The sequence below is a fragment of the Methylobacillus methanolivorans genome (assembly GCF_044751345.1).
Lineage (GTDB): Bacteria > Pseudomonadota > Gammaproteobacteria > Burkholderiales > Methylophilaceae > Methylobacillus > Methylobacillus methanolivorans.
This window is the reverse complement of the sequence record NZ_JBIWXY010000001.1, coordinates 1148627-1263969: the sequence shown is the minus strand read 5'-3', so window position 1 is coordinate 1263969 and position 115343 is coordinate 1148627. Positions and strand designations below refer to the sequence as shown.

General features: G+C 51.0%; 110 protein-coding genes and 1 tRNA gene (2 of these 111 running past the window's edge). 61 read left to right on the top strand and 50 right to left on the bottom strand.

Annotated elements, in window-relative coordinates; genetic code table 11:
- From recN to ACIKP9_RS05840, 7 genes are all read left to right on the top strand, one after another.
- Nucleotides 1-1236, top strand: partial view of a DNA repair protein RecN gene (recN, locus tag ACIKP9_RS05870; RefSeq protein WP_400880487.1) — the 3' portion only. 423 nt of this gene lie to the left of the window's left edge; 1236 of the gene's 1659 nt are visible here — the last part of the coding sequence; its start codon lies off the left edge, out of view; the stop codon is at nucleotides 1234-1236.
- 102 nt (nucleotides 1237-1338) lie between these two features.
- Nucleotides 1339-2106, top strand: coding sequence for an outer membrane protein assembly factor BamE (locus ACIKP9_RS05865; protein WP_400880485.1), 768 nt, complete (start codon nucleotides 1339-1341; stop codon nucleotides 2104-2106).
- A 49-nt stretch (nucleotides 2107-2155) separates the two neighbouring features.
- Nucleotides 2156-2959 (top strand): 4-hydroxy-tetrahydrodipicolinate reductase, encoded by an 804-nt coding sequence (gene dapB, locus ACIKP9_RS05860; protein ID WP_400880483.1) that lies wholly within the window; start codon nucleotides 2156-2158, stop codon nucleotides 2957-2959.
- 212 nt (nucleotides 2960-3171) lie between these two features.
- Nucleotides 3172-4302 (top strand): glutamine-hydrolyzing carbamoyl-phosphate synthase small subunit, encoded by a 1131-nt coding sequence (carA, locus tag ACIKP9_RS05855; protein WP_400880480.1) that lies wholly within the window; start codon nucleotides 3172-3174, stop codon nucleotides 4300-4302.
- A gap of 5 nt (nucleotides 4303-4307) precedes the next feature.
- Nucleotides 4308-7514, top strand: coding sequence for a carbamoyl-phosphate synthase large subunit (carB, locus tag ACIKP9_RS05850; protein WP_400880477.1), 3207 nt, complete (start codon nucleotides 4308-4310; stop codon nucleotides 7512-7514).
- Nucleotides 7515-7651: 137 nt separating this feature from the next.
- On the top strand, nucleotides 7652-8128 hold the full coding sequence (greA, locus tag ACIKP9_RS05845; RefSeq protein ID WP_230347768.1) for a transcription elongation factor GreA: 477 nt from the start codon (nucleotides 7652-7654) through the stop codon (nucleotides 8126-8128).
- 12 nt (nucleotides 8129-8140) lie between these two features.
- Nucleotides 8141-8596: a DUF4149 domain-containing protein gene (locus tag ACIKP9_RS05840; RefSeq protein WP_400880474.1), complete on the top strand. Its 456-nt coding sequence runs from the start codon at nucleotides 8141-8143 to the stop codon at nucleotides 8594-8596.
- A gap of 57 nt (nucleotides 8597-8653) precedes the next feature.
- On the opposite strand, the gene yhbY is transcribed toward ACIKP9_RS05840, so the two are convergent.
- Complete coding sequence (yhbY, locus tag ACIKP9_RS05835) at nucleotides 8654-8941, bottom strand: ribosome assembly RNA-binding protein YhbY (RefSeq protein WP_268867579.1); 288 nt, start codon at nucleotides 8939-8941, stop codon at nucleotides 8654-8656.
- A 42-nt stretch (nucleotides 8942-8983) separates the two neighbouring features.
- On the opposite strand from yhbY, the gene rlmE reads away from it, so the two are divergent.
- The 5 genes from rlmE (at nucleotide 8984) to ACIKP9_RS05810 (ending at nucleotide 14511) form a co-directional block, all read left to right on the top strand.
- Nucleotides 8984-9607, top strand: coding sequence for a 23S rRNA (uridine(2552)-2'-O)-methyltransferase RlmE (gene rlmE, locus ACIKP9_RS05830; RefSeq protein ID WP_400880471.1), 624 nt, complete (start codon nucleotides 8984-8986; stop codon nucleotides 9605-9607).
- A gap of 78 nt (nucleotides 9608-9685) precedes the next feature.
- Nucleotides 9686-11578, top strand: a complete 1893-nt coding sequence (ftsH, locus tag ACIKP9_RS05825) for an ATP-dependent zinc metalloprotease FtsH (protein ID WP_400880468.1) — start codon at nucleotides 9686-9688, stop codon at nucleotides 11576-11578.
- A gap of 90 nt (nucleotides 11579-11668) precedes the next feature.
- Entirely contained in the window at nucleotides 11669-12514 is an 846-nt protein-coding gene (gene folP, locus ACIKP9_RS05820; protein WP_400880465.1) for a dihydropteroate synthase, read from the top strand.
- Between the two features lie 33 nt (nucleotides 12515-12547).
- The gene (gene glmM / locus ACIKP9_RS05815) at nucleotides 12548-13909 is read left to right on the top strand and encodes a phosphoglucosamine mutase (protein ID WP_400880462.1); all 1362 of its coding nucleotides are present in this window, start codon (nucleotides 12548-12550) and stop codon (nucleotides 13907-13909) included.
- Between the two features lie 62 nt (nucleotides 13910-13971).
- The gene (locus tag ACIKP9_RS05810) at nucleotides 13972-14511 is read left to right on the top strand and encodes a phosphatase PAP2 family protein (protein ID WP_400880459.1); all 540 of its coding nucleotides are present in this window, start codon (nucleotides 13972-13974) and stop codon (nucleotides 14509-14511) included.
- A 305-nt stretch (nucleotides 14512-14816) separates the two neighbouring features.
- Here ACIKP9_RS05810 and ACIKP9_RS05805 read toward each other — a convergent pair whose 3' ends face one another.
- Nucleotides 14817-15650 (bottom strand): zinc dependent phospholipase C family protein, encoded by an 834-nt coding sequence (locus tag ACIKP9_RS05805; RefSeq protein ID WP_400880457.1) that lies wholly within the window; start codon nucleotides 15648-15650, stop codon nucleotides 14817-14819.
- A gap of 131 nt (nucleotides 15651-15781) precedes the next feature.
- Between ACIKP9_RS05805 and ACIKP9_RS05800 the strand changes: the two genes are divergently transcribed.
- Nucleotides 15782-16150: a diacylglycerol kinase gene (locus ACIKP9_RS05800; RefSeq protein ID WP_400880455.1), complete on the top strand. Its 369-nt coding sequence runs from the start codon at nucleotides 15782-15784 to the stop codon at nucleotides 16148-16150.
- Between the two features lie 21 nt (nucleotides 16151-16171).
- On the opposite strand, the gene ACIKP9_RS05795 is transcribed toward ACIKP9_RS05800, so the two are convergent.
- On the bottom strand, nucleotides 16172-16879 hold the full coding sequence (locus ACIKP9_RS05795) for a hypothetical protein (RefSeq protein WP_400880452.1): 708 nt from the start codon (nucleotides 16877-16879) through the stop codon (nucleotides 16172-16174).
- A 103-nt stretch (nucleotides 16880-16982) separates the two neighbouring features.
- Here ACIKP9_RS05795 and ACIKP9_RS05790 point away from each other — a divergent pair, with 103 nt between their 5' ends.
- Together ACIKP9_RS05790 and ACIKP9_RS05785 are read left to right on the top strand one after the other, a co-directional pair.
- Nucleotides 16983-18188: a glycosyltransferase gene (locus ACIKP9_RS05790; RefSeq protein WP_400880449.1), complete on the top strand. Its 1206-nt coding sequence runs from the start codon at nucleotides 16983-16985 to the stop codon at nucleotides 18186-18188.
- Between the two features lie 73 nt (nucleotides 18189-18261).
- Entirely contained in the window at nucleotides 18262-19515 is a 1254-nt protein-coding gene (locus ACIKP9_RS05785) for a D-amino acid dehydrogenase (RefSeq protein WP_400880446.1), read from the top strand.
- Nucleotides 19516-19561: 46 nt separating this feature from the next.
- Here the strand turns inward: ACIKP9_RS05785 and pstB are convergent, their stop codons facing one another.
- The 4 genes from pstB to ACIKP9_RS05765 all read right to left on the bottom strand — a co-directional run bounded on the left by pstB (nucleotide 19562) and on the right by ACIKP9_RS05765 (nucleotide 23384).
- A complete protein-coding gene (gene pstB, locus ACIKP9_RS05780; protein WP_230347755.1) occupies nucleotides 19562-20341 on the bottom strand; it encodes a phosphate ABC transporter ATP-binding protein PstB in 780 nt (259 codons plus the stop codon).
- A gap of 44 nt (nucleotides 20342-20385) precedes the next feature.
- Entirely contained in the window at nucleotides 20386-21324 is a 939-nt protein-coding gene (gene pstA / locus ACIKP9_RS05775) for a phosphate ABC transporter permease PstA (protein ID WP_230347754.1), read from the bottom strand.
- A 2-nt stretch (nucleotides 21325-21326) separates the two neighbouring features.
- Nucleotides 21327-22268, bottom strand: coding sequence for a phosphate ABC transporter permease subunit PstC (pstC, locus tag ACIKP9_RS05770; protein WP_230347753.1), 942 nt, complete (start codon nucleotides 22266-22268; stop codon nucleotides 21327-21329).
- Between the two features lie 93 nt (nucleotides 22269-22361).
- Nucleotides 22362-23384 carry a PstS family phosphate ABC transporter substrate-binding protein gene (locus ACIKP9_RS05765; RefSeq protein ID WP_400880442.1) on the bottom strand — a complete coding sequence of 341 codons (1023 nt, stop codon included), beginning with the start codon at nucleotides 23382-23384 and terminating at the stop codon, nucleotides 22362-22364.
- Nucleotides 23385-23631: 247 nt separating this feature from the next.
- Here ACIKP9_RS05765 and prfB point away from each other — a divergent pair.
- The 3 genes from prfB to ACIKP9_RS05750 all read left to right on the top strand — a co-directional run bounded on the left by prfB (nucleotide 23632) and on the right by ACIKP9_RS05750 (nucleotide 27188).
- Nucleotides 23632-24736 (top strand): peptide chain release factor 2 gene (gene prfB, locus ACIKP9_RS05760; RefSeq protein ID WP_400880439.1). Its coding sequence is split into 2 segments (ribosomal slippage): nucleotides 23632-23712 and nucleotides 23714-24736, totalling 1104 coding nucleotides; the frame shifts between segments, so codons are not numbered across the junction.
- A 65-nt stretch (nucleotides 24737-24801) separates the two neighbouring features.
- Nucleotides 24802-26262, top strand: a complete 1461-nt coding sequence (gene lysS, locus ACIKP9_RS05755; RefSeq protein WP_400881878.1) for a lysine--tRNA ligase — start codon at nucleotides 24802-24804, stop codon at nucleotides 26260-26262.
- Between the two features lie 374 nt (nucleotides 26263-26636).
- Nucleotides 26637-27188 (top strand): bactofilin family protein, encoded by a 552-nt coding sequence (locus tag ACIKP9_RS05750; RefSeq protein ID WP_400880436.1) that lies wholly within the window; start codon nucleotides 26637-26639, stop codon nucleotides 27186-27188.
- A gap of 61 nt (nucleotides 27189-27249) precedes the next feature.
- On the opposite strand, the gene ACIKP9_RS05745 is transcribed toward ACIKP9_RS05750, so the two are convergent.
- Nucleotides 27250-28812, bottom strand: a complete 1563-nt coding sequence (locus tag ACIKP9_RS05745) for a SulP family inorganic anion transporter (protein WP_400880434.1) — start codon at nucleotides 28810-28812, stop codon at nucleotides 27250-27252.
- A 39-nt stretch (nucleotides 28813-28851) separates the two neighbouring features.
- Nucleotides 28852-29517: a carbonic anhydrase gene (locus tag ACIKP9_RS05740; RefSeq protein WP_400880431.1), complete on the bottom strand. Its 666-nt coding sequence runs from the start codon at nucleotides 29515-29517 to the stop codon at nucleotides 28852-28854.
- Between the two features lie 501 nt (nucleotides 29518-30018).
- On the opposite strand from ACIKP9_RS05740, the gene ACIKP9_RS05735 reads away from it, so the two are divergent.
- A complete protein-coding gene (locus ACIKP9_RS05735; protein WP_400880428.1) occupies nucleotides 30019-31443 on the top strand; it encodes a porin in 1425 nt (474 codons plus the stop codon).
- Between the two features lie 103 nt (nucleotides 31444-31546).
- On the top strand, nucleotides 31547-34957 hold the full coding sequence (locus ACIKP9_RS05730; RefSeq protein WP_400880425.1) for a bifunctional diguanylate cyclase/phosphodiesterase: 3411 nt from the start codon (nucleotides 31547-31549) through the stop codon (nucleotides 34955-34957).
- Between the two features lie 24 nt (nucleotides 34958-34981).
- Here ACIKP9_RS05730 and fdx read toward each other — a convergent pair whose 3' ends face one another.
- The 10 genes from fdx to ACIKP9_RS05680 all read right to left on the bottom strand — a co-directional run bounded on the left by fdx (nucleotide 34982) and on the right by ACIKP9_RS05680 (nucleotide 43172).
- Nucleotides 34982-35323 (bottom strand): ISC system 2Fe-2S type ferredoxin, encoded by a 342-nt coding sequence (gene fdx / locus ACIKP9_RS05725; protein WP_400880423.1) that lies wholly within the window; start codon nucleotides 35321-35323, stop codon nucleotides 34982-34984.
- 3 nt (nucleotides 35324-35326) lie between these two features.
- On the bottom strand, nucleotides 35327-37195 hold the full coding sequence (gene hscA, locus ACIKP9_RS05720) for a Fe-S protein assembly chaperone HscA (RefSeq protein WP_400880420.1): 1869 nt from the start codon (nucleotides 37193-37195) through the stop codon (nucleotides 35327-35329).
- Between the two features lie 9 nt (nucleotides 37196-37204).
- Nucleotides 37205-37738, bottom strand: a complete 534-nt coding sequence (gene hscB / locus ACIKP9_RS05715) for a Fe-S protein assembly co-chaperone HscB (RefSeq protein ID WP_400880417.1) — start codon at nucleotides 37736-37738, stop codon at nucleotides 37205-37207.
- Between the two features lie 66 nt (nucleotides 37739-37804).
- Nucleotides 37805-38128, bottom strand: a complete 324-nt coding sequence (gene iscA / locus ACIKP9_RS05710) for an iron-sulfur cluster assembly protein IscA (protein ID WP_400880414.1) — start codon at nucleotides 38126-38128, stop codon at nucleotides 37805-37807.
- Between the two features lie 12 nt (nucleotides 38129-38140).
- Complete coding sequence (gene iscU / locus ACIKP9_RS05705; RefSeq protein WP_400880411.1) at nucleotides 38141-38542, bottom strand: Fe-S cluster assembly scaffold IscU; 402 nt, start codon at nucleotides 38540-38542, stop codon at nucleotides 38141-38143.
- 121 nt (nucleotides 38543-38663) lie between these two features.
- Entirely contained in the window at nucleotides 38664-39881 is a 1218-nt protein-coding gene (locus ACIKP9_RS05700; protein ID WP_400880408.1) for an IscS subfamily cysteine desulfurase, read from the bottom strand.
- A gap of 10 nt (nucleotides 39882-39891) precedes the next feature.
- A complete protein-coding gene (locus ACIKP9_RS05695) occupies nucleotides 39892-41040 on the bottom strand; it encodes a cysteine desulfurase family protein (protein WP_400880405.1) in 1149 nt (382 codons plus the stop codon).
- 15 nt (nucleotides 41041-41055) lie between these two features.
- Nucleotides 41056-41526, bottom strand: coding sequence for a Fe-S cluster assembly transcriptional regulator IscR (iscR, locus tag ACIKP9_RS05690; RefSeq protein ID WP_400880402.1), 471 nt, complete (start codon nucleotides 41524-41526; stop codon nucleotides 41056-41058).
- A 100-nt stretch (nucleotides 41527-41626) separates the two neighbouring features.
- A complete protein-coding gene (gene cysE, locus ACIKP9_RS05685) occupies nucleotides 41627-42379 on the bottom strand; it encodes a serine O-acetyltransferase (RefSeq protein ID WP_400880399.1) in 753 nt (250 codons plus the stop codon).
- 40 nt (nucleotides 42380-42419) lie between these two features.
- Nucleotides 42420-43172, bottom strand: a complete 753-nt coding sequence (locus ACIKP9_RS05680; protein WP_400880396.1) for an RNA methyltransferase — start codon at nucleotides 43170-43172, stop codon at nucleotides 42420-42422.
- 118 nt (nucleotides 43173-43290) lie between these two features.
- Between ACIKP9_RS05680 and ACIKP9_RS05675 the strand changes: the two genes are divergently transcribed.
- The 3 genes from ACIKP9_RS05675 to ACIKP9_RS05665 all read left to right on the top strand — a co-directional run bounded on the left by ACIKP9_RS05675 (nucleotide 43291) and on the right by ACIKP9_RS05665 (nucleotide 46406).
- Complete coding sequence (locus ACIKP9_RS05675; RefSeq protein ID WP_400880393.1) at nucleotides 43291-44097, top strand: inositol monophosphatase family protein; 807 nt, start codon at nucleotides 43291-43293, stop codon at nucleotides 44095-44097.
- 312 nt (nucleotides 44098-44409) lie between these two features.
- Nucleotides 44410-45768: an ATP-binding protein gene (locus tag ACIKP9_RS05670; protein ID WP_400880391.1), complete on the top strand. Its 1359-nt coding sequence runs from the start codon at nucleotides 44410-44412 to the stop codon at nucleotides 45766-45768.
- A complete protein-coding gene (locus ACIKP9_RS05665) occupies nucleotides 45765-46406 on the top strand; it encodes a response regulator (RefSeq protein WP_230347731.1) in 642 nt (213 codons plus the stop codon). The genes ACIKP9_RS05670 and ACIKP9_RS05665 overlap by 4 nt, the downstream gene beginning before the upstream one ends.
- A 220-nt stretch (nucleotides 46407-46626) precedes the next feature.
- Here the strand turns inward: ACIKP9_RS05665 and ACIKP9_RS05660 are convergent, their stop codons facing one another.
- Together ACIKP9_RS05660 and ACIKP9_RS05655 are read right to left on the bottom strand one after the other, a co-directional pair.
- Nucleotides 46627-47265 (bottom strand): response regulator, encoded by a 639-nt coding sequence (locus tag ACIKP9_RS05660; protein ID WP_230347730.1) that lies wholly within the window; start codon nucleotides 47263-47265, stop codon nucleotides 46627-46629.
- 5 nt (nucleotides 47266-47270) lie between these two features.
- Nucleotides 47271-48608, bottom strand: coding sequence for a histidine kinase (locus tag ACIKP9_RS05655; protein WP_400880388.1), 1338 nt, complete (start codon nucleotides 48606-48608; stop codon nucleotides 47271-47273).
- A 326-nt stretch (nucleotides 48609-48934) separates the two neighbouring features.
- On the opposite strand from ACIKP9_RS05655, the gene ACIKP9_RS05650 reads away from it, so the two are divergent.
- The 3 genes from ACIKP9_RS05650 to ACIKP9_RS05640 all read left to right on the top strand — a co-directional run bounded on the left by ACIKP9_RS05650 (nucleotide 48935) and on the right by ACIKP9_RS05640 (nucleotide 54246).
- On the top strand, nucleotides 48935-51157 hold the full coding sequence (locus tag ACIKP9_RS05650) for a TonB-dependent receptor family protein (RefSeq protein ID WP_400880385.1): 2223 nt from the start codon (nucleotides 48935-48937) through the stop codon (nucleotides 51155-51157).
- A 206-nt stretch (nucleotides 51158-51363) separates the two neighbouring features.
- A complete protein-coding gene (mutS, locus tag ACIKP9_RS05645) occupies nucleotides 51364-53889 on the top strand; it encodes a DNA mismatch repair protein MutS (protein ID WP_400881876.1) in 2526 nt (841 codons plus the stop codon).
- Between the two features lie 108 nt (nucleotides 53890-53997).
- On the top strand, nucleotides 53998-54246 hold the full coding sequence (locus tag ACIKP9_RS05640) for a hypothetical protein (RefSeq protein ID WP_400880382.1): 249 nt from the start codon (nucleotides 53998-54000) through the stop codon (nucleotides 54244-54246).
- A 112-nt stretch (nucleotides 54247-54358) separates the two neighbouring features.
- On the opposite strand, the gene ACIKP9_RS05635 is transcribed toward ACIKP9_RS05640, so the two are convergent.
- Both ACIKP9_RS05635 and ACIKP9_RS05630 read right to left on the bottom strand, forming a co-directional pair.
- Nucleotides 54359-54838, bottom strand: coding sequence for an FKBP-type peptidyl-prolyl cis-trans isomerase (locus tag ACIKP9_RS05635; protein WP_230347726.1), 480 nt, complete (start codon nucleotides 54836-54838; stop codon nucleotides 54359-54361).
- Between the two features lie 14 nt (nucleotides 54839-54852).
- Nucleotides 54853-55314 carry a peroxiredoxin gene (locus ACIKP9_RS05630; protein WP_400880379.1) on the bottom strand — a complete coding sequence of 154 codons (462 nt, stop codon included), beginning with the start codon at nucleotides 55312-55314 and terminating at the stop codon, nucleotides 54853-54855.
- Nucleotides 55315-55394: 80 nt separating this feature from the next.
- Between ACIKP9_RS05630 and ACIKP9_RS05625 the strand changes: the two genes are divergently transcribed.
- Nucleotides 55395-56555, top strand: coding sequence for a JmjC domain-containing protein (locus ACIKP9_RS05625; protein WP_400880376.1), 1161 nt, complete (start codon nucleotides 55395-55397; stop codon nucleotides 56553-56555).
- A gap of 49 nt (nucleotides 56556-56604) precedes the next feature.
- On the opposite strand, the gene flgL is transcribed toward ACIKP9_RS05625, so the two are convergent.
- The 9 genes from flgL to ACIKP9_RS05580 all read right to left on the bottom strand — a co-directional run bounded on the left by flgL (nucleotide 56605) and on the right by ACIKP9_RS05580 (nucleotide 65785).
- Entirely contained in the window at nucleotides 56605-57519 is a 915-nt protein-coding gene (gene flgL, locus ACIKP9_RS05620) for a flagellar hook-associated protein FlgL (RefSeq protein WP_400880373.1), read from the bottom strand.
- Nucleotides 57520-57533: 14 nt separating this feature from the next.
- Nucleotides 57534-59471 (bottom strand): flagellar hook-associated protein FlgK, encoded by a 1938-nt coding sequence (gene flgK / locus ACIKP9_RS05615; protein WP_400880370.1) that lies wholly within the window; start codon nucleotides 59469-59471, stop codon nucleotides 57534-57536.
- Between the two features lie 55 nt (nucleotides 59472-59526).
- The gene (gene flgJ / locus ACIKP9_RS05610; protein ID WP_400880367.1) at nucleotides 59527-60405 is read right to left on the bottom strand and encodes a flagellar assembly peptidoglycan hydrolase FlgJ; all 879 of its coding nucleotides are present in this window, start codon (nucleotides 60403-60405) and stop codon (nucleotides 59527-59529) included.
- A gap of 9 nt (nucleotides 60406-60414) precedes the next feature.
- Nucleotides 60415-61515, bottom strand: coding sequence for a flagellar basal body P-ring protein FlgI (locus ACIKP9_RS05605; protein WP_400880364.1), 1101 nt, complete (start codon nucleotides 61513-61515; stop codon nucleotides 60415-60417).
- Nucleotides 61516-61523: 8 nt separating this feature from the next.
- On the bottom strand, nucleotides 61524-62195 hold the full coding sequence (locus ACIKP9_RS05600; protein WP_400880363.1) for a flagellar basal body L-ring protein FlgH: 672 nt from the start codon (nucleotides 62193-62195) through the stop codon (nucleotides 61524-61526).
- Between the two features lie 26 nt (nucleotides 62196-62221).
- On the bottom strand, nucleotides 62222-63007 hold the full coding sequence (flgG, locus tag ACIKP9_RS05595; RefSeq protein WP_400880360.1) for a flagellar basal-body rod protein FlgG: 786 nt from the start codon (nucleotides 63005-63007) through the stop codon (nucleotides 62222-62224).
- Nucleotides 63008-63081: 74 nt separating this feature from the next.
- On the bottom strand, nucleotides 63082-63822 hold the full coding sequence (flgF, locus tag ACIKP9_RS05590) for a flagellar basal-body rod protein FlgF (protein WP_230347717.1): 741 nt from the start codon (nucleotides 63820-63822) through the stop codon (nucleotides 63082-63084).
- A 43-nt stretch (nucleotides 63823-63865) separates the two neighbouring features.
- Nucleotides 63866-65107, bottom strand: a complete 1242-nt coding sequence (flgE, locus tag ACIKP9_RS05585; RefSeq protein WP_400880356.1) for a flagellar hook protein FlgE — start codon at nucleotides 65105-65107, stop codon at nucleotides 63866-63868.
- Nucleotides 65108-65140: 33 nt separating this feature from the next.
- Entirely contained in the window at nucleotides 65141-65785 is a 645-nt protein-coding gene (locus ACIKP9_RS05580) for a flagellar hook assembly protein FlgD (protein WP_400881874.1), read from the bottom strand.
- Between ACIKP9_RS05580 and ACIKP9_RS05575 the strand changes: the two genes are divergently transcribed.
- Nucleotides 65724-65855 (top strand): hypothetical protein, encoded by a 132-nt coding sequence (locus ACIKP9_RS05575; protein WP_400881927.1) that lies wholly within the window; start codon nucleotides 65724-65726, stop codon nucleotides 65853-65855. The genes ACIKP9_RS05580 and ACIKP9_RS05575 overlap by 62 nt on opposite strands.
- Nucleotides 65856-65858: 3 nt before the next feature.
- On the opposite strand, the gene flgC is transcribed toward ACIKP9_RS05575, so the two are convergent.
- Entirely contained in the window at nucleotides 65859-66263 is a 405-nt protein-coding gene (flgC, locus tag ACIKP9_RS05570; protein WP_400880353.1) for a flagellar basal body rod protein FlgC, read from the bottom strand.
- A 24-nt stretch (nucleotides 66264-66287) separates the two neighbouring features.
- A complete protein-coding gene (flgB, locus tag ACIKP9_RS05565; RefSeq protein WP_230347713.1) occupies nucleotides 66288-66683 on the bottom strand; it encodes a flagellar basal body rod protein FlgB in 396 nt (131 codons plus the stop codon).
- A gap of 238 nt (nucleotides 66684-66921) precedes the next feature.
- On the opposite strand from flgB, the gene flgA reads away from it, so the two are divergent.
- The 3 genes from flgA to ACIKP9_RS05550 all read left to right on the top strand — a co-directional run bounded on the left by flgA (nucleotide 66922) and on the right by ACIKP9_RS05550 (nucleotide 68564).
- Nucleotides 66922-67629 (top strand): flagellar basal body P-ring formation chaperone FlgA, encoded by a 708-nt coding sequence (gene flgA / locus ACIKP9_RS05560; RefSeq protein ID WP_400880350.1) that lies wholly within the window; start codon nucleotides 66922-66924, stop codon nucleotides 67627-67629.
- 153 nt (nucleotides 67630-67782) lie between these two features.
- Nucleotides 67783-68085 (top strand): flagellar biosynthesis anti-sigma factor FlgM, encoded by a 303-nt coding sequence (flgM, locus tag ACIKP9_RS05555; protein ID WP_230347711.1) that lies wholly within the window; start codon nucleotides 67783-67785, stop codon nucleotides 68083-68085.
- A 29-nt stretch (nucleotides 68086-68114) separates the two neighbouring features.
- The gene (locus ACIKP9_RS05550; protein WP_400880347.1) at nucleotides 68115-68564 is read left to right on the top strand and encodes a flagella synthesis protein FlgN; all 450 of its coding nucleotides are present in this window, start codon (nucleotides 68115-68117) and stop codon (nucleotides 68562-68564) included.
- Between the two features lie 39 nt (nucleotides 68565-68603).
- On the opposite strand, the gene motD is transcribed toward ACIKP9_RS05550, so the two are convergent.
- The 7 genes from motD to flhB are packed head-to-tail and all read right to left on the bottom strand — an operon-like array spanning nucleotide 68604 to nucleotide 76322.
- Complete coding sequence (motD, locus tag ACIKP9_RS05545) at nucleotides 68604-69404, bottom strand: flagellar motor protein MotD (RefSeq protein ID WP_400880344.1); 801 nt, start codon at nucleotides 69402-69404, stop codon at nucleotides 68604-68606.
- A 12-nt stretch (nucleotides 69405-69416) separates the two neighbouring features.
- Nucleotides 69417-70157: a flagellar motor protein gene (locus ACIKP9_RS05540; RefSeq protein WP_400880341.1), complete on the bottom strand. Its 741-nt coding sequence runs from the start codon at nucleotides 70155-70157 to the stop codon at nucleotides 69417-69419.
- Nucleotides 70139-70873, bottom strand: a complete 735-nt coding sequence (locus ACIKP9_RS05535) for an RNA polymerase sigma factor FliA (protein ID WP_400881872.1) — start codon at nucleotides 70871-70873, stop codon at nucleotides 70139-70141. Before ACIKP9_RS05535 ends, ACIKP9_RS05540 begins: the two co-directional genes overlap by 19 nt.
- 15 nt (nucleotides 70874-70888) lie before the next feature.
- Nucleotides 70889-71713 (bottom strand): MinD/ParA family ATP-binding protein, encoded by an 825-nt coding sequence (locus tag ACIKP9_RS05530; protein WP_400880338.1) that lies wholly within the window; start codon nucleotides 71711-71713, stop codon nucleotides 70889-70891.
- The gene (flhF, locus tag ACIKP9_RS05525) at nucleotides 71710-73104 is read right to left on the bottom strand and encodes a flagellar biosynthesis protein FlhF (protein ID WP_400880336.1); all 1395 of its coding nucleotides are present in this window, start codon (nucleotides 73102-73104) and stop codon (nucleotides 71710-71712) included. The genes ACIKP9_RS05530 and flhF overlap by 4 nt, the downstream gene beginning before the upstream one ends.
- Nucleotides 73101-75173 (bottom strand): flagellar biosynthesis protein FlhA, encoded by a 2073-nt coding sequence (gene flhA, locus ACIKP9_RS05520; protein ID WP_400880333.1) that lies wholly within the window; start codon nucleotides 75171-75173, stop codon nucleotides 73101-73103. Before flhA ends, flhF begins: the two co-directional genes overlap by 4 nt.
- A gap of 3 nt (nucleotides 75174-75176) precedes the next feature.
- Nucleotides 75177-76322: a flagellar biosynthesis protein FlhB gene (gene flhB / locus ACIKP9_RS05515; protein ID WP_400880331.1), complete on the bottom strand. Its 1146-nt coding sequence runs from the start codon at nucleotides 76320-76322 to the stop codon at nucleotides 75177-75179.
- A gap of 565 nt (nucleotides 76323-76887) precedes the next feature.
- On the opposite strand from flhB, the gene flhD reads away from it, so the two are divergent.
- The 16 genes from flhD to cheZ all read left to right on the top strand — a co-directional run bounded on the left by flhD (nucleotide 76888) and on the right by cheZ (nucleotide 91994).
- The gene (flhD, locus tag ACIKP9_RS05510; RefSeq protein ID WP_400880328.1) at nucleotides 76888-77205 is read left to right on the top strand and encodes a flagellar transcriptional regulator FlhD; all 318 of its coding nucleotides are present in this window, start codon (nucleotides 76888-76890) and stop codon (nucleotides 77203-77205) included.
- A 59-nt stretch (nucleotides 77206-77264) separates the two neighbouring features.
- Complete coding sequence (gene flhC / locus ACIKP9_RS05505; RefSeq protein ID WP_400880325.1) at nucleotides 77265-77810, top strand: flagellar transcriptional regulator FlhC; 546 nt, start codon at nucleotides 77265-77267, stop codon at nucleotides 77808-77810.
- A 209-nt stretch (nucleotides 77811-78019) separates the two neighbouring features.
- Nucleotides 78020-78652 (top strand): methyltransferase domain-containing protein, encoded by a 633-nt coding sequence (locus ACIKP9_RS05500; RefSeq protein WP_400880323.1) that lies wholly within the window; start codon nucleotides 78020-78022, stop codon nucleotides 78650-78652.
- Nucleotides 78653-78809: 157 nt separating this feature from the next.
- Complete coding sequence (gene motA / locus ACIKP9_RS05495; RefSeq protein ID WP_400880320.1) at nucleotides 78810-79670, top strand: flagellar motor stator protein MotA; 861 nt, start codon at nucleotides 78810-78812, stop codon at nucleotides 79668-79670.
- Between the two features lie 15 nt (nucleotides 79671-79685).
- Complete coding sequence (motB, locus tag ACIKP9_RS05490) at nucleotides 79686-80609, top strand: flagellar motor protein MotB (protein ID WP_400880318.1); 924 nt, start codon at nucleotides 79686-79688, stop codon at nucleotides 80607-80609.
- Nucleotides 80610-80679: 70 nt separating this feature from the next.
- Nucleotides 80680-81228 carry a chemotaxis protein gene (locus ACIKP9_RS05485; RefSeq protein ID WP_400880315.1) on the top strand — a complete coding sequence of 183 codons (549 nt, stop codon included), beginning with the start codon at nucleotides 80680-80682 and terminating at the stop codon, nucleotides 81226-81228.
- 68 nt (nucleotides 81229-81296) lie between these two features.
- A complete protein-coding gene (locus tag ACIKP9_RS05480; protein WP_400880312.1) occupies nucleotides 81297-81662 on the top strand; it encodes a response regulator in 366 nt (121 codons plus the stop codon).
- Between the two features lie 67 nt (nucleotides 81663-81729).
- Nucleotides 81730-84093: a chemotaxis protein CheW gene (locus ACIKP9_RS05475; protein WP_400880309.1), complete on the top strand. Its 2364-nt coding sequence runs from the start codon at nucleotides 81730-81732 to the stop codon at nucleotides 84091-84093.
- 11 nt (nucleotides 84094-84104) lie between these two features.
- The gene (locus ACIKP9_RS05470; RefSeq protein ID WP_230347696.1) at nucleotides 84105-84632 is read left to right on the top strand and encodes a chemotaxis protein CheW; all 528 of its coding nucleotides are present in this window, start codon (nucleotides 84105-84107) and stop codon (nucleotides 84630-84632) included.
- 64 nt (nucleotides 84633-84696) lie between these two features.
- Nucleotides 84697-86379: a methyl-accepting chemotaxis protein gene (locus ACIKP9_RS05465; protein ID WP_400880306.1), complete on the top strand. Its 1683-nt coding sequence runs from the start codon at nucleotides 84697-84699 to the stop codon at nucleotides 86377-86379.
- A gap of 78 nt (nucleotides 86380-86457) precedes the next feature.
- Nucleotides 86458-88242, top strand: coding sequence for a methyl-accepting chemotaxis protein (locus ACIKP9_RS05460; RefSeq protein WP_400880303.1), 1785 nt, complete (start codon nucleotides 86458-86460; stop codon nucleotides 88240-88242).
- Complete coding sequence (locus ACIKP9_RS05455) at nucleotides 88242-89120, top strand: CheR family methyltransferase (RefSeq protein WP_400880301.1); 879 nt, start codon at nucleotides 88242-88244, stop codon at nucleotides 89118-89120. The genes ACIKP9_RS05460 and ACIKP9_RS05455 overlap by 1 nt, the downstream gene beginning before the upstream one ends.
- Before the next feature lie 2 nt (nucleotides 89121-89122).
- Entirely contained in the window at nucleotides 89123-89734 is a 612-nt protein-coding gene (gene cheD, locus ACIKP9_RS05450; RefSeq protein ID WP_400880298.1) for a chemoreceptor glutamine deamidase CheD, read from the top strand.
- A gap of 58 nt (nucleotides 89735-89792) precedes the next feature.
- Nucleotides 89793-90860, top strand: a complete 1068-nt coding sequence (locus tag ACIKP9_RS05445; protein ID WP_268867576.1) for a protein-glutamate methylesterase/protein-glutamine glutaminase — start codon at nucleotides 89793-89795, stop codon at nucleotides 90858-90860.
- A gap of 71 nt (nucleotides 90861-90931) precedes the next feature.
- Nucleotides 90932-91330 carry a chemotaxis response regulator CheY gene (cheY, locus tag ACIKP9_RS05440; RefSeq protein WP_400880294.1) on the top strand — a complete coding sequence of 133 codons (399 nt, stop codon included), beginning with the start codon at nucleotides 90932-90934 and terminating at the stop codon, nucleotides 91328-91330.
- Nucleotide 91331: 1 nt separating this feature from the next.
- Nucleotides 91332-91994 (top strand): protein phosphatase CheZ, encoded by a 663-nt coding sequence (gene cheZ, locus ACIKP9_RS05435; protein ID WP_400880292.1) that lies wholly within the window; start codon nucleotides 91332-91334, stop codon nucleotides 91992-91994.
- A 279-nt stretch (nucleotides 91995-92273) separates the two neighbouring features.
- On the opposite strand, the gene epsA is transcribed toward cheZ, so the two are convergent.
- Nucleotides 92274-93047 carry an XrtB/PEP-CTERM-associated transcriptional regulator EpsA gene (gene epsA / locus ACIKP9_RS05430; protein ID WP_400880289.1) on the bottom strand — a complete coding sequence of 258 codons (774 nt, stop codon included), beginning with the start codon at nucleotides 93045-93047 and terminating at the stop codon, nucleotides 92274-92276.
- 180 nt (nucleotides 93048-93227) lie between these two features.
- Between epsA and ACIKP9_RS05425 the strand changes: the two genes are divergently transcribed.
- The gene (locus tag ACIKP9_RS05425; RefSeq protein ID WP_400880286.1) at nucleotides 93228-93734 is read left to right on the top strand and encodes a Crp/Fnr family transcriptional regulator; all 507 of its coding nucleotides are present in this window, start codon (nucleotides 93228-93230) and stop codon (nucleotides 93732-93734) included.
- A 90-nt stretch (nucleotides 93735-93824) separates the two neighbouring features.
- Here the strand turns inward: ACIKP9_RS05425 and ACIKP9_RS05420 are convergent.
- Nucleotides 93825-93900 (bottom strand) — tRNA-Lys (locus ACIKP9_RS05420).
- Nucleotides 93901-94016: 116 nt separating this feature from the next.
- Between ACIKP9_RS05420 and ACIKP9_RS05415 the strand changes: the two genes are divergently transcribed.
- Both ACIKP9_RS05415 and ACIKP9_RS05410 read left to right on the top strand, forming a co-directional pair.
- Nucleotides 94017-95648, top strand: a complete 1632-nt coding sequence (locus ACIKP9_RS05415) for an alpha-D-glucose phosphate-specific phosphoglucomutase (protein WP_400880283.1) — start codon at nucleotides 94017-94019, stop codon at nucleotides 95646-95648.
- Complete coding sequence (locus ACIKP9_RS05410; protein WP_400880280.1) at nucleotides 95649-96236, top strand: GNAT family N-acetyltransferase; 588 nt, start codon at nucleotides 95649-95651, stop codon at nucleotides 96234-96236.
- Here ACIKP9_RS05410 and ACIKP9_RS05405 read toward each other — a convergent pair.
- Genes ACIKP9_RS05405 through ACIKP9_RS05385 form a run of 5 tightly spaced genes read right to left on the bottom strand, consistent with a single transcriptional unit; the run spans nucleotide 96217 to nucleotide 100968 of the window.
- Entirely contained in the window at nucleotides 96217-96693 is a 477-nt protein-coding gene (locus tag ACIKP9_RS05405; protein WP_400880277.1) for a retropepsin-like aspartic protease family protein, read from the bottom strand. The two genes, ACIKP9_RS05410 and ACIKP9_RS05405, sit on opposite strands and share 20 nt — an antisense overlap.
- A gap of 2 nt (nucleotides 96694-96695) precedes the next feature.
- Complete coding sequence (locus tag ACIKP9_RS05400) at nucleotides 96696-98069, bottom strand: phosphomannomutase/phosphoglucomutase (protein ID WP_400880274.1); 1374 nt, start codon at nucleotides 98067-98069, stop codon at nucleotides 96696-96698.
- Between the two features lie 46 nt (nucleotides 98070-98115).
- Nucleotides 98116-98310 (bottom strand): Fe-S cluster assembly protein IscX, encoded by a 195-nt coding sequence (gene iscX, locus ACIKP9_RS05395; RefSeq protein WP_230347681.1) that lies wholly within the window; start codon nucleotides 98308-98310, stop codon nucleotides 98116-98118.
- A 49-nt stretch (nucleotides 98311-98359) separates the two neighbouring features.
- Nucleotides 98360-99427 (bottom strand): NADH:flavin oxidoreductase/NADH oxidase, encoded by a 1068-nt coding sequence (locus ACIKP9_RS05390; protein WP_400880271.1) that lies wholly within the window; start codon nucleotides 99425-99427, stop codon nucleotides 98360-98362.
- Between the two features lie 17 nt (nucleotides 99428-99444).
- A complete protein-coding gene (locus ACIKP9_RS05385) occupies nucleotides 99445-100968 on the bottom strand; it encodes a fumarate hydratase (protein ID WP_400880268.1) in 1524 nt (507 codons plus the stop codon).
- Between the two features lie 237 nt (nucleotides 100969-101205).
- On the opposite strand from ACIKP9_RS05385, the gene glyA reads away from it, so the two are divergent.
- The 11 genes from glyA to ACIKP9_RS05330 all read left to right on the top strand — a co-directional run bounded on the left by glyA (nucleotide 101206) and on the right by ACIKP9_RS05330 (nucleotide 114021).
- Nucleotides 101206-102453, top strand: a complete 1248-nt coding sequence (gene glyA, locus ACIKP9_RS05380; protein ID WP_400880265.1) for a serine hydroxymethyltransferase — start codon at nucleotides 101206-101208, stop codon at nucleotides 102451-102453.
- An 82-nt stretch (nucleotides 102454-102535) separates the two neighbouring features.
- A complete protein-coding gene (nrdR, locus tag ACIKP9_RS05375; protein WP_230347677.1) occupies nucleotides 102536-102982 on the top strand; it encodes a transcriptional regulator NrdR in 447 nt (148 codons plus the stop codon).
- Nucleotides 102983-103116: 134 nt separating this feature from the next.
- Nucleotides 103117-104241, top strand: coding sequence for a bifunctional diaminohydroxyphosphoribosylaminopyrimidine deaminase/5-amino-6-(5-phosphoribosylamino)uracil reductase RibD (gene ribD, locus ACIKP9_RS05370; RefSeq protein ID WP_400880262.1), 1125 nt, complete (start codon nucleotides 103117-103119; stop codon nucleotides 104239-104241).
- 10 nt (nucleotides 104242-104251) lie between these two features.
- Nucleotides 104252-105052: a TatD family hydrolase gene (locus ACIKP9_RS05365; RefSeq protein ID WP_400881870.1), complete on the top strand. Its 801-nt coding sequence runs from the start codon at nucleotides 104252-104254 to the stop codon at nucleotides 105050-105052.
- Between the two features lie 602 nt (nucleotides 105053-105654).
- The gene (gene mtnA, locus ACIKP9_RS05360) at nucleotides 105655-106758 is read left to right on the top strand and encodes an S-methyl-5-thioribose-1-phosphate isomerase (protein ID WP_400880259.1); all 1104 of its coding nucleotides are present in this window, start codon (nucleotides 105655-105657) and stop codon (nucleotides 106756-106758) included.
- 29 nt (nucleotides 106759-106787) lie between these two features.
- Nucleotides 106788-108251, top strand: a complete 1464-nt coding sequence (locus tag ACIKP9_RS05355) for an NAD(P)H-hydrate dehydratase (protein WP_400880256.1) — start codon at nucleotides 106788-106790, stop codon at nucleotides 108249-108251.
- Nucleotides 108252-108431: 180 nt separating this feature from the next.
- Nucleotides 108432-110069: a CTP synthase gene (locus tag ACIKP9_RS05350; protein ID WP_400880254.1), complete on the top strand. Its 1638-nt coding sequence runs from the start codon at nucleotides 108432-108434 to the stop codon at nucleotides 110067-110069.
- 2 nt (nucleotides 110070-110071) lie between these two features.
- Entirely contained in the window at nucleotides 110072-110911 is an 840-nt protein-coding gene (kdsA, locus tag ACIKP9_RS05345) for a 3-deoxy-8-phosphooctulonate synthase (RefSeq protein WP_400880252.1), read from the top strand.
- A gap of 40 nt (nucleotides 110912-110951) precedes the next feature.
- Nucleotides 110952-112235 (top strand): phosphopyruvate hydratase, encoded by a 1284-nt coding sequence (gene eno / locus ACIKP9_RS05340; RefSeq protein ID WP_230347670.1) that lies wholly within the window; start codon nucleotides 110952-110954, stop codon nucleotides 112233-112235.
- Entirely contained in the window at nucleotides 112232-112558 is a 327-nt protein-coding gene (ftsB, locus tag ACIKP9_RS05335; protein WP_334107179.1) for a cell division protein FtsB, read from the top strand. Before eno ends, ftsB begins: the two co-directional genes overlap by 4 nt.
- A 14-nt stretch (nucleotides 112559-112572) precedes the next feature.
- On the top strand, nucleotides 112573-114021 hold the full coding sequence (locus tag ACIKP9_RS05330) for a sensor domain-containing diguanylate cyclase (protein ID WP_400880248.1): 1449 nt from the start codon (nucleotides 112573-112575) through the stop codon (nucleotides 114019-114021).
- A gap of 40 nt (nucleotides 114022-114061) precedes the next feature.
- Here ACIKP9_RS05330 and ACIKP9_RS05325 read toward each other — a convergent pair whose 3' ends face one another.
- Together ACIKP9_RS05325 and ygfZ are read right to left on the bottom strand one after the other, a co-directional pair.
- A complete protein-coding gene (locus ACIKP9_RS05325; RefSeq protein WP_400880245.1) occupies nucleotides 114062-114415 on the bottom strand; it encodes a DUF3147 family protein in 354 nt (117 codons plus the stop codon).
- A 69-nt stretch (nucleotides 114416-114484) separates the two neighbouring features.
- A protein-coding gene (ygfZ, locus tag ACIKP9_RS05320) for a CAF17-like 4Fe-4S cluster assembly/insertion protein YgfZ (protein ID WP_400880242.1) crosses the window boundary here: on the bottom strand, nucleotides 114485-115343 show its 3' portion. 146 nt of this gene lie beyond the right edge of the window; only the last 859 of its 1005 coding nucleotides appear in the window; its start codon lies off the right edge, out of view — the gene reads right to left on this strand; the stop codon is at nucleotides 114485-114487.

The window sequence follows — 115343 nt, the reverse complement described above, 5'->3', positions numbered from 1 at the left end:
ACGCAGCGGCAGGTATTGGATGCCTATGGTGGCCTGCAAGATGTGGCAGCGGAATTGGCTGACAGTTACCAAATTTGGCAGGGCTTGTATCACAAACGGCTGGATGCCGAAAAAAATGCCGAAGCACATGCGGTGGAGTCGGCGGAGTTGCGTGACCAAGTGCGTGAACTGGCCGCATTGGCTCCTTCCGCGGAGGAGTGGGAGCCGTTGCAGCAAGAGCATATACGCCTATCTCATGGCGCCAGCATCTTGGCGGGCGGCGAAGCCTGCCGGGAGTTGTTGAGTGAGGGCGAAGTGGCTGCCATCAGGCAGTTGAGTAGCGTGCAGCATAAGCTGCACGAGTTGGTGGCATATGACAGCGGGCTACAGGAAGCGCTAGATATATTGGACGGTGCGGTGATACAGCTGGAGGAAACAGATCGTTTCCTCAATCGCTATTTGCAACGAGCAGACCTTGACCCTGAGCGCTTGAATGAGGTGGAGGCCCGTATTCATGCTTTGCATGCGGCGGCCCGTAAATACAGGGTCAGGCCAGAAGAACTGGCGGGGCTACTGGAGTCGTGGCAGTTGCGCATGGCAGAGCTTGAGTCCGCGCATGATAACGAGCAACTAAGGCAAGAAGAAGCGCGTGCCCGTGCTGCTTATGATGCGTTGGCAAAGCGCTTGAGTGACGGGCGTGAAAAGGCAGCGCTTAGTCTCGGTGAGAAGATCACCTCTGAAATGCAGCGCTTATCATTGAGTGGTGGGAAATTTGCCGTGTCGCTGAATGCGCAGGACCCAGCCGCGACGGGGCGTGAGCAGGTTGAGTTCCTGGTGGCTGGTCATGCTGGCGTGGCGCCGCGCCCTTTATCCAAGGTAGCGTCAGGTGGCGAATTGTCGCGTATCAGTCTGGCGATTCGCGTTGTAACAGCTCAGCAGGGTGATATGCCTACCATGATCTTTGATGAGGTTGATGTGGGTATCGGTGGTGGTGTGGCTGAGGTAGTGGGGCAGTTGCTCAAGACTTTGGGTAACCAGCGCCAGGTGCTGGTCATCACGCATCTACCGCAAGTGGCTGCGCAGGGTATGCAGCATTTGCGGGTAAGTAAGCATCTGCATGATGGGCAGACCTTGAGCCGCATTGAAGCTTTGACGCATACGCAGCGCATTGACGAAGTGGCGCGGATGCTGGGCGGGGTGGAGATCACGGAGACGACACTACAACATGCGAGCGAGATGTTGGCAGCTGGTGCGTAAGTTTGTCTGGTGATGTAAAAATCCAGAAAGGCGGGAAACTGCCTGAAAGCCGAGTTTAATGTCGTGGTATATTACGGCATTTCTTGCCAAAGTCGTCGTGTGATGCGTCATATCATTCTTTTAGCTGCGCTGTTGTGCGTGGCCTGCAGTTCTGCACTGCCTTCCTTCAAGCCTTACAAAATGGACATCCAGCAAGGCAATGTCGTTACATCCAAAATGATGTTGCAACTGCGGCCTGGTATGACCAAATCCCAGGTGCGTTTTATCATGGGCTCGCCATTGATCCAGGATAGCTTCCACCGTGATCGTTGGGATTATTTCTATCAGATGCGCAAGGGCGGCAAGGTCATAGAGCAGCGTCGCGTGATCATGGAGTTTGAGGGAGATGCGCTGAAGCGTGTGCGCGGCGATGTTGTGCCTGCCTCGCCAGAGGATACGGCGGTAACTGCGGCAACGCCTGCTGCAGCTATCGTGGTAGAACCCAAGGTGCCAGAAAAGAAAGGCATGCTGGATCGCCTGAAATTCTGGAAGAGCGATGAGGCCAAGCCAGCTGGTGCTGAGTACTATGATATGAAGCAATCCACTCCGGTGGTGCAGGAAGATCCTGCTGCGCCGCGCAAAGTTGCACCAGAGTTGGCGGTTCCCGGTGTGGCGGCGCCTGCGGCGACATCTGCACCGGCTCAGCCGGCAGCACGTCAAGCCCAGCCTGCTGGCCAGTCTTCATCTACTAAGCCTGCGGCGAAACCTGCTGCGGGTGCCGCGGCCAAGACTCAGTCTGTGCCTGATGCAGGCGAAGATGATGAAGATGACTTGCCGCCTGAGGATGAGCCTGGCTACTTTGAGCGTATGTTGGAAAAAATCGGGTTCTAAATCTCTATCTGCAAGGCAGATTAATCGATGAATGAGTAATGGTTTGAAAATGCAAAAGATTGTTATCGCTGGTTGTTCTGGTCGCATGGGTCATGCCCTGCTTGAAGGGGTTTTTGCCGATGCGGATCTAGTGCTGCATGGTGCGTTGGATCGTGCGGATAGCCCGCAAATCGGGCGTGATGCTGGTGAGCAGTTTGGTCGCGAGACAGGCGTTAAGATCACGGCTGATGTTGTGGCAGCGGTCCAGGGCGCCGATGTACTGGTGGATTTCACACGGCCTGAACCCAGTCTGGAATATTTGGAGGCTTGTCGCCAAGCAGGTGTAAAGCTGGTGATCGGCACGACGGGCTTCAGTGCAGAGCAAAAGCAGCAGATTGAGCGTGCGGCCAAGGATGTGGCGATTGTGTTTGCGCCTAACATGAGCGTAGGCGTTACATTGCTGATCAACCTAGTGCAGGCTGCGGCCAAGGTGCTGGACCATGGCTACGATGTGGAAATTATTGAGGCACACCATCGTTTCAAGGTGGACGCTCCTTCTGGCACGGCATTGCGCTTAGGGGAGGCTGCGGCCGAGGCTTTAGGGCGTGATCTGGATGAAACAGCGATCTATGGCCGCCAAGGCGTGACCGGGGAGCGTGACCCTAATACGATAGGTTTCGCGACCGTGCGCGGTGGTGATGTGGTCGGCGACCATACGGTATTGTTTGCTGGTATTGGTGAGCGGGTTGAATTGACGCACAAGGCTTCCAGTCGCGCCACTTTTGCGCTGGGTGCACTGCGCGCGGCCAAGTTTTTGGCAGCACACCAAGCTGGCTTGTATGACATGCAGGATGTACTTGGGTTGAAAAAATAATTTCAAAGAAATCACTTCTTAGTGATTGGTTCTTGCTGTGCGAAATGGCAAGGATGTGAAAATTGTTTAAAGCGTGCGTTGAAGCGGAGGGCGCTTTAGGCTATAATTCTGCAGAATTTGAAGCGGGATAAGCGGGAGCTTGTCCCGCTTTGCACATCCGCTTTCCGCGCTTCAATTTGCGCAGAATATCAAATAGTGACAAGGAGTTAGAATTGCCGCAAACCCCAGCCGTACTTGTGCTCGCAGACGGGACAGTGTTCAGGGGCATTTCAATCGGTGCCTTGGGTGAGACTGTTGGTGAGGTGGTTTTCAACACCTCGATAACCGGTTATCAGGAAATTCTCACCGATCCATCTTATACCAAGCAAATCGTGACGCTGACTTACCCGCATATCGGGAATGTTGGTGTGAATGTCGAAGATGTAGAGTCCGAGCATGTCTATGCTAGTGGGCTCATTATTCGTGACTTGCCATTGCTCGATAGCAGTTGGCGTAGCGAAAAATCCCTTTCTGAATATCTCGCTGAAAATAACGTAGTAGCGATTGCCGATATCGATACCCGCAAGCTCACCCGTATTTTGCGCGAAAAAGGCGCACAGGCAGGCTGTATCATCGCTGGCGAAGTGGATGATGTGCGTGCGTTGGAGTTGGCGCGCAGTTTCCCAGGTTTGGCCGGTATGGACTTGGCCAAGGTCGTGAGCCGCAAGGATGTTGGCACGTTTGAGTTGGGCGAGTGGAAGCTAGGTGCAGGCTATGTAACGCCTGGTGATGCCAAGTTCAACGTGGTTGCTTTTGATTATGGCGTGAAGCACAACATTCTGCGCATGCTGGTGGAGCGTGGGTGCAAGGTGACTATCTTGCCAGCCCAGGCTACAGCCGAAGAAGCGCTGGCGCTGAATCCTGATGGCGTTTTTCTCTCCAATGGCCCTGGTGACCCTGAGCCTTGCGATTATGCCATCAAGGCGATCAGCAGTATTGTAGATAAGGGTGTGCCTGTCTTCGGCATCTGCCTTGGCCATCAGTTGCTCGCATTGGCGAGTGGTGCCAAGACCGTGAAGATGAAGTTTGGGCATCATGGTGCTAATCACCCGGTGCAGGACCTAGATGACAAGCGTGTGTTCATCACTAGCCAGAACCATGGCTTTGCCGTGGATCCAGACAGCTTGCCCGCTAATCTCAAGTCTACCCATGTGTCCTTGTTTGATGGCAGTTTGCAGGGTATTGCACGTACCGACAAGCCTGCGTTCAGCTTCCAGGGGCATCCCGAAGCCAGCCCCGGCCCTAACGAGATGAGCTACCTGTTTGATCGCTTCATCAACCTGATGGAACAGCAAAAGCAATAAATACCATGGCAAAACGTACCGATATCAAATCCATACTTATCATAGGCGCTGGCCCGATCGTGATCGGCCAGGCTTGTGAATTCGATTACTCTGGTGCCCAGGCATGTAAGGCGCTGCGCGAAGAGGGTTACCGCGTTATTCTGGTTAATTCCAACCCAGCGACCATCATGACCGATCCGGACATGGCTGATGCGACCTACATTGAGCCAGTGACGTGGCAAATGGTTGAGAAGATCATTGCCATTGAGCGCCCTGATGCCTTGTTGCCGACCATGGGCGGGCAGACTGCGCTGAATTGTGCGCTCGATCTGGCCAAGCATGGCGTCCTGGAAAAATACAATGTTGAGCTGATCGGCGCTTCCAAGGAGGCGATTGACAAGGCTGAGGACCGCGAAAAATTCAAGCAGGCGATGACCAAGATCGGCCTGGGTTCAGCACGCTCTGCAGTGGCGCATAGCATGGAAGAGGCGCTGCAGGTGCAAGCCTCCATCGGCTATCCCGCGATTATCCGTCCTTCATTCACCATGGGTGGCAGTGGCGGCGGTATTGCTTACAACCGTGAAGAGTTCATGACCATCTGTGAGCGTGGTCTTGAGGCTTCTCCGACCAGCGAGCTGCTGATCGAGGAATCCCTGCTCGGCTGGAAAGAGTACGAGATGGAAGTGGTCCGCGATAGCAAGGACAACTGCATCATCATCTGCTCGATTGAAAACCTTGACCCAATGGGTGTGCACACTGGTGACTCGATTACCGTAGCGCCAGCGCAGACGTTGACCGACAAGGAATACCAGATCATGCGTAATGCTTCTCTCGCGGTATTGCGCGAGATTGGCGTGGATACTGGTGGTTCCAATGTGCAGTTCGCGATTAATCCTGATGATGGCCGCATGATCGTCATTGAGATGAACCCACGTGTATCACGTTCATCCGCGCTGGCCTCCAAGGCGACTGGCTTCCCGATTGCCAAGGTGGCAGCGAAGCTTGCAGTTGGCTTTACCCTGGATGAGTTGCGCAACGAAATCACTGGCGGTGCGACACCGGCTTCCTTCGAGCCTTCCATCGACTACGTTGTCACCAAGATTCCGCGTTTTGCATTTGAAAAATTCCCGCAGGCTGATTCACGCCTGACGACGCAGATGAAGTCCGTTGGCGAAGTGATGGCGATTGGCCGCACTTTCCAAGAGTCGTTCCAGAAAGCCTTGCGTGGCCTGGAAGTAGGCGTCAACGGCCTGGATGAAAAGACAGATGATCTGGACGAAATCCAGAAACAGCTGGGTGAGCCAGGCCCAGAGCGTATCTGGTATGTGGGCGATGCCTTCCGTGCTGGTTTGACGATTAACCAAGTGTTTGATTTGTCCAAGATCGACCGCTGGTTCCTGGTGCAGATCGAAGACATCATCAAGCGTGAGCAGGCCCTGAAAGGCCGTCACCTTGCCGACCTGGATCGTGATGCGCTGTTCCAGCTCAAGCGTCGCGGCTTCTCCGATAAGCGCCTTGCCAAGCTACTGGGTACAGACCAGCATGCCGTGCGTGCCTATCGTCAAGCGCTGAATGTGCGCCCAGTTTACAAGCGCGTAGATACTTGTGCGGCTGAGTTTGCCACTGATACTGCTTACATGTACTCGACGTATGAGGAAGAGTGCGAGGCACAGCCAAGCAACAAGAAAAAGATCATGGTGCTGGGCGGTGGTCCTAACCGTATTGGCCAGGGTATTGAGTTTGACTATTGTTGTGTGCATGCAGCCTTTGCGATGCGCGAAGATGGTTATGAAACCATCATGGTCAACTGTAATCCTGAAACGGTCTCCACAGACTACGATACTTCCGATCGCCTCTACTTTGAGCCATTGACGCTGGAAGATGTGCTGGAAATCGTAGCGCTGGAAAAGCCGGAAGGCGTGATCGTACAGTACGGCGGCCAAACTCCACTCAAGCTAGCACGTGACCTGGAAAAGGCCGGTGTGCCTATCATCGGTACCAGTCCTGATGCGATTGACCGCGCTGAGGATAGGGAACGCTTCCAGCATATGTTGCAAGAGCTCGACCTCAAGCAACCGCCTAACCGCACTGCACGTACACCAGAAGAAGCGCTTCGCCTGGCGCAGGAAATTGGTTATCCACTCGTTGTGCGTCCTTCCTACGTGCTGGGTGGGCGTGCGATGGAAATCGTGCATGAGCAGGCGCAACTAGAGCGTTACATGCGCGAAGCGGTCAAGGTCTCCAATGAGTCGCCCGTGTTGCTGGATCGTTTCCTGAACGATGCGCTAGAAGTAGATGTAGACGCGCTTTCTGATGGCGAAGAAGTCATTATCGGCGGCATCATGGAGCACGTTGAGCAAGCCGGTGTGCACTCAGGTGACTCGGCATGTTCATTGCCGCCTTACAGTTTGTCTGCTGCGATGCAGGACGAGTTGCGCGAGCAAACCGTCAAGATGGCAAAGGCGCTGGGCGTAGTTGGGCTGATGAATGTGCAGTTTGCGATTCAGGGCGAAACCGTCTATGTCTTGGAAGTAAACCCACGTGCGTCTCGTACCGTGCCTTTCGTTTCCAAGGCCTGTGGCTTGCAGTTAGCCAAGATAGCAGCGCGTTGCATGACAGGGCGTAAACTCAGCGAGCAAGGTGTCACTCGTGAAGTTGTGCCACCTTACTATTCCGTCAAGGAAGCGGTTTTCCCCTTCATCAAGTTCCCTGGCGTGGATACTATCCTTGGCCCGGAAATGAAGTCCACCGGTGAAGTCATGGGGGTAGGCAAGACCTTTGCCGAAGCCTTCGTTAAATCGCAATTGGGTTCTGGCACTAAGTTGCCCAAGGGCGGCAAAGCTTTCATCAGTGTCCGTCGTGAAGATCGTGAACGTGTGGTCGAGATTGCCCAGGCTCTGGCTGGTCTTGGCTTCCAGCTTGTTGCGACGCGTGGCACGGCTGGCGCGTTGACTGATGCTGGCCTGAGCGTGACTCCCGTGAATAAGGTGGCTGAAGGTCGTCCGCATATTGTCGACATGATCAAGAATGGTGAGATCAGCTTTATCGTCAATGTGACGGAAGACAAGCGTGCCGTGGCTGATTCTTACGAGATTCGTCGTAGCGCCTTGCAACAGAAGGTGACGTATTACACGACACTGGCTGGTGCCAAGGCAGCTTGCATTGGTATGGCACACATGCAGGAGCTGGAAGTACAGTCTTTGCAAAGCTTGCACAAGCAGCTCGCGAAGTAATAATATAGTCCCTAAATCAGACCACGCCTGTCAAAACAGGTGTGGTTTTTATTTTTATTGATGGCAGCTTGCCTGTGGCCTAGCCCGGCAGGCCTGCCTGGTTTTTATAGCAAGTTGTGGATTGCAAGGAATAACAAATGAATCAATTCCCAATTACCGTCAAAGGTGCCGAACTCCTCAAGGCTGAACTGCAACGCTTGCGCAGCGTGGATAGGCCCGATGTGATTCAAGCTATCGCAGAGGCTCGCGCTTTGGGCGATCTTTCCGAAAATGCAGAATATGATGCTGCCAAGGAGCGTCAGAGCTTTATCGAAGGCCGGATTGCCGAGATCGAAGCCAAGCTTTCTAATGCCATGGTGATTGATCCCACTACCCTCAATGCTGAAGGCCGCTGTGTATTCGGCGCTACGGTAGAGGTGGAAGAACTGGATAGCGGCGAAGTATCTACCTATCAGATCGTCGGTGATGACGAGGCGGACATCAAGGCTGGCAAAATTTCGATCGGTTCGCCAATTGCGCGTGCGCTGATCGGTAAAGTCGAGGGTGACGTTGCCGAGGTGGTTGCGCCTGGTGGCTTGCGCTCCTACGAAGTCCTGAATGTGCAATATATCTAGGTGGGATAAGGTATGAATGCTTGGTCAGACAAGTTGGCGCTCATCGTGATTACCCTGTGGGTGGGCACCTTGTGGGCGGTTGGCTATGTCGTAGCACCTAGCTTGTTCAGCCAGCTTGCCTCTGATAAACAGTTGGCAGGTAATCTAGCTGGTCGCTTGTTTGAGCTGGTTGCTTACATTGGCATGGTCAGCGCTTTTTACCTGCTGCTGCATCGTCTCACGCGCTTTGGTATTGTCGCCTTGAGGCAAGGTTTTTTCTGGGCGGTCGTTGTAATGTTATTGCTGACATTCGCTGGTCATTTTGGCATTCAGCCCATCATGGCTTCACTCAAGGCTCAGGCTTTGCCTGCGGATGTCATGCATAGTGTATTTGCTGATCGCTTCAAGACCTGGCATGGAGTATCTAGTGTCGGCTACCTGATTGAGAGCTTACTTGGCTTGGTGCTGGTATTCAAGGCCAGGCAATAAGAAAAGCCGCCGTTCATGTACTGAAGGGCGGCTTTTGCATAGAGTAGTGCGAGATATTTACTTGGGAATGACGATCTTGGCTTGCTCAGCCTGGCGATAGATGATCAGCTGTTTGCCGATGTGGTGTACAGCAATGGCGCCAGTCTTGGCGCAGATTTCTTCCAGCATGGCAATACGGGCCGCCCGATCATCGCCAAATACCTTGATCTTGATCAGCTCATGTGATTTAAGGCTGACTTCAATCTCTTTCAAGACCTGTTCCGACAGGCCGTTATTACCAATCATCACCACAGGATGCAGGTCGTGGCCCAAGCCACGCAGAAAACTGATTTGTTTGGAATTCAATTGATTTATCTTGTTGATTCGAAAAGGCTCGCAGTTTAGCAGATGAAACGCCGACCTACCAGTAAAGCTTGGTTGCAAGAGCACGTGAATGACGAATTCGTCAAGCGTGCGCAACGAGATGGCTACCGTGCCCGAGCTGCCTATAAGTTACTTGAGATTGATGAAAAAGATCAATTGATCAAGCCAGGCATGACGGTTGTTGACTTGGGCTCTGCGCCGGGTAGTTGGTCGCAAGTGGTGGTGCAGCGACTTGGCGGGCAAGGGCGCGTGATTGCGCTGGATATCCTGGAAATGCCGCCAGTGCCGGGAGTCGAATTTATTCAAGGGGATTTTCGCGAAGAGGAAATCCTGCGGTTATTGGAAAAAAGCTTGAATGGTAAGCAAATAGACCTTGTAATTGCCGATATGGCCCCCAATATCAGTGGCATCAGTGATGTCGATCAGGCGAGAGCCGCTTACCTGACTGAGTTGGCATTGGAATTCAGCCGTGACTGGTTGAAACCAGGGGGTAATTTCCTGGTCAAAGTTTTTATCGGTTCAGGTTTTGATGAGATTGTGCTCGCCATGCGTGAAAGTTTTGACAAGGTAGTCACGCGCAAACCCAAGGCGTCGCGTGATCGCAGCAGTGAAGTTTACCTTCTGGGCCTCAAGCGCAAGCCTGCCTGATTTGTGGCGCAGAACGGCGCAATTAGGGTTAGAATAAAGCAGTAAAAGTAAATGTCCATATGAATAAGGATCGGGACTTTGAATAACATCGTAAAGAACGTTGCTATCTGGCTGATTGTGGCTTTGGTGCTCATGACTGTTTTCAATCAGTTTGGCCCTAAAAGCGCTTCTGAAAGCCAGGTGGTCTATTCCCAGTTCATCAATGAGGTGAAAGAAGGCAGGATTGCCAAGGTCACCATTGATGGTCGGGTGCTTCGCGGCGTGACCAATGAAGGGCGCAAGTTCAATACTTACGCACCTTCTGACCCATGGTTGGTATCTGACCTGCTCAAGAACAATGTGACAGTGGAAGCCAAGCCTGATGAAGAGCCTTCCATCCTCATGAGCATTTTTGTTTCCTGGTTCCCCATGTTGCTCCTGATCGGCGTCTGGATTTTCTTCATGCGCCAGATGCAAGGCGGTGGCAAGGGTGGTGCGTTCTCGTTCGGCAAGAGCAAGGCGCGCCAGTTGGACGAGAACTCCAACCACACGACTTTCGCGGATGTTGCAGGTTGCGACGAAGCCAAGGAGGAAGTGTCCGAGTTGGTCGAATTCCTGCGTGACCCGACCAAATTCCAGAAGCTGGGTGGACGTATCCCGCGTGGCGTACTGATGGTAGGCCCTCCCGGGACTGGTAAAACGCTGCTCGCCAAGGCGATTGCAGGCGAAGCCAAAGTGCCATTCTTTACTATTTCTGGTTCCGATTTCGTTGAAATGTTCGTTGGTGTGGGTGCCGCTCGTGTACGTGACATGTTCGAGCAGGCCAAGAAAAGCTCCCCATGCATTATCTTTATTGATGAAATTGATGCCGTGGGCCGCCATCGTGGTGCGGGTACTGGCGGCGGTAATGATGAACGCGAGCAAACCCTTAACCAGATGTTGGTGGAGATGGATGGTTTCGAGGCCAATTCCGGCGTGATCGTGATTGCGGCGACCAACCGTGCTGATGTGCTGGATAAAGCCTTGTTGCGCCCTGGTCGTTTTGATCGCCAGGTCATGGTGGGCTTGCCTGATATTCGTGGCCGCGAGCAAATTCTCAAGGTGCACATGCGCAAAGTGCCTATCGACAGTGATGTGAAGCCTGAGATTCTGGCGCGTGGTACCCCTGGTTTTTCCGGTGCTGACTTGGCTAACCTGGTCAATGAAGCTGCCTTGTTTGCGGCGCGTCGTAACAAGCGCACTGTGGATATGCAGGATTTCGAGGATGCCAAGGACAAGATATTCATGGGCCCTGAGCGCAAGTCCATGATCATGCGTGAAGAAGAGCGTCGCAATACTGCTTATCACGAATCTGGCCATGCCGTTGTCGCAGCCTTGCTGCCGCATGCAGACCCTGTGCATAAAGTCACGATCATGCCGCGTGGTTGGGCGTTGGGCTTGACCTGGCAATTGCCAGAGCATGACCGCATCAGCAACTATAAGGACAAGATGCTGGAGGAAATCTCCATCCTGTTCGGTGGTCGTATTGCGGAAGAAATTTTCATGAACCAGATGTCGACTGGTGCTTCCAACGATTTCGAGCGTGCTACCAAGATAGCGCGGGACATGGTTACCAAGTACGGTATGTCCGATGTATTGGGCACCATGGTCTATGCTGGCAATGAGCAAGACTCCATGTTTGGCAGCATGTCCGCCAAGACTGTGTCTGAGGCAACCCAGCAGAAGGTGGATGCCGAAATCCGTCGCATCCTTGATGAGCAATACGCAGTGGCTCGCAAGTTGCTGGAAGAAAACCGCGACAAGGTTGAAGTCATGACGGCGGCTTTGCTCGAATGGGAAACGATTGATGCTGAGCAAATCCAGGACATCATGGCTGGTAAGCCGCCACGTCCGCCCAAGCCAGCGCCAGTGAGCAACAAGCCTGCTGCAGACAATGATAATGGTGGTGGTACGACAACGGAGCCTGCCCCACAACCTGCGGCCAAGACCTGAGCTTGATCTAATCTCCGGGCCACAAGCCTCTCGAAAGCAATTGATTCGGGACTTGTGGCCCTTCTTGTTTATATTGTTCTGTATTGATGAATGAGCAAAAATAATTCCAACCAATTCATGTGTGGCAAGTATCAGCTTGATCTTGCACACCCACATGTCATGGGTATCGTGAATGTGACACCGGATTCTTTTTCTGATGGTGGTCGCTATGCGTCGACTGAAAAGGCTGTTGCCCATGCAGTGCAATTAGTCGCTGACGGTGCACATATCCTCGATATCGGTGGTGAATCTACGCGTCCGAATGCCACACCAGTTGGGTTGGAGGAGGAGCTTGAACGTGTCATCCCGGTGATCGAGCGTTTGGCACGAGAGGTGGATGTGCCATTGTCGATTGACACTTACAAACCACAAGTGATGAGCGCCGCCGTCAAAGCGGGTGCTGCCATTATTAATGACATTCGCGGATTGCAAGAGCCGGGTGCAGTGGAAGTGGCTGCCGAGGGTGATGCTGGTATTTGCATCATGCATATGCAAGGCACGCCGCAGACGATGCAGCAAAACCCGGTGTATGAAGATGTTGTGCAAGAGGTGGCAACATTCCTGTCAGAGCGCTTGCAGGCATGCATGGCTGCAGGTATTAAAGCCGAGCGTATTGTGCTCGACCCAGGCTTCGGCTTTGGCAAGCGCACGGTACATAATCTTGCTTTGCTCAATGGATTGCCTGACATCTTGGCATTGGGGCGCCCTTTGCTGGTCGGCCTGTCGCGCAAGTCTGTGCTCGGGCAGATTGTTGGCAGCGATGTTGACCAGCGGCTACATGCCAGCTTGGCCGCGTCGGTGATTTCGGTGATGAAGGGTGGACGCATCGTCCGGGTGCATGATGTGAAAGCAACAGTGGATGCGCTCAAGGTGGTTGATGCGGTTATTCATGCTTGAGCACAACACGAATAAGAAAAGACGAGTAAAAAGATGAGCAGAAAATATTTTGGTACGGATGGCGTGCGCGGCAAGGTGGGTACATTTCCTATCACCCCAGATTTCGTGATGCGCTTGGGCTACGCCGCCGGGCGTGTGCTGACCCGCATGGATCATCATTTAGCGCCAGGCACCAAGCCGCTAGTCATCATTGGTAAGGACACCCGTATTTCGGGCTATATGTTTGAGACGGCACTGGTGGCCGGGTTATGTGCCGGTGGTGTCAATGTACGCATTACCGGGCCGTTGCCTACGCCAGCGATCGCGCATGTGACGCGGGCACAACGTGCGCAGGCGGGGATTGTGATTTCGGCCTCGCACAACCCATTTGACGATAATGGCATCAAGTTTTTCTCCGCTCAGGGTACCAAGCTGCCAGACGAAGTGGAGTTGGCGATTGAGGCTGAGCTGGATCAGCCCATGGATTTAGTTTCTACAGAGCAGATTGGTCGCGTGAAGCGCATTGACGATGCGGCGGGCCGCTATATCGAGTTCTGCAAGAGTACATTCCCCAACGCCCTGGATTTGCGAGGCCTCAAGATCGTACTCGACTGTGCCAATGGTGCGACTTATCACGTGGCACCGCCCGTGTTTCACGAGTTGGGTGCAGAGGTCATCAGCATCGGTACCGCGCCCAATGGCCTGAATATCAACCTTAATGTGGGCTCCACGCATCCCGAGGCTTTGCAACAGGCCGTAGTGGAGCATCAGGCAGACCTTGGCATCGCATTCGATGGCGATGGCGACCGTGTGGTCATGGTCGATCATCAAGGCCAGTTGCTCGATGGCGATCAATTGCTTTACATCATTGCCCATCATCGTCACGAGCGTGGGCAATTGGCTGGCGGAGTGGTTGGTACCCTGATGACTAACCTGGCGCTAGAGCATGCGCTTGCTAAAGAGGGCATCTCGTTCCAGCGCGCTAAAGTGGGAGATCGCTATGTGCTGGAACTGCTCAATGCTAATGGCTGGCAATTGGGTGGTGAAAATTCCGGGCATATTCTGAGCCTGGACAAGCATAGTAGTGGCGACGGCATCATTGCTGCCTTGCAGGTGTTGCATGCTTTACGTGCTTCTGGCTCTACGCTGGCAGATTGGGGCAATCGCTTGCCTTTGTATCCGCAGGTACTGATTAACGTCAAGGTCGCGCAGCGCATTGAGCTAGATGGCAATGCTGAATTGCAGGCAGCTGTGAAGAGTGCTGAGGATACGCTCGGTGGCAGTGGTCGTGTGTTGTTGCGCGCTTCCGGCACCGAACCCAAGATTCGCGTTATGGTGGAAGGCCAGGATAGGGCTTTAGTACAGCGTTTGGCTGAAGATATTGCTGCCGTAGTGCAGCGAGTTGCTGGTCAATAGCTGTCATCATAAATTCAGCGTACTGACACGGTTTTGTCATGGAGGCATGCGAATCTGCCCTCATGCAAAACCGTCCGCTGACAAATTATCTTGAACGTATCTGTGCGCTGGATAGTGCCTTGTGCATCAAGGTCAATCGCAGCAGCCATTATCGTTTAGTACGCTGGAGCTTTCGCCTTGTAAGCCGTCTGGGCGATGGCGTGTTCTGGTATACCATCATGCTGGGGCTCATCCTCACGCAAGGCGAGGCCGGTGTTGCTGCCAGCCTGCATATGATGATCGTGGGGCTGATTGGCACAGCGATCTACAAATGGCTCAAAGGAAAGACATTGCGCCCGAGGCCTTACGCCGTCCACCAGGATATTTGGTTAGCTGGCAAGCCACTCGACAAATTCAGCTTCCCATCTGGGCATACTTTGCATGCTGTGGCCTTTAGCGTGGTGGCGTTAGCGTACTATCCAGAGTTGGGCCTGTTGATCCTGCCGTTTGCGGTGCTCGTGGCCTTATCGCGTGTAGTGCTGGGATTGCATTATCCGAGCGATGTGCTTGCCGGTGCAGCAATCGGCGCCTTGATCGCGTCGGTATCTTTCTTGTTTGTCTAGTTAGACTTTTTAATTCCCTTTCTTATACTCAAGGTCGAGCGCAGCAATACCTAGTCGCTGTTTCTTCTGATGTTGCCCGGAGCTTGGCTCCGGGAGCAAGTTCCCGCTATCCTGCGTTGCTCAATCTTTCTGGAAGCTGGCTGAACTCACTACGCTCAAGCAGAGGTGAGCTGTTTTTCCAGACATATTTGCGTTACTCGACACAGCCCAACGGGGAAGACAACGTCAAAAACTTGATCAAAACAGCGACTAGGTATTACTGTGCTCGCCCTAGAGTACTGGAGCATCTAGGCGCAGCTACAATATTAGTAAAAATACTCGATGGGGCTATTAAGTCTGCGCTTGAGGTCAGTCAAGCAGCGCTTGCGCCAGCGTTGCATCTGCTCGCTAGATACATGGTTGAGTTCGGGTTCCCAGTGGGGTCTGCCGCCTTGTAGCAGGGTGCCGATATGGCTGAGCGCGCTCTGGGTTCTGGCGATGTAGAAAGCAAAGTTGCGGAACAAGCGTTTATCCATGAAACGCATGCCATGGTAGATCATGCCTGGTAAACGCGACAGGCGTAGTAGGCGGTCTGCACGTCCTAGTCTGGCAATGGTGCGCTTGGCTTCAGAGGGCGAGCAGTTGAAGTAAGGTGCGATGAACTGCCCTAACGCATGCTGATGCTTAAGCAGCAGTTGTGATGGCGTATGTTCCAGCAAAGGGGCTAGGTAGGCATCCATGGCCCATTCTGCACCGATGTGCGTGATCATGCTGCCCTCCATCCACATAGCTTCATGCGCAGGGACGAAGTGATTGTGGGCGATAACGTCTATGTAGAGGTGGCTGGCATAACCGATAGCCATGGCCATTTCTTCATCATTACGGGCATTGGCCAGCATCTGGTGGGCATTTTCCCAATAATGGCTGTGATTGAAGCGTGGCGAGACGATGGCCAAGTCGGGCAGGCATGCTCCTGCCATGACCAGTTGCGGGAAGCGGTGGATGGCGCGTTGTAGGCGCGGATCAAGCAAAGGCATAGCCCAGAGCAGTGAGTGCGCAAAGTAAACATGGGTGACCAGGCCCCAGGCTTGGGCTTCTGCACTGTAGCCCACGAATGGCGTGAACCACAGCAGTAAAGTCAATAACTTGCTGGTATTCATGCCGCATAATGTGCGGGTTGGCGATGAATGGATTGTGGCAAATCCATGATGTTATCGTGACAATGGCGGGGGTTGCCGGCAATTTGCTATACTGCGGCGCTCTATCATCCACATACAGTTCTGGGAAACTCATGGAAAGTCCATACAAGGGCAAGACCGGTTTGCGTCGTCTGATCAATGCTTTTGGCTATTCTGTCGATGGGCTTGCTGCGGCTTACCGCAATGAAGATGCGTTTCGCCAGGAAGTGCTCATGGCAATTATCCTGGTGCCATTGGCAATTTATCTTGGCAGCGATGCTGTGGCTAAAGCGCTGATGATAGGTAGTGTGCTGCTTGTCATTATTGTGGAGTTGCTGAACTCCGCGATTGAGGCGACGGTTGATCGTATTTCTCTTGAAAATCACCAGCTTGCCAAACGTGCCAAGGATATTGGCAGTGCAGCGGTATTGATTTCCCTGATTAATCTTGTCGTGGTGTGGGGCCTGTTGATACTGGGTTAGTCAATGTGTCGTCTGGCTTTTTCACCAAAGCGGCGCAGATAGTAGGCGTAAGCCTATGCTGAGCCAGCGTTCATCGCTGTTGTTGTGCATGCGGTTGCCGTAGGTGGTATCGATTTGCACGCGCTCAGGCACCAACCAATAACGTAGGCCTGCCTGGTAGTAAGGGCGAGAGCGATGGTCGCCATAGGTTTCTGCAATCAGGTCTAATTTGTTGGCGAGGGGGATTTCAGAGCCCAAGCCCCAAGTCATGTCAGTGCGGTTATTTTCCTTATCGTGCAATGCGCCAAGGTTGGTATGCAGGATCAATTTATCGCTGAAGAAAGAGGCACTGACGGGAATATACGCGTAGGTGTTGCCTATCATGCTGGAGTTGTTGTCCAGCCGGGGATGCTGAGCATGGCCTACCACGAGGCCATAACCGTAGCTGTTGGTTTCAAGCTGTTTGAACAAAAGCTTGGCCTGCAGCATGAGATCGCTATTTTGTGATTCGCCGTCCTGGCGCGTGACCGCCCCACCTAGCGTCAATTCAAGGTTCTCTCTTGGGCTGCAGCCTGGCAAGACCCAATATTCGGTACTGTCACGGTTGTGTTTTGCCCATGATTCAAGCTGGCAACTATTTGGGTCCACCACGCGGGCATCATCGGTAATCATTGGGCGTGCTGCCATGGCAAGCATCGGGCACAAGGTTGGCAGCAATAGCAGTAAACGGCATAGGCGAGTCATGGCCATCAGTCTAGCCAAAAAGTGTGACGCGCACATGGCAATTCATTGAATCGTCACAATCCATAGGTATCTTCACGCTCATGTATTCGTTGATAGTGGAGTGGGAAGCGTGAAGATATTATTCATCTCGGATGTGTATTTTCCCCGTGTGAATGGGGTGTCTACGTCTATCCGTACTTTTGTGAGCCAGATGCAGGCACTCGGTCATGAGGTTCACTTGATCGCGCCAGATTATGGCATTGCGACAGAAGATGAAGCCTGGATCAAGCGTATCCCTGCACGCAATATTTACTTTGATCCTGAAGATAAGTTGATGCGCTATCGTGCCGTGTTGAGGTTGCTGCCGGAGCTACGCGACGAGAATTATGATGTCGTGCATATCCATACTCCATTCGTGGCGCATTACCTTGGCATCAAGCTCGCCCGGTTGCTGGATATTCCCTGCCTGGAAACTTATCACACTTTCTTTGAAGACTATATGCACCACTACTTGCCATGGATACCCCAATCCATGGCCCGCAAGATCGCGATCAATACTTCGCGGCAGCAGTGCAATGCTGTCAATGCCGTGATTGCGCCATCGCAACCTATGCTGGATGCATTACGTAGTTATGGCGTCAAAACCAGTGCCGAGGTGATTCCCACCGGTTTGCAAGAAAAAAGCTTTGAAGAGGCGGATGGCGAAGCTTTCCGGGATCGTTATGGTATCTCGCGTCAGCGACCTGTTGCGCTCTTCGTTGGGCGTGTTGCCCATGAAAAGAATATCGATTTCCTCCTGCGTATGACGAATGAGTTGCGCCGCCAGCAACCTGATGTGCTGCTGGTTGTCGCTGGAGAAGGCCCTGCCCAAAAGCATCTTGAGGATTTGAGTGCCGAACTGGCATTGGGCGACAACATCAAGTTCATCGGCTATCTAGATCGCAATACGGAACTGAACGCCTGCTATAAAGCGGCAGATGTGTTTGTATTTGCCTCCAAGACCGAGACGCAAGGGCTGGTGTTGCTGGAAGCCATGGCACAAGGTGTGCCCGTGGTGGCGCTGGCGGAATTGGGCACCAAGTCTATCTTGATTGAAGGCGAGGGCGCGATGATTGCCACCGAGGATGAGCGTATTTTTGCTTCCAAGGTATTCAGCTTACTGGCAAATCCTGGCAAGCGCGCCAAGCTTGGGCAGGCAGCACGCCAATATGTTGCCAAGCGCTGGACTGCACGCCTGCAAGCAGAGCGGATGTTGCAGTTTTACCAGCGTGTGCAAAGTCGTAGCGCATTTCATGCGATGAATATGGACAACAACCTCAAGACCAGAGGCGGCTAAACTCGCCCCTACCCACCCCAGCACGCGTACTTGATGCTAAGCTAGACCTTGTCTGGCAAGGTGGGGAGGTCGTGTGAGAGTGATTATCCTGGGTAGTGGCGTGATTGGCGTCACGACTGCTTGGTATCTTGCCGAGGCAGGGCATGAGGTCATCGTGCTAGATCGTCAGCCTGGCCCGGCGCTTGAGACTAGTTACGCCAATGCTGGGCAAGTCTCACCTGGCTACGCCAGTCCCTGGGCCGCCCCCGGGGTACCCCTCAAGGCACTCAAGTGGATGTTAAGGCGCCATGCGCCATTGTTCATCAAGCCGGATGGCAGTTGGCAGCAATTGCGTTGGATGTGGCAATTGCTAAAACATTGCACGCCTGCCCGTTACGAGCAGAATAAGGCGCGCATGGTACGCCTGGCAGAATACAGCCGGGATTGCCTGGATCAGCTCCGTGCTGATACCGGTATTGAATACGAGGGTAGGCAGCGCGGCACTTTGCAACTGTTCCGCACTCAGGAGCAACTTGATGCTGCCGTGCGAGATATCGAAGTGCTGCGATTTGCACATGTGCCATTTGAGTTACTGCCTCCCTCATTGCTCACCAAGGCAGAACCTGCGCTGGAGCGGGTCAAGCATAAACTGACCGGTGGGCTCTGGCTACCACATGATGAAACCGGCGATTGCCATTTGTTTACAATGCGCCTGGCAGGCATGGCAGCCGCCAAGGGAGTGCAGTTCCGCTACAGACAGGAGATTGCTGGTATTGATATTGCATCGGGCAATATCAATAGTGTGGTGGTGAACGACGAACGATTGCAGGCGGATGCTTATATTGTCGCCTTGGCGGCCTACTCGACCAGCTTTCTCAAGGGCGTGCTCGACGTGCCTGTTTACCCGGTCAAAGGCTATTCCATCACAGTTCCTATCATCGACGAGGCTTCGGCTCCTGTGTCGACCGTGCTGGATGAAACCTATAAGACTGCAGTAACACGCTTCGATGATCGCATTCGCGTGGGAGGCATGGCTGAGCTGGTTGGCTTCAATCATCGTCTCAGCCCAAGGCGAGAAGGCACCTTGAAACTGATTGTGAATGATTTATTCCCAGGTGCTGCTGACTTGAGCCAGACCAATTTTTGGACCGGCTTACGGCCTATGACGCCAGATGGTACGCCGATTGTCGGTACCACTCCTATTCCCAACCTTTACTTGAATACTGGTCATGGCACGCTGGGTTGGACGATGGCTTGTGGCTCGGCCAAACTGCTCACGGACATTATCTCAGGTAGTACTCCGGATATTAGGTATGATGATTTGGGAATAAGGCGTTATCAACAATAAAAAAGCCGGGAAACCCGGCTTTAGAGAGTGTTACCTATTTGAACGATTAGCCGAACTTACCGGTGATATAGTCTTCGGTTTCCTTGCGGCTGGGATTGGTGAAAATCTTGTCGGTATCGTCGTACTCGATCAGTTCACCCAGATACATATAAGCCGTGTAGTCAGAGACGCGGGCAGCCTGTTGCATGTTGTGTGTCACCACCAGGATGGTGAGCTTGTTGCGTAACTCGGACATCAGCTCCTCGATGTTGGCGGTCGCGATTGGGTCCAAGGCAGAAGTCGGTTCGTCAAACAGCATGATCTCCGGGTCGGTTGCCAAGGCGCGGGCAATACAGAGGCGCTGTTGCTGACCGCCTGAGAGGTTGAATGCCAAGTCGTGCAGGCGGTTCTTTACCTCATCCCACAGCGCAGCGCCCTTGAGCGCTTCTTCTACCTTGTCATCCACCACGCGCTTGTTGCGCTCGCCGCGTACACGCAGGCCGTAGGCAACATTCTCGTAGATGGATTTTGGGAAGGGATTAGGCTTCTGGAACACCATGCTGATACGCATGCGTACCTCGATAGGGTCTACGCCGTTATCCAGGATGTTGGTGTTGTCTGGATGCATAACGATCTGGCCATCATAGCTATTGCCAGGGTAGAGATCATGCATGCGGTTGAAGCAGCGCAGGAATGTGGATTTGCCACAGCCGGATGGGCCGATCAAGGCGGTGATACGCTTTTCATATAAGGGCATTGAAATGCCTTTGAGCGCCTTGTGACCGTTGCTGTAGTAAAAGTTCAGGTCGCGAGATTCGGCTTTGATCGGGCTAGTTGTTGTTACCATGATGTCAATATCCTGATTCTGAATTCGTTCTGTTTTTATGTGGCTTACCACTTGATGTTTTTACGGATGCGGTAGCGCAACCAGATAGCTGTACCGTTCATGAGCAAGGTCACGACGATGATCAACGCCCCAGTAGCAGCCGCATTGATATGGAATGCATGGTCAGGGCGCGACAGCCAGTTAAACATCTGGATAGGCAACACGGTGAAGCCGGATTGCAGCCAGTCAAAATTGATGAATGGGGCAGCTTCTGTCACGGGTGATGGTGGCAAGAAGGCGATGAAGGTCAATGCACCAATGGTAATGATAGGTGCAGTTTCGCCTAATGCACGTGCCATGCCGATGATGATGCCGGTCAAGATGCCGCCTGAAGAGTAGTGCAGCACATGGTGGAACACCACTTGCCATTTGGTTGCCCCAACCGCATAGGCAGCTTCACGGATAGAAACCGGGATGCCGCGAATGGATTCGCGTGTCGTGACGATGACGATAGGCAGGATCAACAGGCCCAACGTCAGGCCCGCGGTCAAGATGCTTTCGCCAAAACCCAGGCCATAGACGAACAAGCCAAGTGCCAGCAAGCCATAGACGATAGAAGGTACGCCAGCCAAGTTGGTGACATTGATCTCGATCAAGTCTGAGAACCAGTTCTTGGGCGCATATTCTTCCAGATAAACCCCTGCCGCTACGCCCATGGGCACCGCGGAGAAGAATGTCACCAACATGACGAGTAGTGAGCCTACCCAGGCAGATAGTAAGCCTGCGCTCGCTGCACGGCGTGATGGATAGTTGGTGAGAAAGTCTAGGTTGAAGCGTGGGTAGCCATCTGCTACCAAGTCGACAAACAAGGTGAGCAGCGTCAGCAGGCCTATCATCAAGGCCAGTAAACCAACGATAGAGAAAAGGAAGTCATTACGCTTGTGTCGGCGAATCATCGCCCGCACTTCGGCGAGGTTTTCCAGTACGGATGCTTGTGTTGTCATGATTAATATACCTCGCGGAATCTCTTGCGGGTGATATGACCAATGATGTTAAAGGTCAATGTCATCAGCATGAGCACCAGGCCAGCCGCAAAAATACTTTGATAACCGATGCTGCCATGTGGCAGGTCGCCCATGGCTACTTGCACGATATAGGCGGTAATCGTCGCCGCGCTTTCCATCGGATTGAAGGTCAGGTTTGGCTGTTGGCCAGCGGCTAACGCTACCACCATGGTTTCACCCACAGCGCGTGAAATGCCGAGGATATACGCGGCGATGATGCCGGAAATAGCTGCGGGCGTCACAACGCGGATGGCAGTCTGGAAGCGCGTGGCACCCATGGCATAGGAGCCCTCACGCATGCTCATCGGCACGGCGCGCATGGCATCTTCTGCCATGGAGCTGATATACGGGATGATCATGATGCCCATGACGATACCAGGGCCTAGCATGTTGAAACCAGGCAGCTCCGGGAAGATTTTTTGCAGCAATGGTGTGACGAACAGCAAGGCAAAATAGCCGAATACCACGGTGGGTACACCAACCAGCAATTCAAGGATAGGTTTGACGATTTCACGTGTGCGGTGCGAAGCAAACTCGGAAAGATAAATCGCGCCTATCGTGCCGAGAGGAATCGCTACAGCAAGTGCAATTGCGGAAGTCGTCAGGGTGCCGGAAACCAGCGGCAAGATGCCGTAATGGGCGTTCTCGAATAGTGGTGTCCATTCCGTATCGGTGAGGAAGTCCCACAGTGAGACATGTTCAAAAAAGGTGAAGGATTCATACAACAGAATCACGACAATCGAAATCGTGGTAGCTACGGCAGAGAGTGCTGCCAGCATCAGGATAAATTCAATGACACGTTCCAAGATGTGGCGACGCACATTCTTGGCAAGACGCGCACTGATGGGGAGTTCAGCGGGTTTTTCTAACACTTGAGAGACCATGATCACATTGATAATCCGTGCATTGTAACGGAATGCAGTTATGCGGGCGATGCCGGGAAGCCTGAAATCTCTGGCTTCCCGGGATGAAGGGGATTACTTGATACGCCTCAACAGATCTGTGATCTTGACGCCCACTTCAGGCTCACCACCAAAACCTGTACCAGCTTTCTGAGCCTTCCAGTGTTCTGTCACGGCGGCATACTCATGCTTAGGCAGGGCGATGTACTTTACCTCCTCAACCAGCTCCTTGCTGTTTGCCAGGTAGAAGTCGATAAATGCCTTCACATTAGGATTTTCCTTGGCAGCTTTGGCACTGACATAAATGAACAGCGGGCGTGACAAAGGCTGATAGGTACCGTTCATGACGCTTTCACGGGATGGCAGTACTGCAGGTGCGCCAGCCTTTGCGACAATCGGCACCGCTTTGACGCGTGTGCTGTTTTCTTCATAGTAGGCAAAGCCAAAGTAGCCGGTGGCAGCAACATCGCTGGCAACACCTTGTACCAGGACATTGTCGTCTTCAGAGGCGGTGAAGTCGCCACGGCTGGATTTAGCCTTGCCGACAATGGCTTCAGTGAAGTAGTCGAAAGTACCGGAGTCAGAGCCAGCCCCGAACAGCTTCACGGGGGTGTCAGGCCAAGCAGCGTTGACTTGTTTCCATGTCTTGACCTTGCCTTGAGCATCTGGCTCCCAGAGCTTTTTCAGCTCTTCAACGGTGAAGCTCTTGATGAAGGTGTTTTTCGGGTTCACGACAACGGTGAGTGCATCGTAGGCCACTGGCAGCTCGATAAACTCAATACCTTCAGCCTTACATGCTTCGATTTCCTTGGTCAGGATAGGACGGGAAGCTTCGGAAATGTCAGTTTCGCCACGGCAGAATTTCTTGAAGCCGCCACCAGTACCGGAAATACCGACAGTGACCTTGATTTTCTTCGCTTTTTGGAACTCTTCAGCGACAGCTTCGGTAATCGGATAGACGGTGCTGGAGCCATCGATACGGATAATGTCATTTTTTGCTGGGGCTGCGTCTGCATGTTGGATCGAGAATGCAGCTGTAACGAGGGCAGCAATACCGGCTGCCTTCAATAACTGGGTTGGAACAAATTGGAATTGCATATAGGCTCCGTCGGTTGGTCAATTGTTGCCTGGAGCCTCAATGTGAGCATGCCCCCATGACAACCCGGCAAATATAAAGCGTAAATATTTCATATTTGTGACAAATAGGCAAAATGTCATTTCAGCATGTGCTGCTGGTATCCAGAAGTTGTGGATGAGTTCAGGTGAGGTTGCCGATGGCAAACAGCGGGTGGCAGGGCATTAATGTATAATTGCGACCTTTGAATTTAGTCAGTTCGGATATTGCATGGAAGCGGAACAACTCAATCTCATCGCCAACCGTCTGGATGACCTTGCCGAGCGTCACCAGGCTTTACGGGGGTATCTTTGACTTTGAAAACAAACAGCAGCGCCTAGAGGAAGTCTCCCAGTTATTGGAAGACCCCAATATATGGAATGACAACGAGCGCTCGCAGAAGCTGGGCAAGGAGCGCCGCGAGTTGGAATTTGTGGTCAAATCGTTGACTGATGTTGATAGCGGGGTACGGGACAGTCGTGAACTGTTCGAGATGGCGCGTGAAGAAAACGATGACAGCACCTTGTTGAGCATTGATAGCGATACACAGGCACTGGAAAAGATTGTGGCGCAAATGGAGTTTCGCCGCATGTTTGCCCACCCGATGGACCCGAACAACTGCTTCCTTGATATTCAGGCTGGTTCTGGTGGTACCGAGGCACAGGATTGGGCCTCCATGCTACTGCGCATGTATTTGCGTTATTGCGAGAATAAGGGCTTCAAGGTTGAGGTGCTGGAAGAGTCTGAAGGGGATGTTGCCGGTATCAAGAGCGCTTCGCTGAAAATTTCTGGTGATTATGCTTATGGCTTCCTGCGTACCGAAAGCGGGGTGCATCGCCTAGTGCGTAAATCGCCTTTTGACTCGGGCAATCGTCGCCATACTTCATTTGCCAGCGTATTCGTTTATCCCGAGGTGGATGATTCCATCGTGGTTGAAATCAATCCTGCTGATCTGCGCATCGATACTTATCGGGCATCAGGCGCGGGTGGTCAGCACATTAACAAGACCGATTCAGCGGTTCGGATTACCCATATCCCGACCAATACCGTGGTGCAGTGCCAGAACGACCGTTCGCAGCATCGCAACAAGGATGAAGCGATGAATATGCTGAAAGCGCAGTTGTACGCATTGGAGTTGCGCAAGCGTAATGAAGAGAAGCAAGCGATGGAAGATGCCAAGACTGATATCGGTTGGGGCCACCAGATCCGTTCCTATGTGTTGGATCAATCGCGCATCAAGGATTTACGCACCAACGTCGAAGTTGGTAATACCCAGGGCGTCTTGGATGGCGACCTGGATCCATTTATTTCTGAAAGTTTGAAGCAGGGAGTGTAAGGGTGAGTGACGCACAAAATTCCAAGCCTGATACCGAGGTAGTGCAACAGGACGAGAACCATGTCATGGCTGAGCGGCGTGAGAAGCTCAAGGCGATTCGGGAAAAGGGTGTTGCTTTCCCCAATGACTTCAAGCCTGAGCATGCCGCACAAAGCCTGCATGATAGCTATGATGCCCTTGAGGGAGAGGATCTTGAAGCGCGCGCATTGAGCGTGGCGATTGCTGGACGCATGATGTTGAAGCGTGTGATGGGCAAGGCCAGCTTTGCTACCGTGCAGGATAAGAGCGGGCGCATTCAGGTATTTGTGACCAAGGAAAACGTCGGCGAAGAAACTTACGACGCTTTCAAGAAGTGGGATCTGGGCGACATCATCGCGGCCAGAGGCACCTTGTTCAAGACCAAGACTGGCGAGTTGTCGGTGAAGGTGAGTGAGTTGCGACTGCTGACCAAATCCCTGCGACCTTTGCCGGAGAAGTTCCATGGGTTGGCAGACCAAGAGACCAAGTATCGCCAGCGTTATGTTGACCTGATTGTTTCCGATGACACCCGCAAGACCTTCATGGCGCGTAGCAAGATTGTCGCGGCTATACGCGCGTTTATGCTTGGCCACGAGTTCCTTGAGGTGGAAACGCCAATGCTGCATCCCATTCCTGGTGGTGCGTCAGCCAAGCCCTTCATCACACACCATAATGCGCTGGATATGCAGATGTATATGCGTATCGCCCCTGAGCTTTACCTCAAGCGCTTGATTGTTGGTGGGTTTGATCGTGTGTTTGAGATCAACCGCAATTTCCGCAACGAGGGGGTGAGCGTACGCCACAATCCAGAATTCACCATGATGGAGTTCTATGCTGCCTATACGGATTACCGTTGGCTGATGGATTTCACTGAGCAATGTATCCGGGCTGCTGCCATTGCCGCTTGCGGTTCTGCTGTAGTGCAGTATCAGGGCCGAGAGCTTGACCTTAGCAAGCCATTTGAGCGCTTGACGATTGTGGGGGCAATCCAGAAATATGCGCCGCAATATGCATTAGAACAGTTGAATGATGAAGCTTTCCTGCGTCAGGAGCTCAAGAAGTTTGGTGTGGAAGCTTTTGCTCACCTGGGCTTAGGTGCCTTGCAATTGGCTTTGTTCGAGGAAACAGCAGAAAGCCAATTGTGGAACCCGACGTACATTATTGATTATCCAGTTGAGGTATCACCGCTGGCGCGAGCATCTGACACCAATCCAGCGATAACTGAACGCTACGAGTTGTTTGTGACTGGCCGTGAGATTGCCAATGGTTTCTCTGAGTTGAATGATGCGGAGGATCAAGCGGCACGTTTCCAGGCTCAGGTAGCAGCCAAGGAAGCAGGCGATGATGAGGCCATGTATTACGATGCTGACTTTATCCGCGCACTGGAGTATGGCATGCCGCCGACAGGTGGGTGCGGTATCGGTATTGACCGCTTGGTGATGCTGTTGACGGATAGCCCAAGCATACGCGATGTCATCTTGTTCCCGCATATGCGACCAGAGCACTAAAAAACTTCCAAGGCCGGTTATCCCGGCCTTTTTTCTTGCTGTTCACTGTTGCTTGTCAGCGACAAGCACTTTGTTTGTAGGATGAGATGACGCTTTTGCTGGAAGTGGGCTGTGAGCTACTGATAGCACTGTTTTCAGCCCAGGCCGCATCCAGAGGGATGTATGGAGGAGGGGAGTGCCGGAAAGATCGTCGTGGCGACGTCGTACCTGGGCGACATTTTCACGGCTTATCTCTTGTGAAATATGAATATTTTTTTATAACAAAATGATTTTTAAAGCATATTAAGGCATGGCATACACCTTGCTGGCTCTTGTTGGTCTTGGCTCATTGCTGCAATGAGCCTGTCTGTCATATCAAACGAGAGGTTTCATCCATGTTAAACAAGCAAGGTCTATTCAATCGTACTCCCACTCCTCAAACCAGCTCTAGCGTTAATCCAGTTTCATCTTCACTGAACAGCAAACCAGAAACGACCCAAGTACCACATCACGCCTCTCCGTTAAGTAGTCCAGTCGCCAGCAAGGTTGAGGTGCCAGCGAGCAGTGGAGTGCATGCGGATACGCAAACAGGTAGCCGACTGATTGTGGGGCCGGATGTCAAATTGAAAGGTGCCGAGATTCAGGATTGTGACATCTTGGTGGTGGAAGGCCGTGTGGAGGCTACCATGGATAGCCGGGTGATCCAGATAGCGGAGCATGGTGCGTTCTCTGGCAAGGTCGGCATTGATGTAGCCGAAGTGCATGGCAATTTTGAAGGTGAGTTGACGGCACGCAGCCAGTTGATCATTCATTCTACTGGCCGGGTTAGCGGAAAAATCCGTTATGGCAAGATACTGATTGAGGAAGGCGGCGAGTTGTCCGGTGATATCGCTTCCATCACCTCAGATGAGGGTCATAACAAGGTCAAACGTATTCAATCTGCATAGCAATTGAGCCAATAAAAAAGCCCCGCAAGGGGCTTTTTTATTGGCTAGCTAAACATCTCTATCAAGTACCATTGGCCGCAGCGGCTTCCTTGGCGTGATACTTACTGATCAAGCTATCCCATTCGATGGTGACATTGCCACCAGTCATCTGGTATTGCTTTTGCCAGCCGCTCAGCAATTCGATGCAGGCATGGTCAATATATTCCAGATCATCAAACTGCACGTGAACATCACGACCAGATTCCAGATTGTCTAGCACGGAAACTAGCTTTGGAATGCCTAACTGGGTTGCCGAGCCCTTGAGGTGCAAAGTGGTTCGCTTGCTACCAGCATTGTGTTCTGCCTTGATGGAGACATGGGAGAACACATACAGGAGCTTGGCAATGGACAACGCCAGGCCAGTTACCACGCCGGCCAGCAGGTTGAAGCTCACAATCGTGACGATGGTGATGATGTATATGCCCAGCTCAGCCTTGCCGTAGGAAAGCAGCTCCTTGGCTACTTTGGGATAAGCCAGCTTGTAACCGGTATATACCAATACGCCTGCAAGGGTGGCGACAGGAATGTATTCCAGCGTAAAGAGGAACACGCTGATGAATAGCAGCAACCACAAGCCATGCATGATGGTGGAGCGGCGGGTGGTGGCGCCTGCTTCCACATTGGCGCTGGAGCGTACAATAACACCAGTCATAGGAAGAGCGCTCAGGAAACCGCAAATGGCATTACCAACACCTTGTGCCATCAGTTCGCGATCATATTTGGTGCGAACGCCCTGGTGCATCTGGTCAACAGCCGCACAAGAAAGCAACGACTCGGCACTGGCAATGAAAGCGAGTGAGATGACGGCGAGTAAGACCCCTGCAGTCATCGATGCCTCTACCGTGCTCATGGTAGGCGTAATAATCGTGCCCAGGATATTTTGCAGGTCAGTTGGGCCATCAAATAAATCAGTGAGGTATTTGATATCGAAACTGAACAGGTTGGCGATGATCACGGCGAGCACGACACCGATGAGTGCCCCTGGAATCAGTTTGAGTTTTGCTGGGGCAAAACGTGTCCAGAGCACAATCGAGATAATGGTGATCAGCCCAGTAATGGCTGCATAGAGATTACCGCCACCATGTAGTGAGAATATCTCGAACAAGCCATTGGGGATATCCATCAAGTTCTTGATGCCACTGGACAGCGGGTCGCGATCAAGCATGATGTGAAATTGTGAGCCAATGATCAGGATACCAATACCACCGAGCATGCCGTGGATCACAGCAGGCGAGATAGCGCGGAACCATACTCCTAACTTGAATATACCTGCTAGGATTTGTACGCCACCAGCAGCCAATACGATAACGCCATATATAGCCAGGCCAAATTCGGCCACAATGTCGGCCACAATCACTACCAAGCCAGCCGCAGGGCCGCTGACGGTGAGGGGTGAGCCTGAAATAGAGCCAACGATCAAGCCACCGATAATGCCAGTGATAATACCAGCGGTCGGGGGCAGGCCTGATGCAATCGCTATGCCTAGGCATAAGGGAACCGCTACCAGGAAAACAACAATGGACGCAAAGAAGTCTTTGCTGAAATTGCCGGATTGTGCCGGGGCGGTAGGGATTTGAGTAGTCATACTAATTTATCCGTAAGATAGAGTCGGCCTAGATGCATCCTAGTTTTGTACGAGTGGATGATCAGCGCTGAATATCTGGTATTGCTTGGGGAATGTGACTTCAGCCGTTGCTAAATCATAGACACCACCTACGATCCCGATATCTCCCTTGTTCAGCATCTCGCGCAGAATTTCACTGGAGTTCCAGATAGTATCAATCTGCGTCTTGACATTGATTTCACACACATGACCAACAAAAAGATCATTGGATGAAGAACGGTTTTCCTTGGTTTGTGTTTCCGCTTCTACGGCAGGGAAGATCATCTTGGTGATTTCACCAATATGTCCACCAGAAAAACCATCGCAGGCAGCCTTGACTGCACCGCAGTTACTGTGGCCCAGCACGACAATTAACTTGCTGCCTAGATATTTGCAAGAGTATTCCAGGCTGCCGATTGCCTTGCGCGAAGCGATATTTCCAGCCAAACGTACACTAAAGAGATCGCCCAGACCTTGGTCAAAAATCAGTTCAGTTGATGTGCGCGAGTCACTGCAACTCAGGATGGCAGCAAAAGGATGTTGTTTATCCTTTGTGATATTCACGACGTTGAGTAGATCGCGATGTGCCGAGATGTTCTGGGTAAAGCGCTCATTGCCTTCAACTAGAATGGCTAACGCTTCTTGAGGTGACATTTTGTCACGATCTTTTAATGGGTGTTTGTACATATTTTTACTTCCCCGGATAAGTTAAAAATTATCATATTGATAAAGGTTTGGTGTGTCACTGCACTTGATAAAAGACAGAAATGGAAATTATTTGTTCCATATAAACATGATTATTATAGGTAAATTTTATTGTTTCCATAAAAAACTTATTGTAAAGAAATGTAAGTTTTTGAAAGTGGCATGGCAAATTGTTTATCGCATCATGCAGTTAAATCATGACGATGGCATGAAAAATAATCGAAAGGGACATGGTTTTCTAGTTCTTTTTTGATGCTTGCATTTAGCTTTCTGTCATAAAACTGTCATTTTCAGTACATCATTCAGTCACATTGCAACGACATACTGCACGCCATATTGCTGGTAGAGCTAGCTTCTATCAGTGATTGGCGGCTTTGCCGCACGAGTTGGTATCACTCCTGAGATACACCTTTCTAATAAAACAAGTGCGTAAATTTTAAAGTGATTGCGATGACAACAGGGAAAATAGCCCGTAAGGCTTTAATGACAGCAGTGATGCTGGCAACAACTTCTGCTACTGCAATGGCAGAGGCTCAAGTGCTGGAGTTATATGTAGACTCTACGACCAAACAGATTTTTTCCGAGCCTGGTCCTAACCGGGTAAAAATGGGCACCTTTAAATCAGTGGGTGACGCAACAGAAGCTAAGAGCGAAAATGCCGCCAGCATTGATTTGGTGGAAATGAAGCAAGAGCTTGAGCTTAGGCAGCGTGAACTGGAGGAAAAGCTCGATAAGATCGCCATGGCGCCAGCGCCAAAGCCAGCGAGTTCTGGTAAAAACTGGGCAGATACGATGAAGGTGCGCGGTTATATGCAGATCCGCAGCAATCCTATCATTGGTGGTGACAAACAGATTGCCCACCAGGCAGACCGTTCGATTGGTGACAATACCAATTTCATGATTCGTCGTATGCGCCTGATTTTCTTTGGGGATATTGGCGAGCGTTTGTCTTATTATATTCAGCCTGATTTTGCTAGTCGCACTGGTAGTAGCGACAACACTGGCAATATCGCACAGTTGCGCGATGCTTATGGTGATATATACCTGACCAAGGACAGGGTGCACCGTCTGCGTGTTGGTCAATCCAAGATTCCATACAGTTTTGAAAACTTACAATCGAGCCAAAATCGTATTGCATTGGATCGTAACGATGCGTTGAACAGCTGCTGTAAGGATGAACGTGATTTGGGCGTGTTCTACTACTACACACCAAAAGAACAGCAAGATATGTTCAAGTACCTGGTAGACAGCGGTCTCAAGGGCTCCGGTAACTACGGTATGTTTGCTTTCGGTGCTTACAATGGTACTGGCGCTAACCGTTCTGAGAACAACGACAACCTGCACTTGGTGTCGCGCTTTACTTATCCGGTCAAGTTTGAGAATGGCCAGATTTTTGAAGCGGGTATCCAGGCGATTTCAGGGACATTTAAACCGAGTACCTCATCTAGTAATGCTCCTGTTCTTGACTCTGGGAAAGACGGTTTCAAAGATCAGCGCGTAGGTGTGCATGCTGTCTTGTATCCGCAGCCATTTGGTTTGCAGACTGAGTGGAACTGGGGTAGAGGTCCTTCTCTGAATGATGCTGGTACAAGAATCGAGGAGAAATCACTGAACGGTGGTTATATCCAAGCCATGTATCGCATCAAGGATTTCTACGGTTACGGTGTGCTGATTCCATTCGTTAAATGGCAATACTTTGATGGTGCACAGAAGTTCGAGACCAATGCGCCCCAGAATCATGTCAACGATTGGGAAGCTGGTTTCGAGTGGCAGCCTGTGCCTGAGATCGAGTTTACGGCGTATTACTCCAAACTGGATCGTAATAATCTTTCTAGTGATGCGCGCTCAGCAAACTATCCGAAATACAACACTGATATCCTGCGTTTCCAGTTGCAATACAACTTCTAAGCATACGCTATATATGCTCCAAGCCCGCCTTGTGCGGGCTTTTTATTTTGTTAGATATTTTTAACCGCAGTTTGTAGGATTTTGCTAATACAATGCCTAGATTATGTATATATCCAGTCACCAGTCTGCTCAAAAAAACAGGCCGTTCCGATATCTGCTGATTTCCATCGCGATTGCCCTTGGGTATTTCTTACTTGGGCATAGCACCTTGTTACTAGGTACTCCCTCCATATTTTCTACCTTTATCTGGCCTCCAGCGGGATTTGCATTGGCCATTTTGATTCTTGGTGGTATGCGGGTGGTGCCTGGTTTGCTGCTTGGCGCGGTAGCAACGCAATGGAGTGTGGAGGTCCCTCTTCCTTTTCTGGGGGCATTTTTTGTGGGGAGCGGCAATGTTGCGGCTGCTGTGATGGCTTACCTGCTCCTGCAGCGCTCTAATTTTGAACCTGCGATGACCCGTTTGCAGGATCTGCTGGCCATGGTCTTGGTGGGGGCAATATTCAGCCCTTTACTCAGTGCGACTTTGGGTTGTCTAGTATTGAGTACATTTGGCATAGTGCAGCCCGCATTCTTGTCTGTGACCTGGTTGCAATGGTGGATGGGGGACGCATTGGGCATTATTCTCCTGACGCCTGCTATCCTGGCTTTTTTTCACTCGGAACCAATTCGTTGGGGCAGGGCGAGGATATTGGAAGCCCTAGTGCTCAGTGGCTTGCTGTTGGGGTTATGTGTGCTGGCATTCAATGAGCTTTTGTCTGAGTCGGGTGAGTTGGAAGCCAAGGCATTTCTGGTCTTTCCGTTGGTGATATGGGCTGCATTGAGTTTTCACCAGCGAGGGGCGGCATTGGCGTCGTTGTTGATTGTCATCACGGCGCTGTGGGGTGGTGGTGGGTATCACGGCTATTTCACTATGGAGCTTAGTAACGCTGAGCTGTTTAACTATTGGTTGTTTGCGCTTGTCACCGTGTCGATTGGTGTCGGTTTATCTGGTGTGCATGTGGGGCGTTTGCGAGCAGATGAGCAATTGAAAAAGCAGCTCGGGCTTTACAACGCATTGAGTAATGCTCAGTCTGACGCAGGGGAAGGGGTAGTTGTCATTGAGGATGGCAAGATTGTCTATGCCAATGAGGCTTTATGGAAGATAGGCGGCTATGATGCGCGCGATATCCCAATGGGCGCTCATTTCCTTAGCTTGATACACCCAAGTGATCGTGAGCGTGTGGCGCGACATTACGAGCAGCGGGTGCGCGGTGAATTTACACCTAGCCGATATGAGGCACTTGGGATCAGTAAATCGGGTAAGCCGATACCTATTGAGGTAGCGGCAGCTAATTATCGCGATGATAGCGAGCGTGTCGTGGTACTCATCATTGATATTAGCAGCCGTAAACAGGCTGAGGAGGCTTTGCTGCATAGCCGCGCCGAATATCGTGAGTTGGTCGAGTCGGTCAAGGCTGTCGTCTGGCGTGCCACTCCCGAAGCGGCTTTTACCTTTGTGAGTCAGGAGGCTGAAAGTCTGTTGGGATATCCCCTTGAGGAGTGGGTGGCTAACCCCCGTTTCTGGGTAGAGAAAATTCACCCGGATGATAGGGCGTGGGTAGTAGATTTTTGTAGTTGGGAAACCCAGCAGCTTCAAGATCATGTGTTTGAGTACAGGATGCTGGCCGCGGATGGTCGGGCGGTCTGGCTACAGGATATTGTGCGGGTGATTCCTGACCGCAGTGGCAATAAGCCCCAGGAGTTGCTGGGCGTCATGTTGGATATTACGGCACGCAAGGCTGCTGAAGCAGGCCTCAATCTTTCCAAGCAGGTATTTGATCATACAAGCGAGGCGATCCTGATCGCAGATAGGGAGCGCAATATCCTGGAGGTAAACCAGGCTTATCTGGGAATGACGGGCTATGCGCGCGAAGATTGCATTGGTACGCGCTTGTCTTTGCTTGATGACGTGGCCGAGGATAATCAAGCGATTGGTAGCCTGGTGCAGCAGCATGGCAAGTGGATGGGAGAGCTCATCGGGCGTAAAAAGAGCGGTGAGTATTACCCGGAGTGGGTGTCGATCAGTTCTGTATACGATGGCAACGGTATTTTACAGAACTATATCGTGGTATTGACTGATATCAGCCAGCGTAAGCAGTCCGAAGAGCGCCTGCAATTCCTTGCTACTCATGATGGCCTGACTGGGCTTCCTAACCGGGCCTTGCTACAGGAGCGCATTGAGTTGGCCTTGTTGCGTGCCCAGCGCTATCAGCAGCGTATTGGTGTGCTGTTCATCGATCTTGACCGCTTCAAGATCATCAACGATACCCTGGGACACCAAGCTGGAGATATGTTGTTGCAAGAGGCAGCAAGCCGCCTCCGGGAGTGTCTACGTCAAACGGATACCATTGCGCGCCAGGGCGGGGATGAGTTTGTCGTACTGGTCGAGGACTTCACTGACCAACAATATTTGGTGACGGTGGCACGCAAGATCATGCATGCGCTGGCGCAGCCTTTTATCCTCATGCAGCAGGAGTTGTATATCAGTGCCAGTATCGGGATCAGTGCTTATCCTGAGGATGGCGTGGACATATTCTCATTATTGAAAAATGCAGACATGGCGATGTACCGTGCCAAGGACGATGGGAAGAATACTTTCCATTTTTACTCTGCCGAAAGCAATGCCAGCAGTGTTAGCCGACTCACCATTGAAAACGGCTTGCGTCGTGCCCTAGAGCGTAATGAGTTCACTTTGTTGTATCAAGCGAAGCTGGATTTGACGGGGCAGTACATTATCGGGGCGGAGGCTTTAATTCGTTGGCAACATGCTGAGTTGGGCATGGTGTCACCACAGGAGTTTATTCCGATCGCTGAAGAAACAGGCTTGATTATCCAGATTGGTGAGTGGGTGTTGAAGCAGGCTTGCCGCGATGCTTATGCCTGGCAAGAGATTGCAGGCAGGCCGATCAGGGTTGGGGTCAATATTTCCGCGCGGCAATTCCGTGAAGATAGCCTGCATAAAGTGATTCTGGATGCATTGGATGAAAGTGGGCTGACGCCAGATTGCCTGGAGCTGGAAATCACGGAAAGCATGATCATGCAGAATGCAGAGCGGGCCAGCCAGATGTTGCAGCATTTCCGTAACCTGGGTACTCATGTGCTGATCGATGATTTTGGTACGGGGTATTCATCATTGGGTTATCTCAAACACTTCCCGATTGACTCATTGAAGATTGATCGATCCTTTGTCCGGGATATTCCCCAAGATGCAGATGATATGGCGATTACGCAGGCGATTATTGCCATGGCACATAGCCTTAAGGTCAAAGTCGTGGCCGAGGGCGTGGAAACCCAGGCACAACTTGAATTCTTGCGCACAAAAGGCTGTGATCAGTTACAGGGCTATATTTTCAGCCGACCACTGAGTGCAGAAGCTTTTCTTGGCATGCTGCGCTTTGACACAGCAAGGCGCGCAGGCCGTACCTATGCGCATGGCTTACAATTTGCAGAAGAAACTGGCCTGGCGGAGGCTTGACCAAAGCCTCGCCTGCTGATCTGCCTAGTGAGGAGGTTCCTTGGCGAGATTGAGCGAGTAGATCGGGATTTCCACCACAATGTCCTCATCCCCGACAATCGCTTGGCATGAGAGGCGCGAGTTGGGCTTCAACCCCCAGGCCTGGTCCAGCATGTCTTCTTCTATTTCTTCAGGTTCAGATAGTGAGTTGTAACCCTTCTGAACATAGATATGGCAGGTGGTGCAGGCGCAAACGCCGCCACAGGCACTATCAATATCGATATCCTGCTTGTGCAGGTTATGGCAGATCGACCTATCGGGCTGTGCCTCGAATGTCTTGCCTTCGGGGCAGTATTCCGGATGCGGGAGAACAGTAATTTTTGCCATGGCCTAGAGTTCCAGAGTATTCAATGATTGCCCGGCAAGTGCCTGCCTGACCGAGGCGTCCATACGGCGTGCTGCAAAGCTTTCTGTCGCATGGTTGAGGTTGTTCACGGCCTGGGTGATCGCAGCGCTATCCTCTTGTTGTGCCAGGTTGCGCAAGCTTTCCATCTGACGGCTGATGTCGGTTCTTTCTGCTTCGCTTAACAGTGCATCACCATCTTGGCGCAATGCAGCTTCAATCGCCTCTAGTAGCCGGGCGGCATCCACTCTGGCTTCTTGCAGGGCACGTGCTTGCTTGTCCGTTTCAGCCGAGCTAAAAGACGCTTGCAGCATATTGGTGATTTGGTCTTCGCTCAAGCCATAGGAAGGTTTGACAACGATATTGGCATGAGCGCCACTAGTTTGCTCTTGTGCCGATACGGAAAGTAGTCCATCAGCATCCACCTGGAAGGTGACGCGAATACGCGCAGCGCCTGCCGCCATGGGTGGGATGCCGCGTAGTTCAAATCTCCCGAGAGATCGACAGTCTGATACTAGCTCCCGCTCACCCTGCAAGACATGGATGCTCATCGCCGTTTGACCATCCTTGAAGGTGGTAAAGTCTTGGGCGCGTGCGACCGGCAAGGTGGAGTTGCGAGGAATGACTTTCTCTACCAAGCCGCCCATGGTTTCCAGGCCTAGTGAAAGCGGGATGACATCCAGCAACAGCAAATCATCATCATGACGATTGCCCGCCAGGATATTCGCCTGGATGGCTGCTCCCAACGCAACCACTTGATCAGGATCGAGGTTAGTCAATGGGTCTTGGCCGAAAAAGCTGGTGACGGCATGGCGTACTTGCGGCATGCGTGTTGCACCACCGACTAGCACCACACCCTGGACTTCCTTTACGTCAAGTGAAGCATCACGTAATGCTTTGCGTATCGGTGTCAATGTGCGGTTCAGCAGCTGTTGGGTCAGTGCGTGAAACTCTGTCTGGCTCAGGCTCAAGTCAATGATCTCACCGTCACTGAGTACGGCAGTGATACTTGCGCTAGCGTGCTCGGTGAGCCACTCCTTGGCCTCCCTGGCCTTGGTCATGAGCAGGCGTGTATCCGCAGGGGTCAGTGGTTGCAGGCGAGCTTGTTCCAGTATCCAGCAGAAAATACGGCGGTCAAAGTCGTCACCACCGAGGGCAGAGTCACCGTTGGTGGACAGCACTTCAAAGACTCCTTTGCTTAGACGCAGGATGGAGACATCGAATGTGCCGCCACCAAGATCATAAATCACATAAATACCTTCTGATGAATTATCCAAACCATAAGCCACGGCGGCGGCTGTGGGTTCATTCAGCAGGCGCAGCACATTGATGCCAGCCAGCCGGGCGGCATCCTTGGTGGCCTGACGCTGGGCATCATCAAAATAGGCTGGGACGGTAATCACGGCACCGGTTAATTCCCCACCTAATGCTTGTTCAGCACGGGCCTTGAGGGCTTGCAGAATGTCAGCAGACACTTCAACCGGGCTCTTGATCCCAGCGCGAGTGTCGATTTGCACCATGCCGGGTGTCTCAATGAAACGGTATGGCAGGTGGCTGGTGTCGCCAATATCACTCAATCCACGGCCCAGGAAGCGCTTGACCGAGACAATAGTGTTCTGCGGATCCTGGCTTTGCTGCAACTGGGCAGGGTAGCCAACTTCAATCTGTCCGTCAGCAGTGTAATGCACGACAGAGGGCAACAGAGCATGCCCAGTTTCATCCAGCAGTACAGTGCTGAGGCCGCTACGCACGGTTGCAACCAATGAATTGGTTGTGCCTAGGTCTATTCCCACTGCCAGGCGATGCTGGTGGGGCGCGGTGCTCATGCCGGGTTCTGATATCTGTAATAAAGCCATAGCGTGCGGTTATTCGTCTTCCAGTTTGCTGATCTTGTGTTCGATATCACTACGAATCTTGTCGATGAAACTCAATTTGCGCACAGTGCCCGAGGCTTCTTGCCATGCTTGTTGTTGGTCAAGGTGATTGGCCAGGCTATCTTCTAGTGTCTTGGCTTCTGCGCGCATATCCTTGAGCAAGCGATCCAATACCGTGATATTGCCTTCATCAAATGCATCCTCTGCCGCCTCGCGCCATTCCATTTGTAGCATGAGGAAGTGAGCTGGCATGGCGGTATTGCTTTCTTCTTGCGTATCTATGCCTTGTAGTTGCAACAGGTAGCGCGCGCGCGAAGTTGGGTGCTTGAGCGTGTGATAGGCTTCATTCGCGTGTGTCGCCCATTGCATAGATTGCATGCGCTCGCTTGGTGATGCGGCAACAAAGCGATCTGGGTGCACTTCTGCTTGCAACTTGCGATAACGCTGATCCAACAGGGTCATATCCAGTGAGAACTGAACTGGCAAGCCAAAGAGTGCAAAATAATTCTGCTGTAAATTAGACATAAAGGAAGGGTTTGAACTGAATGGGGCAGTGCAGCTAACACACTGCCTTAAGCTGAGGGGCGCGGCTTATACCGTAAAGCTTTCACCGCAGCCACATTCATCCTTGACGTTCGGGTTGTTGAACTTGAACCCTTCGTTAAGGCCCTCCTTGGCAAAGTCCAGCTCAGTGCCATCAATGTAGACTAGGCTCTTGGGGTCGACGATCACCTTCACATCGTGGCTGTCGAACACCACATCTTCAGCATTGATGTCATCAACAAACTCCAGCGTATAAGCCATGCCGGAACAGCCAGTGGTTTTGACACCCAAGCGCAGGCCAACACCCTTGCCGCGATTAGCAAGGAATTTCTGCACGCGCTTGGCAGCAGTTTCTGTGAGCGAGATTGCCATGAGTTCCGTCCTTTACGCTGCCTGTTCGTCCTTGGTGCCTTGCTTGGCTTTGAGGTCAGCCACTGCTGCGCGAATGGCGTCTTCTGCCAGCACTGAGCAGTGAATCTTGACCGGTGGCAGTGCCAATTCTTCGGCAATATCGGAGTTCTTGATTTCCATGGCCTGATCTAAGGATTTTCCCTTGATGAGTTCAGTCACGAGTGAGCTGGAAGCAATCGCGGAACCGCAGCCATAGGTCTTGAACTTGGCATCCTCAATAATGCCTTGTTCATTCACCTTGATTTGCAGCTTCATGACGTCACCGCAGGCTGGAGCGCCTACCATGCCAGTGCCAACAGAAGGGTCGTTCTTGTCCATAGAGCCAACGTTACGTGGGTTCTCGTAGTGGTCGAGTACTTTGTCTGAATAAGCCATTTTTTTACTCCTTAATGTGCCAATATGCCGAGAGTGATACTGTGTCTCAACGATATTGGCAGGTCATGTATCTCATGTATGAATGCAGCTGTGATCGGCAGGCCATATACCCAGGCGCTTGTTAATGCGCTGCCCACTCGACCGTATTCAGGTCTACACCATCCAAGTGCATTTCCCAGAGCGGGGAGAGTTCACGCAATTTGCCAATCTTGCTCTTCATCAACTCTACGGTGTAATCAATATCTTCTTCCGTGGTGAAGCGCCCGATAGAGAAGCGGATGGAACTATGTGCTAATTCATCTGAACGTCCCAATGCCCGCAGGACATAGGAAGGTTCCAGGCTGGCCGAAGTACAGGCGGAACCACTGGAAACTGCAATATCCTTGACTGCCATGATCAGCGATTCGCCTTCTACGAAGTTGAAGCTGATATTCAGGTTGTGAGCAACGCGGTGTTCTAGATCGCCATTGATGTACACCTCATCAATCGCCTGCAAGCCCTTGAGCAGACGGTCACGCAATGTGCGGATACGGACGTTTTCGATGTCCATTTCCTCACGAGCAATACGGAATGCTTCGCCCATACCAACGATCTGGTGTGTGGCCAGCGTGCCGGAACGCATGCCGCGCTCATGGCCACCGCCATGCATTTGCGCCTCAATGCGTACACGCGGCTTGCGACGTACATATAGCGCGCCAATACCCTTGGGGCCATAGGTCTTGTGGGCAGAGAAGCTCATCAAGTCCACAGGCAGTTTTTGCAGGTCTATATGCACCTTGCCAGTCGCTTGTGCCGCATCCACGTGGAAAATGACGCCTTGCTCGCGACAAATGTTACCGAGCGCTTCAATATCCTGGATAACGCCAATCTCGTTATTCACCAGCATCACAGATGCCAGTACAGTATCTGGGCGCAAGGCAGCCTTGAATTTTTCCAGATCAATGAGGCCATTGGTTTCTGGAACCAGATATGTTGCTTCGTAACCCAGTCTTTCCAGCTCACGTACCGTATCGATCACGGCTTTGTGTTCGGTTTGTACGGTGACAATATGTTTGCCCTTGGAAGGGCTGTAAAAATTGGCTGCGCCTTTGATCGCCAGATTGTTGGACTCGGTGGCGCCAGAGGTCCAGACAATTTCACGCGGGTCTGCATTCACCAGCTTGGCGACTTCTTCACGTGCATTTTCCACGGCTTTTTCCGCTGTCCAGCCGAAAGAGTGGCTGCGTGAAGCAGGGTTGCCGAAATGCTCGGTCAAGTAAGGGATCATCTTTTCCGCTACCCGTGGATCAAGTGGGGTAGTGGCTGAATAATCCAGATAAATAGGCGTACGTACTGTCATTTTGCGATTCCTAAACTGCGATAGCAGTTAACTTTCTCAATCTTGTGAGTTCACCTTCCAGTGCTTGCAGGAAGGCTTCCACTTCATGTAATTCGTTATTGTTGCCAAAGCTCACTCGAATCGCACCACGTGCGATGTCGGGGTGTATGCCCATGGCGAGTAACACATGGCTAGGCTCGGTGTTGTCGCTGGAGCATGCGGAGCCACTGGCGACTGCAAAACCCTGCTTATCTAGTGCCATCACCAATGTTTCGCCTTCAATACCCTCGAAGGCAAAAAAGCTGGTGTTGGGCAGGCGTTCAGCACCCGCACCAAAAATGACGGCATCTAGATGATGCAAGCCCTGTTCCAAACGCTCACGCAATACAGCCAGTTTTCCTTGACGATCTCTCGCCTCGTTGGCTGCCAATTGACAGGCAGCACCAAAGCCCACAATTGCGGCAATGTTCTCGCTACCGCTTCTCAAACCTTTTTCCTGACCGCCGCCATACAGCAGTGGTTGAATATCGATCCGCTTATCCATAATCAATGCCCCTGCACCTTGGGGGCCATTAATCTTGTGCGATGAGAGGCTCATGGCATGGACGTTCAGGCCGCTGAAATCTACGTTGATCTTGCCCAGTGCCTGCACTGCATCGGTATGCATATAAGCTTTGTGCTGGCGGGCAATGTCACCCAGAGCAGCGATGTCCTGGATCACACCAGTTTCGTTATTGGCCAACATGATGGACACAATGTCGACCTTATTTTTCAATATGGCCTCTAAAGCGCTTGTTTCAACTTGTCCATGTGCATTGCAGTCGACTTGATCCAATGCCCAACCTTGCCACCTAAGTGCTTCTGCTGGCCTTGAAACCGCTGGGTGTTCTAGGCTGCTGATGGCAACCCGGCCTTTTTCCAGTGCTTGTGCTACGCCAGTGATAGCGAGATTGTCAGCCTCGGTGCCCCCGCTGGTGAAAATCACTTGTGAGGGGTGTGCCCCTACTGCATCAGCAACCTGTTCCCTAGCCTGGTCAATGGCATTACGGGCCGAGCGGCCAAAGATATGGCGGCTGGTCGCATTGCCTTGCTGCTCTGACAAATAGGACAGCATCGCCTGTAACACTTTTGGGTGTAGGGCGGTGGTGCCATTGTTGTCAAAGTAGGTGGCGCGACGCATGTCAATGGCCTCGATTTAGGCGGCAACCTGTACGGCTGAGCGTGAGTTTTCGCGGCGCACAGTGAAGCGAATTTCCTTGCCTTCGCGCTGAGAGGCCACCAAATCTGCCAGGGCAACACCAGAAAGGTAATCGAGTATCTTGGCATTCAGGCTGGACCAGAGGTCATGTGTCATGCAGGGCTTGCCTTCATGGCAATTTTCCTTGCCGCCACATTGAGTCGCGTCAATCAACTCATCCACCGCGGTAATGATGTCGGAGACGGAAATGTCGTGATGATTCTTGGCTAGGCGATAACCGCCGCCTGGACCGCGGACGCTTTTTACCAGGCCATTGCGGCGCAGGCGGCTGAAAAGTTGCTCAAGATAGGAAAGGGAAATGCCTTGACGCTCGCTAATACCAGCCAGCGTGACTGGCTTTTCCTCTTCATTGAGGGCCAGATCCAGCATCGCAGTCACTGCAAAACGGCCTTTGGTGGTTAATCGCATGTTCAGTTCCTAAAGTTGTTCGAATGGTGCGCCGCTACTGGATTGTCGCGACTTTTTCATGGCAAGTTTCTAGGATGAAATTCTAGAATACCTGAACACTTTAGTCAACTATTTTGTTGATGGAGTTCACATCAAAAGCTTGTCCCACTTCTGTATCCGTTTCGATGTCAGCGCCTAGCTTGGCAAGCTGCTCCTTGACGGTTTGTAGCTGGGCATCTTGAAGGGCAATGTGCTCAATCAGGGTGTGAATCGCCTTGTTTAAAGGGTCATTCATATTGTCACTCACCGCATAAGCGGCGAAGCCGATCTTGTCTGATACAGCGTCTTGCTGGCGTGGTTGTTCCTGATCAATCAGTCGGGCGGGAATGCCGACGGCGGTAGCATTGTCCGGCACATCCTTGACAACAACGGCATTGGAGCCAATCTTGGCTTTTGCACCTATCGTGATTGGGCCGAGCACCTTGGCGCCTGCGCCAATCACAACTCCGTTTGATAACGTTGGGTGGCGTTTACCCTTGTTCCATGAGGTGCCGCCCAGGGTGACGCCATGGTAAAGCGTGCAATCATCACCAATGATGGCTGTTTCCCCGATCACGACACCCATGCCGTGGTCAATGAAAACGCGCCTGCCAATCACGGCACCGGGGTGGATTTCAATGCCGGTCAGCCAGCGTGCGATATATGAACTGAATCGCGCCAGCCAATAAAAGCGCATCTGCCAAAGCCAGTGCGAGACGCGATGAATGAGCAGGGCATGAACGCCAGGGTAGGTGGTCAGAATTTCCCAGCGCGTGCGAGCCGCAGGGTCTCGCTCGAATACGACATTGATGTCTTCTTTGATTTTGCTGAACATCCTACTATTTTACTCTGAAATACGATGCAGGCGTTATGTATCAGGGAGAAGGCGGAGCTGGTGGGTGAGGTGTCTGTGTGGCGCTGAGTATGCCGCGTAGGATATTCACTTCCTCTTTTTCCAACCCTGCGCGCCCATACATCCGTCGTAGACGCTGCATCAGGCGCTTGGGCTGTGCGGGGTTGAGAAAGCCAATTTCAACCAATACTTGTTCCAGGTGCGTGTAAAAGCGCTCAACGTCGTCATTGGTCGCCATGGGAGCTGGTTCGGTGCTGGCTGGCTGTGGGTTGTTCAGTGTGGCCATGCGCAACTCATAGCTAATCACCTGTACCGCTGCAGCGAGGTTGAGTGATGAGTATTCGGGGTTGGCCGGGATCATAGCCAGTAGTTGGCAGTGATCAAGCTCGGCATTGGAAAGTCCGCTCATTTCCGTGCCAAACACGATGGCAACAGGGGCATGGTGAGCTATGGCCACTGCGCGCTGTACACCTTCGTGCGCGGAGACCAATTCATGTGAGAGTTCACGTCGACGGGCACTCATGCCAATGGCAAGGGTAGTGCCTTGTAGTGCCTCTGCCAGAGTGTTGCATACCAGGGCATGCTCCAGAATGTCTGTTGCACCTGATGCCATGGCAATTGCCTCTGCATGGGGGAAGGTTTTTGGGTTGACCAGCACCAGTTGAGATAGTCCCATGGTCTTCATGGCGCGTGCAGCTGCGCCTATATTGCCAGGATGGCTAGTCTGGCAGAGCACGATGCGGATTTTTTGTAGCAGGTTGGGTTTGGATGTCATGGCAATAAAGCTTAAAATAGCATTTTACCAGTTTAGGGCGTGTGCTTAAGAAAGCACAAGTTGCCTCTGTTCTTTAAAACCAGCCCGGCTTGCCGGGAAATCAATACGGAAAGAATCTATGCATTTGTTGAACAATGCGGTCAAGGCCGCTCGCCGTGCAGGCGATATTATCAATCGTGGCTCATTGGATGTTGGTGCCTTGACAGTGCGTAGCAAGGACTACAACGATTTCGTCAGTGAAATCGACCATGCTGCTGAAGCCGCCATCATTGATGTGCTGAAAAATGCGTATCCTGATCATGGTTTTTTTGGCGAGGAAAGTGGCAAGCAGGACGAAGACGCTGAAAATGTCTGGATCATTGATCCACTAGATGGCACAACCAACTTCCTGCACGGGTTCCAGCAATATTCCGTTTCGATTGCGCTCAGGCAAAGAGGCCAGATCACACGTGCTGTGATTTATGATCCTAGCCGTAATGATCTTTTTACCGCGATTCGTGGTGGTGGTGCGTTCCTCAACAATAAGCGCATCCGTGTGACGAATCGCCCTAAGTTGCAAGACTCCTTGATTGGCACTGGTTTTCCGTTCCGTGATTTCACGCATTTTGAGACCTATCTCGGCATGTTCAAGGATATGGTGAAGAAAACTGCCGGCTTGCGTCGGCCCGGCTCTGCTGCGCTAGACTTGGCTTATGTTGCTGCGGGTTGGTTTGATGGGTTCTGGGAAATCGGCTTGTCTACTTGGGATATTGCCGCAGGGTCCTTGCTGGTGCATGAAGCTGGTGGCTTGGTAGGCGATTTTGAGGGTAACGAAGGCTTCTTGGACAGTGGCAATATCGTGGCCGCCAACCCCAAGGTATTTGTGCAAATGCTGCAAGTGCTGGCGCCACATTTGACTGACGAGTTGAAGAGCCAAAAGAAGTAGCAATTGAGGGCAGTAGATGTTGCCCTTTTTTCATCTGAATTTCCCATAAAAAAAGCCAGCGTGAGTTTTCACGCTGGCACTACACTATGGAGAAGTTGCAAAGAACATGGAGTGAACTCTTAACTTCTGTGAAGCATTCTAATCAGTCGATCACTGCGTTGCTGTAGGAATGTGTCACTTGGGAGTGGGGAAATGTTCATTTGTATTTCGTGTTGAATGGATAGGTGTCGGGACTTTTTCCCGTTTCTGTTTTCGGAGAACTGATTTAAATTGCGCAATCACTCGCAACCGCCTGATCTATCACGTTCGCCGATGAACCTAAAATTACGTCTCAACCTGATCATTACCTTGTTGCTGGCAACGGTATTGTTACTGGCAGCAGTGATGATGATCCACAACGCACGAGATGATGTGCGTGCGGAAGTGCAATCCACTGCAACGCTGGCTATGCACCTATTGGATGCGGAAATACTGCACTACACCTCTGATTTTGGTTGGTTGCGGGAAACCGACGGTCAAAATTCCAACTCGATGTTCCGCTTGCACAGCCTGGGCAATGTCCGTCATTTACGCATTGAGTTTTTTGATGCAAATGGGCGGTTAAGAGATAGCAATATTGAAGGCGACAAGCAAGAGCCAGCTTCTTGGTTAGTACGGGCGATGGGGTTTATTTCGCCTGCTATGCCTGAAATCCGTCGCAAGATATTTGCAAATGGCCGCATGATAGGTGAACTGGTCGTGACACCTGACCCCAGCTATGAAATCCAGGAGGTGCTCGGCGACATCATGGGGCTACTGTTATTGGTCGCAATCTTTTTTGTGGCGGTCAATGCCTTGGTGTATTGGGCTGTTGGTCGAGCAATGCGGCCAGTGGATAGCGTGATGACTGCATTGAACGAGCTGGAGCGTGGCAACTTGCAAGCCAGGTTGCCAGAGTTTGAATTGCCAGAGTTGGCCGGGATTAGTCGTAAATTCAATGCCATGGCTGAAACCTTGGAAAAAAGCATACATAATAACCATCGGCTTACCCAGCAGATGATTCGTCTGCAAGAAGATGAGCGTAAAAATCTTGCACGCGATTTACATGACGAAATTGGTCAATATCTGACGGCCGTGCATGTAGATGCTTCTGCCATCCTTAACGCCAAGAATATAGATGGTGCCAAAGAGAGCGCAAAAGCGATCAGTGTGGTAGCCAGGCAGATGATGGACATCGTGCACGATATGTTGCAGAGGCTACGCCCCTCGGGTCTGGATGCGTTTGGTCTTAGCACTGCTGTGACTGACCTCGTCAATACCTGGAAGCAACGCAACCAGCAAGTGACAGTCAATCTCGATATTCCGGAGCGACTGGATGATGTTGAGGATGAAACCACGGCGATTGCGATTTATCGTATCGTGCAGGAATGTCTGACCAATGTCACCCGACATGCCCATGCTAGCCAGGCAGATATACGCATAGGGATTGAGGGCAACATGGTCAGGATTGATGTTGAGGACAATGGCCGAGGATTCAATACTGCAGAATTACCATCCGGCTTTGGGTTGGCTGGTATGAGGGAGCGTGTAGAAGGCCTGGGAGGGTATTTCTCACTAGAAAGTGCGTTAGCTGCTGGCGCACGTATCAATGTTGAGCTGCCATTACAAGAATCAGTAGGGGAAAAGCAATGAGTGTGAATATTCGCGTCATGTTGGTGGATGATCATGAGGTCGTCCGCTCTGGTTTGCGGCGCCTGCTTGAACAGAATGATGGTGTTGAGGTCATTGCTGAGGCCGACAGCGGGGAGCAGGCTTACCAATCTTATGGCGAACATTTGCCCGATGTGGTTGTGATGGACATGTCCATGCCTGGCATGGGTGGGCTTGAAGCCTTGCGGAGAATTATTGCGCGTTATCCTCAGGCGCGCGTGATTATTTTCTCCATGCATGAAAATGCAGCATTTGCATCACAGGCATTGGGTGCTGGAGCGAGGGCATATGTCGCTAAATCGGGTGCGGCAGATGACTTGGTTCAGGCGGTCCGTGAAGTTGCTCTGGGCAAGGGATATCTAAGCCCTGGCATTGCACAGCAGATTGCCCTGCAGACGCTTTCTGGTAGTGATGATCCGACGCGATTATTGTCTGCACGTGAGTTTGAAGTATTTCGCTTACTGGCGGCAGGTAAGGGGATTGAAGAGATTTCCACTATTCTGAAAATCAGCCAGAAAACCGTAGCCAATTACCAGACATTGCTGAAACAGAAGTTAGGTATTACCAGTCCTATTGAGCTGGTGCGCTTGGCAATCAAGCATGGCGTGATTGAAGGGTAATGTAGTGCTGGTGTGGTGTGAATGAGTGGATGTTATTTCGGGAGTAATTCCCAATATTTTTGGGGAATTAATGCAATAGCTGATTGATTAGCTTAAGCATACGATGTGACTTAACAGCTTGGATTTTTCGTAAGACGTTCTGCCATCAAGCCTGTTGTTCACTCCATACTAAGGATTTACCAAAACCAGGATGAAACCTGGTTTTTTTTTTGTCGGAAAATTACTCGCGCTGTTGAGTAATACCAAAGCGTATCGCCATGTGCACCAATTGCCCTGTGGTCTGCACGTTGAGTTTCTGGCGCACCTGGGTTTGAATGTTGGCGGCGGTTTTGTAGCCGATATGCAATTGCTCAGCGATACCGCTCAACGAAACGCCTTCAGCGATGCGGCGGAATACCTCAAACTCTCGAGGGGAAAGTTTTTCCAATGGATTTTCGGTAGGAGTAAAGCGATCCATAGCGAGGTGTTGTGCCAATTCGTGTCCGATATAGCGTCCGCCTCGCAGCACTTGCTTTACCGCTTCCAGCAGCACTTCCGGCGCATCAGTTTTGACGACATAACCCTTGGCGCCTGCTTGCATGGCGCGGGCAGCATAGATGTTGTCGTTATGCATGCTGAAAATAATGAGGCGTGCATTTGCATCTCTCGCAATAATGCGATGCAGGGTTTCCAACCCGCCAATACCTGGCATGTCTAGATCAAGAATGCCTAAGTCCGGATGATGTTCCTGCCATAGCGTGCAGGCGCGTTCGCCATTTTCTGCTTCGGCGGTCACTTGATAGCCGGCGTTTTCCAATAAGGTGCGTAAACCGCTACGTACTACTGCGTGGTCATCTGCCAACAGTATCTTTTGAGCCATATCTATTAACTTTCTTGAATTGCCTTGGAGGCGGTACTAAAAGGGAGAGTGGCCGAAATAACGACGCCTTTCACCTTGCTGTGCACGTTAAATACGCCGCCTTCGGCCTCAACACGTTCACGCATGCCTGAGAGGCCAAAGCCAGCCCTGGGCGAGTGAGGGTTGAAGCCAACACCATCATCACGTACTTCTATTGTGACTGTGTCGGAGAGAATTCCGCGGGTGCGCATCAGCTTGATAGAGATGTGGCTGGCTTGGGCGTGGCGTGCAATGTTGGTCAAAGACTCTTGCACAATGCGATAAGCCACGATGCTGGTTTTTTCTGGCAGGCTTAAGCAGCTTTTATCCAATGATAGTTGGCAATCAATGCCAGGTTGCTGTTTCTTCCATTCACTGACAAGTTGTTCGATGGCTTCTACAAGCCCATGCGCATCCAGCGCAGTAGGGCGCAGGCGATGAATTAATCCACGCACTGCTAGTTGAATATGTTCTACATGTGAATGAATACGAGTAGAAAATTCTCCCAGGGGATATGGTTTGTCCTTGGGAAGGCTGGCTAATTCCAAGCGAATTGCGGTGAGATACTGGCCCATTTCATCATGAATTTCCCGCGCGATATTGCGGCGCTCCTCTTCTTGAACTTCCATGGCATGGCGTGCCAGGGCCTGATTTTCTTTCAGTAACACTGCCAGCTCACGCTCAGCGAGGTGTTGCTCAGTGATGTCTGAAAAAAATCCATAGATATTTTTTTCGGGCAATTGTGGGTTATCCAAAGCGCGTGTCAGCCTAGCCATGACAATCCATGGGGCATGATCTGGCCGGGCGACAGTGAGCTCCGCAATATCTACTTTTTCTACAGACTGTAATTTCTTGCAAAGCTCATCCCAGTGTTTGCCAATCGCTTTTCTTAAGTTCAGGGTAGATTCGCTGTTGCCAGACATCGTGCTAAAAGCTTGGTTGCAGAACAGAATGTTGCCATTTGTGTCTGCAATGAAATTGCCGCATAAGCTTTGATCAAACAACGTCTTGAACATACGTTGGCTTTCCTGCGAAGCATGTTCAGCTTCTTCCCTACGATTGATTTCAGCCATGACTTCGCGCATACGCCGACGTGAGAACCAGATAGCCACAAATGCTGCAGTGAACAGGACAAGGGGAAATTCATCCAGCTGCAATGACTCGTGAGCCAGTGCCCAGGCAATGAATTTTTCTGAGAGATCCAGTTTTGCCGAGAGGAGAAAAACACTCAGGATGACAATCATGGCAACAATGAAGTCACGGGCAGACTGAGAAATGCGTGTCCAGAATGTGCTCAGGTTGGGGCGGTATGGAATGGTGCTCATTATCACGATATTGTGAAGACATCATTCATTGCTTGGAAGTGATTTTTTCCTGAAATCGCTTGCTAGGCCTGGCTTTGTGAGTTTTTCCTGAGTTTGTGGGTATTAATTTTTATTTACGTTGAAATATTTTCAACACATATTCGGGATTTATTCCCAATATTATTTGTGATTAATTCCTCTTCTTGGATTGAACCAATCCTTGGAAACTCTCACCCTATCTTCGGTTACAAATTTTTACAATTAAAGAATGCCGGTGATATTTATGGAGAAGTGCTGGAAAACATAGTTTTATCCAGCGATCAATGATTTTGAGAGGGAATTCAAACGTGATTAAAAAACCAATGATGGGGATGGCGGCCTTGATTCTGACCATGCCAGCATTTGCAGCTGAGCTGGCAAGTCAACAGGATGCTTCAGAGGCTGCTAAGGAGAGCATTGTTGCCGACAAGGTCAAAGTCACCAGCATCTTGCCGGACCGCCTGGAAGCTGTACCAGGATCTTTCAATGTAGTAGATGAGAAAGAATTGAAGGCTCGCCAGCCATTCAGTGTGCGCGAAGCATTGAATCAAGTCCCTGGTATCAACATTGTGGGTGAGGATGCTTTCGCACTTGCGCCTAATATTGGTATTCGCGGGATGAATCCACGCCGTACGCAGCGTACCTTGTTGATGGAAGATGGTATGCCTTTGTTCATGGCACCCTATGGTGATCCTTCTGCTCACTATTCCACACCATTGGATCGTGTCAGTCGCATTGAAGTTGTCAAAGGTTCTGGGCAAACCCTATATGGCCCTCAAACTGTGGGCGGCATGATCAACTTCGTCACTAAGCCTGTGCCTAAAGAGTTTCAAGCCAGCGTGATGGCCATTATTGGTAACAACAATTTCAGCGGTGGTCACGTCAATATCGGTACAGGCGGCGATTGGGGCGGCATCATGTTGGATGCTGTGAACCGTAAAGGCGATGGTATTCGCAAGAATCACGATTTCGAGATCAATGAACTGACCTTGAAGGGGCAGTTGAATCTGGATGACCGAAATACCTTGATTGCTAAGTTGGGTTGGTATGAAGAGAAGTCCAGTATTTCTGAAACTGGCTTGGGTGAACTGGAGTGGAAGCAAGATAAATATCAAGCACCTACTGGTGATCAGGATCAATTCAATCAAACACGTAAGACTATGCAGCTAAAGCATATATTTGAAATTACTGAGAAGGCTAAGCTCAGTACGCAAGTATATTATTCCGAGACTTCTCGGGCATCATTCAGGCAGATTAATACTCCTGGACGCTATGATGAGGATACTCCAGGATCATCAACTGGATTTTCCCGATTGAGTAACTGCGATCCTTCATCGCTAAGAAATGATCTGGGCAATGCTACAAGGTGTGGAGGTCGCTGGAGGCCTAGGGATTACGAATATTATGGTATTGAACCGCGTCTAGATTTTAGTCATAGCCTTTGGGGTATAGAAAGCGATGCAGTTATTGGTTTTCGTTGGCATAGAGAAGATATAGAGCGGAATCAATATCGAGTAAATCCGGCCGTAGGGCAAAGCTTGTCAGGAGCTAAAACCTTTGGTACTCACCATGAGGATGTGAGAATAGATGTTGAGGCAAAGTCATACTATGCACAGAATACTTTCTATATTGGGGATTGGGCATTGACCCCTGGTGTGCGGGTAGAAGATATTCGGATTAAAACCGACGTGGTTCGGGCTGGAGGTGTAGTTCAGACGCATGCGGGTTCTGAGTTGACTAATAATCAGACTAAAGTCCTGCCTGGATTCGGTATCGCATGGAATGGAATCCAAAATACGACGATTTTTGCTGGAGTACATAAAGGTTTTGCACCTCCAAGACCTGATCGAGACATTGCATCAGGTGGGATGGTTGTCAAAACTAAGCCAGAAGAGAGCACTAATTGGGAGTTGGGTATCCGTTCTAATTACTTCCGTGGCGTTAGCTATGAAGCTACCTTGTTCCATACCAAGTTTGAAGAGATTGTCATTAATAATGGTGCAGGCTCGTACATTAATGGCGGTGAATCTCAGCAAAGCGGTATTGAGTTAGGTGGACGTATTGATTTTGGTCAGGTTTACGATACACCACACAATTTCTATGTTACTGGCTCATATACCAATTTGTTCACAGCTAAATTCAAAAAGAATGGCCTAAGAGCTCAAGACGGTATTGTCAGTGGTGATCGCCTGCCTTATGCCCCGCGTCATATTGCATCTGTTAACTTTGGTTATTCTCACCCTGTAGGGCTAGATGCACGTATCGGTGTTGATTATGTAAGCCGTCAAGAAGTAGATACTTTTGCGCGGGTATTGCACCCGACTGATGCAGCTTTGTCAGGTTTAGCTGGAGATATTCCCTCATATGCATTGGTCAATGCTTCCGTGAGTTACCGTGCAGTCGGCAGCAAGGCGACCTTCTTCGTAAGTGGTCAGAATCTGGGGGACAAGGAGTATTTGGCTAGCCGTGTAGACGGTATGGTAGCTGGTCGTCAACGCCAAGTATTTGGTGGTGTCCGTTACGATTTCTAATAGTTAACAGCATCCTTCCTCCGGCTGTTTGCTGGAGTAGTTGTGTTTACGCCCCGTTATCGGGGCGTTTTTTTTTGCGTGGTGGGCATGGTGAAGGCAGCGTTATAATCACGGTTTGTGTTGAAGTACCGCGATTGGCGTGCATCTCAGAATAGGCGATCAGTTTGAGTCATACAGATAATTCCTCATTAGAACAACATACTCCCATGATGCGCCAGTATCTTGGTATCAAGGCGCAATATCCCGATATGCTGGTGTTCTACCGCATGGGGGATTTTTATGAGTTGTTCCATGACGATGCGGAGAAAGCTGCGCGTTTGCTTGGTATTACGTTGACTAAGCGTGGCAGTTCGAATGGTGAGCCTATTCGTATGGCGGGGGTGCCTTATCATGCTGCCGAGCAGTATCTAGCTAAGCTCGCTAAGCTGGGTGAGGCTGTTGCTATTTGTGAGCAGGTGGGCGACCCGGCCAAGAGCAAGGGGCCGGTAGAGCGTCAGGTGACGCGTATCCTGACGCCAGGCACGCTCACAGATGCGGCTTTGCTGGACGATACACGGGATAACCTGCTGCTGGCGATTGCCCAGGGTGACGGTGTGCTGGGATTGGCGCGTATCAATCTTGCTTCGGGGCGCTTTATCTTGAGTGAGATAGCATCTGGAGTATTGGCACAGGAATTAGAGCGTATTAGCCCCGCTGAAATTCTTTATCCTGATGACTTTTCCCATGCTGCACTGGCACCTGTCAAGTGTTCCAAAAAGCGGTTAGCACCTTGGCAGTTTGATCTGGATTCATCATTACAAACCCTGACCAAGCAGTTTGATACTTACGACTTGGATGGCTTTGGTTGTGCAGATATGCAAGCAGCCATCATGGCGGCTGGGGCCTTGCTGGATTACGTCAAGCATACGCAGCGCACCAGCTTGCCACATATCCAGGGGCTCACCGTAGAGCAGGGTAGCCAATTCATCCAGCTGGATGCAGCAACGCGTCGTAACCTGGAAATCGACCAGACCTTGCGTGGAGAGTCTGCCCCTACTTTATATTCTTTGCTCAATACCACTGTGACAGCCATGGGCGCGCGCTTGTTGCGCCATTGGTTACATCATCCTTTGCAGCATCAACCTGATATTCAAGCGCGCTTGCAGGCCGTGACTAGCTTGCATGTGCAATACGATGCCTTACGCCCAGTGTTGCGCAATATTGGGGACATTGAGCGCATGAGTACGCGCGTTGCCTTGAAGACGGCTCGTCCGCGCGATTTATCCGGCTTGCGTGATAGCTTGCGCCAACTGCCGTTGTTGCAGCAATCGTTGCAATTAGGGGATAGCGGGCTATTGCATGCGCTATCGCAGCAGCTTGATGTAGCACAAGACTTCCTGGAGCTTTTGCTCACTGCAGTGAAGGATGAGCCAGCGGCAGTGTTGCGCGAAGGTGGGGTGATTGCTGATGGTTTCGATGCGGAGCTGGATGATCTGCGAGGCATCCAGAACAATTGCGGCGAATCCTTGCTCAAGTTTGAGGCACTGGAGCGCGAGCGTAGTGGTATAAGCAATCTCAAGGTGGAATACAACAGTGTGCATGGTTTCTATATTGAAATCAGCCGGGCGCAGGCTGAAAAGGTGCCTGCAGAGTATCGCCGTCGGCAGACGCTGAAGAATGTGGAGCGTTACATCACTCCCGAACTGAAGACGTTCGAGGATAAAGTGTTGTCGGCCAATGATCGTGCGTTGGCGCGTGAAAAAGCCTTGTTTGATGCATTGCTTGAACAATTGCAACCGGCATTGGCTACATGGCAACGTAATGCGGAGGCGGTGGCCCAACTGGATGTATTGGCAGCGTTTGCCGAACGTGCTGACGTATTGAAGTACGTTGCCCCGGAGTTTACTGAAGAGGCTGGACTTACTATTGTGGATGGTCGCCATCCGGTGGTGGAGCAATTGACGCAGCCTTTTATCGCCAATAGTGTCGTGTTGTCACCGTATCGTCAGTTACTACTGATTACCGGCCCTAATATGGGGGGGAAATCGACCTATATGCGGCAAACGGCATTGATTGTTCTGCTTGCGCATTGTGGCTGTTTTGTACCGGCCAAAATAGCCAAGATTGGTCCAATAGATCGTATATTTACTCGCATTGGCGCATCGGATGATTTGGCTGGCGGGCGATCCACATTCATGGTGGAAATGACCGAGACTGCCAATATCCTGCACAATGCTACTGAGCAAAGCCTGGTGTTACTAGATGAAATCGGGCGTGGTACATCTACCTTCGATGGCTTGTCGCTGGCATGGGCGGTAGCCAAACAGCTATTGGAAAAAAACCGTAGTTATACCCTATTTGCCACGCATTACTTTGAGCTGACCAGGATCAGTGAGGAATTCAAGCACGCTGCCAATGTGCATTTGGATGCTGTTGAGCATGGTAGTGGTATCGTGTTCTTGCATAATGTAGAAGATGGTCCTGCGAGCCAGAGTTATGGGTTGCAGGTGGCGCAGCTGGCGGGTATTCCTCGAGCGGTGGTGAACGCCGCCAAGCGCAAATTGATGCAATTGGAGCAAAGCCAGGTGTTGCAGCAGTCAACGGCAGGGCAGGGAGACATGTTTGTTGCAGTGGAAAATGCACCCGAGCCAGAGTTACATCCTGCCGTATCCGAGCTGGATCAGATTGAGCCAGATGAGCTGACACCAAGGCAAGCACTGGATATTTTGTACAAATTGAAAAAATTAATATAACTATCAGAAATAATTAGACATATTTTTGAAACAACTCCCTGCCAGAATATAAACCGTAGTCCTTACCGGGACTGCGGTTTTTTTATTCAAGGATCCCAAAAGGAAGATATGGTAGTCGAGTATTTCATCAAGATAGTTATTCCCGTGGTATTTGCATCATTCGTGGCTGTGATCGGCTGGTTTGCCGGTGAAAAGCTGGGTGCAATGATCGCTGGTGGCGCTTCTCTGGCTGTAGCCATTGGTTGGACCAGCTATAGCTGGGCATTGTCCATCAGGCAGTCGCGTATTAATGAGCGCTTGGCCAAGCGTAAGCAAGCACGTGCCAAGAAGCCAGTTCGTAGGGTTTCCTGCGCATAATATGAGTTAAGCGGTTTTAAAAACACCGCCCTGAATATGAAAAAGGCAGCCAGATGGCTGCCTTTTTATTTGTGGTGGTTCCAACACAAGTTAGAACCAACCTTGATATTGCTTAGTGGTGGTGGCCACCTGCGCCATGCACATGACCATGCTCGACTTCTTCCTTGCCTGCTTCACGCACGGCAGTCACAGAGGCCTTGAATAGCACACGCTCGCCAGCCCAGGGGTGGTTGCCATCGACAATGACCTTGCCATCTTCAATGTTGGTCACGGTATACAGTACGATATCACCGGTTTCATCTTCACCTTCAAACTGCATACCGACCTTCAGTTCTTCCGTTGGGAAGGCCGAGACCGGTTCGATTTGTACCAGCTCTTCATCATAGTCACCAAATGCATCGGCTGGCTCCAGGGTCAACTCGATGGAGTCACCTACTGCCTTGCCATGCAATTCTTCTTCCACGCGTGGGAAAATATTGTCATATCCGCCATGCAGATAGCTGACTGGATCCTTGCTGGACTCCAGAATATTTCCATCGCTATCGCGCAGTTCGTAGGTGATGGTGACAACAGTGTTCATGGCGATCTGCATGAAAGATCCTTCTTTTAAAGTGATTTGATAAAGTTGAGTATTTCTGTGGCGTGATTTTTAGCTTCCACGCCATATTGTGCCAAGCGTACCACTCCAGTCCGGTCAATGACAAATGTTGAGCGGACTATGCCCATTTTTTTCATGCCGTCCTTTTCTTTTTCCTGCCAAACGCCGTATTGATTGCAGACTTCGCCATCTTCATCGGAAAGCAGTTGTACTGCCAGTCCATGTTTGTCTCTAAAGTTGGCATGGCTCATGCAGTCATCACGACTGATGCCAAGCACGACTGCGCCATGTCGCTTGAATTCATCCTCCAGGTCGCTAAACTCGATGGCTTGCAAGGTACAGCTTGGCGTGTTGTCCTTGGGATAGAAGTAAAGTACCACGTGATGGCCGCGTAATGCGGAAAGGCTGATGGTTTCAATATCTGCATCAAGCAGGGAAAAGTCAGGGGCTGGCGTATTGGGCTGCAGCATGGCTGGCTTTGCAATGATGGCGATGGGAAAGATTTTAACCTAATTTCTTATCAGCGTAAGCAATGCGCTATGATGCGAGCATGAAAAAACAATCATTATCAAATCCAGTTCCTTTGACTTTATTAGGCGGAATCAGTGCAGAGCAATTTCTTGCTGAGTACTGGCAAAAAAAGCCTTTGCTGATTCGTCAGGCGATGCCTGGATTTAATGGCTTGCTGAGTCCAGATGAGCTTGCTGGATTGGCTTGTGAAGAGGATGTGCAGTCTCGCCTAGTGTCGTTCAAGCGCGGCAAATGGCAGGTGGAAAACGGGCCATTGGATGAAAGACGGTTTGTCAAACTGCCAGAGCGCGATTGGACGTTGCTGGTGCAAGGTGTCAACCATCATTTACCAGAAGCGATGGATTTGTTGCAGCAGTTTGCGTTTGTACCTTACGCGAGGCTGGATGACCTGATGGTAAGTTTTGCGCCTGATCAGGGTGGGGTAGGCCCACATTTTGATTCTTACGACGTTTTCCTGCTGCAAGGTGAGGGCAAGCGCCTGTGGCGTATCAGTGAGCAAGAAGACTTGACCTTGGTGGATGATGCGCCATTGCGTATCCTGAAAAATTTTAAGACTGAGCAGGAATGGGTACTTGAGCCGGGAGATATGCTTTACCTACCTCCCCACGTGGCCCACTGGGGGATTGCAGTCGGCAATGCCATGACCTATTCCATTGGTTTTCGTGCGCCATCGGCACAGGAGTTGGCGAGTGAGTTCCTCAATTACCTGCAAGATAAACTGCAAGTATCGGGTATGTATGCAGACCCAGAATTGCAGTTGCAAACTCATCCGGCAGAGATTGGTACGCAGATGCTGGGCAAGGTTAGTGACATGCTGGACCAGATTCGCTGGCAGCCTGAAGACGTGTCAAGTTTTCTTGGGCGTTATCTTTCTGAGCCTAAGCCACATATTGTGTTTGATGAGAATGAGGCATTGAGCCTCAAGCGCTTTGTACAACAGTTGACTCAACATGGTATTGCCTTGGCTGGAAAAAGTCAGATGTTGTTTCACAAGGGGGAGTTTTTCATGAATGGTGAGCAGTTGCTTGCCAGTGCACAGCATCAAGATATATTGATGGCATTGGCAGATCACCGCTTGCTTGAAGCTAGCTGTCTTGATGCTGACGTACTAAAGGATCAGGCACTCGTGCAGCAATTGTATAACTGGTATCTGGCGGGTTATCTACAGTTCATGGAATGATGGGCTACCAATCAATCATGGATGTATGGATCTATACATCCATGTTTAATTAGATCAAGTTGAACAGCGATAAGCTGGTGGTCGCAACGAAAGCCTTTTGCGCGGCTTCCAGCACAGTTTGCTCTTTGGCGAGATCGGACAGTGCTTTTGCATAGTCCAGATCCTGTAGTTCTGACAATGACTTGGCATATTGCAGCTCACGACTGTCGCCATCGCCATTGAGGGCTGTGATCTCCTTGAGCGCCGAGCCATTACGTGCGCGTACAGTGAGTACATTATCCAGCGTGCCTTGCAAGGCATTGCTGGCTGTCGTTAATCCATCCTGCAATGCTTGGGCGTCGGCAGCGCTGGTGACGGGGGTCTGCAGCAAGTTGGTAATGGAGGCCAGGGCTGCAAAGACATCATTACCATTAGCCTGGAATACATTGGGTCCATTGTCTGTAATGGGCAATTGGCGGCTGTTGGAAACCTGTAACTGGCGTACTTGATTGTCGCCATTATAGGTCGCACCGCTAGAGTTTAATGTGTAAGGCGCTGTATTGGTGCTGTATCCGGAATACAAGTAGCTTCCACTGCCATCTTTAGCATTGGCCAGGCCGACTAATGCTTCGAGGTCGTTCTTGAGGTCAATGGCGATATAGCCGCGTTGGACATCATCATAAGAAGCGTTGCCTGCCTCGGTCAGCCGGGATTTTGCGGCAATCAGCAAGTCTGTGACGCTTTGCAGGTTGCCCTCTACCGCATTCATGCTGTTCTCGGCAAACATGCGATTGCGCTCAAGTTGGGTATTGACGCGTTGCGCGTTCTGCAACTCTAGTGAACGGGCAGCACCGACCGGGTCATCTGCAGGGGTCAGGATACGTTTTTTGCTGGCAATCTGCTGCATCAAGCGATCCTGGGAGACCTGTAACTGCGAGATTTTATTGAGGCCGTTCTGGAATATAGTGTTAGTGCTGATACGCATGATACTTTCCTCGCTTATCTGATCGACAGCACAGTTTCAAATAGGGTGCTAGCTACTTGCATGACCTTGCCTGCAGCTTGGTAGGCTTGCTGGTAACGTAGCAAGTTGACGGCTTCTTCATCCAGATTTACCCCAGACTCACCTTGCTGAGCAGTGATGGATTGGTTCAATAGCTCATCTTCTGCAGCACCGGTCACTTGCAATTCACGCGCACGGTTACCTACATAGCTGACGAGCTGGTTGAATGTGTCCTGATAAGACGCCGTACCATTCAGCATGATCTTGGCACCTTGCAATGCGGCCAGCTGCAAGGCATTGCGATTATCGCCAGCGGCATTGGTGGTGTTTGCAGCAATGCTGAACTGATCGCCATCTGCAGGGGCGCCACTCAGGCTGAAGCTGATACCTGCGACGCTAATCGTTGCGCCAGCGCTGTAGGGCACTGTGCTGCCAGCTGGATAAGTGGTTGTGACACCGGCGCTGGTGGTGACGGTAATTGCTTCACCCGCAGGGAAGCCACTCAGGTTACCGCTGTTATAACTTAAGGTGAAGGGGCTGGCCAGCGGAGCGCTGGCATAGCTGTTACTCACCGTGGCACCACTGATAGTGCCGCTTCCTGTGTTACTTGTCGCGGCAGAGGTACCTACGACTGGGGCACCGGCGGCGATGTCTGCAATCTGTTTTACTGCCATGGACAGGTCGCTTGCCGCATTAGCGGTTGGCCTGATCAGGAACTCATCCGCTGTGTTCATGGTGCCGCCGCCCAACGCGAAGCTGACGCCATCAACGGTTTGTGGCAGGCTGGAAAATGATTGCGTTGTGTTATCGCTGAGGCGGGTGACGATGTAGTTTGATCCATCGTAGCGCAACCGGTAATCGCTCGCAGTTAATTGGTTGGCATCAGTAATGCTGCTGGCAATACTGGCGTCGCCAGTGTTGCGGCTACTGGCATTGACTTGCGGTACCGGGATATTGAAAAAATTGCCGCCTTGCACATTGTTATTGGTCAGGCCTTGTTGATGCTGGGTATTAAACGATTGTGCCAGTGCAACGGCAATCTGCCCCAGGGTATTCTGGGCCTTGTCCAGGGATTCGCGGCGATACTCGATCAGCCCGCCGATGACGCCGCCTTGCAGGCTTTGTTCGGCAAGAATGGAGACGGTGGAGCCAACCTGGTAGGCAACTTCGAGTTTGCCTGGATTGGTAGGCGAGTTGACCGTGGTTAATGAATACGAAGTGAGGCCATTCACCAATGGAATACCGTTACCAATCGATACGTTGTATTTATTGCCATCCTGGACAACCACAGTGCCCTTGATTTCCTTATTGAGCGCCAATACTAGCTGGTCGCGCTGATCCAGGAGATCATTAGGCGGTTGGCCTGTGCTGGTGGTCGCAATATCAATCACTTCATTGAGACGTGCGATTTCCTTGGCATATTGATTGACGGTTTTGACGCTGGCGGTGAGTTGTGAATTTACCGAGCTTTGCATCTCCTGTAACCGGCTGCCCAAGCTGTTGAAGCGGCTAACCAAGGCCTCACCATTGGATAGCATGGCCTGACGTGATGCTGGGTCGTTAGGTGCGGAGGATAAGTCATTGATCGCATCGAAAAAATCCTGGATCGCTGGTGAAAGCCCCGCATCTGAATCTGCCAGCATATTGCTGATCTGGTTGATATTGGATATCTGAGTATTGATGGCACTGGCGATAGACTGGCTATTGCTGATCTGCCTTGATAGCAGTTCGTTGTAGATACGCTTGACCGTATCAATCTGCGTACCATTACCCAAATAACCAAAGCCCCAATTCTGTGCCTGGCCGGTCGATTGGACGATTACCTGACGCGAGTAACCATCGGTCTTGGCATTGGCAATATTGTGCCCAGTCACGCTAATGCCCACTTGGGCAGCGTTCAGTGCAGTTTTGCCGATGTTGAATATATTAGACATGATGGGTGTCGATCAAGGTTACGTAAATGGTTGAACGGCATAAAAACAGGAAACTTTAAGTCGTGGTGATGCTGTTGATCACCCGCTGCAACTTGCTGGCATATTGGGGATCGGTGGCATAACCTGCATCTTGCATCGCCTGCGCATAACCAGCGGTGCTCCCGGTATTGCTCATCACATTGTCATAGCGCGGGTTGTTGCGCATCATATTGGCAAAGTCACGGAATGAATCGGCGTAGGAGTCGTAGGCACGGAATTTCTCAATACGCTTTTGCGGCACACCATTGATGTATTCCGTCGTCAATGCTTCAACGGTTTTGCCTTTCCAGCTTGAGGTAGCCTTGATACCAAACAAGTTGTTGCTGGCAGTGCCATCTGTCCCAGTAATCTGGCGTTTGCCCCAGCCGGTTTCCAGTGCTGCCTGGCCTAGCATTAAATTAGCGGGAATGCCGCTATCTTGGCTGGCTGCCTCTGCGTGCTGGCTCATTTGCTGTACAAACTCACGTGCATTCTGTGGGGCTGATTGAGCCTGGAGAGCGGTATTTGCGGTAGAGCCCGTCGCAAGCGGCATGCTTCTCTGTGTTGGGGCGAGAGAGTCCAATTCTTCAGGTGGTACGCTGGATTGCTTGATTTGTAGCTGGCGTGCCAGCATGTCGGCTAGCCCAGTACCCCGGCTGGCGATCTGCTGGCTGAGCTGTTGGTCTAGCATGGAAACGAAGGTGCGGCTTTGTTCGCTATCGAACATGCCTTCTTTGGGTGTGGCGTCACGCATGCTTTTCAGCATCATGTTGACCATTAATGCCTCAAATTGCACGGCTGCGGCCTTGATTGATTCAGGGCTATTGTCGCGTGCAGCATATTTCAGGTTATTCAGGCTATTGGCATCCGCCGCCATTCTGCTGTTGATATCAGTATTGAGATTGTAGGCGGTCATGATGATTTCCTAGATGACTTCCAGATCTGCACGTAGCGAGCCAGCAGCTTTCATGGCTTGCAGGATAGCCAGCAGGTCTTGCGGTGTGGCACCGATAGCATTCAGTGCCTTCACGACATCGGCGAGTGAAGTGCCTTTATCCAGCTTGATTACCTTGCCTGGTTCCTTGTTGATCTCGACTTGCGAGACCGGAGCGACGACAGTTTGCCCACCAGAGAAAGCGCCTGGCTGGCTGATCGCTGGTGCCGTGTTGATCACAACGGAAAGATTACCGTGTGAAATCGCGCAGTCATCCAGCGTCACAGCTTGGTTCATCACAACGGAGCCGGTTCGGGCATTAAGGATCACCTTGGCTGTGCCTTGTGAAGGCTTGACGTCAAGGTTTTCCAAGTTGCCGAGAAAGGCAATGCGATTAGTATCCATAGGTGGTTGGATTTGGATGACGCGCCCATCCAGTGGTGTGGCCGTGCCATTGCCAAAGCGCTTGTTGATAGCATCGACCACCATGCTAGCTGTGGAAAAGTCGGCCTCTTTCAGTTCCAGCCGGATTGTGCTGGTTTCGGTGAGCTGGCTTGGTACGGCACGCTCTACAATTGCCCCTGCAGAAATACGGCCCGCACTCAGGTGGTTGATCTGGGCGCTGCTACCGCTGGCACCTGCACCTGCACCACCAATGACCAAATTGCCCTGGGCCATGGCGTAGACCTGATTATCAGCACCCTTGAGCGGTGTCATGAGCAGGGTGCCGCCACGCAGGCTACGTGCATTACCCATGGAGGATACCGTTACATCCATGTTCTGGCCCGGTTGGGCAAACGGTGGCAAGCTGCCGGTGACCATCACGGCGGCGACATTACGTAATTGCAGGTTGGTGCCAGTGGGTAGATTAATGCCCATTTGTTGCATCATGCTGACGATGCTTTGCACGGTGAAGGGCGTTTGTGTGGTCTGGTCGCCTGTGCCGTCGAGGCCGACTACCAAGCCATAACCAATCAATTGGTTGGAGCGTACGCCTTGTATCGTGGTCAGGTCCTTGATGCGCTCAGCATGAACAGGCAGGGATAATACAATGCCGAAGATAGCGACTAGGGTCAGGAGGCGTTTTGTCATGGTGATGCTCATAGTGGTGCCAGGCTCAGGAAGAACCGACCCAGAATAGACAGGATTTGCGCGGTATCAATCGTGCTATTGGTACGATATTCCACACGTGCATCCGCAATACGGCTTGAGGCCACGGTATTGCCATTGGAAATATACAGTGGGTCGACAACGCCTGAGATGCGAACAAATTCAGTGCCGCGGTCGAACGCGACTTGTTTTTCACCGCTGACGACCATATTGCCATTGGGCAATACCTCAATAACAGTTGCACTGATCGTGCCAGTAAAGGCGTTCCGCGAATTCGCAGCTGCGGCATCATTGTAAGAGTTGTCGGAGCTGGCACTGGCACTCAGGCGGGGAAAGGTTTTACCCCAGAAGCTGGTGACACTGGCATTCACATCCCCTTTTTTGCTTGCTGAATTGGTACCTGATTTGCTGGCGGTAGTGTTTTCCGTGATATTGATGACGATGGTGTCGCCTACCAAGCGTGCGCGTTTGTCTTCAAGCAGGGGGCGATAGCTGGCCGGGCTGTAGATGCCACCGCTATTGTAGGCCGTTTGTGTTGGGTACGCCGGACGAGCGGTTTTGGGCGCCTGCGTGATGCTTTTTGGTGCCACTGAGCAAGCGCTGAACAACAGCAACATGCCCAGTGCCAGCCAGTTTCTTGATCGAGTGCGCAATTGCATCATGTTTCCTTCACTACACTATGCCCGGATTAGAGCTGGGATAAGCGTTGCAACATTTGATCGGATGTGGAGATCGCCTTGCTGTTGATTTCATAGGCGCGCTGGGTCTGGATCATGCTGACCAATTCCTCGGCGACATTCACGTTGGAGGTTTCCAGATATTGATTGATCAGCAGGCCAGTGCCATTCAGGCCGGGTTGGTTGACGTTGGCCGCACCAGACGCCGCTGTTTCGATATATAGGTTTTCGCCACGGGATTGCAGGCCAGCCGGGTTGATAAAGGTAGCTAGCTGGAAGGTGCCAATCTGCACAGCGGCATTCGGGTTGTCGGGCAAGACCACGGAAACGGTACCATCACGTGCAACCGTCATGCTCAGAGCATTAGGCGGCACGATAATCGCAGGTTGCACGGTAAAGCCACTAGCAGTGACTAACTGGCCCTGATTATCAAGTTGAAAAGCGCCATCACGCGTGTAAGCAGTGGATCCATCTGGCAGCAGTACCTGGAAGAAACCTTCACCGCTAATCGCGACATCCTTGCTATTGCCTGTTTGTTGCAGGTTACCCTGAAGGTGGATACGCTCGGTGGCTACGGGGCGCACACCAGTACCCAGTTGCAAGCCAGAGGGCAGCTGGGTTTGCTGTGATGATTGTGCACCGGGCTGGCGGATGTTCTGGTAGAGCAAATCCTCGAATACGGCACGGGTTTTCTTGAAACCGTTAGTGCTGACGTTAGCCAAGTTGTTGGCAATAACGTCCATCTGCGTTTGTTGTGCATCAAGGCCGGTCTTGGCGATCCATAGCGAACGTATCATGGTCTGCTCCTTTGCAATGGCGGCCTAGGCTGCCGGTATTCTGGAAATTAAGGACTATGCTACTCCAGGGGTGCTTAACTTAAACTGAAGATCTGACCGGCTTTTGTGGCGTTATTCTCGGCGTTCTGGATCAGCTTGGTTTGCAGGTCAAACTGGCGTGCCTGGGAAATCATGTTGACCATTTCTTCCACCACATTCACGTTGCTACCCTCCAGTGCGCCACTTACTACGCTGACAGCAGCATCTGCAGCCAGGGGCTGGCCATTCTTTGGCTCGAACAATCCATCGGCACCACGTACCAAGTCGCCATCATTCGGGTTGACCAACTTTAAGCGCCCAATCATGCTGGTAAACAAGGGCACCACATTGGTAGCCACGGCGGAGACAGTGCCATCATTGGCAAAGGCAACTTTGCCTTCTGGTGGAATGGTGAGTGGGCCGCCATCGCCTACGACAGTGAGGCCGTCTTGGGTTTGCAGAACGCCGTTTTCATTTAGCTTGAAGTTGCCATTGCGGGTATAGGCTTCGGTGCCATCCGCCCGTTGCACGGCAAACCAGCCGCGATCACGGATGGCAACATCCAACTCGCGCCCCGTTGTTTGGATAACGCCACTATTGAAATTGGTGCCCACTGTGGCATCAACCACGAAAGCACGGGTGGGTAAGCCATCGCTCAAGACAGGTACGGCGCGGAAGCTGTCTATCTGGGCCCTGAAGCCAGTAGTTGTCGAGTTGGCCAGGTTATTGGCCGTAGTCGACTGCTGCTCCATGATGTGTTTCAGGCCGGTCATGGCGGTATAGATCAAACGGTCCATGGCGATTCCTTTCTATTGCTGATGGCTTAGGCGCTTAGTTCAATTAACGCAGGTTGACCAAGGTTTGCATAATCTGGTCTTCAGTCTTGATGGTTTGCGCATTGGCTTGGTATACCCGTTGTGCTGTGATCATGTTGACCAACTCAGCAGTCAAGTCGACGTTGGAATCTTCCAAACGATAGGATTGCAACACCCCCAAGCCACCAGAGTTGGCGGTACCAACCATGGGAGGGCCTGATTCAGAAGTTTCAGCCCATAGGTTGTCCCCTAATGGTTGCAGGCCGTTGAGGTTGCGGAAGTTCACCAGTGCTACTTGGCCCAGCACAGCGCTTTGACCATTGGAATAACGTCCCAGGATAGAACCATCGGCACCTACGCTAAAGCTGGAAAGGCGACCTGCACCATAACCATCCTGCCCCAAATCACTTTCGTTGAATGAGTTGGCGAATTGAGTGCTACCAGCTAGGTTTACACTGACTGACATAGGTGTTAAGCCGCCGGTGCCTACAGGAACGCTGATATTGAGATTGGCGGGGGTGAAGGTTGGGTTAATACCCGAGCCAGTGAAAGTAACGGTACCTACGGAACCACCGACTGGGGTTTGTACACCATCTGCGCTTGCCATGATAGTCCAGGTGGTAGTCGCAGTTGGCGTGGTCGTGACATTACTTTTGAGGTAGTACAACTGCACGGCATGTGAGTTGCCTAGCGAATCAAACACTTCAATCGGGGTAGAGTGGCTGTAAGTAGTGGGGTCGTTAATATCGAAGTCAGCCGGGTCAAGAATATCAGCACGGGAATCTAGGTTTAAGGGCCCGGTGATGGATGTCGTTGCTTGAGGGGCAAGATCCGCTGCATCAATACGTAGTTCACTTAGGGCACCCGTCTGTACAACGCCGTTGACAACGGAATATCCCGTGAGGCGCTGGCCTGATGCATTCTGGATATATCCGTCTTTACTCAACTGGAACTGTCCATTGCGGCCGTAACTGATAGTACCGTTATCACTCATGCGGAAAAAGCCGTTGCCGTTAATTGCAACATCCAGTGGGTTTTGCGAGTTTGAGATATTGCCTTGTGTAAATTGCTGTGTGACAGCGGCTATCTTGGTACCAATGCCGATCTTAGAAGCATTACCGCCTCCTAAGGAGTTTGCATAAACATCAGCAAACTCGGTCCGTGATTGTTTGAAGCCCACGGTACTGGCATTGGCAACGTTGTTGCCAATCACTTCAATACTCTTGGCAGCAGCGTTAAGTCCGCTTAAACCCTGTTGGAAAGCCATGTTGTTCTCCTGGTGAAGTTACCTGGGTTGTCGTTAATAAATCTGTTTGATCTTGTCGGTAGTAATGGATGCAAGGTTGCTCAGGTTCAGCTTGACCCCATCAGAACCTGTAGAAACGCTCATTACTTGTTCATAACTCAGGGTGTTTGCTGCAACAGTGGTGTTGGCGGTGGTGGCTGTGGCTTCGATGGTATAGCGACCATCTGCCAGCTTGCTGCCATCGTCACCATATCCGTTCCAGCCCAATTGCGAGATACCGGCCTGCTGATTGGTGACAGTCATTGTTTTCACGACTTTACCTGAGCTGTCTTTGATGTTGACCTTAAGGTTATCGGCGCCTACCGGTAGCTCAACCGCAAAATAAGCAGCTGATTCACCTTCGGTCTCAGTTGCTGCGAGGTAAGTACTGCTGCCTTCTACTAAGACAGTATTGCCAATCAGGCTGGATGCTTGCAAAGCCTGGGTTGCCTGCATGCTGCTGATAAAGGCAGAGAGTGAGGCATTCATTTTCTCAATCCCGGTGACTGTGGAAAGCTGAGCCATCTGGCTGGTAACTTCGGCATTGTCCATTGGGTTAAGAGGATCTTGGTTCTTCATTTGCGTGATCAGCAGCTTCATGAAGCGATCTTGCGTTTCAGAAATGCTGCTGGCTGTGCTACTGGAGCTACTACCATTCATGGTAGTGAGCAATGAATCTGAAATGCCTGAGGTGCTTGCCATGGTGGTTACTCGCTTTCAGGGTGGTTAATCGTTACTGACCGATGGTCAGGGTCTTGAGCAGCATAGATTTCGCTGCATTCATGGTTTCTACATTGTTTTGGTACGAGCGCGATGCCGATATCATGTTGACCATTTCCTCCGTGACGTTGACGTTGGGCATGGCGACATACCCATTCGCATCAGCCAAGGGGTGTTTCGGGTCATACTTCAATTGCGGGGCGGATTGATCTTCTACGACTTGCTGTACTTTCACCCCTTGTGAGCCATTGGCGTTGACGGGTACGGCTGAAAATACAATGTGCTTGGCACGATAAGGCTGACCATTGGAACTGGTCACGCTATCTGCATTGGCAAGATTGCTAGCGACGACGTTCAGGCGCTGGCCTTGGGCGCTCATGGCAGAGCCAGAAATATTGAATACATTAAAAAGTGACATGGATGTCTCCTTTGGAAATCAGGATTACTGGCCTTGTATCGCGGAGAGTAGTTTTCTGATCTGCCCGCTAATCATGGTGGCACTGGCTTCGTAACGTAATGCGTTATCCGCGAACTGCGTACGCTCTACATCCATATCCACAGTATTGCCATCAACGCTGCCTTGGATAATCGGGCGGAATAGCACGCCGTTCTGATGGCTGGCAGTGGCGGAGATATGGGCTGGGTTGGTAGTGTCGGCTTTTAGTCCCCCCCCTGCTCCAACGAGCGCCTGCTTGAAGGTATCAGCAAAATTGATGTCGCGTGCCTTATAGCCAGGCGTGTCTGCATTGGCAATGTTGGCAGCCAGCAGCTCCTGGCGTTGCCCACGCACGCGCAATGCGGTTTCATGAAAATTGAGTGCAGCATCCAACTTGTTCATCGTACAACCTCCCTTGCTAACGGCAGTCAAGAAATGCTGGAGACTGTCGTTATTTCAGATGATTGCGAGTCTAGGACTGATGATGCAAATTTCATTGCACGAATAAAAGGGATTTTCCCTTGTTGTTTCCTGCTTGCGTGTTTGCATGCCTGAGTAGAATGCACCTTCAGATGAAGTGGCAAAGGCTATCCTCAATAGGTAGATAGTGCCAGGCCTGGAACCAAGAAGGAGGGATGCAATGAAACGAGTATATATCACAGGGCGTATGATTGCCTTGCTGATTGCCTGCTTGTGGGTAATGCCGACCTCTGCAAATGGTGGCCACCAGGATTTGACGCAATTGCGACAACAGGTTGAGCAGTTTCTATTGAGCCAGAGTGCAAGCTTGCCTGGCAAGGTATCAGTATCGGCCATGGCGATTGATTCACGCCTCAAACTGGCCGGTTGTGACAATCTCCAGATGTCGCTACCGACAGGCAGTCGTATCTGGGGGCGCACCAGTGTTGGGGTGCGTTGCAATGCACCACAGGTGTGGACAGTGTATGTGCAGGCGAATGTGCAAGTGATGGCGGATTACTTGATTGCTGCTGGCCCATTGACCCAAGGACACATTATTACCGAGCAAGACCTTATCAAGGGGCAGGGTGATCTTGCCAAGTTGCCACCTGGGGTGTTCACAGATGCTAGCCAGGCAGTGGGCCGTGCTGTCTATGTTCCGTTAAGTGCAGGAACAGTGTTGCGCCAAGAGATGTTACGGGTGTTGCCAGTGGTGCAACAAGGACAAAAGGTGGTACTCAATACCATAGGCAATGGATTCAGGGTCTCTGCCGAAGGCACTGCCCTGAGTAACGCCGGGGAAGGGCAGCGAGTCAAGGTGAAGGTAGGCAATGGCCAGGTCGTCAGTGGCTTGGCACGACAGGGCGGCTTGATTGAAGTGATTTTCTAGGCTTGGTGATCAATGGGGTGTTCTTGCTACAGATGGTATGATGCTGTAAGAACGCTTTAAACTTTTTTACTAAAGTTAACAAAAATACCGCCGATAAGAGCAATATATCGGTATGTAGTTTTGCCGTAGATGAAACTAGCTTAAGGAATTGCCATGAAAATTGATGACGCACTTCAGAAAGCGGTTGCGCTGACCAATGACAAGACAGAAAACAGGCCTGCACCTCGTGCAAGCGAGACCAAGGCTACTGTAGCCGGTGAGAGTGTTACCTTGTCTCCGTTGGCTTCGCAATTGCAATCTATTGAAGCCGCCGGAGCGAATGAGCAAGTGTATGACGCGGACAAAGTGAACGCGATCAAATCTGCCATTTCCAGTGGCCAATTCAGGGTTGACTCTGAAAAGGTCGCAGATGGCCTTATCAACACAGTGAAAGACCTGCTGACAGTCCAGCGTTAAGGCTGTGCAGGAAGAAAGGTGATCCTGACATGACCACAGCCAGTTTTGAGCGTGAAATCGCATTGACTGATAGCTTATTGACGCTTTTAAGGCGTGAGCAAGCAAGCTTGGTCAAGGTGGATGTGGATGCCATGGAAGGCTTGCTGGATGAAAAGACCCGGGTATTGCAGGATATTAATGCTCATACCCAGGCACGGTACCAAGCGGTTGCAGCTTTAGGATTTGGTGCCGATGAGCGTGGCCTTGCAGCCTGGATTGCGGTGCAAACAGCGGAGGTTCAAGAGTCCTGGGCTCACTTCCAGGGCCTTGTTGACCAGGCTAAAGAACTCAATCGTGTGAACGGTATCTTGATTAACAAGCAGTTCAACCGTAATCAGCAGATGCTGGATACTTTGGGGCGGCCTCCTGCTTCTGGCCAGTTTTATGGCCCTAATGGTCAAGCCAGTTCAGGGTCTGGCCTTTATAACGCTCAAGCGTGAAAAAATTGGAATAAAAAAGCCGGGATTATCCCGGCTTTTTTATTCCTGAGTTTCTGTTTTCTGAAGTTTTTCCGGTTTGCTATATAGCACCATAATAGAAACGCGACGATTTTTTGCGCGGCCCTCAGCAGTTTCATTGTCGGCAATAGGTTGCGTATCGCTATAACCTGTTGCGCTGAGTCTGTCTGCAGCAATGCCGTTGTCTATCATCCGGCGCACCACACTGGTGGCACGCATAGCGGAAAGCTCCCAGTTGGAAGCAAATTGCATATTGCTGATGGGTAGGTTGTCAGTGTGACCTTCTACCTGGATGGCGTATTCCTGATTGGCGAGTACTTGGGTAATGTCATTAATGGGAGCGTTTGCCTCGGTCTTGATGCTGGAAGAGCCTGCCTGAAACAGCACGCCATCGGCAATATCAATTCTGACGCCACGATTGGTTTTGCTGATATTGATTTTGCCGCTGCTGGTGAGTGAGCCCAAAGTTTGATTCAGGCTGGTAATGATGGCACTGATATTTTCCTGCTCTTGGCGGTACTTTTCTTGCTCTAGGCGAGTGAGAGGCAAGCCATTGATCAGTGAGTGGCTGGGAGAGGATTGCAGGTTTTGATTTTCTGCCGGCTGGATATCAGAAGACTTGCTTGGTGACTTAAGCTCGTCTGTACCGCTGAATGCACTACCAAGGGCGGACGTGAGTTCTTTATATTTCTGGTCATTTACTGATGAAATACCATACATCACCACGAAGAAGGCAAATAGCAGGGTAATGAAATCTGCATAGGACACGAGCCATCGGTCATGGTTATCTGGTTCTTCTTCAAATTTTCTTCTTCTTCCCATGTCACCCTGAGTTTAACGCAAGTATGCATTCAAGCGTTCTTCAACAATCTTGTGATTCTCACCGTTGGCAATGCCAACCATTCCTTCAATCACCATCTCGCGGCGTGTGGTTTCCAGTTGCACCAGTGCCTTGAGCTTGTTTGCAACCGGCAGGAAAAACAGGTTGGCAAAGCCTACACCGTAAATCGTGGCGACAAAAGCAATGGCGATACCACTACCCAATTTGCTTGGGTCAGATAAATTTTCCATGACATGGATCAGGCCAAGCACTGCCCCTAGGATGCCAATAGTAGGCGCGTAGCCGCCAGCTGCTTCCCATATTTTGACGGCATTGCGTTGTGCTACTTCATAGCGGTTGATATCGACATTGCAAATGTCGCGGATCTTCTCAGGTGGTGTGCCATCAATCACCAGGCGCAATGCGGTTTTCACAAAAAGGTCTGGTTCGGAGTGCATATGATTTTCCAGCAGCAGAATGCCATCTTTGCGCGCAATCTGGCTCCAGGTGCTGATGCGGCGTGCCAGTTTTACTCTATCGTCTTCTGGAGGGCGGATGACCCAGGTGAGCAAACGTAAACCCTGAATAAAGAAGGCTGGTCGCGTTTGCAGGAGAACGGCACCAATCGTGCCGAACAGCACAATCATGAATGCAGCTGGCTGGATGAGCGAGCTGAACTTGCCACCTTCAAGTGCTTGCCCCAGCACGATGCCAGCAAGGGCGAGTAAGATACCGCCTAGGCTGCTCCAGTCCACAACTTCTCTTTCAGGTTGGCGCGCAGGCGTGCAACGGCTTGGGTGTGTAATTGGCAAACCCGGGATTCAGAGACGCTCATGATGGCACCGATTTCCTTGAGGTTCATTTCTTGTTCGTAATAGAGGCCCATGAGGATTTTTTCACGTTCCGGCAGTGAGTCGATAGCATCAATCAGCGCTTCGCGAAAGTCGGTGGAAAGCAATGCCCGCAACGGATCTCCAGAGTCATCGGATTGATAGCGATCGAGAAAATGGTCACCACTGTCCTGTTCGCTGAAATCTTCGTAATAGATGAGCTGGTGGCCACTACAGTCATCTAGCATCTCATGGAAGTCATCCATGGAAAGATTGAGTTCGCGCGCAATTTCGCCCTCGGTAGGGGGGCGGCCAAGTTTTTGCTCCAGCTGGTGCACAGCTGTTTCTACATCACGCATGTTTTTGCGCACGCTACGTGGTAGCCAATCCGCACGGCGCAGCTCATCTATCATGGAGCCGCGGATACGCTGCGCGGCATACGTTTCGAATTGTGCTCCATGGTTGTCTTCATAGCGGTTGGTGGCATCCAGTAGCCCCATCATGCCTGCCTGTATCAGGTCATCAATATCCACGCTAGCGGGCAATTTGGCCTTGAGCTGATAAGCAATTTTCTTGACCAGGCTTGCATGCTGCTTCAGAAGATCTTCCTTGGGGCTGGTTTTTCCATGCAAGGTGTACATCACTTGAGATTCCTCTTAGCCGAGCGACGTTTCCAATAAACCATGATTATGGTCTATTTTGCCCGCTAATGCCTTAAATGCGGCCGAAGCCTTGGTCATGGGGAATGCTTCAATGACGCTACGGCCGAGTTTTGCTGCGATACCCAGATGCTCATCGGATGGAATCAGGCCAGCAAAATGAAGTTCGATATGCAGGTGGCGACGTGCAACTTCAGCAATATTGTTGAAGATAATACGTGCCTGGGATTCGCTAGTGTGTGAGACCACAATGTCAAACGAGCGCCGACCCACCTGTTGGCACAATTGTTTGATCAGGGTGTAGGCTTGAGTAATGGAGCCAAGATCTCGCGTCATGTGTATCAGTATCTCCCCACGATGTAGTACATCTAGTGGCATGGTGTCATGAATAGTGAGCGCAGCATCAACTAAGATGATGTCGTGCTGGCTTGCCATGGCCGAGAATACCCGCTCGATTTGTTGTTTGAGATTGCCATTTTGCAGAAAACGGCTGGCGGAATTCCCTGGCAGCAATTTTGCAACAGAATAACCCTCACTGTCATTGTTTATTAATGGTTGGTGCAGTTCTGGCCGCATGATAGCTTCGAGTAGGGTGCCTTGGTCGCCATTGATGCCGTAATGACTGACTTCATTCATGGAGGTGCTAGTCGCTTCCACAATCAATACCTTGTTGCCCTGCCGATGTAATGACGCTGCGAGGTTGGTCATCAATCTTGCATGTTCTGCTTTGCTAGCGGCTGAAAGCAGGGAGATGACTCTGGGGTTGGGGCCTGCCATTAGGCGACGCAGGCCTGACGCCTGATCTTTATGTGCATGGATCATGCTCTGCCTCCTGTCATGTTGCTACTGGCGACGTTCGCCATCAGGAATGGCATCTCTGCATCACGAAACTGGAATTGTTCTGCCTTCTTGCGCGCCATCTTGAAGGCATGGTGTGCAAGGAAAGTGTTGTTGGCGATATGAATGTCTTCAGGGACGCGCTGACCGTTGGCAACGTAATAAAGCCTGAGACGCTCACGCATGATGATGTCGAGTGCACTGCCGATGGATGCTGCCTCGTCCAGCTTGGTGAGAATGCAACCATTGAGGCCGCAGCGTTTGTAGACATCCATGACATCAGCCAGGGTTTCGCCAGAGCTGGTGGCATTCATGCACAGGATTTTCTTGATCGGCAAGCCTGTCTTGGAGAGCATGGCAATTTGTTCCGCCACCATGCGATCACGCTGACTCACGCCAACGGTGTCGATCAGGATAGTATGTTTGCCCTTGAGTTCATTGAGGGCGATGCGCAGATCGGCTTCGTCCTTGACGGCATGCACCATCACGCCGAGGATCTTGCCGTAAATACGCAATTGCTCGTGCCCACCGATACGATAGGAGTCGGTGGTAATGAGTGCCAGCTTGCCAGCGCCATGTTTCATCACGAAGCGTGCTGCCAGCTTGGCAGTTGTCGTGGTCTTGCCGACACCAGTTGGGCCAACCAGCGCATAAATACCACCTTGGTCGAGGATTTGCTGTTCGTCGGTGATGGTGTGAATGTTGCTGCTAATCACATTGTGCAGCCACTTGTTTGCTTCTGCTTCGCTGTGGCCTGCAGGTACTTTCTCGGCAATTTGGCGAGAAAGTCCGGCACTGAACCCTGCGGAGATCATTTTGCTCAGCACATTTGATTTAATAGGGTCGCGCTGCTGGATATTGGCCCAAGTGATCTCAGTCAGCTGCGATTCGATGGCGCCACGCATGGAACGCAATTCTTGCATCATTTGCGCCATTTCACGCTGGCTCAGCTGGTCTTGCTCAATTTGTTCACGTACCGGTTTGGCAGTGTTTTTGACCATGGGCTTGGCGGCTTGTGCAGCCACAGCCTTCGGTTGAGCTTGTGGTGTGGTTTTCTTGCTGGCCGCCTGGGCACGCTGTTGTTGCAATGCCTGGTGATTCAGAGGCTCTGCGGTTTTCAGTATGCGCTGATTGCGGCTCAGCATCGACACCAGGGTTTCTTCGCCAACTGCTGTCTGGGGCTGTGGTTTTGCGGCTACCGGCTTTGGTTTGTCGCGCGCTACCAATGTGGCCATATCTTCCTCACGGAAAGCGAGTATTTCGTTACCACCTTCAACGGCACGGTTGGAGAGAATGACGGCATTCGCTCCCAGTTCTTGCTTCACCATGCTTAAGGCTTCGCGGGAGTTTTTTCCGAAGTAACGTTTGATGTTCATGCTTGGCCTCCAATCAGGCTGGTAACGCGTATGGTTTTGGTGTCAGGAAGTTCTTCATGCGAGAGCACGCGCAAGCGCGGGGCTGCACGGCGCAGGAATTTGGATAATGCAGTGCGTAATGAGCCAGGGACCAGCAGCACGGGGGCCAGGCCCATTTGTTCTTGTTGTTTAGCGGCATTAGCGGTTTGGGTCGAGAGGGTCTCTGCCAAGCCTGGCTCAATAGCCGCGCCACCGTTGGCGCTGGCTTGTAATGCCTGCATCAGCAAGCGCTCCAGGTTGTGATCTAGCGTCATCACGGGTACTTCATTACCGCTAGGGAATAGCTGCTGCACAATCGCGCGTCCTAGCTGAATGCGGACTAGAGATGTGAGTTCATCGGTATCCTGGATGCGTGGGCCATGCTCGGAAAGGGTTTCGATAATGGTGCGCATGTCGCGGATGTGAACGCCTTCGACCAGCAGGTTCTGCAACACTTTCTGTACGCTGGATAGGCTGAGCGCTTTGGGCACCAAGTCTTCCACCAGTTTGGGAGACTCTTTGCCCACATGATCCAGCAGCTGTTGTACTTCTTGGCGGCCTAACAGTTCCGCGGCATGGGATGTGATCATGTGGTTGAGGTGTGTAGCGATCACGGTGCTGGTATCAACCACGGTATATCCCATGGCTTGTGCCTGATCACGCATGCCAGCTTCAATCCAGACAGCGGGCAAACCAAACGCAGGGTCAGTGGTTGCTGTGCCGCTCAAGGGGCCAGTCACATTGCCTGGATCAATCGCCAGATATTGTCCGGGGAAGGATTCACCGTTACCGATCTCAACACCTTTCAAGGTGATACGATAGCCTGCAGGGCGCAGTTCCAGGTTGTCGCGAATGTGGATGGGGGGTGGAAGAAAACCAACTTCTTGAGCAAATTTCTTGCGCAACCCCTTGATGCGCTTAAGTAAGTCGCCACCTTGTGCAATATCTACCAGGGGAATCAAGCGATAGCCGACTTCCAGGCCAATTACGTCAACAGGCATCACATCATCCCAGCTAGCTTCAGGAGAGTCAGCGACGGGAGCGGGCGCTTTTTCAGGCTCGGCTTCCTGGGACTGCTGTTTTTTCTCGGCCATATAAGCAACACCAGCGAGTAATCCTGCCAATAGCAGGAAGGCGAAATGTGGCATGCCTGGAATCAATCCCAAGCCGGCAATAATGGCCGCGGTGATATAGATGGCGCGTGGATTGGCGAAGAGCTGTTCCGTTAATTGATTGCCGATATCACGGTCATCGGCCACACGGGATACCACCACACCAGCCGCCACTGAAATGATGAGGGCGGGGATCTGCGCTACCAAGCCATCACCAATCGCGAGCAGGGTGTAGTTTTTTACCGCATCGGCAAAGCTCAGGTCGTGCTGGATCATGCCGACGATCAACCCGCCCAGGATATTGATCACAATGACCAATATGCCTGCCACGGCATCGCCGCGTACATATTTGCTGGCACCGTCCATTGCGCCGTAAAACTCGGCTTCTTGACCAATCTCTTTACGGCGCTTGCGGGCTTCTTCTTCCCCAATCAGGCCGGCATTCAAATCAGCATCAATCGCCATTTGCTTACCGGGCATTGCATCCAGGGTAAAGCGTGCGCCGACTTCGGCAATACGGCCAGCACCTTTGGTGACGACGACAAAGTTGATGATCGTCAGGATAATGAATACCACGATACCCACGGTGTAATTACCGCCGATCAGGAAATGGCCGAATGCCTCGATCACTTTACCTGCTGCATCCGGGCCAGTGTGTCCCTCCGTCAATACCACGCGGGTCGACGCGACGTTAAGCGAAAGGCGCAGCATGGTGGTAACCAGCAAAATGGTAGGAAAGGCAATGAAATCCAGCGGTTTTGAGGTTTGCAAACCGACCAGTAATACCAAGATAGAAAGTGCAATATTGAAGCTGAACAAGGCATCCAGAGCGATGGCTGGCAAGGGCAGAATCATCATCGCAAGCAGCATGATGATAATCAGGGGTGCTGCCATGGAGGCGCCGCCATTCAACCATGAAGGGAGTTTGAAGGCATTCATGACTTAGTTTGCTCCTTTCAGGTGCGGATCCATGGCATCAGGAACATCCAGTGCGTTAGGCATATCGGGGTAATAACCGCCATGAGTCTTGTAATGACGAAGCTGGAAGATGTAGGCGAGGATTTCTGCCACCGCGGCATACAGGGCTTGCGGGATTTCATCGCCTAATTCCGTATGGGCAAACAGCGCACGTGCCAGTTTTGGGGATTCCAGCGTAGGCACTTTATGTTCGCTGGCAATTTCCCTGATCTTGAGGGCAATATCATCAGCCCCCTTTGCAATGACACGAGGGGCACCCATGGAGTGATCATCATATTTAATCGCTACAGCATAGTGAGTCGGGTTGGTAATCACGACATCTGCCTTTGGAATCTCCGACATCATGCGGCGGCGTGCGATTTCACGTTGTTGCTGACGAATACGTCCCTTGATCTGCGGGTTACCATCGCTTTCCTTGGCTTCTTGCTTGACTTCTTCCTTGGTCATCTTGAGCTTGTTGGTATAGTTCCAGCGTTGATAAGGCACATCAATCAGGGCAATCAATACCAGTGCAGAAACTATAAATAGGAAGCCTTTGATCAGAATGCCATCTACCTGGGCAATCCCTGTTTCCAGAGGTTGTGTTGCTAGGGAAAGGATGATGTCAAAGTCGTGAGACATCACCATATAAGAAACCGTACCTACTAAAGTTGCCTTTAAAACAGCTTTGACCAACTCAACCAGAGAGTTCTTTGAAAATAGATTCTTGATGCCATTGAGTGGATTGAGTTTGCTGAACTTTGGCATAAAGGCTTTATTACTGAAGTTCCACCCGCCGACCAGCACTGGGGCTCCCACAATCACAATCAATAACAACAAGACCAATGGGGCAAAAGCGATCAGCAAATCCAGGATGCCATTGGCAATTTTGCTGAGCAGCAAACTGAAATCAAATGCAGCCTCACGGCTGACGCGCAGATTGCTACTCATATTGCTCAGCATGGCTTGATTGAGGCGGCCACTCAGCATCATCAGTCCCAAACCTCCAGTCATCAGCACAACACAAGTGGAAAACTCACGTGAGCGAGGAACATCACCATCCCCGCGCGCCTTTTCTATGCGTCGCGGCGTTGGCTGTTCTGTTTTTTCCAAATCACTATCTTGCGCCATGCTTGTCTATCCTTCTTGATGAAGACAGCGTGAATGACATGCTGTCTTGCATTGATGGCTGCATTATTCGTCACGAAGAAAATAATGGAATCGAAGAATAGAAGGGGGAAAACCAGTTATTCCTGATAGAAAAGTTTAAAAAAATTTCAAAAAAAACCTAAAGTTTGGAAAAACCTGGTCGTTAACTGAACAAGAGGGTAAAAATTTTGTTAATTTATTTTTTATTAATCAATAAGTTATAAAATTATCAAAAATTTTCATAACTTTACCCTAAAGATTGATTTAGTCATGCCGTTAAGTGGATATGATTGCCAAAATATTTTTTGAAGGATGCGGATCGCGGTATTGAGTTTGTAGTTAAAAATTAATGCTTCACCTCCTTTAAAAGTCTTGTCTCCCAAGGCCGATACAGTGTTTGTAGGACAAACACTGTATCGGCTATGCTCGCTCGTCTTACGAAAAAAACCGACGAACACCAGTTTTTGCCTCATCTTAAAAAGTTCAAAGTACGCCTCACCTGCACTGCATTTAGCGGCGCTGACTTTTCAAGCAAGGGAGCTGGAAAATGAACGAACAAGAAATCATGGCGGAAATCAAAGATGCTAACCTCAGTTATCTGATGCTTGCGCAACAAATGATTCGTGCAGATAAAGCGACTGCAATTTTTCGTCTGGGTTTGAGCCAAGATATTGCAGACCTGCTGGAAAGCCTAAGTAATGCGCAACTTCTCAAGCTCAGCAGCTTCAATATGATGCTGACCCGCTTCCGTTTCGATGACACTGCGATTCTGGGTATGTTGACCAGCTACACCAAAGACCGTATGCAGGCGCAAGCGCATGCAGCTATCTTGATGGCAGGCCAGGGTGTTGAAGAAATAGCCTGATCGGTTTTAAAAATAAAGTCGGCTGTTGCGTCCAGTTTATTAAGGTATTGGGGAGTGTCATGAGCAAGAGTGTAATCAATGAAGCCGAGCAAATTCAATTGGCAATTCAAATGATCCATCTGGGTGCAAGGCTGCAATTGCTTGAGTCTCAGACAACATTGTCTCGTGAGCGCCTGATCAAGTTATATAAGGAAATCAAGGGGATGTCGCCACCTAAGGGTATGCTTCCATTCTCGACCGACTGGTTTCTCACTTGGCAGCCTAATATTCACTCTTCTATTTTTGTAAACATTTATCACTTCCTGATTCAGCATGCAGGAGTGACAGGCATTTCGGCCGTGATGAAGGCCTATAAGCTGTATTTGCAGCAAGTTGGCAGCGAGCCTGACGATGAGGTGGTGTTGTCTCTAACACGTGCTTGGACGCTCGTACGTTTCCTTGATAGCAATATGTTGAAAATGCAGCGCTGTAGTTGCTGTGGGGGCGAATTTGTGGTCAATGCCTATGATCTGCATGATCAATATCAATGCAATCTTTGCCATGTTCCATCTCGTGCAGGCAAGACCAAAAAAGCCAAGGAGTTGGCTGCTGCGTTGATTGCATAGCGCTGGTATGGAGTTGAAGTTTTTTAAGGATTTTGCCCGTGTTGCGTAAGCAAGGGGCAGGCCGGAAGTTGAGTGGTGCCAGGAAGCGGTTTCCCCCCGCTATCCTGGCTTTTTTTATTCAGCTAGTAGCCTTGGGCATGGTCTGTGGGGCATCTCAACTCCTGTGGTGGTTGGAGGGCGAGGTTTTTCCAGTCTGGGGCTTGTTTGTCATGCAGGGCGTATTTGCCAGTGCTTTGTCGGTTATTGCTGCAATGGCTGTATGGTGGCGCCTGATCCATCTGTTTTTTCCACTGGCTATTCTAGTCATGTTGCAATGGCAATTACCAGCATGGATATATCTGCTGGCATTTTGTTTTACCTTGGCCTTCTTTTGGAGCACTTACCGTACTCAGGTGCCTTTTTATCCATCTCTCCCTGTGACTTGGCGCAAGGTTAAGGAGTTGATACCTGAAGACAAATCCGTCAAGGTGCTTGATATCGGGAGCGGCATGGGTGGGCTTGTGATGTATCTGGCGCGAGAGTGTCCTCTCTCAAAGTGTGTCGGAATTGAGCTAGCTCCTTTACCATGGCTGATTAGCGTCTTATTAAGCACACTAAAAAAATCCCCCGCAACATTCAAGTATGGTGATTACCAGGCCGTTAACCTTTCTGAGTACGACATCGTCTTTGCGTACCTTTCCCCGGCGGCAATGCCTGATCTTTGGCTCAAAGCTGAACAGGAAATGCAGGCAGGAAGTTTGCTGATCAGCTATGAGTTTGAAATTCCGGGAGTGCTTCCTAAATTTCAGATTCAAGATAGGCTGGATGCAGATGCTGCCAGTATTTTTGTATGGGAATTATAAGCGTGCAATATTGCGCTTTAGGGGGCAGTCAGGCCATGATGGTTCAGATATAAAGGGTTATTGCATTTCAATTACCGCGATCAGAACATCCGCTTGATTGCTATGCTGAAAAGAACTTAAAAGTCGGGTCTGTGAAACCCGAGCGGAGCTTGCTGATATGCTGGTGATAGCGGGGTATCTGGTAGTAATGGGAAGTGTCTTTGGTGGGTTTGCCATGGCAGGAGGGCATTTGGCAGCCTTGTTTCAGCCATTGGAGCTTCTCATGATCGGGGGGGCAGCTATCGGGGCATTCCTCGTGGGAAATGATGCCAAGGCCATCAAGGCAACCCTAAAAGCCTTGCCTACTGTTTTCAAGGGCTCTAAATATACCAAATCGCGCTATATGGATTTGCTGGCGCTACTTTTCGAAATTCTTACCAAGATTCGCCGTGACGGGATGATGTCTATTGAGAGCGATATCGAAAACCCTGAGAGCAGCCAAATATTTTCCAAGTATCCCGATGTGCTTTCTGACCATCATCTGATGGACTTTATCTGTGATTATCTGCGCTTGATGTCGTCGGGCAACATGGATGCATTTCAGATAGAAAATCTCATGGATAACGAAATCGATACTCACCATCATGAAAGCATGGTGCCTTCTCACTGTATCGCTCGCTTGGGAGATGGGATGCCCGCTTTCGGTATCGTGGCTGCGGTCATGGGGGTGGTGCATACCATGGAGTCAGTCGGTTTGCCGCCCAATGAGTTGGGGATGTTGATTGCTCATGCGCTAGTCGGGACATTCCTTGGGATTCTTCTTGCGTATGGTTTTGTAGGTCCCTTGGCTAGTTTGCTTGAGCGCAAGGCAGATGAGTCATCCAAGATGTTTCAATGTGCGAAGGTCACTTTTCTTGCCAGTCTCAACAGTTATGCCCCTGCGATCGCAGTGGAGTTTGGTCGTAAAGTGCTGTACTCCACAGAGCGCCCAGAATTTGCTGAACTTGAAGCCCATGTAAAACAGGCCAAGGCACGTTAGTACGCGGAGAGCAATATGGCCCAGGAAAACGTCAAAATTATCGTCAAGCGTGTTAACAAACACGGCGGTGGTCATCATGGTGGTGCATGGAAAATAGCTTATGCCGACTTTGTCACGGCAATGATGGCGTTTTTTCTTCTCATGTGGTTATTGGGCTCTACGAGCAAGTCCGATCTTGAGGGGATATCAGAGTATTTCAAGACACCGCTCAAGGTAGCGATGCAGGGGGGCGCCTCTGTTGGTGCCAGTGAGAGTGTGCTCAAGGGCGGTGGTAGTGATATGACTAAGTCTCAAGGGCAGATCAGAAAAGCGGACGATATTACCTCCAAGAAAAAGCCAGACCTTAAGACAGCAAAGGAAGCCGTGGCCAAGGCTGAGATGCAGAAACTCAAGGAACTGAAAAATCGCATTGAACAGGCTATTGACTCGAGTGCCACTTTGCAGCCTTTCAAAAAGCAGTTATTGCTGGATATTACGACTGAGGGTTTACGCATTCAGATTGTGGATGAGCAGAATCGCCCTATGTTTGCCTCCTCCAAGGCTGAATTGCAGCCATATGCACGTCAAATTCTGCATGAGATTGGGCAATTGCTGAATGATGTGCCAAACAAGATCAGCCTTTCCGGGCATACTGACGCGGTGCCTTATCCTAGTGGTGAGCGCTTTTATAGTAACTGGGAGCTATCATCGGATCGTGCTAATGCGTCACGTCGTGAACTTGTTGCTGGTGGGATGAAGGAAGAAAAAGTATTGCGTGTGGTGGGGTTATCCTCTGCTGTGTTATTCGATAAGGATAATCCACTTAACCCTGTCAATCGCCGCATTAGTATCATCATCATGAACAAGAAGACCGAGGAAGAGACAATGAGTGACAACGGCTCGGCAGATGTAGCGAAATCCAGTGAGGTACCTGCTTTGACTCAAAGCTTTAATGAGTAATGGGATTGATTAAGCAGGATTTTTCTCTTGTTTCTTACAGATTGAATGCAGTCTGGACAGGATAGTGTATATGGCAAGTCAGACTATACCGATAGATGAATTGAAAGCGTTGTTGGTTAGCCTCGGTGGTTGGGGTGAAGAGCATCTTGAGCATGTCGAAACTGATCTGAGTCGCGCAAATGGGTTATTGCATGAAGCGATTAGCATGCTAGTGGATGGGTTTATGTCCATTAACCGGGCAGCCCAGGCGCAGCAGCAGATACTGTTAAGTTTGAGCGCGAGCTCGCAATTATCTCAGCAGCATATCGCGGAGGTGGCGATGTATAGCCGCCAGATCGAAAGCGAGGTAAATCGTGTTGTCACAGGGATGCAGTTCGAGGATATGACCAATCAATTGCTGACGCGTGCGCTTGCCCGGGTTGGTGGACTCAAGCTATTGCTGTTGGCGATAGCTGACCAGCATGAGTCCTTGGTTGCCGAACACTCTCATGAGGATATAGCGGTTATTTTGCAAAAGATGAGCGAATCGCTCAACGAAAAACGTGCTTCCATGCATCGTGATTTACAGTCATCCGTAAATCAGCAGCATATGGGGGCGGGTGATATTGAGCTTTTTTAGGTTTCTCTTTTAACAATGTCAGGTACGTGCCGGAGCGCACAGGCGCGCAAGAACGGGGATTAAAGGATATGGGAAAAACAATATTAGCTGTTGATGACTCCGGGTCGTTGAGACAAATGGTGGTATTCAGCTTGAATGCTGCAGGCTATCAAGTCATAGAGGCTGTGGATGGTGAGGATGCTTTCAATAAAGCACAGACCCAAGTCGTTGATTTGGTGCTAACTGACCAGAATATGCCAAAAATGGATGGCCTGACGCTGATTAAATCGTTACGTAGCCTCAGTTCTTACCAGAAAGTGCCGATATTAATGTTAACAACAGAGTCTAGTGATGAAATGAAGGCATTAGGTAAGGCTGCTGGAGCAACAGGGTGGTTGGTCAAGCCGTTTGATCCCAAGCGTTTACTGGATGTTGTTCAGCGCGTCATTGGATGATGTGAGTGTATTGCATAAAAGACGTCTCCTTGTGGGGAGCAAGCATGAACCAATCTGGAGTTGAACAATGACAATTGATATGAGCCAGTTTTACCAAGTGTTCTTCGATGAGTCGGATGAATTGCTGGCTGAAGCTGAGCGTTTGCTACTCGAGCTTGATATTGAGGACCCAAGTTCTGAGGATCTCAATGCCATTTTTCGTGCAGCACACTCCATCAAGGGAGGGGCGGCAACTTTTGGTATGACAGACATGACGGAAATTACCCATGTTCTGGAGAACCTCCTAGATCGTATCCGCAAAAACGAAATGAAACTGCAGGCTGAGCATGTAGACGTGTTTCTTGCTGCCAAGGATATCTTGAAGATGCAGTTGGATGGTCATCGCAATGGTAGCGCGGTTGATGAGGATGCGGTGAGTGATATCAAAGTGACATTGCATACCCTGGCGCAAGAGGGTGGACAATCGATTGCCCCGCCTCCGGAAGCATTATCTTTGGCTGTACAAAAGTCTGAAGAGCCTGCTCAGGCAGCAATCCAGGTAGGTAGTGCGACCAAGCAATATCAGGTGCAACTTCCTGAGTTGCCAGAAAAGGATGTGATTGCCCTGACGGAAGAGCTGAAACTGCTCGGGGAAGTGGAATCCTTACCTCCTGAGGGTAAGCAGCATGTGCTTAAGCTTGCCACGGAGGAAAGCGTGGACAATATCGTGGCGATTTGCTCTTTTATTATTGACGCCGATGATTTAAGCATTACTGAGCTTGGTGCCGATAATCTGGTCAGCCAGGCACAGGGAAAAGACACTGTTAGCGGTCAGTCCGACTTTTTGATTGAAGTGCCAGAAGTCCTGGATAAGGATTGGGCGACCTTGATAGCCGAGCTGGAGTTGCTGGGTAAGGTGGTTGTGCAACCGGTCGTAGGTAACCTACATGCTCTGTGGTTAGAAACTGAGGAAAGTCGCGACAGTATCCTTGCTGTTAGTTCATTTGTCGTGGATGTAGATAAGATCAGGGTGACAACACAAGAGGCTGCTCCTGAAATGCATACTGCCCAGCCACAGCCAGCTCAGGCAAAAGCCAATCCTCTGGATGAGGGGGATTTTGGATTGTTTGATTCCAATCATGTCGCAAAGGTGGCGCCTGATCCAGTGCCCAAACCCGAAGCAGTTGCTCAGGTGAAGGAGGCACCGCTGGAAAATAAGCGTGTTGCGCCACGTCGAGAAGCAGATAAGGCCGCAGCCAGCCAGGAGACAACCTCTATTCGTGTTGGTATTGAGAAGGTTGACCAACTGATCAATCTGGTCGGGGAGTTGGTCATTACACAAGCCATGATAGAGCAACGCACAGGATCACTGGATCCCATGTTGCATGAGCGACTACTCAATAGTGTTGGGCAGTTGACCCGTAATACTCGGGATCTGCAAGAGGCCGTGATGTCGATTCGCATGATGCCGATGGATTATGTATTTTCCAGGTTCCCCCGCATGGTAAGGGATCTTGCGAGCAAGCTTGGCAAGAAAGTCGAGTTTGTCACTAATGGGGCGGCTACTGAGCTGGATAAAGGCTTGATAGAGCGCATTGTTGATCCTTTGACTCACTTGGTACGAAATAGTATTGACCATGGGGTAGAGTCACCCGAAGTACGTGCTGCTGCTGGTAAGAACCCTATCGGGCGGCTTGCACTTTCTGCGGGTCACCAGGGCGGCAATATCGTGATTGAGGTGAGTGATGATGGAGGTGGCCTCAATCGTGAGCGTATTCTTGCCAAGGCAAAGTCTTCTGGCCTGAATGTGTCAGATAACATGCCCGACGGGGATGTCTGGCAATTGATCTTTGCTCCTGGATTCTCTACAGCGGAAAAGGTCACGGATGTTTCTGGTCGTGGCGTGGGTATGGATGTGGTAAAGCGCAATATCACTGCCATGGGTGGCGTGGTAGATATTCGTTCTGCTGCGGGGTATGGCACGACGATTTCCATTTCTTTGCCATTAACCTTGGCGATTCTTGATGGTATGTCGGTACGTGTAGGTGACGAGGTATACATTCTGCCCCTGAGCTTTGTCGTCGAGTCACTACAGCCATCTGCGAGCGATGTGAAAGATGTGACAGGGCAGGGCCGTCTGGTCAAGGTGCGTGAGGATTATCTCCCCTTAATTCCGTTATATCAGATGTTTGATATTGAACCGCTTTATCGAGAGCCTGAGGACGGTATCTTGGTCGTAGTTCAGGCTGATGGCAAAAAGGCTGCATTGTTCGTGGACGAGCTGGTTGGGCAGCAGCAGGTTGTCGTCAAGAACCTTGAGTCGAATTACCGTAAGGTTGCAGGTATTTCTGGCGCTACCATTCTCGGTGATGGTGGTGTTTCCCTGATTCTTGATGTGACCAACTTATTGCGCTCCAGTAGGCAGTTGATCACGGAAGCTTCCATTCATTAAGAGGTGTTGTCATGTTAGAACCAACAAGCAGTAAAACAGAGAATCAGTCACAACCGGTTCCATCAGGGGCAGCGCAAGTTGAAAGCAGTGAGTTTTTAGCTTTCACGCTGGGAAGTGAAGAGTACGGTATCGATATTCTCAAGGTGCAGGAAATTCGTGGATATGAAAGTGTCACGAGGATTGTTAATGCGCCTGACTTCATCAAGGGCGTGATTAACCTGCGGGGCATTATTGTGCCTATTGTTGATATGCGCATCAGGTTTAACCTGGGGACGCCTACCTATGATCAGTTTACGGTTGTCATTATCCTCAATATCAATAATCGCGTGACCGGGATTGTGGTGGATAGCGTTTCTGATGTGACGACACTGAGCCCACAACAGATTAAGCCAGCACCGGAGATGGGATCTATTCTGAGTACAGACTACCTGATTGGCTTGGGTACGCTGGATGACAGAATGCTGATCTTGGTAGATATCGACAAGCTGATGACCAGTTCAGAAATGGGCTTAGTTGATCATATTGTCGCTGGCGCTTAGTAACAAATTATAAAAAAACTATACAGATACAGACCTGATTGAACTTGAAGGGCGGAGATTAAAAATGAAGCTACTGAATCCATTAATGAACTATATGTATGGCCAGAAAATCACTAGGCGGTTGGTGATCGGTTTTGGATCTCTGTTGGTGTTGCTGGGAGCTATTGTGATTCTCAGCCTAGTGTTGATGACTTCTATGAGCAATCGTACAGATGCCATCGTTGCTGAATCTGCGACTAAGCAAGGACTGTTGAACGATTGGAAGTTATATACCAATATGAATATCATCAACGCGGTTGCCTATATGAGGAATCGTAGCCAAGATCAGGAGTCTTATTTCCTGGGTAAGATGGATCAGTATTCAAAAGAGGTAGACAAGTTACAGGCTCAAGCTCTGGAGTCCATGAAAGAGCCAGAATATCAGCCCTTTCTGGAGAAAGTTAACAAGGCACGAGAAGATTATCGCAATGTACGCACTGAAGCTTTCAAGGTGAGGGTTGCGTTAAATATCCGAGTAGCAGCGCTTGAACGGTGGCTTACAAATGAGCAGGTAAGCCTAGAAGAAAAGCGTAATGTGACCAATAAGCTGATGTCCGATGAAAAAGCATTCTATGAGAGCGTAGATGGGCAATTTCAATCCGCTCGCGATGCTTATCAGGATGCAATGAGCCAGTTGTTGCAATATGAACGTACCCGGGCTCAAGAGTTGGCAGCAGCCAACAAGAGTTCCAGTATTCAAGGGCGTATCTTGGTTATCGTTCTTGGCTTAGTGGCTATATTGATGGGAGTGGTCTTTGCCAGGGTTATTACAGTCTCCATCATTGAGCCGATCAATTACGGCATTCGGGTGATTGGACGTGTTTCAAAGGGTGATCTGGCACCGCGGCCAAACGATCTGCTCGATATGATCAATGAGAATGCTTCTGATGAACCAGGCAAGTTGCTGGTGGGTATTCGCTTCATGATTCAAGAGTTACGCAAACTGGTGACAGAAGTACGAGGCAGTACAGATACGATGCTGGTGGCAACCAGCGAAATTTCCTCTGGTAATGCCGATCTATCTTCGCGTACTGAGTCACAGGCTTCAAGCTTGGAAGAAACAGCAAGCTCCATGGAAGAGCTGACTTCTACCGTACGTCAAAATGCCGACAATGCAAGGCAAGCTAACCAGTTAGTGATTACAGCCTCTGAGTCTGCAGTACGTGGTGGGCAAGTGGTAGATCAGGTTGTGAACACCATGGGTTCGATCAAGGAAAGCTCCCGCAAGATTGTGGATATTATCGGCGTGATTGATGGTATCGCTTTCCAGACCAATATCTTGGCCTTAAATGCTGCGGTTGAAGCAGCCCGTGCCGGCGAACAGGGGCGTGGGTTCGCCGTGGTGGCAAGCGAAGTCCGCAATCTGGCACAACGCTCTGCTGCGGCAGCTAAGGAGATTAAGGGCTTGATTGGCGATTCTGTTGAGAAAGTAGATATCGGCAATAAGCTGGTGGATCAGGCTGGTACAACCATGAATGAGATTGTCAGTTCTGTGCAGCGTGTGGCAGACATCATGGGCGAGATTACTTCGGCAAGCCAAGAGCAAAGTTCAGGCATTGAGCAGGTCAATATTGCAATTGGACAAATGGATGAAATGACCCAGCAAAATGCAGCTTTGGTTGAACAGGCTGCAGCTGCGGCTGAAAGCTTGGAGGAGCAGGCGCAGAAGCTTTCCTCCACCGTCAGTGTATTCAAGATAAATCAATAATAAAATAAAAATAGTTGTTTTATTAAAAGGCAGAAAAACGCACATGGGGTAGGGCCCCAATCTGAGGAGAAAGCTAACATGCGTACTAACATGCCTGTAACAACAAATGAGTATTTGCTGCAGGACGATGAGTCGATTCTATCGACAACTGATCTGCAGGGGCGAATCACCTATATCAATCAGGATTTCATCAGGGCTAGCGGTTTTACTGAAGATGAGCTGATTGGTTCTCCTCATAATTTGGTGCGACATCCCGATATGCCACCTGAAGCGTTTGCTGATATGTGGGCGACGCTGAAAGATGGCTTGCCTTGGACAGGCATGGTGAAGAACCGGCGCAAAAATGGCGATTTCTACTGGGTGTTGGCGAATGCAACTCCTATGCGTCAGAACGGCAATGTTGTTGGGTATATGTCAGTACGCGTTAAGCCTACGCGTCAACAGGTTGATCAGGCATCGAAGATTTATGCCCGATTACGTGAAAGTAAGAGCCACGGGCTGAAGTTGCACCGTGGTGAAGTGTTGAATACAGATTTGATTTCGCGGGTCAGAAGAGCAATGCAGATGACGTTGAAAACCAGGGTGACAGTAACGACCCTTGCCACAGTGCTTTCGATGATAGTTGTGATTGGGGCGGCCTTAGCTGGATTAAATGTAGGTTTCGTGGTTGCTGGGGCATTGGTTGCAATGATAGCGGCTATTGGGTTAGCGGTGTCACTGACCAATTCCGTGATCAAGCCCTTACGAGAAGCAACTAGTATTGCCAACTCTCTTGCCAGTGGTGATCTTTCTAGCAAATTCAACACTAGCAAAACTGATGAGGCCGGTATGTTGTTGCGTGCCCTCAATCAAATGAATGTCAATATCGTTGCCATGATTTCCGATATTCGTACCAATGTGCGACGTATCAACACGGGCGTGAGTGAGATTGCTAAGGGGAATAATGACTTATCTGCGCGTACTGAGTCCCAGGCAAGTTCACTCGAGGAAACTGCAAGCTCCATGGAGGAGTTGGCTTCTACTGTGAAGCAAAATGCCGATAACGCACGTCAAGCCAATCAGCTGGTCATGTCTGCATCTAGTGTCGCGGCGCGTGGTGGTGAAGTGATTGGTGAAGCGAAAGACCGCATGCGGCTGATTAGTGATTCGGCTAACAAAATTGCAGACATTATCGGTGTTATTGATGGAATTGCTTTCCAGACTAATATTCTCGCGCTGAATGCTGCAGTTGAGGCTGCACGTGCAGGTGAGCAGGGGCGTGGTTTTGCTGTAGTTGCTGCAGAGGTACGTAATCTTGCACATCGTTCAGCTGCTGCAGCGAAGGAAATCAAGGGGTTGATTTCCGATTCTGTGGAGCGGGTCGAAGCAGGCGTGGTCTTTGTTGATCAAGCGGGGACTACCATGGCCGACATTGTGTCTTCCGTGCGGAATGTGACCGATATCATGGCGGAAATATCCGCAGCCTCTACTGAGCAAAGTTCTGGTATTGATCAAGTGAACCATGCCGTAAATGAGATGGATGAAGTAACTCAGCGAAATGCTGCTTTGGTTGAGGAGTCGGCTGCAGCCGCAGAAGCATTGAAAGGGGATGTGTCCCAACTTGAGCGTGCAGCAAGTGTTTTCAAGCTTGGCAATGGTCGGGATGTGTTACAGGAGACCCAGTCCATAGTACAGGCTAAAGTCACTGCCATCCCAAAACCGAAGATTGAGGCTGGAGCAACAGTGGCAAAACCAAAGATAGCCGTGGCGACGAAAGCCACAAGTAAGGACATGGGTACTGCTTCCACTCCTGCTGCCAAATCTGTACCACCCAAAAAAGTGATTGGGCCTGATCTTTCCAGTGATGAATGGGAAGAGTTTTGATGGTAAGTGCACAGAGGAGTGCTGAATTGAGTGCAAGTACAGTAACCAGGGCAAATGCTGGCAAGGAGTTTGAGTTTACTGAGGCAGATTTTTCCCGTGTGCGTAAGCTAATCTATCAAGCAGCGGGCATTTCCCTTTCAGACTCCAAGCATGAAATGGTCTATAGCCGTCTAGCTAGGCGGTTGAGGGCGACAGGTATTTCCAATTTCACTCGTTATCTGGATATGCTGGAAAGCGAGGTTGCCTCTGATGAGTGGGAGGCGTTCACGAATGCATTGACGACCAATCTCACTTCATTTTTTCGCGAACATCACCACTTTCCTATCCTAGCGGAACATATTCGTAAGGCAGCACAGCCCATTTCCATTTGGTGTTGTGCGAGTTCAACAGGTGAGGAGCCTTACAGTCTGGCCATGACAGCGTGCGAAGCATTTGGCACTTTGCGTCCCCCAGTCGAGATCATTGCTACCGATATTGATACTAATGTCCTGGCAACTGCAGCGGCAGGAATTTATAGCGATGACCGTATTGAAAAGCTGTCTATGGAGCAGAAGAAAAAGTTCTTTTTGCGAGGAACAGGTAGGCAACAGGGCCTAGTACGTGTACGTGATGATTTGCGTAAGTTAATCACGTTCAAGCCATTAAATCTACTTAGCAGTAGTTGGCCTATTAGCGGTCAGTTTGATGCGATATTCTGCCGTAATGTCATGATTTATTTTGACAAACCAACTCAATCCACTATTCTCAAGCGCTTTGTTCCGCTCATGAAGCCGAATGGCTTGCTGTTTGCGGGGCACTCTGAAAACTTCCTTTATGCGACTGATGCATTCAGGCTCCTGGGCAAGACGGTATATACCCTCAATCAGCGTGGAGGCTGAGTATGGCCAGTCCAATAGAAGAGCAGTTGGCCACCAATTTATATTTTGACAAGACTTTTAATTGTGAGGCTGCCAAGATTTTGCCAGGAGAGTATTACACAACAAATAAGGATCTCGTGATTGTGACAGTGCTAGGCTCCTGTGTCTCTGCATGTATTCGCGATAGGGTGTCAGGCATTGGAGGCATGAATCATTTCATGTTGCCTGAGGGTAGTGCTGCCGATGCCAATAACCCTGTTTCAGAGTCTGCTCGCTATGGAACATATGCCATGGAAGTATTGATCAACCAATTGTTGAAACAGGGCGCACGCAGAGAAAATCTAGAAGCCAAAGTTTTTGGTGGTGGCAACGTGTTGAGTGGATTTACTGCAATCAACGTAGGCGAGAAAAATGCACTTTTTGTGAAGAAATACTTGCGCGACGAGAATATTCGCATCGTAGGCGAAGATTTAAATGATATTTATCCCCGCAAAGTTTATTTTTTCCCTAAAACAGGGCGAGTCTTGGTCAAGAAGCTCAAGCAAATGCATAACAATACCCTGATATCGCGTGAAGAAAGCTATGCCAAGAAGCTCAAGACCAACAAAGTGGCTGGCGATGTAGAGTTGTTTTAATCGATGGTGGCTGGGAGGAGACCAGTGCCATGTAATAATTCAATAAAAAGGCAATGTGATGACCATAAAAGTTCTTATCATTGATGATTCAGCGCTGATTAGGAGTTTATTGACTGAAATCATCAACCAGCAACCTGATCTGGAAGTAGTGGGAGCAGCGCCAGATCCCTTGATTGCACGGGAAATGATTAAGCAGAAAAATCCAGATGTGCTGACACTGGATGTGGAAATGCCGAAAATGGATGGCTTGGATTTTCTTGAGCGCCTCATGCGCTTGCGTCCGACTCCAGTGGTCATGATTTCCTCCCTGACGGAGCGGGGGTCGGAAATTACCATGCGTGCCATGGAGCTAGGAGCAGTGGATTTTATTACCAAGCCCAAAATGTCTATTGCCAGCGGCATGCATGAATATAGTGAAATGATTGCAGATAAGATCCGAGCCGCGGCAAGAGCACGCTTGATTGCTAGAACGCCGTTGACGCCAACACCGGGTAATGCTGGCCTGCCATCTATTGGGAACCCATTGATCAGTAGTGAAAAGCTCATCATCATCGGCGCCTCTACAGGTGGTACGGAGGCGATCAAATCCTTCCTGATGCAAATGCCCTCGGATTGTCCTGGGATATTGATTACCCAACATATGCCTGCGGGGTTTACGCAGTCATTCGCTAATCGTCTGAATACCTTATGCAAAATCTCAGTGCAGGAGGCCAAAGGTGGTGAACGTGTTTTACCTGGCCATGCGTATATTGCACCTGGACATTCTCACTTGTTGTTGGCGCGTAGCGGGGCGAACTATGTGACTCAGTTGGATGATGGGCCTCCTGTCAGTCGCCATCGTCCTTCAGTAGATGTCTTGTTTAGTTCCGCTGCAAGCAGTGCGGGTAAAAATGCAATTGGTGTTATTCTCACTGGCATGGGTAAAGATGGTGCCGAAGGCATGCTGAAAATGAAGCAGGCTGGCGCTTACAATTATGCTCAGGATGAAGCAAGCTGCGTTGTGTTTGGCATGCCAAAGGAAGCTATTGCTACGGGTGGCGTAGACGAGGTGAGTTCCTTGTCTGATATGCCTGGCAAGGTTTTGCAGTATCTTGCTGCCAATAGCGCGCGAGCATTGCGAGTTTAGTGTTGAAATACCGTTTAACTAAGCAGTTTGGTATTTCTGGCAATACAAATAAAAGTTGAATGGAGTAACGAATGGCAAATCCTAATACCAAATTTCTGGTGGTCGACGACTTTTCCACCATGCGACGTATCGTACGTAACCTGCTGAAGGAGCTGGGTTACAACAATGTCGATGAGGCCGAAGATGGTGTCATGGCCTTGGCGAAGTTGAGGAGTGGCAGTTTCGATTTTGTGGTGTCTGATTGGAACATGCCTAATATGGATGGATTAACCATGTTGCAGCAAATCCGCGCTGATCCAGCACTGTCATCATTGCCAGTCTTGATGGTGACTGCTGAAGCGAAGAAGGAAAATATTATTGCAGCTGCTCAAGCTGGTGCCAATGGCTATGTGGTGAAACCTTTCACTGCAGCAACACTGGATGAGAAGCTGAGCAAAATCTTTGAAAAGCTTGAAAAAGCAGGGAGCTGATATGAGCGAGGCGCTTCAAAACGTATCGCAGGGCGAGGGTGACTTGCAATTGCAGCATGATGAAATGCTGCACCGTATTGGCCTGCTGACGCGCAATCTGCATGAAAGTTTGCGTGGTTTGGGTTTCGACAAGCTGCTGGAACAAGCCGCACACGGCATTCCTGATGCGAGGGATAGATTGAATTATGTCGCTCGTATGACAGAGCAGGCGGCCGAGCGAGTCTTGAATGCGACAGACATTGCGACTCCATTGCAAGACGAGTTGAATCAGGAGGCGTCAAGCCTGGAAGCGCGATGGAAAAATATCCTGACCGTGCCTTCACTCAAAAAAGACTATGACCAGGTGGCGGATGAAACCATGGCGTTCCTGACCAAGACAGTAGGTCACACCGATGCAACCAAGGCACAGCTGCTCGACATCATGATGGCCCAGGATTTTCAGGATTTAACTGGTCAAGTCATCAAAAAAATTACTGAGCTTGCGCAGGAAATAGAGCAGCAGCTAGTCCAGGTGCTCATAGACTTTTCTCCAGGGGCTGTCGTTAAAAAAGAAAATGAAAGTAATAACCTGATGAATGGTCCTCAGATTAATCCTGAGACTGCGATTGATGTTGTAGCTAGTCAAGAGCAGGTAGATGACTTACTCGATAGTCTTGGTTTTTAAGCTTGATAATTCATTAAGGCTTTGTGAGATTGGCTGGCATGGCGCATGATTGATAGGTGGCTAGTCCAATCGGCCTATTGTTCCGCCTATGATGATCAGCGACTATCTGTACTCAGAAGTAACAAAATAAAATGTGCAAAAAGCACGCAGTACACCACGTTTTTCAGGGGATGTTTCGTAGGGCAAGCATAAGCTAGAGCAGTGTATGGTAGGTGGGCGGGAATAGTGGCAAAGCTGTGAGTGCCGCAGCTTTTTTGGTGTGTCGTTGTTGGAAGGCCTTTACTTGCGGAATTTCGAAACGGCTTGTGCGCGATTGAGCACATTCAATTTTTTGAAAATGCGTTGCAGGTGGTTCTTGACAGTAAAGGCGCTAATGTCAAGGATCATGCCAATTTCCTGATTGGTTTTGCCTTTCGTCACCCAATCCATGATTTCTAACTCTCGACCAGACAAAATATTGAGACTATCGTCTTTTTGCTCAGGTTCTATTTTGATAGTCGTCGGTTGCTGTTCTGGCAGATGTTCGATTTGGCGAAGCGCGCTGTCAATATAGGGAAGCAGTGCTTCTAGCATAGGGCGCGAGGCCGGAGGGAAACTCACGTTAGAGCTTAGTAACACGTAGAGGCAATCGTGCCGTCCACGATGATCCTTGATGGCGTGTACCAAGCCGGATTTCATGTTTTTGAGATAGTAATTGGACTCAGCGTTTGAGAACTCGCAGTCATGCAGGATGTTGTCGGCAGCTGCTAGTGTGAACGGAGCCTTGGCATTGTTTAACCAGTACGTGAACAGGTTTTGTAGGAACTTGTTGATTTCATGACTGGCAATTTTATCGGAGCGAATGCCAGGCAGGGGCGAGACAATATTGAAGTAAATCACTCCAAGTGAAAAGTCTCCCCAAGCCGTGATCATGATTTCATGCGGAAGGAAAATCTGGAGTTTTCCCTGCATCCAGAGAAAAAGCTCAAAGTGTGAGCGAATTCTCAAGGACTCGTGCATAAGCTCAATTAATTGGCTTTTCTCGATATCGTTTAAGTTTTTATTTAAGGACATGTGCTCGGTTATAATTTACTAAGCAATTCAAGTCTAATCTTTTGTGTCATCCATATTCTTGCATTATTATGACGCAAATAACTTGAGTAATGAGAGTTTTTGAGGCTATTTATCTAAATAATTACCATAAGTAGTTTACGGATAATTGATATATTCCTTTCATTCAAGGGCAAAAATTACATGTATCCTGATCTGGTGCATTTGGGTGGTGCTGATAAATACGTCGAAGAAATCCTCGAGATTGTGAATACAATCAAGCTATTTGGTGATTTTACCGATGAAGAAGTACGGTATTTGTGCTCTTACATGCAATGCTACGCTGCCCCTAGAGACTGTCAATTATTGACAGAGGGGGATGTGGGAGACTATTTACTCTTAATCCTGACCGGTGAGGTGAACGTCATCAAGGATATCCCGAGTAAAGGGATCCAGACCATTGCCATGGTGGGGGCGGGAGCTATTATTGGTGAGATGTCCATGATTGATGGTCTGCCACGCTCTGCGAGTTGCGTCACCAACCAACCAACAGATTTTGCCGTGTTGACCAGAGATTCGCTTTATCAATTGCTTGCGAATATGCCTAAACTTGGCAACAAGGTATTGGTGAGGTTATTACAGCTTTTGACGGCCCGTTTCCGAGAGAGCTCAGATAGGTTCTTGCCTAAGACACTTGGCGAACTGGTTTGAATTTTTCCAATTAAGCATGGACAGATATAGATGTCTTAATGCGAAATGAAGTGCGAAAAAAATCCCGCTGAAGCGGGATTTTTTTATGACTGGTGGGGCATGTAGGGGTCGAACCTACGACAAACGGATTAAGAGTCCGCTGCTCTACCAACTGAGCTAATGCCCCAATCGAGAAGCGAGATTATGCGCGGGTTTTGAGCATGTGTCAACTTGAAAGTGGTAAATTATTCGAGTAACTTAGCTCTTTTATTTTTTACTTCCACACCCCCCGAAAGTCAATTTATGGCCATTCATACCATCACTACCCAAGCGTTTGATGATCAGAAACCTGGAACTTCAGGTTTGCGCAAACGTGTCACGGTATTCCAGCAACCACATTATCTTGAAAACTTTGTACAAAGCATTTTTGATGCAGTGGAAATTCCCACTGGCGCTTCATTAGTGGTAGGGGGGGATGGGCGTTTCTACAATGTCGAGGCGATACAGGTTATCTTGAAGATGGCGGCTGCCAATGGAGTAGGGCGTGTATTGGTTGGCAGGGGCGGAATATTATCTACCCCGGCAGCTTCATGTGTGATTCGTAAACATAATACCTTTGGTGGCATTATTTTATCTGCCAGCCATAACCCTGGTGGGCCAGATGGCGATTTCGGCATCAAGTTCAATGCTGCTAATGGCGGACCCGCGACAGAAACCGTCACTGAGGCGATTTATGCCCGCAGCAAGAAGATTACTCAATACAAGATCGTAGACGCACCTGATGTAGCGCTGGATGTGGTGGGTGAAACTGAGCTTGCAGGCATGAAAGTCGAGATCATCGACTCTGTCACGGATTATGTGGCGCTGATGGAAACGCTATTTGATTTTGAAGCTATTCGTCAGCTATTGGCCAGTGGATTCCGTTTGCGCTTCGATGCGATGCATGCGGTAACTGGGCCCTATGCACGCGCTATTTTTGTTGATCGCTTGGGCGCTGCTCCCGATGCGGTGATGAATGCTGAGCCGCTGCCTGATTTTGGCGGCGGGCATCCTGACCCCAATTTGACGTATGCGCATGATCTTGTCGAGATCATGTTCGCTGACGATGCACCAGATTTTGGTGCGGCTTCCGATGGTGACGGTGATCGAAACATGATCCTGGGCAAGCAGTTTTTTGTGACGCCTTCGGATAGCCTGGCGTTGATTGCCGCAAATGCAAGGCTTGCGCCAGGATATGGGCAGGGTATTGCTGGAGTTGCACGCTCCATGCCTACGAGTGCGGCAGTTGATCGTGTGGCCGAGGAGTTGGATATTCCGTGTTTTGAGACACCGACGGGCTGGAAGTTTTTTGGCAATTTGATGGATGCTGGCAAGGTCACGTTGTGTGGTGAGGAAAGCTTTGGTACGGGCTCAGACCATGTGCGCGAAAAGGATGGGCTGTGGGCCGTGTTGTTCTGGCTCAATATCTTGGCAATCAAGCGCCAGCCAGTAGAAACGATCGTCAAGCGTCACTGGGCGCGGTTTGGCCGTAATGTCTATTCCCGGCATGATTATGAGGAGTTGCCTAGTGAGGCTGCCAATCATCTGATTGAGCATGTCCGCGGCCAGTTTGCATCGCTACCTGGGCAATCCTTGGGGCGCTACACCGTGAAGGCATGCGACGATTTCAGTTATACCGATCCCGTCGATGGTAGCGTGAGCCAGAAGCAAGGTATACGCATTTTGTTCGAGGATGGGTCTCGGATTGTGTTCCGTCTCTCCGGGACGGGGACGGCAGGCGCAACGCTGCGCATTTACCTGGAGTCTTTCGATGCGGATATCTCGCAACACGACCAGGATGCGCAGGATGCTCTGGCCGAATTGATTGCTATTGCTGAGCAAATTTCTGAACTCAAGCAGCGTACTGGCCGTGAGCAACCTACTGTGATTACCTAAATGCAGTATCTGGAGATTGCGACACAGCGACTGGTGTTACGGCAATGGCGTGAGCAAGATTTTGCACCATTTGCTGCGCTCAATGCTAATCCTGAGGTGATGGCGTATTTTCCGGATGTGCTGGATCGCCCGCAAAGCGATGCCATGGCAAGCCGTTGTGCCAGTTTGATTGCTGAGCGTGGCTGGGGATTGTGGGCAGTGGAGGAGGTGATAAGCCATCGCTTCATTGGTTTTGTCGGTTTGCATATTCCCACTTATGATTTACCGTTCACGCCGTGTGTCGAGATCGGCTGGCGATTGGCGCGGGAGCATTGGGGCCAGGGCTATGCCTGTGAGGCTGCCCAGGCTGCATTGGAAATTGGATTCCACGAGTTAGCATTGCCAGAGATCGTGGCATTTACCACCGTGGCAAATCGTCGCTCGCGTGCCTTGATGGAGCGCCTCGGCATGCAGCAGGATAGTCATGGTGATTTCGATCATCCTGCTGTTGCCGATATACCGCGATTAAGACCTCATGTGCTATATCGCCTTGATCGTCAGCGCTGGCTACAGCAGGTTGAAGAACGGACTATTCTTCAACCTGGGTAATGGTCATCTTGCCTTGAAACAGGCGCACATCCATGCGAGCCAGGAATGACATGCCCAGCAATATATCGCCATCCAACCCAGGAGCAATCACTGCTGCGACATCATGAGCCTTGACGCCGCCCAGTTGTACGCTATTGAGCCGGGTCATGTAAGCGACAGTGTCGCCATTGGCGGTTGACGTGCGAATCGCCTGCTTGCTCTGTAATTGCAGGCGATCTGCAATTTGTTGAGAAATAGCCACGCCGGTTGCGCCGGTATCTACCAGTACATTGACTTTGACACCGTTGATGAGTGCCTCGGAGCGATAGTGACCATCCATCCCGCGTTGCAAGGTGACGCTAGGTGCATCGCCGAGGATGCTCAGCTTGTTAGGGTTGATGGCGCGATCTGCCAAATAGTAGACCGCGCTTGCCAAGCCCAGCCAGACGACTAGCCAAAGTAGGCGCGCGCCGCTCATGCCTAGAATGGCAGCTTGGCTTCAGGCGCAGCTGCGAGAATAACGCTGCGGAACTGTTCCTGAATGCGCTTGAGGGCTTCGGCATTATCGGCCTCAAAGCGCAGCACGATAACGGGTGTAGTGTTCGATGGGCGCATAAGGCCAAAACCATCGCTGTATTCCACACGTAGGCCATCAATCGTGATGACTTCATCGGCTCCGTCAAACTTGGCGCTGGCCTGCAATTGGCTGATCAGCTGGTGTGGCTCGCCTTCCTTCATGTTGATGTGCTGTTCTGGAGTGCTGACACTATCTGGCAGCGCATTGAGTACAGCAGAAGGATCATCAAACTGGCTGAGGATTTCCAGCAGGCGTGCACCGGAATACAAACCGTCATCAAAGCCATACCAGCGCTCCTTGAAGAAGACATGCCCGCTCATTTCGCCTGCCAGCGCAGCACCCGTTTCCTTCATCTTGGCCTTGACCAAGGAGTGCCCGGTTTTCCACATGAGTGGCTCACCGCCGCGTTGCTTGATCCAGGGTGCGAGGTTACGTGTGGATTTCACGTCGTAGATGATCGTGGCGTTAGGGCTGCGCTTGAGCACATCCTCTGCAAACAGCAGCAGCTGGCGGTCTGGATAGATGATCTGGCCATCTTTGGTGACGACGCCCAGGCGATCACCATCGCCATCAAAGGCAAAGCCAATTTCTGATTGACCTGTGAGCAGGTTGTCGATCAAGTCTTTGAGGTTTTCTGGGACGGAGGGGTCTGGATGATGGTTAGGGAAATGTCCATCAACTTCGCAGAATAACTCTTCCACCTCACAGCCCAGCGCACGGTAAAGCTTGCCAGCAAATGCGCCAGGCACGCCGTTGCCACAATCCACGGTGAGTTTGAGGGGGCGCTTAAGCTTGATATCGGAGGCAATGCGCTCGATATAGGCCGGGGCAATATCGTGGCTGCTTTCTGTACCACTACCATGGACGAAATCGTTGTGATCAATGCGTGCGCGCAAGCGCTGGATGGTATCGCCAGATAGCGTCTCGCCAGCCACCACCATTTTCAGGCCGTTGTATTCAGGTGGGTTGTGGCTGCCGGTGACCATGACACCGGAGCCAGTATTGAGATGATAGGCGGCGAAATACACCATCGGGGTGGCAACCAGCCCAAGGTTGATTACATCCAGGCCACTCTTGCGGATGCCGCGCGAAAGTGCTGAAGCAAGCTCAGGACCGGAAAGGCGGCCATCATAGCCAATGCAGATGGTTTTTTGGTCGCGCAGTGCGGCTTCGCTGCCAATCGCGTGACCAATGGCTTCGACGATCTCGGGTGTAAGCGTCTTGCCGACAATACCGCGAATATCATAAGCCTTGAAGATTTCTTTTGGTGCTGTCATGGTGCTCCCTTGATTGATGCTGAATACGTTGTGAATATGTGGTGGGTTATTCTGCTTCTTCTATCCAGGCCATCTGGATAGCTTCCAGGATGCGCTCGCCGCATTTCTCTGGTTCATCGTCGAAGTCTTCCAGTTCCAGTATCCAGTTATAGAGATCGGTGAAGCGGATAGTTTTTGGGTCTACATCCGGATACTGATCGTATAGCTCTTCAGCGATACGCTGGCTATCAGTCCATTTCATTGTGTTTCCTTTCAGTGGCTTGCCGGCGCTCGCTGGCAGCTATCATTGATTAAATATCCTTGGCACGAACATATTGATCTGGCCATGTGACATCCGTGCGCAATTCTTTTGCCGCGTGCAATGGCCAGTGCGGGTCGCTCAAAAGCTTGCGTGCGAGCATGATCACATCTGCCTGGCCTGAGACCAAGATATGTTCGGCTTGCAGGGCAGAGGTAATCAGGCCAACGGCACCACTGGCAATCCCGGCTTCATGGCGGATACGTTGGGCGAATTCGGTTTGGTAACCCGGTCCGGCAGGAATCTTGGCATCCAGGGTCAAGCCGCCGCTGGAGCAATCTATCAGGTCGATGCCGATGTCCTTGAGCCATTTAGCGAGTTGTATCGATTGCTCAATATCCCAGCCACCTTCGACCCAATCCGTCGCAGAAATACGCACGAATACGGGTTTGCCCTGTGGCCATAATGCACGCAGATCGCGCGCAATGTCGAGCACCAGGCGGCAACGATTTTCCAGGCTGCCGCCATATTCATCCTCACGGTGGTTCGACAAGGGTGAAAGAAACTCATGCAATAGATAGCCGTGGGCGCAATGCAGCTCCAGTACCTCAAAGCCTGCCTCCAGTGCACGTTCGGCAGCGGCGTGAAATTGGCTTGCGATCTGCTGAATGTCGGCATGATTAAGCGCAAGCGGTACGCCATGAGCGGGCGTCACAGCAATCGCCGACGGTGCTACGGTTTGCCAACCACCTTGCTCTTGCGGCAGGAACTTGCCATTGCGCCAGGGAACGTCGCATGAGGCCTTGCGTCCAGCATGGCCAATCTGGATGGCGGGGACGGCACCTTGTTGCTTGATGAACTCGACAATGGGCTTGAATGCTTGAGTATGGGCATCAGACCACAAACCCAGGCAGCGCGGAGTAATACGCCCTTCGGGCACCACAGCAGTGGCCTCCACGATGATCAGGCCTGCGCCGCCCACGGCCAAGCCACCCAGATGTACGAGGTGCCAGTGATTGGCAATGCCATCGTCGGCAGAGTACTGGCACATGGGCGCGACAAAAATACGGTTCTTGATCTCGGTCTCGCGAAAGCGAATGGGGGTAAACAGCTTGGCCATGTGTCTTGAGTCCTAAGTTATTCGCTGAAAATGGGGATGTTGGCAATTCTGGGGCGCCACTCGGCGGGGCCTGAGTCATGCACAGCATGGCCTTGGCTATCCACGGCAACCGTGACTGGCATATCCTCAACCGTGAATTCATAAATGGCTTCCATGCCCAAATCGGCAAAGGCGACCACGCGCGATGCCTTGATCGCTTGTGAGATCAGGTAAGCTGCCCCGCCAATCGCGATCAGGTATACCGACTGATGCTGCTTGATTGCTTCTACCGTGGCTTCACCACGCTCGGCCTTGCCTATCATACCGAGCAGGCCGGTCTTGGTTAGCATGGTGTCGGTAAAGCGGTCCATACGTGTGGCGGTGGTGGGGCCTGCGGGTCCGATGATTTCGTCCCCAACTGGGTCGACCGGGCCAACGTAGTAGATAAAACGGTTGGTGAAATCTAGCCCCTCTGGCATAGGCTCATCGCGGGCAATCAAGTCTACGATGCGCTTGTGGGCAGCATCGCGTCCTGTCAGCAACTTTCCCGAAAGCAGGAGTTTCTCGCCAGGCTGCCATGTTGCAATATCAGCTTGCGTGAGCGTGTCCAGGTTGACGCGGCGCATGGGGGTGCTGGCATCTAGTGCAATTTGAGGCCAGTCTTCCAGCGTCGGTACGGGAAGCTGCGCAGGACCGTGGCCGTCCAGGGTGAAATGGACGTGGCGGGTGGCAGCACAATTGGGAATGATGGCCACAGGCAGGGAAGTGGCGTGGGTAGGCGCTTCCAATATCTTCACATCCAGCACTGTGGTCAGGCCGCCCAGGCCTTGTGCGCCAATGCCCAGTCGATTCACTTTTTCATAAATCTCCAGGCGTAGCTCTTCAGCACGGGTGTGTGGGCCACGGGCTTTTAAAGCCTGGATGTCGATAGGCGCAAACAAGGATTGCTTTGCTAGTAGCATGGCTTTTTCTGCGGTACCACCAATGCCGATACCAAGTACGCCGGGCGGGCACCAGCCAGCGCCCATCTCCGGGACGGTTTTCAGGACCCATTCGACGATGTCGTCAGAAGGCTCCAGCATGGCGAGCTTGGATTTGTTTTCCGAGCCGCCGCCCTTGGCAGCAATATGGATGTCCACCGTGTCGCCAGGCACCATCTCGACATGGACGACAGATGGCGTGTTGTCGCGGGTATTGGGGCGTTTACCTGCCGGATCTCGTACGATGGAAGCACGCAATCGGTTATCAGGGTCCAGGTAGGCACGGCGCACGCCTTCATCCACCATCTCCTGCAAGCTCATATTCGTTTGCCATTGCACGCTCATGCCAACGGAAATAAAAGCTACAACAATACCGGTATCCTGACACAGTGGACGTTGCCCTTGTGCGCAGAGGTAGGAGTTGATGAGGATCTGCCCGATAGCATCACGCGCCGCGGGAGAGGGTTCACGCTGCCATGCATCGTGCATGGCAGCAAGAAAGTCGGGCGAGTGATAGCAGGCAATGTATTGCAATGCCTGATGGATGCTGCTGATGAAGTCTTCTTGGCGGATGACGGCCATGGTGCGGAAATTTAACTGGAATATTTAAGAACGAATTATACCTGAGCGTGGGGAAAAGGCCGTTAGTCAGATCAGGCCTGCAAGGCACCTGGAAAATCAGCAGCCTCAGCATTAGTCGTGTGGCTGGCTGTTGGGCGGGATGAATCATTTTCATCCGCTGTGAATCTGTTTCAAAGCTGTTAGGCGGTGAACATGTTAAAATCCGGCTTATTCATTTTTATACCCGAGATATAGAACATGTTTAGCACGGCCAAAAACCTGAGCGTTGTTGATCCCGATCTGTGGAAGTATGTGGAAGCTGAGCGTCATCGCCAGGACGAACACATCGAACTGATTGCCTCCGAAAATTACACCAGCCCAGCAGTGATGCAGGCGCAGGGTTCGCAACTGACCAACAAGTATGCAGAAGGTTACCCAGGCAAGCGCTTCTACGGTGGCTGTGAGTTCGTTGACGAAATTGAGCAACTGGCGATTGATCGCCTGAAAAAGCTCTTTGGTGCTGAATATGCAAATGTCCAGCCACATTCCGGTTCCCAGGCGAATCAGGCCGTGTATTTCTCCATCCTCAAGCCCGGTGACACCGTCATGGGCATGAACTTGGGCCATGGTGGTCACTTGACGCATGGTTCTCCTGCCAACCTCTCCGGCAAGTTGTTCAATATTGTGGCTTACGGCCTTAATGACAAGGAAGAGATTGATTACGACGAAATGGAGCGTATTGCGCTTGAAACCAAGCCTAAGCTCCTGATCGGCGGTGCTTCTGCTTATGCACTGCGTTTTGACTGGGCGCGTATGGCTGAAATCGCCAAGAAGGTTGGCGCTTATTTCATGGTGGATATGGCGCACTATGCAGGCTTGATCGCTGCTGGTGTTTACCCTAATCCAGTGCCACATGCGGATTTCGTGACTTCCACTACCCACAAGACCCTACGCGGCCCTCGTGGTGGCTTGATCATGGCTAAGGCAGAGTTCGAGAAGTCGCTGAATTCCAGCGTATTCCCTAGCCTGCAAGGCGGCCCGCTCATGCACGTGATTGCTGGTAAGGCAGTGGCTTTCCTGGAAGCTACGCAACCTGAGTTCAAGACTTACCAAGAGCAAGTGCTGAAGAATGCAGACACCATGGCCAAGACCCTGGCTGCACGTGGCTTGCGTATTATCTCGGGTGGCACACAGTCGCATGTGTTCCTGGTTGACTTGCGTCCCAAGGGGCTGACTGGCAAGGCTGCTGATGCTTACCTTGGTCAGGCGCACATCACCGTAAACAAGAATGCCATTCCGAATGACCCAGAAAGCCCATTCGTGACTTCTGGCATCCGCATTGGTTCGCCTGCCATTACTACGCGTGGTTTCAAGGAGGCAGAAGCCGCCGAAGTGGCCAACTTGATCGCTGATATCTTGGATAATCCGACCGATGAATCCGTGATTGCTGCGACCAAGGCCAAGGTGCATGCCCTGACTTCACGCTTCCCGGTTTACGGCGCTTAACGCTTGATGACTTGCGCACTGGCCTTGTTGCTAGTGCGCGGTTTTCACCTCTTCTTTGCAAGCCTAGGGATTAAGTGACGCCATGAAGTGCCCATTTTGCGGTGCCGATGATACGCAAGTGATCGATTCCCGTGTCAACGAGGAAGGCGATTCCATTCGCCGCCGCCGCCGTTGCAATGCTTGCGATAAGCGGTTTACCACGTATGAAACTGCAGAGTTGCATCTGCCTCAGGTGGTCAAGCAAAACGGTAATCGCGAGGAATTCAATCGGGACAAGTTGCGATTGTCTTTTACTCGTCCCTTGCATAAACGCCCAGTGCCTACTGAATATGTAGATCATGCCCTGGAGCGCATCATCCAGAAAATCCTTGCCAAGGGAGAGCGTGAAATTATTGCGCGTGATCTTGGTGAGATGGTGATGCAGGAATTGAAAGCCATGGATAAAGTTGCTTATATCCGGTTTGCATCTATTTATCGCAGTTTTCAGGATGTTGGCGATTTCAGTAACGTCATTCGCGACCTGGATTGATCAATAAAGCCGACAGTTGTCGGCTTTATCATTTTATACGTGGTGTATTCCCGTTTTTTTATTACTCCCTTTGACCCCTTGCGACAGCACGTGTCTTGTCTCCTGGCCTTGCCAGCCATTATCATGAGGCCATCATGATCATTAATACCCCACCGGTTTTTTCTGCTGCTGACTATCAATATATGAGCTTGGCCTTACGTGAGGCAGCCAAGGGCTTATATGGCACCAGCCCCAATCCGCGCGTTGGTTGCGTGATTGTCAAGGATGGCAACATCGTGGGCTATGGCGCGCACCTGAGGGCCGGGGAGCCGCATGCAGAGGTGCATGCTCTCAGGATGGCTGGGGAGCATGCGGCAGGTGCTGATGCATACGTGACGTTGGAGCCGTGTAGTCATTTTGGGCGTACGCCGCCGTGTGCTGATGCGGTGGTAAAAGCGGGCGTCAAACGTGTGGTTACCGCCATGCAAGACCCCAATCCCTTGGTGGCAGGCAATGGCCTGAGGCGATTGGCTGAACATGGCATTGAAGTCGCTTCCGGCTTATTGGAGCATGAAGCCAAAGTATTAAATACCGGGTTTATCTCACGCATGACCAGGCAACGTCCCTGGGTGCGCAGCAAGATTGCCGCCAGCCTGGATGGCAAGACCGGCCTCAATAATGGTGAAAGCAAATGGATTACCAGCCCCGACGCTCGCCAGCATGTACAGCAATGGCGTGCACAGTCTTGCGCGATACTCACTGGTGTGGGCACCATACTGGCGGATGATCCGCTACTCACTGTTCGCGATATTGATCTGTTGCAAAAGCGGCACGGCGTGCAGCCCTGGCGCATTATTGTCGATAGTCAATTACGCACTCCACCAAGCGCGGCCATCTTGCAGGCTGGGCGAGTAGTGATTGTGCATGCAGTGCGTTTGCCCGAGCAGGAGCGAGCCTTGCAGGGTGCTGGTGCTGAGTTGTTGGCTTTACCTGGTGAGGGTGGTCGAGTTGATTTGACCGCTATGCTGCATGGCCTGGCGCAGCGCCAGATTAATGAAGTCATGGTTGAGGCTGGGGCGTTATTGAATGGCGGCCTGTTAAATGCCGGGCTGGTGGATGAGTTGCTGTTGTATTACGCGCCAATACTGCTCGGTGGTGATGCCCGCAATATGTTCGCGATGGCCGAGTTGCAAAGCATGCAGCAGAAAATCCAGTTACAAACGCTGGATACTCGCCAGGTGGGTGTGGATTGGTTCATACGCGCCAAGCCCGTAATGTAGTCAAGCCATGATGCTGATCGATACCCATTGCCACCTGGATGCTCCCGAGTTTGATCATGACCGTGCAGCTGTCGCACAAGCGGCTTGGCAAGCAGGCGTTGGCATTATCGTGGTGCCTGCTGTCTTTCGCCGCAATTTTGCGTCAGTGCAAGCGCTGGCTACGCAATATCCGGGGTGTGCCATGGCTCTGGGCATACATCCATTATTTGTCGATCAATCCCAACCGCAGGATTTAGCCATTCTGGCTGAGGAAATTCAGCGATACCGTCACGAAATAGTGGCTGTCGGGGAGATAGGCCTGGATTTTTTCATCGAGCACTATGATAGAGAACGTCAGGAGTTTTTCTTTATTGAGCAGCTCAAGCTCGCGCGGGAATACGACCTGCCAGTGCTGTTGCATGTCAGGCGCTCCGTGGACCAAGTGCTGAAACAGGTGCGGCGCTTTAAAGTGCGTGGTATTGCCCATGCCTTCAATGGTAGCCTGCAACAGGCGCAGGAGTTTATCAGGCTGGGGTTCAAGCTCGGGTTCGGTGGTGCAATGACGTATGAACGGGCGCTCAAGATACGTCATTTGGCGCAGGTGCTGCCATTGGAGTCCATTGTCCTCGAAACCGATGCGCCGGACATTCCGCCATCATGGTTAGGGCATCAAGGACGCAACCAGCCAGATCAATTGCTCCGCATCGCCGAAGTGCTGGCAGAGATCAGGCAAGAGCCGATTGAATCAATCATTCATGCAACCACGAAAAATGCGCTTGACATTTTGCCGAACCTTGCTCGGTTATGCACATCACCTCAAGTGATACTTTAAGCGATGTTAAAAAATGTTAACAATCCAATGACTTGTGATAAGTGTATGATTTTAAAGTAATAAAAAATAAGTTCATTTTTTGTGCGATCAAAAAAAAGCATTATAAATTGGGAAGTTACACTTTTAAGTCACAGCTATCCACACAATTATCCACAGATTTTGTGGATAGCTCAGCAAGTAGCTGATTCAGGATATTTTCGACGCGTTACCTGGGGTCGGAGGCTATGAAAAACATTTGCTATTCAGCTAGCCCATGCATGAAAGATATGGTGATAAAAAATAGGAAGTGAAGTTTTTTTGTGTGCTTCGCAGATCGCCATGAATTGTTCATTCATCCTGTGCTGATTGTGGGGTCTGTGTCGTGTTCTTTGTCAAGTTGTGCACACAAGCTCAAGTATTACTTAAACTTTTCATGAGAATGTCAATAAATCCAAGTACATATATTTTTTATATATAAATCAATTGGTTGTGTTTTGGTGTAAAAAATGAGCAATGCGTATAACCCCTTGTAATTACAATGGTTACACTTTTAAGTCACAGCTATCCACAAAATTATCCACAGATTTTGTGGATAGTAATATCTCTTGTTTCCAAGTAGAAAAATGAAGATAGGTCAACAATTATTTCGCACCATCTGGCCAGTGACTGATGCAGCGCTGCCCGGGCATTACCAGGTCGCCATCATTGACCAGACAGCCTTGCCGCATGCATGGCGGATTTTGACACTGAACTCCGTGCAGCAGATGGTCGATGCTATCCGCAAGATGCAGGTGCGCGGAGCACCCTTGATCGGTGCTGCCGCGGCCTATGGGTTGGCACTCGCCAGTCAGCAATCTTCCACTGATGAAACTTTGCAGGCAGCGGCTAGTAGCCTGCTGGCAAGCCGCCCGACCGCGGTCAATTTGCGCTGGGCAGTAGAGCGCATGATGCGCGAGCTGTTGGCCATGCCGGAGGCCCTGCGTTGTGCACATGCTTGGCTGGAGGCCTCGCGGATCGCCGATGAGGATGTGCGTATCAATCAATCTATCGCCCAGCATGGGCTGGCCCTGTTGCAAGCCCTGGCAGCAGAGAAGCCTGGGTGCTTGAATATTCTGACCCACTGCAATGCGGGTTGGTTGGCGACAGTGGATTGGGGCACAGCGTTGGCCCCGATTTATGCTGCTTTTGATGCGGGTATGGATATTCATGTGTGGGTGGATGAAACCCGCCCGCGTAACCAGGGTGCCAGCCTGACCGCCTGGGAGTTGCAGCAGCACGGCGTGCCCTATAAGGTGATTTGCGATAACGCTGGTGGCCACTTGATGCAGCATGGGCAGGTGGATTGTGTCATTGTCGGTGCTGATCGTGTGAGCAGGGTAGGTGATGTGTGCAACAAGATAGGCACCTATCTTAAGGCGCTGGCTGCCGCAGATAATCAAGTGCCATTTTACGTGGCAGTGCCTACGCCAACGATAGACAGGCAGCTTGAAGATGCCATCAGGGATATCCCGATCGAGGAGCGTCCAGCAGATGAAGTGCACATGATGGCTGGTCTCACCTCTGCGGGTACGGTGGAATATGTGCGCGTAACGCCGGAAGGCAGTGCAGCCGCCAATCCTGCGTTTGATGTTACGCCTGCCAGGCTAGTGACCTCTATCATCACCGAGCATGGGTGCTATGCGCCCAAAGATTTGCACGATATGCTGCAGCGTATTGATCCAATTTAAGCCGATTTGATTTCAGCTACAGCCAGCCCATGCATCCTTTATATGACCTAGCGCAACTGCGGGAAATTGAGCAGCAACATCTTGCAGAAAATCTGATGGAAAAAGCTGGCCTTGCCGCTGCTGGCTTGGCAAGTAAGTTATTGCAGTCACACGAGTACAGCGTGTTGGTGTTGGCCGGGCCTGGGAATAATGGTGGTGATGCACTGGTGGCGGCACGCCATCTCAAGGCGGCCTGGCATCCAGTGACGGTGGTGTTTACCGGCCAACGTGAAGCCCTGCCTCCAGATGCCGCCGCTGCCTATGATGCCTGGTTGGCCGCAGGTGGTGAACTATGCGCTGAGATACCAGCACATGGGCATTGGCAGTTGGTCATCGATGGATTATTTGGTATTGGCTTATCGCGCCCGCTGGGCAGCCGCTATCGTGCACTGATTGAGCAAGTGAACACGCTGGGCCTGCCAGTGCTTGCCCTCGATATTCCTAGCGGCTTGTGCATGACAACGGGGCGCGTACTGGGGGCCGCTATTCATGCCAGCCATACCTTGAGTTTCATCGGCCTCAAACCTGGCTTGTTTACCCTGGATGGCCCGGATCATGTCGGGGAAGTGCATCTGGATGCATTGGGTTTGGATATTCAGCATCATGATGTTGCAGGTGTATTGATTGATCAGCCGCCAGCCTTGCCTTGCCCACGCAGGCGCAATAGCCACAAGGGCAGCCATGGTAGCGTGGGGGTGATTGGTGGTGCTGACTATATGGTGGGTGCTGCCATTCTAGCTTCCAGGGCGGCGCTACTCTTGGGAGCAGGGCGCGTTTATTGTGGCTTGCTTTCACCACAGCCCTTGGCGCTGGATACAGCACAGGCAGAACTGATGTTGCGTGATGTTGCATCTGTGCCTGCGCTATCCAGTGTGCTGGTGATTGGCCCCGGCTTGGGGAATTCAAGTGCAGCGCTGGCGATGTTGCATGAGGTGCTGCCGCAGGCCAAGCCTATGGTGCTGGATGCGGATGCCCTTAACCTGCTGGCTGATCACCCTGAACTGCAAACGAAGCTGCGGCAACGTGCGCCGGGCAGCACTGTGCTGACGCCGCACCCCGGCGAGGCGGCAACGTTGCTTGCTTGCAGTAACGCAGAGGTGCAGGCTGACCGTATCGCCACTGCATTAAAGCTGGCGCATAGCTATCAAGCGATCATCGTGCTCAAGGGCTGTGGCAGCATCATTGCCTTGCCTGATGGTCGCTGGTTTATCAACCAGAGTGGCAACCCTGGCATGGCCAGCGCGGGCATGGGCGATACCTTGTGCGGCATCATTGCTGCCTTGCTTGCACAAGCCATGCCTATGGAGCAGGCTGTACTGCTGGGCGTCTATTTGCATGGCGCTGCTGCTGATGCGTTGCTTGGGCGTGGCATAGGCCCCATCGGCTTAACAGCCAGTGAGGTGGCAATGTCTGCACGGGCCTTGCTCAATGCGTGGGTGTATGGCCGAGAATGAAGGCAGGCAGTCGCTAGACAACATTGCTTGTTAAGCAATCATGCAAGAGTGTGGCCTTACTGGTTGAATATTAATCACAAGGCTTGAATTGCCACTGTGTTGCGCGGATTTCCCATTTGTGGGTAATAGGCGTTTGCAGTAAAATCTAGCCCCGTCCGCAATGTCCAAAGTTTTTATTCCATGACCAAATTTGTATTCGTTACCGGCGGGGTTGTTTCCTCTTTAGGTAAAGGCATTGCAGCCGCCAGCTTAGGCGCAATTCTCGAATCGCGTGGCATCAAGGTGACCATGCTCAAGCTTGACCCCTATATCAACGTTGACCCAGGCACCATGAGCCCGTTCCAGCATGGCGAAGTGTTCGTCACCGATGACGGTGCCGAGACCGACTTGGATCTTGGGCACTACGAGCGCTTCATCAGCGCACGCATGGGCAAGCGCAATAATTTCACTACCGGCCAGATTTATGAAACCGTGATCAAGAAAGAGCGTCGCGGTGAATACCTGGGCAAGACCGTCCAAGTTATCCCGCACATTACTGATGAGATCAAGGCTCACGTCAAGCGTGGTGCAGAAGGTGCTGATGTTGCCATCGTTGAGGTTGGCGGCACCGTGGGTGACATCGAGTCCCTGCCTTTCCTTGAAGCTATCCGCCAGATGGGCATTGAAGAGGGCCGTAATAACACCTGTTTCATGCACCTGACGCTGTTGCCATGGATTCCCACTGCTGGCGAACTCAAGACCAAGCCTACCCAGCACTCCGTGAAGGAGTTGCGTGAGATTGGTATCCAGCCGGATATCCTGCTTTGTCGTGCTGATCGTGCCATTCCAGAAGACGAAAAGCGCAAGATCGCCTTGTTCACCAATGTGCCACATGAAGCGGTGATTTCGGTGATGGATGCTGACACTATCTACAGCATTCCCCGCATGTTGCATGAGCAGATGCTGGACGAAATCGTCTGCCACAAGCTTAATCTGCTGGCGCGTGCTGCTGATTTATCGAGCTGGAACCGTATCGTTCACACGCTCAAGAACCCCAAGCACGAAGTCAATATTGCCTTTGTCGGCAAGTATGTTGATCTGACCGAGTCCTATAAGTCACTCACCGAAGCCCTGATTCACGCTGGTATTCATAATGAGTCCAAGGTGAATATCCACTATATCGATTCTGAAGATGTGGAAAAGCAAGGCACGGCTGAACTTGAAAAGATGGATGCCATCCTGGTACCGGGCGGTTTCGGCAAGCGTGGTACCGAAGGCAAGATTGCCGCCATTCGCTATGCACGCGAGAGCAATACACCTTATCTGGGTATCTGCCTGGGCATGCAGCTGGCGGTGATCGAGTTCGCGCGTAATGTCGCCAAGCTCAAGGATGCCAACAGTACCGAGTTTGATCCCAAGTCTCCGCATCCGTTGGTTGGCTTGATTACCGAGTGGAAGGGTGCAGACGGCAAAGTCGAGCAGCGCAGCGAGGATTCTGACCTGGGGGGCACTATGCGCCTAGGCGCACAAAAGTGTCCTATCGTGCCGGATACCAAGGCATTTGCCATTTACGGTGCGGAAGTGAACGAGCGTCACCGTCACCGTTATGAAGTCAACAACAACTATGTTGACCAGTTGGAAAAAGCTGGCCTGATCGTGTCCGCACGTACGCCCACTGAACAACTATGCGAGATGGTGGAGTTGCCAAGCAACGTTCATCCATGGTTTGTGGCTTGCCAGTTCCACCCTGAGTTCACCTCCAACCCACGTACCGGGCATCCGCTGTTTAATGCCTATATTGAAGCTGCCCTGACCAATCAGGCAGCGAGAAAGGCTTAATCATGCAACTTTGCGGTTTTGAGGTGGGCATAGACCAACCCTTGTTCCTGATTGCTGGCCCATGTGTGATTGAATCGCAGGAAATGGCGATCGAGACCGCAGGCCAGTTGAAAGAACTGACCACTGCCTTGGGTATCAACTTTATTTACAAGTCTTCATACGATAAGGCCAATCGCAGCTCCAACAAGACCTTCCGTGGTTTTGGCATGGATGAGGGCCTGAAGATACTGGATGAAGTGCGTCGCCAAATCGGTGTGCCCATCCTCACCGATGTACACACCGAAGAGCAGGTGCCGCATGTGGCCGCGGTGGTCGATGTATTACAGACGCCCGCTTTTCTTTGCCGCCAGACTGATTTCATCACTGCGTGTGCCAAGTCTGGCAAGCCGGTAAACATTAAGAAGGGGCAGTTCTTGGCACCCGGCGACATGAAGCAGGTAGTGCAAAAGGCAAAAGAAGCCAACGGCGGCGCAGATACCATCATGGTGTGCGAGCGCGGTGCTTCTTTTGGTTACAATACTTTAGTCTCTGATATGCGTGGACTCGCCATTATGCGCGAGACGAATTGCCCGGTGGTATTCGATGCCACGCATTCAGTCCAGCAACCTGGTGGCCAGGGCGATAAGAGCGGCGGCCAGCGCGAGTTCGTGCCTGTGTTGGCTCGTGCAGCTGTGGCCAGTGGTGTGGCAGGGGTGTTCATGGAAACGCATCCTGACCCTGCCAAGGCTTTGTCCGATGGCCCCAATGCCTGGCCTCTGCCCAGGATGAAGGCGTTGCTGGAAGTGTTGGTCGACCTCGACCGTGTGGTGAAAAAAGCCGGCTTTATTGAGCATACGCTCTAAGCCGGCACAAAAATCCAAATTCAAACTGAGGAAATAAAGCATGAGTGCAATTGTTGATATTATTGCCCGCGAGATTATTGATTCCCGCGGTAATCCCACTGTTGAGGTAGATGTCCTGCTCGAATCCGGCGTGATTGGCCGTGCTGCCGTGCCTTCTGGTGCCTCTACTGGTACCAAGGAAGCCGTTGAGCTGCGTGATGGCGATGCTGCACGTTACCTGGGCAAGGGCGTGTTACAGGCTGTTGAAAACGTCAACACTGAAATCACCGAAGCCATCATCGGCCTGGATGTTGAAGAACAGAGCTTCATCGACCAGACATTGATCGACCTCGACGGCACAGAGAACAAGAGCCGCCTGGGTGCCAATGCTATCCTGGCTGTTTCCATGGCGTGTGCTCGCGCTGCTGCGGAAGAATCAGGCTTACCGTTGTACCGCTACCTGGGTGGTTCTGGCTTCATGCAATTGCCTACCCCAATGATGAACATCATCAACGGTGGCGCACACGCTGAAAACAGCGTGGACATGCAAGAGTTCATGATCATTCCTGCTGGCCTGCCTACTTTCCGTGAAGCCCTGCGTGCAGGTGCCGAAGTATTCCATGCCTTGAAGAAAATCCTTCACAACGAAGGCCTGGCAACCACCGTGGGTGACGAAGGTGGCTTTGCACCTGATCTGCCATCCAACGAAGCTGCGATTCAATACATCCTGCAGGCGATTACTGCCGCTGGCTACGAGCCAGGCCGCGACATCTTGCTGGGCCTCGATTGCGCTAGCTCCGAGTTCTACAAGGATGGCCTCTATCACCTGGAATCCGAAGGTCTGCAACTGACTTCCGCCCAATTCACCGATTACCTAGCAACCTGGGTAGACAAGTATCCTATCGTCAGCATTGAAGATGGCATGTCTGAGCACGACTGGGACGGCTGGAAGCTGCTGACTGACCGCCTGGGCAAGAAGGTACAGCTGGTGGGCGACGATCTGTTCGTGACCAACGCCAAGATCCTGCGCGAAGGTATCCAGAAGGGCGTGGGTAACTCCGTGCTGATCAAGGTGAACCAGATTGGTACCTTGACCGAGACTTTCACCACCATCGAGACTGCCAAGCGCGCTGGTTACACTGCCGTGATCTCGCATCGCTCCGGTGAAACAGAAGACACCACTATTGCTGATATCTCCGTGGCAACCAATGCCTTGCAGATCAAGACTGGCTCCTTGTCGCGTTCCGAACGTATCGCCAAGTACAACCAGTTGCTGCGCATTGAAGAAGAGTTGGGCGATGCCACCAGCTATGCAGGCAAAGAAGCGTTCTATAACCTGAAGTGAAACTTCTCACCCTCATCTTTGTGGCCTTGATTGCCTTGCTACAGTATCCACTGTGGCTGGGCAAAGGTAGCTGGCTGAGGGTCTGGGATTTAAACCAGAAAATCGTTGCGCAGAAAAGCAGCAATACCGAGTTGAAGCTGCGCAACGATACCTTGGATGCTGAAGTGCGCGACCTCAAGCAGGGTAATACGGCGATTGAGGAGCGGGCACGCAGCGAACTGGGCATGATCAAGCAGGATGAAGTGTTCTATCAAGTGATAGACCAGATACCCTCTAGCCCAACACCCCAGCCAGTTGCACCGACAACTGGTCAACATGAGTAAGCTGTCCTGCTGTTATGAGCAGACATAAGCTGATCTTCCTCATTATTGCCATTCTGGCAACCGGCTTTATTGCCACTTCACTGGTCAGTTACCATGTATCACGCTTGTCTATCCACAATGCCATTGTTGATAGCACGCTGCCTCTAAGCTCTGACAATATCTATTCTGAGATTCAGAAAGACCTCATCAGGCCGATTTTTATATCGTCCATGATGGCTTCAGATACTTTCCTGCGGGATTGGGTGCTGGATGGTGAGGCAGAGGTAGACAAGATTAGTCGTTACTTGCAGGAAGTACAGACACAATATGGTGCCTTCGTTACCTTCCTTGTCTCTGATCGCACGAGCAATTATTACTATGGCAAAGGCATCCTCAAACAGGTCAAGCCTGGTGAGGAGCGGGATGTCTGGTATTACCGCGTACGCGAGATGCAGAACCCCTATGAGATTAATGTAGATAAGGATATGGCTCATGCCGATGCCTTGACCATTTTCATCAATTACCGGGTACAGGATTATGCAGGCCAATATCTCGGTGCAGTTGGGGTTGGGCTGACGGTAGATTCGGTGCAAAAGCTTATCAGCCATTACCAGGAGAGATTCAAGCGGGATGTCTATTTTGTCGATCCAGATGGCGTTATTCGCCTATCCGGCAGCAAGCAACATGCCGTCGGTCATAGCATGCATAAAAAGCCAGGGTTGGCTGGTATTTTCCAGCAGGTGCTGGCAAAAGAGGGCAACCATGGTGGCAGCTTTCAATATGAGGATGCCGAGACCCAACAGCTAGTCAATGTGCGCTATATCCCTGAGTTGCACTGGTACTTATTTGTGGGGCAGGATGAGCAAGAGGCCACTAGTGACATCCGCCAAGCATTGCATATCAATCTTTTACTATGCTTGGTGATCACTGCGATTGTGGTGACATTGACCCACGTAGCGTTACGCAGGTACCAAGATAAGCTGGAAAAGATGGCTACCACAGATACCTTGACCAGCTTGCCTAACCGTCGTGCTTTCGACGTTGTGATTAATGTCTTCCTTAACGAGAACGAGCGTGCGCGTAGCACCCTGGCGTTCATTGTGCTCGACGTTGATCATTTCAAGTCCATCAACGACAGGTTGGGCCATCTGGGCGGTGACCATGTTCTGACCCAGATGGCACGTACTATCAAGGCTAATACCCGTGCTGCTGATTTCGTTTGTCGTTGGGGTGGGGAAGAATTCCTCATCGTGATGAAGGATTGCGATGAGCACAACGCCATGCTGTTGGCCGAGAAGATACGTAGCGCTATCGAGCACGAACTGGTTGACTACAAAGGCACACAGATATCAATGACTGCGAGCTTGGGCGTTGCTGTGGCTCGCGCCGGGGAAAAGCTTGAACCAGTATTGGAGCGTGCAGATCAAGCCATGTATGCAGCCAAGATGGCCGGACGTAATCAAGTGAGCGTCAGTCGCGCCTGATACTTGTACGAGCATAATGATCAGTTGCTATGAACTATGCTCAAGGCAACAATTCAATGCCGAACTGACGCAACAGCAGTGCCAATAGGCCAAAACTCAGCAAGGTAATGACAATGCCTGCCAAGATCGACAGCCAGAAACCCAGTCGTGGTAACAGCCAGGGGAATGCCAGGAACATCGGCAAGGTGGGGATGACGTACCAGAAGGTATACCAGGCATGATTGGCGATCTTGCTTTCTGCCTTGGATTCAAGATGTAGCCAGATCAGTACAAGCAGCGTGACTAATGGCAGCGCTGCTAGCATGGCTCCCAGCTTGTCGCTGCGCCGGGCGACTTCTGACACCAGCACGACGACACCAGCTGTCAGCAAATATTTGGTAATTAACCACCCCATGCCACTGGCTCCTGATGAAAAAATATCATACGCAGGTCAGCCCGGCCTGCCAGGGGTTAATGCCGCAGTTTATTTTTCCAGTGAATAAGGCAAGGTGCGTATTTCCAGTACTTGGCTTTGCCAGCTCAAACTACCGGCCTCTACACTTTCCAGCCGTAATTCTGCCAGTACGTCGTACCCACCGTCAGGATGGCGTGCGCTGCGGACAATCTGACCTGCTGCGGTCCCGCTGACATCCAGCACTTCATCTCCCGCTGCTGGCGCATGCTCACTGGTGATATGGGCAAGCTGGGTACGGCGCTTGACCTTGCCCAGATAATGCGTGCGGGCGACGATCTCCTGTCCGGTATAGCAGCCCTTCTTGAAGTTGATCCCGTCAAGAATATCCAGGTTGACCATTTGCGGCACAAAGGCCTCTTGTGTCGCCGCCACAATCTCGGGGATCCCCGCCTGGATTTCGCGCCAATCCCAATTCGCCTTATCAGCAGGTGTGAGATGTTGGCTGAGTGTGGTCCAGAGTTCGGCAGCTTGTGCTGCTGGGCTGATGACCTCATAGCGTGGCAGTGCGCCGGGTAAGCGGATTAGCGTCGTGCCATTATGCTGTACTACGCCATATTCGGTTTCGGGAATCGTGCCAAAATGCGCACTTAGCGCAGTGACTGCCTTGTCGCCAGCCACCCCAATGCGCACACTTGATTCACTCAAATCGGTGATCACCACCTTGGAGCGCAGTACATACATCCGCAGCCGCTTGGCAATGGGCTCAAGCAAGCCACGATCAAATTGCAGGTACAACTTGCCATCTTGTGCAAAGGCAAAAAACAAGGCCAGCAACCGGCCTTTGGGTGAGCAGTAGCCGCTGTAATGGCTAGTGCTACCATCGAGTTTTTTGACATCATTGGTCACTTGGCCTTGCAGGAAAGTGACT

Coding starts and splice junctions, on each gene's coding strand:
- ACIKP9_RS05730 (WP_400880425.1), top strand. CDS start 31,547: ATGTATATATCCAGTCACCAGTCTGCTCAAAAAAACAGGCCGTTCCGA.
- ACIKP9_RS05455 (WP_400880301.1), top strand. CDS start 88,242: ATGGTAAGTGCACAGAGGAGTGCTGAATTGAGTGCAAGTACAGTAACC.
- carB (WP_400880477.1), top strand. CDS start 4,308: ATGGCAAAACGTACCGATATCAAATCCATACTTATCATAGGCGCTGGC.
- cheD (WP_400880298.1), top strand. CDS start 89,123: ATGGCCAGTCCAATAGAAGAGCAGTTGGCCACCAATTTATATTTTGAC.
- eno (WP_230347670.1), top strand. CDS start 110,952: ATGAGTGCAATTGTTGATATTATTGCCCGCGAGATTATTGATTCCCGC.
- ACIKP9_RS05740 (WP_400880431.1), bottom strand. CDS start 29,517: ATGTACAAACACCCATTAAAAGATCGTGACAAAATGTCACCTCAAGAA.
- ACIKP9_RS05330 (WP_400880248.1), top strand. CDS start 112,573: ATGAGCAGACATAAGCTGATCTTCCTCATTATTGCCATTCTGGCAACC.
- flgF (WP_230347717.1), bottom strand. CDS start 63,822: ATGGACCGTTTGATCTATACCGCCATGACCGGCCTGAAACACATCATG.
- ACIKP9_RS05350 (WP_400880254.1), top strand. CDS start 108,432: ATGACCAAATTTGTATTCGTTACCGGCGGGGTTGTTTCCTCTTTAGGT.
- ACIKP9_RS05675 (WP_400880393.1), top strand. CDS start 43,291: ATGCATTTGTTGAACAATGCGGTCAAGGCCGCTCGCCGTGCAGGCGAT.
- flgG (WP_400880360.1), bottom strand. CDS start 63,007: ATGATACGTTCGCTATGGATCGCCAAGACCGGCCTTGATGCACAACAA.
- ACIKP9_RS05470 (WP_230347696.1), top strand. CDS start 84,105: ATGTTAGAACCAACAAGCAGTAAAACAGAGAATCAGTCACAACCGGTT.
- flgC (WP_400880353.1), bottom strand. CDS start 66,263: ATGTCACTTTTTAATGTATTCAATATTTCTGGCTCTGCCATGAGCGCC.
- motA (WP_400880320.1), top strand. CDS start 78,810: ATGCTGGTGATAGCGGGGTATCTGGTAGTAATGGGAAGTGTCTTTGGT.
- rlmE (WP_400880471.1), top strand. CDS start 8,984: ATGAAACGCCGACCTACCAGTAAAGCTTGGTTGCAAGAGCACGTGAAT.
- ACIKP9_RS05680 (WP_400880396.1), bottom strand. CDS start 43,172: ATGACATCCAAACCCAACCTGCTACAAAAAATCCGCATCGTGCTCTGC.
- flgM (WP_230347711.1), top strand. CDS start 67,783: ATGAAAATTGATGACGCACTTCAGAAAGCGGTTGCGCTGACCAATGAC.
- dapB (WP_400880483.1), top strand. CDS start 2,156: ATGCAAAAGATTGTTATCGCTGGTTGTTCTGGTCGCATGGGTCATGCC.
- flgJ (WP_400880367.1), bottom strand. CDS start 60,405: ATGACCGCCTACAATCTCAATACTGATATCAACAGCAGAATGGCGGCG.
- flhD (WP_400880328.1), top strand. CDS start 76,888: ATGAACGAACAAGAAATCATGGCGGAAATCAAAGATGCTAACCTCAGT.
- flhA (WP_400880333.1), bottom strand. CDS start 75,173: ATGAATGCCTTCAAACTCCCTTCATGGTTGAATGGCGGCGCCTCCATG.
- flgA (WP_400880350.1), top strand. CDS start 66,922: ATGAAACGAGTATATATCACAGGGCGTATGATTGCCTTGCTGATTGCC.
- ACIKP9_RS05500 (WP_400880323.1), top strand. CDS start 78,020: ATGCAGGGCGTATTTGCCAGTGCTTTGTCGGTTATTGCTGCAATGGCT.
- ACIKP9_RS05425 (WP_400880286.1), top strand. CDS start 93,228: ATGTATCCTGATCTGGTGCATTTGGGTGGTGCTGATAAATACGTCGAA.
- ACIKP9_RS05535 (WP_400881872.1), bottom strand. CDS start 70,873: ATGTACACCTTGCATGGAAAAACCAGCCCCAAGGAAGATCTTCTGAAG.
- ACIKP9_RS05605 (WP_400880364.1), bottom strand. CDS start 61,515: ATGACAAAACGCCTCCTGACCCTAGTCGCTATCTTCGGCATTGTATTA.
- ACIKP9_RS05640 (WP_400880382.1), top strand. CDS start 53,998: ATGGTAGTCGAGTATTTCATCAAGATAGTTATTCCCGTGGTATTTGCA.
- ACIKP9_RS05550 (WP_400880347.1), top strand. CDS start 68,115: ATGACCACAGCCAGTTTTGAGCGTGAAATCGCATTGACTGATAGCTTA.
- ACIKP9_RS05415 (WP_400880283.1), top strand. CDS start 94,017: ATGGCCATTCATACCATCACTACCCAAGCGTTTGATGATCAGAAACCT.
- flgE (WP_400880356.1), bottom strand. CDS start 65,107: ATGGCTTTCCAACAGGGTTTAAGCGGACTTAACGCTGCTGCCAAGAGT.
- mtnA (WP_400880259.1), top strand. CDS start 105,655: ATGAAGATAGGTCAACAATTATTTCGCACCATCTGGCCAGTGACTGAT.
- ACIKP9_RS05465 (WP_400880306.1), top strand. CDS start 84,697: ATGAAGCTACTGAATCCATTAATGAACTATATGTATGGCCAGAAAATC.
- ribD (WP_400880262.1), top strand. CDS start 103,117: ATGATCATTAATACCCCACCGGTTTTTTCTGCTGCTGACTATCAATAT.
- ACIKP9_RS05810 (WP_400880459.1), top strand. CDS start 13,972: ATGCAAAACCGTCCGCTGACAAATTATCTTGAACGTATCTGTGCGCTG.
- hscB (WP_400880417.1), bottom strand. CDS start 37,738: ATGTCTAATTTACAGCAGAATTATTTTGCACTCTTTGGCTTGCCAGTT.
- iscX (WP_230347681.1), bottom strand. CDS start 98,310: ATGAAATGGACTGATAGCCAGCGTATCGCTGAAGAGCTATACGATCAG.
- ACIKP9_RS05480 (WP_400880312.1), top strand. CDS start 81,297: ATGGGAAAAACAATATTAGCTGTTGATGACTCCGGGTCGTTGAGACAA.
- iscR (WP_400880402.1), bottom strand. CDS start 41,526: ATGCGATTAACCACCAAAGGCCGTTTTGCAGTGACTGCGATGCTGGAT.
- flgK (WP_400880370.1), bottom strand. CDS start 59,471: ATGTCTAATATATTCAACATCGGCAAAACTGCACTGAACGCTGCCCAA.
- ACIKP9_RS05580 (WP_400881874.1), bottom strand. CDS start 65,785: ATGAATGGTAGTAGCTCCAGTAGCACAGCCAGCAGCATTTCTGAAACG.
- iscU (WP_400880411.1), bottom strand. CDS start 38,542: ATGGCTTATTCAGACAAAGTACTCGACCACTACGAGAACCCACGTAAC.
- ACIKP9_RS05460 (WP_400880303.1), top strand. CDS start 86,458: ATGCGTACTAACATGCCTGTAACAACAAATGAGTATTTGCTGCAGGAC.
- ACIKP9_RS05355 (WP_400880256.1), top strand. CDS start 106,788: ATGCATCCTTTATATGACCTAGCGCAACTGCGGGAAATTGAGCAGCAA.
- ACIKP9_RS05485 (WP_400880315.1), top strand. CDS start 80,680: ATGGCAAGTCAGACTATACCGATAGATGAATTGAAAGCGTTGTTGGTT.
- ACIKP9_RS05325 (WP_400880245.1), bottom strand. CDS start 114,415: ATGGGGTGGTTAATTACCAAATATTTGCTGACAGCTGGTGTCGTCGTG.
- ACIKP9_RS05410 (WP_400880280.1), top strand. CDS start 95,649: ATGCAGTATCTGGAGATTGCGACACAGCGACTGGTGTTACGGCAATGG.
- glyA (WP_400880265.1), top strand. CDS start 101,206: ATGTTTAGCACGGCCAAAAACCTGAGCGTTGTTGATCCCGATCTGTGG.
- cheY (WP_400880294.1), top strand. CDS start 90,932: ATGGCAAATCCTAATACCAAATTTCTGGTGGTCGACGACTTTTCCACC.
- cheZ (WP_400880292.1), top strand. CDS start 91,332: ATGAGCGAGGCGCTTCAAAACGTATCGCAGGGCGAGGGTGACTTGCAA.
- lysS (WP_400881878.1), top strand. CDS start 24,802: ATGGCTGAGCGGCGTGAGAAGCTCAAGGCGATTCGGGAAAAGGGTGTT.
- ACIKP9_RS05600 (WP_400880363.1), bottom strand. CDS start 62,195: ATGATGCAATTGCGCACTCGATCAAGAAACTGGCTGGCACTGGGCATG.
- fdx (WP_400880423.1), bottom strand. CDS start 35,323: ATGGCAAAAATTACTGTTCTCCCGCATCCGGAATACTGCCCCGAAGGC.
- ACIKP9_RS05635 (WP_230347726.1), bottom strand. CDS start 54,838: ATGCAGATCGCCATGAACACTGTTGTCACCATCACCTACGAACTGCGC.
- cysE (WP_400880399.1), bottom strand. CDS start 42,379: ATGTTCAGCAAAATCAAAGAAGACATCAATGTCGTATTCGAGCGAGAC.
- iscA (WP_400880414.1), bottom strand. CDS start 38,128: ATGGCAATCTCGCTCACAGAAACTGCTGCCAAGCGCGTGCAGAAATTC.
- kdsA (WP_400880252.1), top strand. CDS start 110,072: ATGCAACTTTGCGGTTTTGAGGTGGGCATAGACCAACCCTTGTTCCTG.
- motD (WP_400880344.1), bottom strand. CDS start 69,404: ATGGGAAGAAGAAGAAAATTTGAAGAAGAACCAGATAACCATGACCGA.
- ACIKP9_RS05745 (WP_400880434.1), bottom strand. CDS start 28,812: ATGACTACTCAAATCCCTACCGCCCCGGCACAATCCGGCAATTTCAGC.
- ACIKP9_RS05530 (WP_400880338.1), bottom strand. CDS start 71,713: ATGATCCATGCACATAAAGATCAGGCGTCAGGCCTGCGTCGCCTAATG.
- mutS (WP_400881876.1), top strand. CDS start 51,364: ATGATGCGCCAGTATCTTGGTATCAAGGCGCAATATCCCGATATGCTG.
- folP (WP_400880465.1), top strand. CDS start 11,669: ATGAGCAAAAATAATTCCAACCAATTCATGTGTGGCAAGTATCAGCTT.
- flhC (WP_400880325.1), top strand. CDS start 77,265: ATGAGCAAGAGTGTAATCAATGAAGCCGAGCAAATTCAATTGGCAATT.
- greA (WP_230347768.1), top strand. CDS start 7,652: ATGAATCAATTCCCAATTACCGTCAAAGGTGCCGAACTCCTCAAGGCT.
- pstC (WP_230347753.1), bottom strand. CDS start 22,268: ATGGTCTCTCAAGTGTTAGAAAAACCCGCTGAACTCCCCATCAGTGCG.
- ACIKP9_RS05660 (WP_230347730.1), bottom strand. CDS start 47,265: ATGGCTCAAAAGATACTGTTGGCAGATGACCACGCAGTAGTACGTAGC.
- ACIKP9_RS05695 (WP_400880405.1), bottom strand. CDS start 41,040: ATGCGTCGCGCCACCTACTTTGACAACAATGGCACCACCGCCCTACAC.
- ACIKP9_RS05735 (WP_400880428.1), top strand. CDS start 30,019: ATGACAGCAGTGATGCTGGCAACAACTTCTGCTACTGCAATGGCAGAG.
- glmM (WP_400880462.1), top strand. CDS start 12,548: ATGAGCAGAAAATATTTTGGTACGGATGGCGTGCGCGGCAAGGTGGGT.
- ACIKP9_RS05625 (WP_400880376.1), top strand. CDS start 55,395: ATGAAAAAACAATCATTATCAAATCCAGTTCCTTTGACTTTATTAGGC.
- ACIKP9_RS05575 (WP_400881927.1), top strand. CDS start 65,724: ATGAAGCGATCTTGCGTTTCAGAAATGCTGCTGGCTGTGCTACTGGAG.
- ACIKP9_RS05365 (WP_400881870.1), top strand. CDS start 104,252: ATGCTGATCGATACCCATTGCCACCTGGATGCTCCCGAGTTTGATCAT.
- ACIKP9_RS05400 (WP_400880274.1), bottom strand. CDS start 98,069: ATGACAGCACCAAAAGAAATCTTCAAGGCTTATGATATTCGCGGTATT.
- pstA (WP_230347754.1), bottom strand. CDS start 21,324: ATGACAACACAAGCATCCGTACTGGAAAACCTCGCCGAAGTGCGGGCG.
- ACIKP9_RS05840 (WP_400880474.1), top strand. CDS start 8,141: ATGAATGCTTGGTCAGACAAGTTGGCGCTCATCGTGATTACCCTGTGG.
- ACIKP9_RS05445 (WP_268867576.1), top strand. CDS start 89,793: ATGACCATAAAAGTTCTTATCATTGATGATTCAGCGCTGATTAGGAGT.
- nrdR (WP_230347677.1), top strand. CDS start 102,536: ATGAAGTGCCCATTTTGCGGTGCCGATGATACGCAAGTGATCGATTCC.
- ACIKP9_RS05805 (WP_400880457.1), bottom strand. CDS start 15,650: ATGAATACCAGCAAGTTATTGACTTTACTGCTGTGGTTCACGCCATTC.
- ACIKP9_RS05765 (WP_400880442.1), bottom strand. CDS start 23,384: ATGCAATTCCAATTTGTTCCAACCCAGTTATTGAAGGCAGCCGGTATT.
- ACIKP9_RS05670 (WP_400880391.1), top strand. CDS start 44,410: ATGAACCTAAAATTACGTCTCAACCTGATCATTACCTTGTTGCTGGCA.
- ACIKP9_RS05630 (WP_400880379.1), bottom strand. CDS start 55,314: ATGCTGCAGCCCAATACGCCAGCCCCTGACTTTTCCCTGCTTGATGCA.
- flhB (WP_400880331.1), bottom strand. CDS start 76,322: ATGGCGCAAGATAGTGATTTGGAAAAAACAGAACAGCCAACGCCGCGA.
- hscA (WP_400880420.1), bottom strand. CDS start 37,195: ATGGCTTTATTACAGATATCAGAACCCGGCATGAGCACCGCGCCCCAC.
- epsA (WP_400880289.1), bottom strand. CDS start 93,047: ATGTCCTTAAATAAAAACTTAAACGATATCGAGAAAAGCCAATTAATT.
- pstB (WP_230347755.1), bottom strand. CDS start 20,341: ATGGTAACAACAACTAGCCCGATCAAAGCCGAATCTCGCGACCTGAAC.
- ACIKP9_RS05665 (WP_230347731.1), top strand. CDS start 45,765: ATGAGTGTGAATATTCGCGTCATGTTGGTGGATGATCATGAGGTCGTC.
- flhF (WP_400880336.1), bottom strand. CDS start 73,104: ATGAACATCAAACGTTACTTCGGAAAAAACTCCCGCGAAGCCTTAAGC.
- ACIKP9_RS05475 (WP_400880309.1), top strand. CDS start 81,730: ATGACAATTGATATGAGCCAGTTTTACCAAGTGTTCTTCGATGAGTCG.
- ACIKP9_RS05865 (WP_400880485.1), top strand. CDS start 1,339: ATGCGTCATATCATTCTTTTAGCTGCGCTGTTGTGCGTGGCCTGCAGT.
- flgL (WP_400880373.1), bottom strand. CDS start 57,519: ATGCGTATCAGCACTAACACTATATTCCAGAACGGCCTCAATAAAATC.
- ACIKP9_RS05800 (WP_400880455.1), top strand. CDS start 15,782: ATGGAAAGTCCATACAAGGGCAAGACCGGTTTGCGTCGTCTGATCAAT.
- ACIKP9_RS05385 (WP_400880268.1), bottom strand. CDS start 100,968: ATGGCCGTCATCCGCCAAGAAGACTTCATCAGCAGCATCCATCAGGCA.
- ACIKP9_RS05795 (WP_400880452.1), bottom strand. CDS start 16,879: ATGGCCATGACTCGCCTATGCCGTTTACTGCTATTGCTGCCAACCTTG.
- flgB (WP_230347713.1), bottom strand. CDS start 66,683: ATGAACAAGTTGGATGCTGCACTCAATTTTCATGAAACCGCATTGCGC.
- ACIKP9_RS05405 (WP_400880277.1), bottom strand. CDS start 96,693: ATGAGCGGCGCGCGCCTACTTTGGCTAGTCGTCTGGCTGGGCTTGGCA.
- ACIKP9_RS05700 (WP_400880408.1), bottom strand. CDS start 39,881: ATGACAGTACGTACGCCTATTTATCTGGATTATTCAGCCACTACCCCA.
- ACIKP9_RS05655 (WP_400880388.1), bottom strand. CDS start 48,608: ATGAGCACCATTCCATACCGCCCCAACCTGAGCACATTCTGGACACGC.
- ACIKP9_RS05390 (WP_400880271.1), bottom strand. CDS start 99,427: ATGGCCAAGCTGTTTACCCCCATTCGCTTTCGCGAGACCGAGATCAAG.
- ACIKP9_RS05750 (WP_400880436.1), top strand. CDS start 26,637: ATGTTAAACAAGCAAGGTCTATTCAATCGTACTCCCACTCCTCAAACC.
- motB (WP_400880318.1), top strand. CDS start 79,686: ATGGCCCAGGAAAACGTCAAAATTATCGTCAAGCGTGTTAACAAACAC.